At 68.5% G+C, this 100,824-nt stretch carries 102 protein-coding genes, 1 tRNA gene and 1 other RNA gene; 57 read left to right on the top strand and 47 right to left on the bottom strand.

Annotated elements, in window-relative coordinates; translation table 11 throughout:
- The coding region (locus tag FFS23_RS06535; protein WP_137897940.1) for a biotin/lipoyl-containing protein at positions 1-620 on the bottom strand (620 nt) is incomplete at its 3' end.
- A 111-nt stretch (positions 621-731) separates the two neighbouring features.
- Here FFS23_RS06535 and FFS23_RS06530 point away from each other — a divergent pair.
- On the top strand, positions 732-1,187 hold the full coding sequence (locus FFS23_RS06530; protein ID WP_038667032.1) for a universal stress protein: 456 nt from the start codon (positions 732-734) through the stop codon (positions 1,185-1,187).
- A 59-nt stretch (positions 1,188-1,246) separates the two neighbouring features.
- Positions 1,247-2,533 carry a M20/M25/M40 family metallo-hydrolase gene (locus FFS23_RS06525; RefSeq protein WP_137897939.1) on the top strand — a complete coding sequence of 429 codons (1,287 nt, stop codon included), beginning with the start codon at positions 1,247-1,249 and terminating at the stop codon, positions 2,531-2,533.
- A 284-nt stretch (positions 2,534-2,817) separates the two neighbouring features.
- Here FFS23_RS06525 and FFS23_RS06520 read toward each other — a convergent pair whose 3' ends face one another.
- From FFS23_RS06520 to FFS23_RS06505, 4 genes are all read right to left on the bottom strand, one after another.
- Positions 2,818-3,699: a D-alanyl-D-alanine carboxypeptidase family protein gene (locus FFS23_RS06520; RefSeq protein WP_137897938.1), complete on the bottom strand. Its 882-nt coding sequence runs from the start codon at positions 3,697-3,699 to the stop codon at positions 2,818-2,820.
- A gap of 10 nt (positions 3,700-3,709) precedes the next feature.
- Positions 3,710-4,069 (bottom strand): hypothetical protein, encoded by a 360-nt coding sequence (locus FFS23_RS06515; RefSeq protein WP_249340556.1) that lies wholly within the window; start codon positions 4,067-4,069, stop codon positions 3,710-3,712.
- Positions 4,070-4,080: 11 nt separating this feature from the next.
- The gene (locus FFS23_RS06510) at positions 4,081-5,547 is read right to left on the bottom strand and encodes a L,D-transpeptidase family protein (protein ID WP_249340555.1); all 1,467 of its coding nucleotides are present in this window, start codon (positions 5,545-5,547) and stop codon (positions 4,081-4,083) included.
- Positions 5,548-5,838: 291 nt separating this feature from the next.
- Complete coding sequence (locus FFS23_RS06505) at positions 5,839-7,332, bottom strand: replicative DNA helicase (RefSeq protein WP_052075808.1); 1,494 nt, start codon at positions 7,330-7,332, stop codon at positions 5,839-5,841.
- 80 nt (positions 7,333-7,412) lie between these two features.
- Between FFS23_RS06505 and FFS23_RS06500 the strand changes: the two genes are divergently transcribed.
- Genes FFS23_RS06500 through FFS23_RS06490 form a run of 3 tightly spaced genes read left to right on the top strand, consistent with a single transcriptional unit; the run spans position 7,413 to position 9,030 of the window.
- On the top strand, positions 7,413-7,895 hold the full coding sequence (locus FFS23_RS06500; protein ID WP_038662250.1) for a UPF0262 family protein: 483 nt from the start codon (positions 7,413-7,415) through the stop codon (positions 7,893-7,895).
- Positions 7,895-8,572: a GH25 family lysozyme gene (locus tag FFS23_RS06495; RefSeq protein WP_137897936.1), complete on the top strand. Its 678-nt coding sequence runs from the start codon at positions 7,895-7,897 to the stop codon at positions 8,570-8,572. Before FFS23_RS06500 ends, FFS23_RS06495 begins: the two co-directional genes overlap by 1 nt.
- Entirely contained in the window at positions 8,569-9,030 is a 462-nt protein-coding gene (locus tag FFS23_RS06490) for a cytidine deaminase (RefSeq protein WP_038662257.1), read from the top strand. Before FFS23_RS06495 ends, FFS23_RS06490 begins: the two co-directional genes overlap by 4 nt.
- A 278-nt stretch (positions 9,031-9,308) precedes the next feature.
- Here FFS23_RS06490 and FFS23_RS06485 read toward each other — a convergent pair whose 3' ends face one another.
- The 4 genes from FFS23_RS06485 to FFS23_RS06470 form a co-directional block, all read right to left on the bottom strand.
- Positions 9,309-10,394 carry an RcnB family protein gene (locus FFS23_RS06485; RefSeq protein WP_137897935.1) on the bottom strand — a complete coding sequence of 362 codons (1,086 nt, stop codon included), beginning with the start codon at positions 10,392-10,394 and terminating at the stop codon, positions 9,309-9,311.
- Positions 10,395-10,510: 116 nt separating this feature from the next.
- Positions 10,511-10,993, bottom strand: a complete 483-nt coding sequence (msrC, locus tag FFS23_RS06480; protein ID WP_137897934.1) for a free L-methionine (R)-S-oxide reductase MsrC — start codon at positions 10,991-10,993, stop codon at positions 10,511-10,513.
- A 279-nt stretch (positions 10,994-11,272) separates the two neighbouring features.
- Positions 11,273-11,698, bottom strand: coding sequence for an alternative ribosome rescue aminoacyl-tRNA hydrolase ArfB (gene arfB / locus FFS23_RS06475; protein WP_137897933.1), 426 nt, complete (start codon positions 11,696-11,698; stop codon positions 11,273-11,275).
- 10 nt (positions 11,699-11,708) lie between these two features.
- A complete protein-coding gene (locus tag FFS23_RS06470) occupies positions 11,709-12,377 on the bottom strand; it encodes an RluA family pseudouridine synthase (RefSeq protein WP_137897932.1) in 669 nt (222 codons plus the stop codon).
- Between the two features lie 46 nt (positions 12,378-12,423).
- Here FFS23_RS06470 and FFS23_RS06465 point away from each other — a divergent pair, with 46 nt between their 5' ends.
- From FFS23_RS06465 to FFS23_RS06455, 3 genes are all read left to right on the top strand, one after another.
- Complete coding sequence (locus FFS23_RS06465; protein ID WP_137897931.1) at positions 12,424-13,188, top strand: M15 family metallopeptidase; 765 nt, start codon at positions 12,424-12,426, stop codon at positions 13,186-13,188.
- A gap of 16 nt (positions 13,189-13,204) precedes the next feature.
- Positions 13,205-13,390, top strand: coding sequence for a hypothetical protein (locus tag FFS23_RS06460; RefSeq protein WP_137897930.1), 186 nt, complete (start codon positions 13,205-13,207; stop codon positions 13,388-13,390).
- 349 nt (positions 13,391-13,739) lie between these two features.
- On the top strand, positions 13,740-15,419 hold the full coding sequence (locus FFS23_RS06455) for a hypothetical protein (RefSeq protein ID WP_137897929.1): 1,680 nt from the start codon (positions 13,740-13,742) through the stop codon (positions 15,417-15,419).
- A 579-nt stretch (positions 15,420-15,998) separates the two neighbouring features.
- Here FFS23_RS06455 and FFS23_RS20390 read toward each other — a convergent pair.
- From FFS23_RS20390 to FFS23_RS06445, 3 genes are read right to left on the bottom strand one after another with little or no spacing between them, the layout of a single operon-like run.
- Positions 15,999-16,190, bottom strand: coding sequence for a hypothetical protein (locus tag FFS23_RS20390; protein ID WP_249340554.1), 192 nt, complete (start codon positions 16,188-16,190; stop codon positions 15,999-16,001).
- Complete coding sequence (locus FFS23_RS20385) at positions 16,178-16,411, bottom strand: hypothetical protein (protein WP_249340553.1); 234 nt, start codon at positions 16,409-16,411, stop codon at positions 16,178-16,180. Before FFS23_RS20385 ends, FFS23_RS20390 begins: the two co-directional genes overlap by 13 nt.
- Before the next feature lie 15 nt (positions 16,412-16,426).
- Positions 16,427-16,654: a hypothetical protein gene (locus tag FFS23_RS06445; protein ID WP_249340552.1), complete on the bottom strand. Its 228-nt coding sequence runs from the start codon at positions 16,652-16,654 to the stop codon at positions 16,427-16,429.
- 239 nt (positions 16,655-16,893) lie between these two features.
- On the opposite strand from FFS23_RS06445, the gene FFS23_RS06440 reads away from it, so the two are divergent.
- Positions 16,894-20,028, top strand: coding sequence for a TonB-dependent receptor domain-containing protein (locus tag FFS23_RS06440; RefSeq protein ID WP_137897949.1), 3,135 nt, complete (start codon positions 16,894-16,896; stop codon positions 20,026-20,028).
- A 1,015-nt stretch (positions 20,029-21,043) separates the two neighbouring features.
- Here the strand turns inward: FFS23_RS06440 and FFS23_RS06435 are convergent.
- Positions 21,044-21,220: a hypothetical protein gene (locus FFS23_RS06435; RefSeq protein WP_212742917.1), complete on the bottom strand. Its 177-nt coding sequence runs from the start codon at positions 21,218-21,220 to the stop codon at positions 21,044-21,046.
- An 84-nt stretch (positions 21,221-21,304) separates the two neighbouring features.
- Entirely contained in the window at positions 21,305-21,985 is a 681-nt protein-coding gene (gene trmB, locus FFS23_RS06430) for a tRNA (guanine(46)-N(7))-methyltransferase TrmB (protein ID WP_137897928.1), read from the bottom strand.
- Between the two features lie 96 nt (positions 21,986-22,081).
- On the opposite strand from trmB, the gene FFS23_RS06425 reads away from it, so the two are divergent.
- Genes FFS23_RS06425 through FFS23_RS06415 form a run of 3 tightly spaced genes read left to right on the top strand, consistent with a single transcriptional unit; the run spans position 22,082 to position 23,891 of the window.
- Entirely contained in the window at positions 22,082-22,891 is an 810-nt protein-coding gene (locus FFS23_RS06425; RefSeq protein ID WP_137897927.1) for a formate/nitrite transporter family protein, read from the top strand.
- Positions 22,888-23,487: a phosphatase PAP2 family protein gene (locus tag FFS23_RS06420; protein WP_137897926.1), complete on the top strand. Its 600-nt coding sequence runs from the start codon at positions 22,888-22,890 to the stop codon at positions 23,485-23,487. The genes FFS23_RS06425 and FFS23_RS06420 overlap by 4 nt, the downstream gene beginning before the upstream one ends.
- A gap of 59 nt (positions 23,488-23,546) precedes the next feature.
- Positions 23,547-23,891 (top strand): PilZ domain-containing protein, encoded by a 345-nt coding sequence (locus tag FFS23_RS06415; protein ID WP_137897925.1) that lies wholly within the window; start codon positions 23,547-23,549, stop codon positions 23,889-23,891.
- Between the two features lie 116 nt (positions 23,892-24,007).
- Here the strand turns inward: FFS23_RS06415 and metK are convergent, their stop codons facing one another.
- Positions 24,008-25,225 (bottom strand): methionine adenosyltransferase, encoded by a 1,218-nt coding sequence (metK, locus tag FFS23_RS06410; protein WP_038662288.1) that lies wholly within the window; start codon positions 25,223-25,225, stop codon positions 24,008-24,010.
- A 43-nt stretch (positions 25,226-25,268) separates the two neighbouring features.
- Positions 25,269-26,810: an apolipoprotein N-acyltransferase gene (lnt, locus tag FFS23_RS06405; RefSeq protein WP_137897924.1), complete on the bottom strand. Its 1,542-nt coding sequence runs from the start codon at positions 26,808-26,810 to the stop codon at positions 25,269-25,271.
- A gap of 296 nt (positions 26,811-27,106) precedes the next feature.
- On the opposite strand from lnt, the gene FFS23_RS06400 reads away from it, so the two are divergent.
- Positions 27,107-27,541: a VOC family protein gene (locus tag FFS23_RS06400; RefSeq protein ID WP_137897923.1), complete on the top strand. Its 435-nt coding sequence runs from the start codon at positions 27,107-27,109 to the stop codon at positions 27,539-27,541.
- Complete coding sequence (locus tag FFS23_RS06395) at positions 27,538-27,840, top strand: polyhydroxyalkanoic acid system family protein (RefSeq protein ID WP_038662297.1); 303 nt, start codon at positions 27,538-27,540, stop codon at positions 27,838-27,840. The genes FFS23_RS06400 and FFS23_RS06395 overlap by 4 nt, the downstream gene beginning before the upstream one ends.
- Positions 27,841-27,880: 40 nt before the next feature.
- Here the strand turns inward: FFS23_RS06395 and FFS23_RS06390 are convergent, their stop codons facing one another.
- From FFS23_RS06390 to wrbA, 3 genes are all read right to left on the bottom strand, one after another.
- Entirely contained in the window at positions 27,881-28,414 is a 534-nt protein-coding gene (locus tag FFS23_RS06390) for a response regulator transcription factor (RefSeq protein ID WP_137897922.1), read from the bottom strand.
- Positions 28,411-29,691: an ATP-binding protein gene (locus tag FFS23_RS06385; RefSeq protein ID WP_137897921.1), complete on the bottom strand. Its 1,281-nt coding sequence runs from the start codon at positions 29,689-29,691 to the stop codon at positions 28,411-28,413. Before FFS23_RS06385 ends, FFS23_RS06390 begins: the two co-directional genes overlap by 4 nt.
- Before the next feature lie 233 nt (positions 29,692-29,924).
- Entirely contained in the window at positions 29,925-30,524 is a 600-nt protein-coding gene (wrbA, locus tag FFS23_RS06380; RefSeq protein ID WP_137897920.1) for an NAD(P)H:quinone oxidoreductase, read from the bottom strand.
- Between the two features lie 120 nt (positions 30,525-30,644).
- Between wrbA and FFS23_RS06375 the strand changes: the two genes are divergently transcribed.
- Complete coding sequence (locus FFS23_RS06375) at positions 30,645-31,568, top strand: LysR family transcriptional regulator (protein WP_137897948.1); 924 nt, start codon at positions 30,645-30,647, stop codon at positions 31,566-31,568.
- Here the strand turns inward: FFS23_RS06375 and FFS23_RS06370 are convergent.
- On the bottom strand, positions 31,547-32,296 hold the full coding sequence (locus FFS23_RS06370; protein ID WP_137897919.1) for an SDR family NAD(P)-dependent oxidoreductase: 750 nt from the start codon (positions 32,294-32,296) through the stop codon (positions 31,547-31,549). The genes FFS23_RS06375 and FFS23_RS06370 overlap by 22 nt on opposite strands.
- 352 nt (positions 32,297-32,648) lie before the next feature.
- On the opposite strand from FFS23_RS06370, the gene FFS23_RS06365 reads away from it, so the two are divergent.
- Positions 32,649-33,614, top strand: a complete 966-nt coding sequence (locus FFS23_RS06365; protein ID WP_137897918.1) for a methyltransferase — start codon at positions 32,649-32,651, stop codon at positions 33,612-33,614.
- Here the strand turns inward: FFS23_RS06365 and FFS23_RS06360 are convergent.
- The 5 genes from FFS23_RS06360 to cobS all read right to left on the bottom strand — a co-directional run bounded on the left by FFS23_RS06360 (position 33,555) and on the right by cobS (position 38,395).
- Positions 33,555-34,793, bottom strand: a complete 1,239-nt coding sequence (locus FFS23_RS06360; RefSeq protein WP_137897917.1) for a dicarboxylate/amino acid:cation symporter — start codon at positions 34,791-34,793, stop codon at positions 33,555-33,557. The genes FFS23_RS06365 and FFS23_RS06360 overlap by 60 nt on opposite strands.
- Before the next feature lie 127 nt (positions 34,794-34,920).
- The gene (gene cobT, locus FFS23_RS06355; protein WP_137897916.1) at positions 34,921-36,747 is read right to left on the bottom strand and encodes a cobaltochelatase subunit CobT; all 1,827 of its coding nucleotides are present in this window, start codon (positions 36,745-36,747) and stop codon (positions 34,921-34,923) included.
- Complete coding sequence (locus tag FFS23_RS06350; RefSeq protein ID WP_137897915.1) at positions 36,747-37,088, bottom strand: HepT-like ribonuclease domain-containing protein; 342 nt, start codon at positions 37,086-37,088, stop codon at positions 36,747-36,749. Before FFS23_RS06350 ends, cobT begins: the two co-directional genes overlap by 1 nt.
- Positions 37,078-37,380, bottom strand: coding sequence for a nucleotidyltransferase family protein (locus FFS23_RS06345; RefSeq protein ID WP_137897914.1), 303 nt, complete (start codon positions 37,378-37,380; stop codon positions 37,078-37,080). The genes FFS23_RS06350 and FFS23_RS06345 overlap by 11 nt, the downstream gene beginning before the upstream one ends.
- Positions 37,381-37,390: 10 nt before the next feature.
- Positions 37,391-38,395, bottom strand: coding sequence for a cobaltochelatase subunit CobS (gene cobS / locus FFS23_RS06340; protein WP_038662320.1), 1,005 nt, complete (start codon positions 38,393-38,395; stop codon positions 37,391-37,393).
- 196 nt (positions 38,396-38,591) lie between these two features.
- Between cobS and FFS23_RS20710 the strand changes: the two genes are divergently transcribed.
- The 3 genes from FFS23_RS20710 to FFS23_RS06325 are packed head-to-tail and all read left to right on the top strand — an operon-like array spanning position 38,592 to position 40,565.
- Entirely contained in the window at positions 38,592-39,308 is a 717-nt protein-coding gene (locus FFS23_RS20710; protein ID WP_038662322.1) for a DUF1428 domain-containing protein, read from the top strand.
- Between the two features lie 13 nt (positions 39,309-39,321).
- Positions 39,322-40,110, top strand: a complete 789-nt coding sequence (locus tag FFS23_RS06330) for a VOC family protein (protein ID WP_137897913.1) — start codon at positions 39,322-39,324, stop codon at positions 40,108-40,110.
- Positions 40,107-40,565 (top strand): SRPBCC family protein, encoded by a 459-nt coding sequence (locus tag FFS23_RS06325; protein ID WP_137897912.1) that lies wholly within the window; start codon positions 40,107-40,109, stop codon positions 40,563-40,565. Before FFS23_RS06330 ends, FFS23_RS06325 begins: the two co-directional genes overlap by 4 nt.
- Before the next feature lie 13 nt (positions 40,566-40,578).
- Here the strand turns inward: FFS23_RS06325 and FFS23_RS06320 are convergent, their stop codons facing one another.
- Positions 40,579-41,133 (bottom strand): J domain-containing protein, encoded by a 555-nt coding sequence (locus FFS23_RS06320; RefSeq protein ID WP_171009392.1) that lies wholly within the window; start codon positions 41,131-41,133, stop codon positions 40,579-40,581.
- Between the two features lie 94 nt (positions 41,134-41,227).
- Between FFS23_RS06320 and FFS23_RS06315 the strand changes: the two genes are divergently transcribed.
- The 6 genes from FFS23_RS06315 to FFS23_RS06290 all read left to right on the top strand — a co-directional run bounded on the left by FFS23_RS06315 (position 41,228) and on the right by FFS23_RS06290 (position 45,501).
- Complete coding sequence (locus FFS23_RS06315) at positions 41,228-41,512, top strand: BolA family protein (protein WP_137897911.1); 285 nt, start codon at positions 41,228-41,230, stop codon at positions 41,510-41,512.
- A 4-nt stretch (positions 41,513-41,516) separates the two neighbouring features.
- A complete protein-coding gene (locus tag FFS23_RS06310) occupies positions 41,517-42,230 on the top strand; it encodes a glutathione S-transferase (protein ID WP_038662337.1) in 714 nt (237 codons plus the stop codon).
- A 185-nt stretch (positions 42,231-42,415) separates the two neighbouring features.
- Positions 42,416-42,865: an NUDIX hydrolase gene (locus FFS23_RS06305; RefSeq protein ID WP_137897910.1), complete on the top strand. Its 450-nt coding sequence runs from the start codon at positions 42,416-42,418 to the stop codon at positions 42,863-42,865.
- A complete protein-coding gene (locus FFS23_RS06300) occupies positions 42,855-43,754 on the top strand; it encodes a pirin family protein (RefSeq protein ID WP_137897909.1) in 900 nt (299 codons plus the stop codon). Before FFS23_RS06305 ends, FFS23_RS06300 begins: the two co-directional genes overlap by 11 nt.
- A 160-nt stretch (positions 43,755-43,914) precedes the next feature.
- Positions 43,915-44,796, top strand: a complete 882-nt coding sequence (locus FFS23_RS06295) for an alpha/beta fold hydrolase (RefSeq protein ID WP_137897908.1) — start codon at positions 43,915-43,917, stop codon at positions 44,794-44,796.
- A 222-nt stretch (positions 44,797-45,018) separates the two neighbouring features.
- Complete coding sequence (locus FFS23_RS06290) at positions 45,019-45,501, top strand: RcnB family protein (protein WP_137897907.1); 483 nt, start codon at positions 45,019-45,021, stop codon at positions 45,499-45,501.
- A gap of 180 nt (positions 45,502-45,681) precedes the next feature.
- On the opposite strand, the gene FFS23_RS06285 is transcribed toward FFS23_RS06290, so the two are convergent.
- Positions 45,682-46,776, bottom strand: coding sequence for a DUF2332 domain-containing protein (locus FFS23_RS06285; RefSeq protein WP_137897906.1), 1,095 nt, complete (start codon positions 46,774-46,776; stop codon positions 45,682-45,684).
- A 61-nt stretch (positions 46,777-46,837) separates the two neighbouring features.
- Here FFS23_RS06285 and hisG point away from each other — a divergent pair, with 61 nt between their 5' ends.
- The 7 genes from hisG to FFS23_RS06250 all read left to right on the top strand — a co-directional run bounded on the left by hisG (position 46,838) and on the right by FFS23_RS06250 (position 54,466).
- Entirely contained in the window at positions 46,838-47,503 is a 666-nt protein-coding gene (gene hisG / locus FFS23_RS06280; protein ID WP_249340549.1) for an ATP phosphoribosyltransferase, read from the top strand.
- Positions 47,500-48,795: a histidinol dehydrogenase gene (gene hisD / locus FFS23_RS06275; RefSeq protein WP_137897905.1), complete on the top strand. Its 1,296-nt coding sequence runs from the start codon at positions 47,500-47,502 to the stop codon at positions 48,793-48,795. The genes hisG and hisD overlap by 4 nt, the downstream gene beginning before the upstream one ends.
- A 76-nt stretch (positions 48,796-48,871) precedes the next feature.
- Positions 48,872-49,612, top strand: coding sequence for a sugar isomerase domain-containing protein (locus tag FFS23_RS06270; RefSeq protein WP_171009390.1), 741 nt, complete (start codon positions 48,872-48,874; stop codon positions 49,610-49,612).
- 294 nt (positions 49,613-49,906) lie between these two features.
- Positions 49,907-50,461 carry a fasciclin domain-containing protein gene (locus tag FFS23_RS06265; RefSeq protein WP_137897903.1) on the top strand — a complete coding sequence of 185 codons (555 nt, stop codon included), beginning with the start codon at positions 49,907-49,909 and terminating at the stop codon, positions 50,459-50,461.
- Between the two features lie 84 nt (positions 50,462-50,545).
- Entirely contained in the window at positions 50,546-51,004 is a 459-nt protein-coding gene (nusB, locus tag FFS23_RS06260; protein ID WP_038662363.1) for a transcription antitermination factor NusB, read from the top strand.
- Positions 51,005-51,282: 278 nt separating this feature from the next.
- Positions 51,283-52,182 carry a thiamine-phosphate kinase gene (gene thiL / locus FFS23_RS06255; RefSeq protein WP_137897902.1) on the top strand — a complete coding sequence of 300 codons (900 nt, stop codon included), beginning with the start codon at positions 51,283-51,285 and terminating at the stop codon, positions 52,180-52,182.
- 112 nt (positions 52,183-52,294) lie between these two features.
- The gene (locus tag FFS23_RS06250; protein WP_137897901.1) at positions 52,295-54,466 is read left to right on the top strand and encodes a sodium-translocating pyrophosphatase; all 2,172 of its coding nucleotides are present in this window, start codon (positions 52,295-52,297) and stop codon (positions 54,464-54,466) included.
- Positions 54,467-54,512: 46 nt separating this feature from the next.
- Here FFS23_RS06250 and FFS23_RS06245 read toward each other — a convergent pair whose 3' ends face one another.
- Positions 54,513-56,690, bottom strand: coding sequence for a TonB-dependent siderophore receptor (locus tag FFS23_RS06245; protein ID WP_137897900.1), 2,178 nt, complete (start codon positions 56,688-56,690; stop codon positions 54,513-54,515).
- A 215-nt stretch (positions 56,691-56,905) separates the two neighbouring features.
- Here FFS23_RS06245 and infA point away from each other — a divergent pair, with 215 nt between their 5' ends.
- The 5 genes from infA to FFS23_RS06220 all read left to right on the top strand — a co-directional run bounded on the left by infA (position 56,906) and on the right by FFS23_RS06220 (position 58,956).
- Positions 56,906-57,151, top strand: coding sequence for a translation initiation factor IF-1 (infA, locus tag FFS23_RS06240; protein WP_017977808.1), 246 nt, complete (start codon positions 56,906-56,908; stop codon positions 57,149-57,151).
- Between the two features lie 15 nt (positions 57,152-57,166).
- A complete protein-coding gene (locus FFS23_RS06235) occupies positions 57,167-57,736 on the top strand; it encodes a Maf family protein (RefSeq protein ID WP_137897899.1) in 570 nt (189 codons plus the stop codon).
- Positions 57,729-58,670 (top strand): ribonuclease, encoded by a 942-nt coding sequence (locus FFS23_RS06230; protein ID WP_137897898.1) that lies wholly within the window; start codon positions 57,729-57,731, stop codon positions 58,668-58,670. The genes FFS23_RS06235 and FFS23_RS06230 overlap by 8 nt, the downstream gene beginning before the upstream one ends.
- Positions 58,667-58,840: a DNA gyrase inhibitor YacG gene (locus tag FFS23_RS06225; protein WP_081974399.1), complete on the top strand. Its 174-nt coding sequence runs from the start codon at positions 58,667-58,669 to the stop codon at positions 58,838-58,840. The genes FFS23_RS06230 and FFS23_RS06225 overlap by 4 nt, the downstream gene beginning before the upstream one ends.
- Positions 58,841-58,880: 40 nt before the next feature.
- Positions 58,881-58,956: transfer RNA gene (locus tag FFS23_RS06220), tRNA-Phe, on the top strand.
- 18 nt (positions 58,957-58,974) lie between these two features.
- Here the strand turns inward: FFS23_RS06220 and FFS23_RS06215 are convergent.
- The 3 genes from FFS23_RS06215 to FFS23_RS06205 all read right to left on the bottom strand — a co-directional run bounded on the left by FFS23_RS06215 (position 58,975) and on the right by FFS23_RS06205 (position 61,974).
- The gene (locus FFS23_RS06215) at positions 58,975-59,331 is read right to left on the bottom strand and encodes a hypothetical protein (protein ID WP_137897897.1); all 357 of its coding nucleotides are present in this window, start codon (positions 59,329-59,331) and stop codon (positions 58,975-58,977) included.
- Positions 59,328-59,990, bottom strand: a complete 663-nt coding sequence (locus FFS23_RS06210) for a protein-S-isoprenylcysteine O-methyltransferase (RefSeq protein ID WP_212742916.1) — start codon at positions 59,988-59,990, stop codon at positions 59,328-59,330. The genes FFS23_RS06215 and FFS23_RS06210 overlap by 4 nt, the downstream gene beginning before the upstream one ends.
- 130 nt (positions 59,991-60,120) lie before the next feature.
- On the bottom strand, positions 60,121-61,974 hold the full coding sequence (locus tag FFS23_RS06205; protein ID WP_249340548.1) for a YhjD/YihY/BrkB family envelope integrity protein: 1,854 nt from the start codon (positions 61,972-61,974) through the stop codon (positions 60,121-60,123).
- A gap of 209 nt (positions 61,975-62,183) precedes the next feature.
- On the opposite strand from FFS23_RS06205, the gene FFS23_RS06200 reads away from it, so the two are divergent.
- Positions 62,184-63,515 carry a DUF418 domain-containing protein gene (locus tag FFS23_RS06200; protein ID WP_171009389.1) on the top strand — a complete coding sequence of 444 codons (1,332 nt, stop codon included), beginning with the start codon at positions 62,184-62,186 and terminating at the stop codon, positions 63,513-63,515.
- 58 nt (positions 63,516-63,573) lie between these two features.
- Here the strand turns inward: FFS23_RS06200 and ssrA are convergent.
- Positions 63,574-63,915: a transfer-messenger RNA gene (ssrA, locus tag FFS23_RS06195) on the bottom strand.
- 42 nt (positions 63,916-63,957) lie between these two features.
- Between ssrA and FFS23_RS06190 the strand changes: the two genes are divergently transcribed.
- The gene (locus FFS23_RS06190; RefSeq protein ID WP_038662387.1) at positions 63,958-64,389 is read left to right on the top strand and encodes an RrF2 family transcriptional regulator; all 432 of its coding nucleotides are present in this window, start codon (positions 63,958-63,960) and stop codon (positions 64,387-64,389) included.
- Positions 64,390-64,511: 122 nt separating this feature from the next.
- Here the strand turns inward: FFS23_RS06190 and mscL are convergent, their stop codons facing one another.
- Positions 64,512-64,952, bottom strand: a complete 441-nt coding sequence (mscL, locus tag FFS23_RS06185) for a large conductance mechanosensitive channel protein MscL (RefSeq protein ID WP_137897894.1) — start codon at positions 64,950-64,952, stop codon at positions 64,512-64,514.
- Between the two features lie 106 nt (positions 64,953-65,058).
- Here mscL and FFS23_RS06180 point away from each other — a divergent pair, with 106 nt between their 5' ends.
- From FFS23_RS06180 to FFS23_RS06165, 4 genes are read left to right on the top strand one after another with little or no spacing between them, the layout of a single operon-like run.
- Entirely contained in the window at positions 65,059-65,664 is a 606-nt protein-coding gene (locus FFS23_RS06180) for a LemA family protein (RefSeq protein WP_137897893.1), read from the top strand.
- Between the two features lie 11 nt (positions 65,665-65,675).
- Positions 65,676-66,566 carry a TPM domain-containing protein gene (locus FFS23_RS06175; protein WP_137897892.1) on the top strand — a complete coding sequence of 297 codons (891 nt, stop codon included), beginning with the start codon at positions 65,676-65,678 and terminating at the stop codon, positions 66,564-66,566.
- Position 66,567: 1 nt separating this feature from the next.
- Complete coding sequence (locus FFS23_RS06170) at positions 66,568-67,239, top strand: TPM domain-containing protein (RefSeq protein ID WP_137897891.1); 672 nt, start codon at positions 66,568-66,570, stop codon at positions 67,237-67,239.
- Entirely contained in the window at positions 67,236-67,763 is a 528-nt protein-coding gene (locus tag FFS23_RS06165; RefSeq protein WP_137897890.1) for an NUDIX hydrolase, read from the top strand. Before FFS23_RS06170 ends, FFS23_RS06165 begins: the two co-directional genes overlap by 4 nt.
- Before the next feature lie 190 nt (positions 67,764-67,953).
- Here the strand turns inward: FFS23_RS06165 and FFS23_RS06160 are convergent, their stop codons facing one another.
- Positions 67,954-68,235: an ETC complex I subunit gene (locus tag FFS23_RS06160; protein WP_038662402.1), complete on the bottom strand. Its 282-nt coding sequence runs from the start codon at positions 68,233-68,235 to the stop codon at positions 67,954-67,956.
- 9 nt (positions 68,236-68,244) lie between these two features.
- Positions 68,245-70,680, bottom strand: a complete 2,436-nt coding sequence (gene hrpB, locus FFS23_RS06155; protein ID WP_137897889.1) for an ATP-dependent helicase HrpB — start codon at positions 70,678-70,680, stop codon at positions 68,245-68,247.
- A gap of 87 nt (positions 70,681-70,767) precedes the next feature.
- Here hrpB and FFS23_RS06150 point away from each other — a divergent pair, with 87 nt between their 5' ends.
- The gene (locus FFS23_RS06150; protein ID WP_171009388.1) at positions 70,768-71,091 is read left to right on the top strand and encodes a hypothetical protein; all 324 of its coding nucleotides are present in this window, start codon (positions 70,768-70,770) and stop codon (positions 71,089-71,091) included.
- Between the two features lie 340 nt (positions 71,092-71,431).
- On the top strand, positions 71,432-72,379 hold the full coding sequence (locus FFS23_RS06145; protein WP_137897887.1) for a cation diffusion facilitator family transporter: 948 nt from the start codon (positions 71,432-71,434) through the stop codon (positions 72,377-72,379).
- Positions 72,380-72,396: 17 nt separating this feature from the next.
- On the opposite strand, the gene FFS23_RS06140 is transcribed toward FFS23_RS06145, so the two are convergent.
- Positions 72,397-73,407 (bottom strand): polyprenyl synthetase family protein, encoded by a 1,011-nt coding sequence (locus tag FFS23_RS06140; protein ID WP_038662412.1) that lies wholly within the window; start codon positions 73,405-73,407, stop codon positions 72,397-72,399.
- A gap of 101 nt (positions 73,408-73,508) precedes the next feature.
- Between FFS23_RS06140 and FFS23_RS06135 the strand changes: the two genes are divergently transcribed.
- From FFS23_RS06135 to tmk, 3 genes are read left to right on the top strand one after another with little or no spacing between them, the layout of a single operon-like run.
- Positions 73,509-73,787 (top strand): chorismate mutase, encoded by a 279-nt coding sequence (locus tag FFS23_RS06135; RefSeq protein ID WP_038662415.1) that lies wholly within the window; start codon positions 73,509-73,511, stop codon positions 73,785-73,787.
- Positions 73,788-73,810: 23 nt separating this feature from the next.
- Positions 73,811-74,194, top strand: a complete 384-nt coding sequence (locus FFS23_RS06130; RefSeq protein WP_052075603.1) for a DUF2147 domain-containing protein — start codon at positions 73,811-73,813, stop codon at positions 74,192-74,194.
- The gene (tmk, locus tag FFS23_RS06125) at positions 74,194-74,832 is read left to right on the top strand and encodes a dTMP kinase (protein WP_137897886.1); all 639 of its coding nucleotides are present in this window, start codon (positions 74,194-74,196) and stop codon (positions 74,830-74,832) included. Before FFS23_RS06130 ends, tmk begins: the two co-directional genes overlap by 1 nt.
- Positions 74,833-74,864: 32 nt before the next feature.
- On the opposite strand, the gene FFS23_RS06120 is transcribed toward tmk, so the two are convergent.
- From FFS23_RS06120 to FFS23_RS06100, 5 genes are all read right to left on the bottom strand, one after another.
- Positions 74,865-75,641, bottom strand: a complete 777-nt coding sequence (locus FFS23_RS06120) for an enoyl-CoA hydratase (RefSeq protein WP_137897885.1) — start codon at positions 75,639-75,641, stop codon at positions 74,865-74,867.
- Positions 75,642-75,652: 11 nt separating this feature from the next.
- A complete protein-coding gene (locus tag FFS23_RS06115) occupies positions 75,653-76,696 on the bottom strand; it encodes an enoyl-CoA hydratase/isomerase family protein (RefSeq protein WP_137897884.1) in 1,044 nt (347 codons plus the stop codon).
- 149 nt (positions 76,697-76,845) lie between these two features.
- Positions 76,846-78,342 carry an alginate export family protein gene (locus tag FFS23_RS06110; RefSeq protein ID WP_137897883.1) on the bottom strand — a complete coding sequence of 499 codons (1,497 nt, stop codon included), beginning with the start codon at positions 78,340-78,342 and terminating at the stop codon, positions 76,846-76,848.
- 116 nt (positions 78,343-78,458) lie between these two features.
- A complete protein-coding gene (locus FFS23_RS06105; RefSeq protein WP_137897882.1) occupies positions 78,459-79,808 on the bottom strand; it encodes a dicarboxylate/amino acid:cation symporter in 1,350 nt (449 codons plus the stop codon).
- Between the two features lie 211 nt (positions 79,809-80,019).
- Positions 80,020-80,514, bottom strand: coding sequence for a methylated-DNA--[protein]-cysteine S-methyltransferase (locus tag FFS23_RS06100; protein WP_137897881.1), 495 nt, complete (start codon positions 80,512-80,514; stop codon positions 80,020-80,022).
- 425 nt (positions 80,515-80,939) lie between these two features.
- Here FFS23_RS06100 and FFS23_RS06095 point away from each other — a divergent pair, with 425 nt between their 5' ends.
- Together FFS23_RS06095 and FFS23_RS06090 are read left to right on the top strand one after the other, a co-directional pair.
- Positions 80,940-82,583 carry a DUF5597 domain-containing protein gene (locus tag FFS23_RS06095; RefSeq protein ID WP_249340547.1) on the top strand — a complete coding sequence of 548 codons (1,644 nt, stop codon included), beginning with the start codon at positions 80,940-80,942 and terminating at the stop codon, positions 82,581-82,583.
- A 136-nt stretch (positions 82,584-82,719) separates the two neighbouring features.
- Positions 82,720-85,578, top strand: a complete 2,859-nt coding sequence (locus FFS23_RS06090; protein ID WP_137897880.1) for a TIM-barrel domain-containing protein — start codon at positions 82,720-82,722, stop codon at positions 85,576-85,578.
- 322 nt (positions 85,579-85,900) lie between these two features.
- On the opposite strand, the gene FFS23_RS06085 is transcribed toward FFS23_RS06090, so the two are convergent.
- Both FFS23_RS06085 and FFS23_RS06080 read right to left on the bottom strand, forming a co-directional pair.
- On the bottom strand, positions 85,901-86,872 hold the full coding sequence (locus tag FFS23_RS06085) for an alpha/beta hydrolase (protein WP_137897879.1): 972 nt from the start codon (positions 86,870-86,872) through the stop codon (positions 85,901-85,903).
- Positions 86,869-89,343, bottom strand: a complete 2,475-nt coding sequence (locus tag FFS23_RS06080) for a glycoside hydrolase family 3 protein (protein WP_171009386.1) — start codon at positions 89,341-89,343, stop codon at positions 86,869-86,871. Before FFS23_RS06080 ends, FFS23_RS06085 begins: the two co-directional genes overlap by 4 nt.
- Positions 89,344-89,450: 107 nt before the next feature.
- Here FFS23_RS06080 and FFS23_RS06075 point away from each other — a divergent pair, with 107 nt between their 5' ends.
- The 4 genes from FFS23_RS06075 (at position 89,451) to FFS23_RS06060 (ending at position 96,564) form a co-directional block, all read left to right on the top strand.
- Entirely contained in the window at positions 89,451-90,965 is a 1,515-nt protein-coding gene (locus FFS23_RS06075) for a tryptophan halogenase family protein (protein ID WP_137897944.1), read from the top strand.
- On the top strand, positions 90,962-92,407 hold the full coding sequence (locus FFS23_RS06070; protein WP_171009385.1) for a tryptophan 7-halogenase: 1,446 nt from the start codon (positions 90,962-90,964) through the stop codon (positions 92,405-92,407). The genes FFS23_RS06075 and FFS23_RS06070 overlap by 4 nt, the downstream gene beginning before the upstream one ends.
- Complete coding sequence (locus FFS23_RS06065; protein ID WP_137897877.1) at positions 92,404-93,876, top strand: tryptophan halogenase family protein; 1,473 nt, start codon at positions 92,404-92,406, stop codon at positions 93,874-93,876. The genes FFS23_RS06070 and FFS23_RS06065 overlap by 4 nt, the downstream gene beginning before the upstream one ends.
- 135 nt (positions 93,877-94,011) lie before the next feature.
- Positions 94,012-96,564, top strand: a complete 2,553-nt coding sequence (locus FFS23_RS06060) for a sensor domain-containing protein (RefSeq protein WP_171009384.1) — start codon at positions 94,012-94,014, stop codon at positions 96,562-96,564.
- A 39-nt stretch (positions 96,565-96,603) separates the two neighbouring features.
- Here FFS23_RS06060 and FFS23_RS06055 read toward each other — a convergent pair whose 3' ends face one another.
- Entirely contained in the window at positions 96,604-97,014 is a 411-nt protein-coding gene (locus FFS23_RS06055) for a DUF3597 family protein (RefSeq protein WP_137897875.1), read from the bottom strand.
- 121 nt (positions 97,015-97,135) lie between these two features.
- Between FFS23_RS06055 and FFS23_RS06050 the strand changes: the two genes are divergently transcribed.
- Positions 97,136-97,726, top strand: a complete 591-nt coding sequence (locus FFS23_RS06050; RefSeq protein ID WP_249340546.1) for a DUF4142 domain-containing protein — start codon at positions 97,136-97,138, stop codon at positions 97,724-97,726.
- A gap of 102 nt (positions 97,727-97,828) precedes the next feature.
- Here the strand turns inward: FFS23_RS06050 and FFS23_RS06045 are convergent, their stop codons facing one another.
- From FFS23_RS06045 to FFS23_RS06035, 3 genes are all read right to left on the bottom strand, one after another.
- Positions 97,829-98,122 carry a CsbD family protein gene (locus FFS23_RS06045; protein WP_038662454.1) on the bottom strand — a complete coding sequence of 98 codons (294 nt, stop codon included), beginning with the start codon at positions 98,120-98,122 and terminating at the stop codon, positions 97,829-97,831.
- An 80-nt stretch (positions 98,123-98,202) separates the two neighbouring features.
- Positions 98,203-98,583 (bottom strand): reverse transcriptase-like protein, encoded by a 381-nt coding sequence (locus tag FFS23_RS06040; protein ID WP_249340545.1) that lies wholly within the window; start codon positions 98,581-98,583, stop codon positions 98,203-98,205.
- A 38-nt stretch (positions 98,584-98,621) separates the two neighbouring features.
- Positions 98,622-99,218 carry a GDSL-type esterase/lipase family protein gene (locus FFS23_RS06035; RefSeq protein ID WP_137897874.1) on the bottom strand — a complete coding sequence of 199 codons (597 nt, stop codon included), beginning with the start codon at positions 99,216-99,218 and terminating at the stop codon, positions 98,622-98,624.
- Between the two features lie 102 nt (positions 99,219-99,320).
- Between FFS23_RS06035 and FFS23_RS06030 the strand changes: the two genes are divergently transcribed.
- Entirely contained in the window at positions 99,321-99,644 is a 324-nt protein-coding gene (locus FFS23_RS06030; protein ID WP_137897941.1) for a hypothetical protein, read from the top strand.
- A complete protein-coding gene (locus tag FFS23_RS06025) occupies positions 99,641-100,711 on the top strand; it encodes a spore photoproduct lyase family protein (RefSeq protein WP_137897873.1) in 1,071 nt (356 codons plus the stop codon). Before FFS23_RS06030 ends, FFS23_RS06025 begins: the two co-directional genes overlap by 4 nt.
- Positions 100,712-100,824: the final 113 nt, after the last annotated feature.

The raw sequence follows: 100,824 nt of genomic DNA, 5'->3' as shown, positions 1-100,824 counted from the left end.
GTCGAGAGCGCCAAGCCCGTCGCGGCGGCGGGCGCTGCCGCGCCGGGCTTGGCGCTCTCGACGTCGGCCTTGACGATGCGGCCGTTCGGCCCCGAGCCGGTCACGCCCGACAATTCGATGCCCTTCTCGGCGGCGATACGGCGTGCGAGCGGGCTCGCCTTGACGCGTCCGCCCGATGCGGGGGCAGCGGCCTTGGGCGCCTCGCCGGTATCGGCGGGCTTGCCGTGATCCTCGGCCTGCGTGATCGTGCGATCGGCGGGCTCGGCCTCGCTGCCGGTCTTGTTGGGGTCGGCCGGGTTCGGCGAGGCTTCCGATTCCTTCGCCGCGGGGGCGGGCGTGTCGCTCTTGGTCGGCGCAGACACCGATGCGGCGTCCTCGCCCTCTTCGGCGAGGATCGCGATCACCGCGCCGACCTTCACATTGTCCGTACCCTCGGCGATCAGGATCTTGGCGATCACGCCTTCGTCCACCGCCTCGAATTCCATCGTCGCCTTGTCGGTTTCGATTTCGGCCATGATGTCGCCGGACTTGACGCTATCGCCTTCCTTGACGAGCCACTTGGCGAGCGTGCCCTCTTCCATCGTCGGCGACAGCGCGGGCATCTTGATCTCGATCGACATGCAGGTCCTCTTGCCTGGGGAGCAGGTGGCTCCCTTCGCGCTCCTGACGCGGGGGGTCAAGTCTTGCGCGCCGCTCGCCCACGCGGCACGAAGCGGAAAAGGGGCGAAATGATGCGTATCTATCTCGTGGTGGTCGATGACAGCCCGGAAGCGGAGATCGCGCTGCGCTTCGCCGCGCGCCGCGCGGTGAAGACCGGTGGCGGGGTCGAGATCCTCACCCTGCTGCCGCCGCAGGAGTTCATCGCCTTCGGCGGCGTCCAGGCGACGATCGAGGAAGAGGCGATGCAGCACGCCGAAGGACTGGTCGCGGCCGCCGCGGGCACGTTGGTCGAGGAATCGGGGCTGCGCCCGGCGATCACCGTCCGCCAGGGCGACGGCCCGAAGATCATCCGCGAGATGATCGCCGCCAATCCCGACATCGCCGCGCTGGTGCTCGGTGCCGCGCCGGCGGGGGCGCCGGGCAAGCTGGTCAGCCATTTCGCCGGGTCCGATGCCGGCGCGCTGCCGGTGCCGGTGATGATCATCCCGGGCTCGCTCAGCCGCGAGGCGATCGACCGGCTGAGTTGATCGTCGTCGCAAGGGCTTGAGGGGGTTGAGCGCCACGTCGCGGCGCGTCACACTGCCTGATGATCATCGCCCCGCTCCTCGCCGCCGCCGCGGTCGCCGCCGCGCCTCTGCCCTCCCCCAGCCCCGCGCGGCTCAAGGCCAGCGTCAGCGCGCTCGTCGGCTTCGGCACCCGCCACACCTTGTCCACCACCACCGATCCCAAGCGCGGCATCGGCGCGGCGCGCAACTGGGCGGCGCAGCAGTTCGAAGCGATCGGCCGCGACTGCGGCGGCTGCATCAAGGTCGAGCGGATCAGCCGGCGCTTCACCGGCCCTCGCGCACCGGACGGCGTGATCGTCGAGGACGTGCTCGGCATCCAGCCGGGCCGCGATCCCAACCGGGTGGTCATCATCGGCGGCCATATCGACAGCCGCGTCACCGACGTGATGGACGCGACCAGCGATGCCCCCGGCGCCAACGACGACGCCTCGGGCGTCGCACTCGTGCTCGAGACCGCGCGGCTGCTGTCGAAGCGCAAATTCGACGCGACGATCGTCTACGTCGCCTTCTCCGCCGAGGAACAAGGATTGTGGGGCGCCGAACTGCTCGCCGACACCGCCGCGACGCGCGGCTGGCAGGTCAGCGCGATGCTCAACAACGATATCGTCGGCAACAGCATCGGCCAAAGCGGCGTCCGCGACGCGAACCGGGTGCGCGTCTTCTCGGAAGGCATCCGCGCGTCGGAGGACCTGCCGCAGCAGCAGCGCCGCCGCGGCGAAGGCGGCGAGGACGACGGCCCCAGCCGCGCGCTCGCCAAGACGATCGACGGCATCGCCGATGCGATCCCCGGCGGCTTCGACGTGGTGATCGATCGCCGCCCGGATCGCTTCGGCCGCGGCGGCGATCACGAGCCCTTCCTCAAGCGCGGCTATCCGGCGGTGCGCTTCTCCGTCGGCGCGGAGAATTGGGACGCGCAGCATCAGGACCTCCGTACGGAAAAGGGCATCGTCTACGGCGACACGATCGACCGGATGGACTTCGCTTATCTCGCCAAGGTCACCGCGATCAACGCCGCGACCGTCGCGCGCCTCGCCGCCGCCCCCGCCGCGCCCGCGAGCGTCGGGCTGGTCGGCGATCTCTCGCGCGATACGCAGGTGAGCTGGGCGCCGGTACCGGGGGCGGTCGGCTATCGCATCCGCTGGCGCGCGAACGACACCGCCGCCTGGGCGAAGTCGAAGGACGTAACCGGGACGAACGCGACGATGCCGCAACTGCCGGTGGACGACACGTTCTTCGCGGTATCGTCGCTCGGCGCGGACGGCAGCGAGAGCCTGCCGACCTTCGGCGGCCGCGCCCCGCGGCGGTAAGGCCCCTCTCTCGTCATCTCCGGCGAAAGCCGGGATGACGAGAGAGAGCTATAGCATCGAGCCGTTCACGCGGGCCTGCCGTCTTCCAAGACCACCTCGTCACCCCGGACTTGTTCCGGGGTCCACCCGGCGGCTAGGAGAAAGCTTGATTCGACACCATTCCCTCGCGGACCGGTGGACCCCGGAACAAGTCCGGGGTGACGGATTCCATGAGGAAGCCGATCGGCCATCATAATCGCAGCCATATGCGATCGTCGTGAGTGACGGAGGGGAGGATGCCGCCCCTACCGCCCCTTGCTCAGCCATTCCTCCAGCGTATCCGGCCGCTCGCCGCGCTCCGGCGCGCGCTCCGGTTCGGCGAACCCTTCGGTCAGCATCTGCGCAACGCGGCGGTCGCGCAGCGCCACCGAGCGCTCGCCGATCACCACCGCGATCAGCCGCCGGCCGCCGCGCTTGGCCGAGGCCGCCAGCGCGAATCCCGCTTCGGCGGTATAGCCGGTCTTGATCCCGTCGGCGCCGGGATAGGCGCCGAGCAGATGATTGTGGTTCTGCACCCGCCGCCCCGCCCAGCTGAACGATCGCGTGCCGAAGGCGGCATAGCGACCGGGATGGTCGCGCAGCAGCGCCATCGACAGCCGCGCGATGTCCTGCGCCGTCGTCAGATTGGCGCCGGGCAGTCCGGTCGCATTGGTGAACGACGTATCCTGCAACCCCAGCGCGCGCGCCTTTTGCGTCATCATGCGCGCGAACCGGTCCTCGGTGCCGCCGATCCGCTCGGCCAGCGCCACCGCGACATCGTTGGCGGAGATCACCGCGACCGCGCGGATCGCCTCCTCTACCGTCATCGACGCGCCCGGCCGCATGCCGACCTTCGACGGCTGCATCGCCGCAGCATAGCGCGAGAAGCGCACCGCATCGCCCGGCCGCAGCGTCCCCGCATCGAGCGCGTCGAAGGTCAGGAACAAGGTCATCATCTTGGTCAGCGACGCCGGCCGGCGGACGATGCCGGCATTCTCCGCGAACAGCACCGTCCCGTCGCGCGCATCGACGAGGATCGCCGACACCGGCCGCGTCACCGCCGCCGCCGGCACCGCCGCGGCGAGGCCACCCAATAAGACCAGGGCGCCGCACCAGCCATGGACCGTGCGGCGCGTCACCATCGTCATGCCGCGTCCCTTATTGCGGAGCCTGGTCGTTCGGGACTGCGGTCTCGTCGCGCGCCGGCACCTCGTCGCGCGTCACCCGCGCGGTCATGCCGGTCGCATCGGCGTCGTCGAGCACTTGCGCGTCGGGCTTGATCGGCGCCTCGGGCGGCGGCTCGATCGCCGCGGCGGCATTGGCGTCCGGCGTCGGCTCTGGGATCGCGCTGGGCGTCTCGACCGGCGCGATATCGTCGGTCGCATTGGTCATCGGCTGGTCGAGGCCGAGCGCATTGTCGTCCATCGGCCCCTCCGGCTCGGAGCGCGAGCAGGCGCTCACCGCCAGCAGCCCGGCGGCCAGCGCCGCCACCGTCATCGTCCTGGTGCGAAAGCTCATCGTTTCCCTCGTCATCGTGCCGCAAGTGCCTGACGCGCCGAGCGCGCCTCGATCTTCGCCGCCAGCGTCCCGTCCCAGCCATAGGGATCGTCGCGGAAGTTCATCTGGCCGCTGCCGCTGGCGAATGCGGTCCAGTAGAGCAGATAGACCGATACCGGCTTGGTCAGCCGCGCGCGGACCGTATCGCCCTTCGCCACCGCCGCGTCGATCGCCTCCGGCGTCCACGCCGGATCGCCCTTCAGCAGCAGTTGCGCGAGGTCGGCGGGCTTCTCCAGCCGCACGCAGCCGTGGCTGGCGAGCCGGCTGAAGCTGGCGAACTTGGCGCGCGACGGCGTGTCGTGGAGATAGACCGAAAAGGCGTTGTCGAAGTCGAACTTGAACCGCCCCAGCGCGCTCTGGTCACCGGCCACCTGTTGCAGGCGGGTGCCGTCGATCACGCGGAAGCCGTTGCGCTTGAAATACCCCGGATCGCGCTTCTGCTTGGGCCACAATTCCTTGGTGGCGATCGAGGTCGGCACGTTCCACGGCGGGTTGATGACGATGCTGTGGATCGTCGAGGACAGCATCGGCGTCTCGTCGCCCGGCCGGCCGGTGACCGCACGCATCGACATCACCGGCGCGTCGCCGTCGAACACGGTCAGCACCGCCGCGGCGATGTTCACCTGGATGCGATCCTTGGGCAAGTCCTGCGGCAGCCAGCGCCAGCGTTCCATATTGGCCATGATCTGCCGGACCCGCGCCGCGGTCGGCACGTTCAGCGCCGCCAGCGTCTGCGTCGAGACGGTGCCGGTCGGGTTGAGGCCGTAGCGGCGCTGCGCGCGGCGCACCGCCTCGACCAGTTCGGCGTCGAACGTCGATCCGCTGGTCGCGACGTCCTTGTCCTCGACCGCGAGTCGCTGGCGCAGCGCGACGACGCGCGCGCCGGTGGCGCCGAAGCCGAGATCGGGGCCGCCCGCCAGCGTCGGCCAGCCCCCCGCCGCGGCAATGCCGCGATAGCGGTCGAGCCCAAGCTTCAGCCCGTCATAGCCGGCGTAAGGCGGCGGCAGCGCCGCGAACCAGGCGGCGATCCGGTCGCGCTTCACCGCATCGGCGAAGCCGGGCAGCGGATCGAACACCGGCGGGCGCAGCCCCCAGTCGCGCTGGAAATCCGTTTCGGCGAGCCGCCCGGCATGGACCGCACGGGCATGATCCAGCGCCTCGCGGACCAGCGCATCGCGCGCCTCGGCGGTCGCCATCGGCGGCGGCACCAGCGCCAGCCCCTGCGCCATCGTATCCTTGCCGAGCAGCTTGGCGAGCTGCGTCGCCTGCGCCTCGGACAGTTGCGGCAGCGGCACCGTCGGCATCACCACCGGCGGCACGACCTGGACCGCCGGCACCGGCACGGGCACCACCGGCGCCGGTGGCGTCACCTGTGCGGAAACCGGCACCACCGGCAGGAGCATCGCGGCCATCATCACCGCCGCAGTCGTTCGTCTCATCATATTCCCCCGGGCAAACGCCCTCGTGGAGTCCGTGGCACCGTGCACCTCGCTCTAGGCTGAACGGGATGGCGCTGACTACGGCAACCGCCTGATTATTTACGATATGGTTGTCGGGATCGTAACCGTCCCGCATCGACGCGGAGCCGACAAACCCGTCACCCCGGACTTGTTCCGGGGTCCACCCGTCCGCCAGAGCAGCGTTCGAGCCTCAAGCCGTTCTCCTCGCCGCAGAGTGGACCCCGGAACAAGTCCGGGGTGACGGGGAGAATGGGGCCAGTATACGCCCGATCAATAGCCCGCGTAATCGCTGAACTTGGTGATCGTCGGGTCGAATTTCAGCACCACCTTGCCGGTCGAGCCGTGACGCTGCTTGGCGACGATCAACTCGGCGAGGCCATAGACGCGCTCCATGTCGCTCGCCCATTTGGCGTGATCCTCGAACACCTTGGCCTCGTCGCCCTCCATCGGCCGCTTCGGCTCGCGCTGCCCGGTGTAATAATCCTCGCGGAACACGAACCAGACCATGTCGGCGTCCTGCTCGATCGACCCCGATTCGCGAAGGTCGGAGAGCATCGGCCGCTTGTCCTCGCGGCTTTCAACCGCGCGGCTGAGCTGCGACAGCGCCAGCACCGGCACGTTCATGTCCTTGGCCAGCGTCTTCAACCCGCGCGAGATCTCGGAGATCTCCTGGACGCGATTCTCCTTGCCGCCCTTGCCGCCGCTGGTCAGCAGCTGGAGATAGTCGACCACGACGAGGCCGATCTCGTTGTTGTGGCGCCGCTGGAGACGCCGCACGCGGGTATGCAGCGCGCTGATGCTGAGGCCGCCGGTATCGTCGATGAACAGCGGCAGCGTCTCCAGCTCCGCCGCGGCGGCGGCGAGCTGGCCGAACTCGGCCTTGCTGATCTTGCCCATGCGCAGCGATTCGGAGCTGATCCCCGATTGCTCGGCGAGGATACGCGTCGCGAGCTGGTCGGCGCTCATTTCGAGGCTGAAGAAGACGACCTTGGCGCCGACCGATTCGCTTGGCGGGATGCCGTCGGCCATGTCGCGCATCCAGCGCCGCGCCGCGTTGAACGCGATATTGGTGGCGAGCGAGGTCTTGCCCATGCCCGGACGGCCGGCGAGGATCATCAAGTCGGAATGGTGCATGCCGCCGATCTTCGCGTTGACGCTGTCGAGCCCGGTGGTGACCCCCGACAGGTGACCGCCCGAATTGAGCGCGCGCTCGGCCATCTTGACCGCCATCGTCGTCGCCTGCGCGAAGGTCTTGGTGGCATTCTCCGCGCCGCCGTCGCCGGCGACCTTGTACAGCTCCTCTTCGGCCAATTCGATCTGCGCGCGCGGATTGACCTCTTCGGACGTATCCATCGCCCGCTCGACGAGCGTGCGGCCGACGCTGACCAAAGCGCGCAGCATGGCGAGATCGTAGATCTGCGTCGCGAACTGGCGCGCGCCGATCAGGCCGGCGCCCGAGCCGGTCAGGCTGGCGAGATAGGACGGCCCGCCCAGCTCGCGCATCCCCTCGTCCGCCTCGAACATCGGCCGCAGCGTCACCGGCGTCGCGAGCATGTCGTTGACGCGCAGCGTCTTGATCGCCGCGAAGATGCGGCCGTGGACGGGTTCGTAGAAATGCGCCGGTTCGAGCCGGTCGAGCAGGTCGTCGGCGAGCCGGTTGTCGATCATCATCGCGCCGAGCATCGCGGCTTCGGCTTCGACGTTGCGGGGCAGCTGGAGCGGTTCGGCGGGAGTCGCCGGAATCGGGAATGCGAGTGTGGCCATGACGCCGATCATACCCCCGCGCGGCCCCGACGGACAAACTCGTAATTGTCGTAATCGGCATCGCCCACTATCGGACGACGATGGCCGACCCGCGGATCATCGACGTGACGCTCGACGAGCACAGCATCGGCTGGCGCTCGGCCGACGTCGAGCAAGAGCGGCGGATCGCGATCTTCGACCTGCTGGAGGGCAATCATTTCGCGCCCCAGCGCGTCCATGCGGACGGCTATGCCGGCCCCTATCGCATCACGCTCGAATCGGCAGAGGGGCGGCTCGGCATCCACATCCACCGCGAGGATCGCAGCCATCTCGAGACGCTGGTGCTGGCGCTCGGCCGCTTCCGCCGGTCGATCAAGGACTATTTCGCGATTTGCGATAGCTATTACCAGGCGATACGGGCCTCCACCCCGCAACAGATCGAGACCGTCGATATGGCCCGCCGCGCCGTCCACAACGAAGCCGCCGAAACTTTGCGCGAGCGGCTCGCCGGCAAGATCGACGTCGATTTCGACACCGCCCGCCGCCTGTTCACGCTGATCTGCGTGCTGCACCTGCGCGGCTGATGGCATCCTTCCTTCTCAAGGCAGCCGGCGTCCTCGTCGCGGCCGGGGCGATCGGCATCGGCGGCTGGAGCTTCGCGACCGGCTGGCATCCGGCCGCCAGCCAATATCCGCTGCAGGGCCTCGACCTGTCCGAGAATCCCGGCGCGATCGAATGGGGCACGGTGCGCGCGCGCGGCGCCGACTTCGCCTATCTGGTCGCCACCTCCGGCAAGGACCGCCGCGATCCGGGGTTCGAGGCGAACTGGTCCGCGGTGCCCGAGGCGGGGCTGCGCCGCGGTGCGGTCCACCTCTATTCGCTGTGCCAGCCGGGCGCCGACCAGGCGAATGCGTTCAACGCCTTTGTGCCGCGCACCGCCGACGCCTTGCCCGCCGCGGTCGACGTCGACTATCGCGCCGATTGTACCGCCCGGCCCGAACGCGCCGACCTCGTCCGCGAGCTGCGCACCTTCATCACGATGGTCGAGACGCACACCCGCAAGCCGGTGCTGCTGCGCCTCAGCAAGCCCGTCGAGTCGGACTATACGATTTCGGCGGCGATCGAGCGCCCGGTCTGGGCGACCGCCAATCTCTTCCCCCCCGCTTATGCCGCGCGTGCGTGGCGGATGTGGCGCGCGAGCGACATCCGCCGCATCGACGGCATCGAAGGCCCCGTGAACTGGGACGTCGTCGCACCATGACCCAAGACCCCATCGAAACCCCTGCCCGCCTCATCGCCGCCGCGCGCGAGGCGGCGCGTCACGCCCACGCGCCATATTCGCGCTTCGCGGTCGGCGCGGCGCTCCTGATGACCGACGGCAGCCTGATTACCGGCGCCAATGTCGAGAATGCCAGCTACGGCCTGTCGCTCTGCGCCGAGACGGTGGCGATCGCCACCGCCAGCGCCGCCGGCCGGCTGCGCGAGGTCGTCGCGGTCGGGGTGATCGGCGGCGCGATGGATGCGGACGGCCGCGCCACCGGCACCGCCCCGGTTAGCCCGTGCGGGCGGTGCCGCCAGGTGCTCAACGAGGCGGCGCAACTCGGCGGCCGCGATCTCGCGGTCCATTGCGGCGGGGCCGAAGGCGACGCGATCGCCAGCTACCGATTGTCGGAGTTGCTCCCGCACGCCTTCGGCCCGGCGGATCTTGGGATCGGCTAAGGCTCGACGAAGGCTGGGTCTCGTTGGGTGGAGGTTACGTGACGACGTACAACCACCTTCCCGACACGACCCTGACTTCGTGCAACGTCCGCAAAAAGACTATTAGTGCTCCCGCGCAGGCGGGAGCCCAGGAGTCACGCGCAAACATTCGGTGTCTTGCCTGACCCTGGGTTCCCGCTTTCGCGGGAACACTGGAGGGGGGACGCCCTTCGCCGGGGTAAATCGGGAGGCTCACGAAGGCCCAAGTATCCCGTCCGGTCAGCCGGCAGCCCGCACCATCACCGGCAGTTGCATTTCGGCGCCGGCCGCCACACCCGCCGCGTCTTGGTCCGCACCGCCGGACGCCGCGTATAGGTCACCGCATCCTCATAGGTTTCGGTGGTCGTCGTCGTCACCACCGGTGCGCTCTGCACCACGACGGTGGTCGAGGATGCGCCCGGATAATAATAGCCGCCGCGATAATAGCCGCCGCTGCCGCTCGACGTCGTCACCGTCGTCGTACCATCCGCCGAACGCCAGGCCTCCCCGCCCGGCGCGTAGCCGACCGGCGGGGGCGGCGGCGCGCGATCCGGTGCGACCGGCACGTCATAGTCGCGGCGATAGGCCGGCGGCGGCGGCGGCTCGCGCCGATCCTCGGCACGATCGATCGCATAGCCCGCGGCGGCGCCGACGCCGGCACCGATCACCGTCCCGCCGAGGCGGTTGCCGCGGCCGGCGATCACATTGCCCGCGACCCCGCCAGCGGCCGCGCCGACCACGGCGCCACCCAGACCATCGTCGCGTCGCGCATAGCTGCGCGGCTCGTAGCTCCGGTCGTCATAGCCGCGATCGTCGTAGCCGCGATCGTCGTAGCCGCGATCGTCCGGCGCATAGCCGTCGCCGCCATAACCGTCCCAATCGATGCCATCACGCGTGTCGAACACCGATCCGCGCGCGTCGATCAGCACCGCATCGTCGTAATAGCGCACCCAATTGTACCCCGGCATCGGCCGGCTCAGGCCATAGCCCTGCCAGTCGGTGACGTAAAAGCGCGGGGCGACCCAATAGCGCGGCAAGGCATAGCCGCGGTACGGCCGGCGATAGGCGCTCCAGCCGCCGGGCGCGTTGGCGCCGCCCCACCAGCGACCACCGACCTTGCTGCCCCAGCGCGATTGACCCGCGGGGGCGGCGACCGGCCGACGGTAGCCGCCGCGCGGCGCCTGCCACGACTGGATGGTCTTCGGCGGTGCCACGCCGACGACCGGCGCGGGATAGCCGGCCCCCGCGCGCGGGCCATCGGGACCATGCGCGATCACCCGCTGCGCATCCGCACCGCCGGCGGCACCCAGCACCAGGCCGGCCGTCGCAATCCACCACGTCCGCATCGTCTTCTCCCTGCTGCCCGTACGCCGCCCCCGACGCCGACGGTTAACGTCACATTAGCAATCAGCCTATCATTTCACCCCCGGAGTCGCCAGACCGCCGGCAGTCCCGTTTCGGATCAAAGGGTTCGGCTCGCCAACAACGCCGCGAGCGCCTCGCAGCCGGCGGCATCCTCGGCATCGAAGCGCGCGGCTTCCGGACTGTCGAGATCGAGCACGCCGACCAGCATTCCGTCTCGGACGATCGGCACCACCAGCTCCGACCGGCTCGCCGCGTCGCAGGCGATGTGACCGGGAAAGGCATGGACGTCCTCGACCAATTGCGTCGTCCGCGTCGCCGCCGCGGTGCCGCACACGCCCTTGCCGAGCGCGATGCGGATGCACGCCGCCTTGCCCTGGAACGGCCCGAGCACGAGCTCGTCGCCGACCAGCCGATAGAAGCCCGCCCAGTTGAGGTCCGGCAGATATTGCCAGATCAGCGCCGAGGCATTGGCCATATTGGCGATGGCATCGGGCTCGTCCGCGGTCAGCGCATCGAGTGCGGACAGCAGATCGTGATACAGATCGGCCTTCGAGCCGGCGGAAATGTCGAACTGATACATGCCGCGCGATGTAGGGGCGATACGGTGCAACGCATATAGTGCAGACCCAATTCCTCCCCGGCCACTGGAAGCCCTTGCATACGGGCGGTTCTTCTCAAGCTTTCTCCTTCACCCCGGACTTGTTCCGGGGTCCACCGGGCGGCAGGGGAGCGGTCCCCCCTCAAGCCTTCTCCTCGCCGCAGAGTGGACCCCGGAACAAGTCCGGGGTGACGGAAGGATCAAAAAACCACATTGCATACCGTCCGCCCCCTCATCGCCGCAACGAAGAGGGCATCGCCCCTACTCCACCCGCACCCGCCCGCGCCCGGCCTTCACGGAGCTGCGCCCCTTCTTCTCGTCGACCCGCCGCGCCTTCGCCGATTTGCTCGGCTTGGTCGGCCGGCGCTTCTTCGGCACGATGGTCGCTTCCTGGATCAACGCGACCAGTCGCTCGCGCACCTCGCGCCGGTTCATTTCCTGCGAGCGGTTGCTCTCGCCGCGCAGCGTCAGCACGCCGTCCTTGCTCAGCCGCGATCCCGCCAGCACGCTCATCCGCGCCTTGACCAGATCGGGCAGATTGGGTGAGCCCCAGACATCGAAGCGCAGCAGCACCGCGCTGTCGGTGGTGTTGACGTGCTGCCCGCCCGGCCCCGACGAGCGCGTGAAGCTCTCCTCCACCTCCCGCTCGTCGATCGCGATCGATCGCGTCACCTGGATCAGCGGCACGGCGGGTCGCCTAGTCCGCCGGCGCCGCCGACACGATCCCCGGCCACACGCCGAACCGCTCGGGCAGCGGCGCCTCGGCGACGATCGGGTCCTTGTTGGCGCGTGGCACGGTCAGCGCCGCCGCATGCAGCATCATGCCGCCCGGCTCGCCGGCGCCATAGACGGGATCGCCGACCACCGGCAGGCTGAGCCCGCTCGCGGCGTGGACGCGGATCTGGTGCGTCCGCCCGGTCGTCGGCCGGAACTCGACCAGCGCGCGGCCGTCACGCGTGGCGAGCAGCCGCCAGGCGGTGCGCGATGCCTTGCCCTTGGGGTCCTCGACGATCCGCCAGCCCTCCTCGCGCGTGCTGACCTTGCCGAGCGGCATCTCGATCACGCCCTCGCTTGCCTCCGGCACGCCAGCGAGGATCGCGAGATAGCGTTTCTCCACCTCGCCGCGCTCGAACGCCTGCTGGAAGCGCGCCTGCGCCTTGGGATTGCGCGACAGCAGCAGGCAGCCGCTGGTGTCGCGGTCGAGCCGGTGCACCGCGGTGGGCCAGCGCTGGAAGCCGAACTTCAGCGAATCGAGGTGATTCTCCAGACTGAGGGAGCCGTCGCGCGGTTTGTCGACCGGCAAGCCCGCGGGCTTGTCGATGACCAGAGCCTCGCCGTCGATGAACAATACGCGGTCGCCATGCATGAGAAACGCCTTGCCACTCCCTGCCCGTCCGCGCCAGAGGCGCGCGATGCGTCGCGCCGCTCTTCTGCTCGCCACCATGGTTCTCGCCGCCCCCGCGACCGCGCAGGTCTGCGCCGGCGCTTCGGCGAGCATGGCGCGCGACGGCCGCGTCTACGGCCACCTTCCCTACGGCGACGCGCCGCCCGACGAACTGGTGGCCGCGCCGGCTGGCTTCGCGCTCAACGGCTGCATGGTCCGCCGCGACATGATCCCCGATCTCGAGCGGCTGCTCGCCGCGGCACAGGGCGATCCGGCGGTGATGGGCCAGCTTCGCGCGCTCTCCTGCCACCGTTCGATCATCCGTCAGGCGAGCGTCTTCTGCCGCGAACATCCCGATGCGGGCGGCGATCCCGACGCGACCCGCGCGATTTCCGTCGCGCCGCCCGGCCACAGCGAACATTCGACCGGCTATGCGCTCGATTTCGCGGTCCGCCCGGCGAACGGCTGCCCCGATGCCGAGGCGTGCATGGCGGCGACGCCGGCGGCGCGCTGGCTGGTCGCCAATGCGCCGCGCTTCGGCTTCGAAATGTCCTTCCCCGGCGGCAACAAGCAGAATGTGAAGTGGGAGCCGTGGCATTGGCGCTGGGTCGGCACCAGCGCGACCGCGCCGGGCGCCGCCCGCGCGCGCTTCATCTTCGCCAAGGCACGCGCGCAATTTCCCGCCAACCCCGCGGTCGATGGCGCACGGACCATCGCCAGGGTGCTGCCGATCGTGTATGTCGCGCTACCGGTCTGGCCCGCGCCCGAGCCGAAGAAGAAGCGTCGCCGCTGACGCACGAGGAGGGTCCATGTTCGTCGACTTCCACGACCAACCACCCCCACCCCGTTGGGAACCCAAGCCGCCGCCGCGCCGCCTGACCCCGCGGCAACGCAAGACGATGGAGGTCGTCGTCGGCGTCAACATCGTGCTGCTGCTGATCGCGCCGCTCGGCGGTGCCACCATCCTGCAAGCGATCGGCGCGCTGCTGCGCTGACCGCGCTATGGACCAGTGCCCGCCCCTTCCGAACGGGAGGGCTAGCGCATATGGCTGCGGTGATGAGGCTCGACCGGTGTCCTTATGGGATTCGTCACCCCGGACTCGTTCCGGGGTTCACCGGGCCGCGAGAGAACGGCGTCGAATCAAGCCTTTCTCCCCGCCGCGGGGTGGACCCCGGAACAAGTCTGGGGTGACGGAGTGGGCTTGGAAGTTGGCGCGCTTCATATGCGATAGCCCTGCTTCCGAGCGGGAGGGCAAGGCTTGATGCCCAGACGGCCATGCCGATCGCCGACACGTCCCCATCCCATATTGGCTCCATGACCGACCCCATCACCTACTCCTCCGGGTGGCCGATCACGCGACCTTAACCACGCCCGGAATACCCCGGATCGTCATGGGCCGGATAAGTCTCATTGCGGCAGACGCAGCTCCGGGCACGGCGGCAAAAGCATGGCGGCGGCCAGCGAACCCGGTGATCGCGGGGTTTGCAGGCGTCGTGCTGATGATGGTGGTCGGCTGGCTGTCGGGGCAGGACTATAATTGGGACCTGCTGAATTATCACTTCGCATCGCCGGCATTGCTGTTGAGTGGGCGCTACGACGTCAATGTCGCGCCGTCGGGGCTGCAATCATGGTTCAACCCGATCGGCTATGTTCCCGCCTTTCTGGCGATAACGTCCTTGCCCCCGTGGCTGGCGTCAGCCGCGCTGGCGGCGGCGAGCGGGCTGAACGCGCCGTTGATCTATCTCATTGCCGACGCCGTCGCTGGAGATCTGCCGCGCGAGGCTCGGGTGCGGTCGAGCTGTGCCTGCGTTGCGATCGGGATGAGCGGCGCGATCATGTTCGGCGAGGCGGGAACGACCTTCCTCGATTCGACGCTCAGCATCGCCGCTCTGGGCGCGATCTACGCGGTGATCGTCGCCATGCGGTCCCCCGATCTCGCGAAAGCCCAGCATAGCGTCGCCGTTGCCGGAATCTTGATGGGCGCGGCGTGTGGGTTGAAGCTGACGAACGTGCCGTTGGCGATCGGCCTCGCTGGGGCCGTGACAGCCTGCGTGCTCGTTCGCAGGCTGTCACCGGCGGCGGTCGTCGCTTTGACGATCGGGGGCGCAGCCGGATTTGCGCTGACCGGGGGATGGTGGGCGTGGCGGATGTGGACGATGTTCGGCAATCCGGTGTTCCCGATCTTCAATCAATTGTTCCGGTCCCCGTTCGCGCCTGCCTCGCCGGTGATCGATACGACCTTCCTGCCGCGGGACTGGTCCGGGATCGTCACCTATCCCTGGCATTGGCTGATCGGCGACAGGACGCCGGGGACCGAAGTGCCGCTGGTCGATCGACGTTACCCCATCGGCCTGTCCGCTGCCTTATTGGTGGCAATTGGCTGCATCGTGCGCCGCGATGATCGGGACGGGCGGTCCAGCGCAGCGCTGCTGGTCGCGACGTTTGCCTTGGCCACCTATCTCATGTGGCTATTCGCCTTCGCCATCCTGCGCTATCTCGTGACGATCGAGTTGCTGAGCGGCGTGCTGGTCCTTGCAGCGCTCCGAATATTGCCGCCGGTTCGTGATCGCTGGACGCCGCGCGTGATGATCGTTGCGGCGGTCCTGCTGTCGATGACGACGCATCACGCGGGATGGGGGCGGGCACCGTTCACCGCGGACTGGTTCGGCGCGCGGGGAATGACGGCGGTTCATCGTGCGGGAACGGTCTATGTTCTGCCGGGTGATACGCCGCTCGGGTTCCTGATCCATGCCCTTCCCGACGACGCGCGCTTCGTACGGGTGGGCGGGACGTTTCCGCTGACACGTGGCGATTTGCTGGGCGCGCGGGCGCTGAGCATGATCCGGGCAGCCCCTTTCGTGCGATCGCTGGCAGAAGCACCGACCGACGCAGCGGGGATCGCAACGCTCAGCAGGTTCGGGTTGGCGATCCGACCGGGCACATGCCGCCCCATCCAAACAAAGACGGGACGCGTGGAAAGTTGCGAGCTTGCGCTTTCTGGCCCGGCAGGACGGTTAAATTAAAAGCACGCCTCGGCTCAGAACTCGGCTGGCTCATGCTCCGTGTCCGGCCACACTATCTGCGTCGGACCGGGTAGCGGCCGCTATTGCAACGCCAGTGGCGGCAACGAGCGATATGGGGCCTGATCAAAGATAGAAGACGCCCCGCCGTCCGTAGTGACACAAGCTGGCGGGGCGCCGGGCCGAATTGCCTTGGCGATCGCAATACCGTTATATGGTTAAGACCCGCCTAACGCATGTTTGGCGCCCTGCACGGAGCCCGCGTGAGCAGGGAACCACGCTGGCAATCACTGCATCGGGAACAGCGGGAACAAGCCCCCTCTCCTACAGGCGTGAACGGCTCGCGAACTTCGCAGCCTATTGCCGGATATACCGGAAATACCACATTTTAGGTGCTCAGCCCCGCTAAAGTCACGGTTATCTGGGCGTTGCATCACCATTACGATCAGCCCAAAAGATGCCGAACAATCACCCGCTAAGCACGCAATGCAATTTCGATGCTACGCTGATCGTAAGTTGTGCCGACGGCTTTCAACGTCGCGCAGCCGAGCCGTCATGCGCAGATCACTGCTCATCTAGCAATCACCGACACTCCCCCATCCCATACTGCCGCCAGTACCAGTCCCACCGCACGGCAGCCCCGGCAGCCCCGGCAGCGATGACGGCGCACGACAGCGACCGGCCGTCCGGCAGCGTGCAGCGCGCGACGATGCGGCTGTAGCTCTTGCCCTGTGGCTGGCAGGTCAGGCGCTTGCCGAGCGTCAGCCGCGACACGATGCTCTGAGCGTGTGCCGCGGCGCGATCATCGCAGGTATAGGCGTTGCGGCGCGCATCAGGCGGCGACGGAGTCCGGCGCTTTCGAAGTCCGGCGCCTGAATACCGGCCACGCGCTCCTTTTCGCCCGATCGGCACCATAGGGGGCCGTCGCCGTCATGGACACGGATCACGTCGCAGGTGAATGCCGGCAGCTTGGCGGCCAACATCATGGCGATCATCGGTCAGGCCGCAATTCAATCGCTCTCCGCGTCATCCAGCGCGGCGAAGGCATCGCCATCAGGTTGCTGTTTGCAGAGGTGAGCCCGAACCGCCTCCGGGTTGCCCTCGCGCGGAAAAGTACGATCAGCGCTAGCGGCTTCGGCTATGCCGTCCACCCAGTCTCCGCGGTCACGTTGCGTCAGCAACCACCTGCCAAACGCAACCTGCTGCCGAGCATCTTCATTTTGCCCGATCATGCGCATGCCTCCACCATGCCCCCCCCCTGCCAACGATCATATGTTCGGGATATGTTCCCAAGAATGCATATTGGCATCGGCCGCTTTCACCAGCTCAACAGAGGCAGACCCAATAGGGCAGAATCCGTGACAAGCTGTGGCGTGCCTGCAACAAGATGGCACCAGATACTCGCGCTGTAGAAACAAATCTTTACATCCCGCATCTCGCCCGACACCTTCGTTTGCGTCGGGGCAGGCCTCGACGGATGTGTGCGCCGCCAGGGGGGTGGCCGCCACAGGGGGAAATACCAATAGTGATCATCGCTTCTCGTCTTGCGCGGAAGGCTGCGCTTCTCGCTGCTGCAACACCCTTCGTGATCGCGCTCTCGATTACGCCATCGACCGCTCAGGCCAGTCCGGGGTCCGCCGCCACCGATCAATCGAGTTCGGCTGAGCAGCCTCAGACGCCCGGCAAAGTAGAGATTGATCGGCAACAGGCCGCGCCGACCACGCCGGACGCACAATCAACGCAGCCGGACGGCGATATTGTCGTGACCGGCTCGCTCTTCCGTCGTGCCGACACGGAGACGCCATCGCCCGTCACCATCCTGACCGCCGACACCATCGCAAAGGCAGGCATCACTACGGCAACCGATGCGATCCGATCGATCTCCGCCGATGGCGCGGGTTCGATCGGTACCGGCTTTCAGTCGGGCTTCAGCGCCGGCGGCTCCGCCGTATCGCTCCGCGGTCTGGGCGTGTCATCCACGCTGGTGCTGGTCGATGGGCTGCGTTCGGCCAATTTCCCGATCAGCGACGACGGCCACAATTCCTACGTCGACCTTAACTCGATCCCGTTCAGCCTGATCGACCGGATCGAAGTGCTGAAGGACGGCGCGTCGTCAACCTACGGCGCGGACGCGATCGGCGGCGTGGTCAACCTGATCCTCAAGAAGCACGTCGTCGGCCTGACCGGCACGGTCGAGGCGGGTCTGGCGGAGAAGGGCGACGGCGCACGCCAGCGCGCGAACCTGACGCTCGGCTATGGCGACTATGAGGACAAGGGCTTCAACGTATACATCAACGGCGAATACCAGCGCGACGGCCGCATCTCGAACCACAGCCGCGGCTTCCCGTACAATACGCAGGATCTGACCAGCATCGGCGGCAACGACCTTAACACCGCCGACCAGAACCTAACCACCGCCACTCCCAGTGCGGTCGTGGTGCGCGTGCGCCAGACCGACCTGAACAACCCGCTGGCGGGTTCGACGGCGGCGCTGAGCACGCAGTTCCAGACGCTGAACCTCGGCACCTGCAGCAACGGCACTTATCGGCAAACCAGTGCGGCGGTGAACGGCGTCGGTTGCCGTTACGATCTCGTCGATCGCTACCGTCAGATCCAGCCGTTGCAGGAGCGCTATTCGGTCAACGGCCGGATCAGCGTCCGCCTGAGCGATTCGATCGAGGGTTATATCACCGGCAGCTACAGCCGCAGCGATGTGAGCATCAGGGGCACGCCGTCGGCGATCCGTGCGACGCAGCCGTTTGGCGGCGCACCGGCAGCCGCATCGAGCAACCCGGGTGTCGTCCTGCCGGTGTACATCTGCACGTCGGGCATCAACTGTTCGGTGCCGGGCACGGCAGGTCGCCAGCTCAACCCGAACAACCCCTATGCGGCCGCCTTCGCCAACGATCCGAACAACGGTGCGGCGCGGATTTATTACCTGTTCGGCGACATCCCGGTCGGCAGCGACCGAACCAACGAGGTGTATCGCGGCACCGCCGGTCTGGACGGCAGCTTCGGCGAAGGCTGGAACTGGCGCGTGCAGGGCGCCTATGCGCGCGACGAGCTGGAGATCACGCAGCACGGCCTGATCAATATCGCCGCCCTGCGCAGCGCGATCAACACCGGCAGCTACAATTTCGTCAATCCGAGTCTGAACAGCCAAGCGGTGCGCGATACGCTGTCGCCCGACAAGACGACGCCGTCACATTCGACGATGGCATCGCTCGATGCGTCGCTCAGCAAGGCGCTGTTCGAACTGCCGGGTGGCTCGTTGCAGGTCGCAGTCGGCGGGCAGGTGCGCCGCGAGACGCTGGAGAACAACAATCAGAACGTCGCGCTCGACACCTATGGTCTGACGACGTCGTCGTCGTTCGGCAAGCACACGGTTTCGGCGGGTTACTTCGAGATCGATGCACCGATCCTCACCATCCTGGATGTCAACGCCTCGGGCCGTTACGATCACTATTCGGAAGGGTTCGGCCGCTTCTCACCTAAGGTCGGCGTTAAGTTCTCGCCGTTCAAGCAGTTGGCGATCCGCGGCACCTATTCGCAGGGTTTCCGCGCACCGACCTTCGCCGAGAGTGGCGTGCGCAGCCAATATGCGGGCTTCGTCACTTATACCCCGCCTTGTAATTTCATTCTGGCGCATGGCGGCACCGGCACCACAACGACGTGTAGCAGCAACGGCAATCCTTACGGCCAGTCCTATTCGCTGGGCCGCGGCGTCGCCGGCAATCCGGACCTTAAGCCGGAAACCTCGCGCAGCTTCACCGCCGGCGTGATCGTGCAGCCGGTCAAGTGGTTCAGCTTCACCGCCGACTATTACAACGTCAAGAAGTCGGACCTGATCGTCGCCGGGCCGTTGATCGGTGCGGCACAGGCGGCTTACTACAGCGCGAGCAACGTTGCGGCGGCACAGGCTGCGGTCGCCAACGTCGGTCCGGGCTATTCGGTCAATCTGGTCGATGCGCCCGATCCCGCATTCCCGGGCGCCCTGCCCCGCGTGCTGATCATCAACGTGCCGTTCGTGAACGCCGATTACTCGATCACCTCGGGTATCGATCTGGCGGCGACCGCGAACGTTCCGCTGGGTGAGGGTTCGACCTTCACCAGCCGTGTCGAGGTCACCCACCTGTTCAAGTACGACCTGCACACCAGCGGTGGCGTGCAGAAATATGCGGGCACGATGGGTCCGTACGATCTGTCGTCGGGCAATGGCACGCCGTCGTGGCGCGGCAACTGGCAGAATACGCTTCAGGTAGGCGCATACTCTTTGACCGCGACGACGTATTTCGTTGACAAGATCAAGGCAGTTGCAACCGACCAAGGCAATCTGTCGACCGCATGCACGGCGGCGCTGTACAAGGCGACCACTGATACAACCGGCGGCGATCGCTTTTGCTACGTCAAGAAGTTCATCAATGTCGACTTGAACGGATCGGTGAAGGTCAACGACGACTTCACGTTCTTCGTCAACGTCGGCAACGTGTTCAACGCGCATGCACCGGTCGCTCCCGCGGCATATGCGAGCGCGCCGAACTTCCTGACCACATGGCATTATGCCGGTCTGGTCGGCCGCACCTTCCGCGCGGGTGCCAGCTTCGGCTTCTAAAACAAGTGCGTCTTTGAGGGAGGGGTTTCCCCCTCCCTCATTTTTTTGTGCTGAGACTCGCGCGCCGGGAACACCGGGCCCCGCACCGTCATCTAGGCCGTGTATTGCTGCTGTAGCGCCGCAACATTTGCGTCGGACGGCGTGGCGGTCGCTATTGCATCACCAGTGGTGACAACAAGCGATATGGAATCTAGCCAAGGTAGGGAGACGCCCCGCCATCCGTAGTGACACAAGCTGGCGGGGCGCCGGGCCGAATTGCCTTGGCGAACTAGATACCGATGTATGGTTGAGGCCTACCTAAAAACGTAGGCTTGGCGCCCTGCCCTTGGCCCGCGTGGGAAAAACAAGGCTCCCGTCCGTAGTGACCGCCCGCCAGACTGAGCATCTGGCCACCTTCTGACAAGGGCAAGAAGGCCTGACCTGTTTGGATGTGGGACGCGCAAGTTGCGGCGCTTACCGTGCCGACTGAAACTCTGCCCAAGAATCGCTCCCGCGCTGCGCTACCTGCCGCGCCACCACCGCACGAGCTACGTCGGTAAGCCGGGTCTGAGACTATGCGGCTAGTACCGATGTTGGCTGAACCGAGAGCACCCGGCCTTTCGCACCCCGTCGCGCTGCTTCCATAATGCTTCCTACGGCAGCCTTCCTGTCGTCTTCGTCCATAGACCGCCAAGCCACCGTGCGAACAAGCGTATCGAGCTGCGGATTCGCAACGCCACCAATGGCCTGCTGGAGCTGATCGTATTGATCCGGCGTCCACGCAATCGACTTGCCAGCCTGTTAGTATTTGCGTTGCGGTGGGGTGATCGACGCGCCACTATCGACCAGCGCGGTAATCGTCGGGCCCTTCCGATCCCTCCCCGTCATCAGCGGTGAGATGATGTCAGGCCCAACCGCGTCCTGTGCTAGGACCGGCTGAGCAACAAGCAACCCCAGCCGCTCGACCCCGGTGCAAGCTGTGGTCGGCGTCCATGGCGAGCCGTGCGCGCCGATCGTATAGCGCCGCGTCTTGGCCTCACGGCCGCCCATCCGGTACTGGAAGATGTTGGGATCGCCCGGCCGGCGTGATCTTCACGCCGAAGCCTTTCAATTCGTCATCCCACAAAAGGCCGACACCAGTGCCGGGCTTTAGCGCATCGACCGTCCGCTTATTGACCTTGCCCGACGTCATTAAGGCCTTGCTGGCAATCACCGTAGCGGGAAGCGCAAACAGCAACGGAACAGCGGGGACAAGCCCCCTGCCCTACAGGCGTGAACGGCTCGCGAACCCCGCAGCCTATTGCCGGATATACCGGAAATACCACACCTCATGGCCCTGCCGCCGCGCCTTGCGTTCGTAGCGTGTCTCGGGCCAGTCGTCGGGCCGGGTCAGGAAGTCCGCCGGCGTCCGTGCCGTCCACACGAAGTCGCGGCGCTGGTTCATGATCATCATCGCCCAGCGGCAATAGGTCGGATCGTCCGTCCCCAGCCGGAACTCGGCACCCGGCTTCAGCTTGGCGGCGATCGCGTCGAGCGGGCCGTGGTTGATCATCCGCCGCTTGGCGTGACGCGCCTTGGGCCAGGGGTCGGGGTGGAGCAGATAGACCCGGCTGAGGCTCGCATCGGGCAGCCGCTCGACCACCTCCAGCGCATCGCCCATATGCAGCCGCACATTGGCGAGGCCACCGTCGCGGATATGGCCGAGCGCGCCGACCACGCCGTTGAGGAACGGCTCGCAACCGATGAATCCGGTCTCGGGCCGCATCGTCGCCTGACCCGCGAGATGCTCGCCGGCACCGAAGCCGATCTCGAGCTCCAGCGGGCGGTCATCGCCGAACAGCACCCGCGCATCGAGCGCACCCGTCTCCGGCACGCTCAACGGTGCCAGTGTGTCCTCGACCAGTGCGGCCTGGCCGATGCGCAGCTTATGGCCCTGACGACGGCCGTAGAGGCGGCGGATGGTGGCGGGATCGTTCATGGTGGCGCGCCCTAGAACACAACGCGCCACAGGGAAACGCCGCATTCGCCTGCACCGCGCGGAGCAAAGCGGGGCGGCGGTCCGTTGCACCGTCACATGACCGACGACGCCACCGATGGCGACGGCCTCAAGGCCGCCGATGCCAAGACGCTCCACCGCACGGTGCGCGAATCGGGGGAGGACGAGTTGCGCCGTCCCGCGATGCAATTGTTCTGGTCGGCGCTCGCCGCCGGCATCGCGATCAGCGTCTCGCTGCTGACCGAGGCGGCGCTGCACGCGGCCCTGCCCGACGCGCCGTGGCGCGAGCTGGTCAGCGGCCTCGGCTATCCGGTCGGCTTCATGGCGGTGATCCTCGGCCGGATGCAATTGTTCACCGAGAGCACAATCACCGCGATGCTGCCGCTGGTGACGAGGCCGTCGCGCTGGGCGCTGGCCCGTACGCTGCGGCTGTGGAGCATCGTCCTCGTCGCCAATCTGCTCGGCACCGCGCTCGCCGGGCTGGCGATCGCCACCGGCGCGATGGGCAGCGACGCGATCCGTCACGCCGCGCTCGCCATCTCGGCGGGGATCACGGACTTGTCCGCCGGCCGCACCTTCGTCAACGCGATCCCCGCCGGCTTCATGATCGCGATCCTCGCCTGGGCGCTGCCCAATGCGCGCAGCCAGAGCGTGGCCGTGATCTTCATCTTCACCTACATCCTGACGATCGCCGGCTTCAGCCATTCGATCGTCGGTTCCAGCGAGGCCTTCCTGCTGCTGTTCGCCGGCCAGACCGGCGTCGTCCAGACGCTGGCGGGGCTGATCGCGCCGGCGGTGCTCGGCAATCTCGTCGGTGGCGCCGGCATTTTCGCGGTGCTCGCGCACGCACAGGTACGCGGCGAACCGCCGCAGGGAGAAGAGCAGTGAGCAAGGCGAAGACGGCCGCGAAGTCGGTCGAACGGGTGGATCGTCATCTGACCCGGGATGCGGCGGCGAAACGCGATACGCTGCCGGTGCGCTTCGCCAGCTTCCTTGGCGAGGTGGCCGACCAGCCGCAGCTCATCACCGCCTCGATCGCGACGATCGCGGCGGGACTGGTCGGGCGGCGGCCCGATATGATCCGCGGCGGCACGCGGATGCTCGCGGCGCATCTCGTCGCCACCGGTATGAAAAGCGCGATCAAACATTCGATCGACCGCACCCGCCCCGCCAAGGCGATCGACGAGGGCGATCACCGGTTCGAACCGGGCGATAGCGACGACCACGATCTCAATTCCTTTCCCTCGGGCCACACCGCCGGCGCGGTCGCGGTCGCACGGGCCGTGTCGCGCGAGATCGACGGCGCCGCCACCCCCGCCGCACTCGGCGTCGCCGCGGTCGCCGCGATCCAGCCGGTCGCCGGCAACCATTACCTTTCCGACGTGCTGGTCGGTGGCGCGATCGGCTGGGCGTCGGAAGCGCTGGTCGACGCCGTGTTCAACCATTTCGCGCCGCCGCCGGCCGAGAAAGTTCAACCAGTTTGAGCCAAGTTGTGCTGGGTTTGCCGTCCACCGCGTGCTAGGCCCACCGATACGGAAGCGTTATGAACATCCCTCCCGAACCCTCGCGCGAGAAGCGCAACAGCGTCATCGTCCGCGCCGCGGTCCGTCTGCCCGGTGGCGGCCAGAGTGAGCGGCGTGTGCGCAACCTGTCGCGCTCAGGGGCGTGCATCGATAATGACGGCGATCTCGCAGCGGGCATGATGCTCGATATCGAAATGGGCCATATCACGGAGCTGACCGGGGAGGTCATGTGGGTGAAGGACCGGCTCGCCGGCATTCGCTTCGCCGAGCCGATCGATCTCGACGAAGCCCGTAAGCCACGCGGCGTCACCGCGGCGCCCAAGGCCGGCTGGATGACCGATATCAACGACGCCTACCGCCGATAAGACGACGGTTCGCCCGCCGCGACCGCGCAACGCGCCTGCCTCACCGCCAAAAGAAAACACCCTCCCGCGTCCGGCGACGCGAGAGGGTGTCGTTCACACAACCCTGATCGAACCGATCAGGCGACCGCGGCCTTGAGCTGCTCGACCAGATCGGTCTTTTCCCAGGTGAACAGGTCGCCCTCGGGCTCGCGACCGAAATGGCCATAGGCCGCCGACTTGACGTAGATCGGCGCGTTCAGCTTGAGATGCTGGCGGATGCCCTTCGGCGTCAGGCGCACGAGCTGCGGCAGCACCTGTTCCAGCTTCGCTTCTTCGACCGTGCCGGTGCCGTGCGTGTCGACATAGACCGACAGCGGCTCGGCAATGCCGATCGCATAGCTGAGCTGGATCGTGCAGCGCTTGGCGAGGCCCGCGGCGACGACGTTCTTGGCAAGGTAGCGCGCGACATAGGCGGCCGAGCGATCGACCTTGGTCGGATCCTTGCCGCTGAATGCGCCGCCGCCGTGCGGCGCCGCACCGCCGTAGGTGTCGACGATGATCTTGCGGCCGGTGACGCCCGCGTCGCCGTCCGGCCCGCCGATCTCGAACGCGCCGGTCGGATTGATATAGACCTTGGTCTCGTCGGTGACGAAGCCCTCGGGCAACGTGCTCGTCAGCACGCCGGTGACGTAATCCTTGAGCACGTCATATTTGGCGGCGTCGGCATTGTCGCCCTGCAGGCAATAGCCCGCCTTGTGCTGCGTCGAGACGACGAGCGCCACCGCCCGCGTCGGCACGCCATTCTCATATTGCAGCGTCACCTGGCTCTTGGCGTCGGGCTCGAGGAACGGCGCCTTGCCCGAATGGCGGTCGGCCGCCATCGTCTCGAGGATCTTGTGGCTGTAATAGAGCGTCGCCGGCATCAGGCCCGGCGTCTCGTCGGTCGCGTAACCGAACATGATGCCCTGGTCGCCCGCGCCCTCGTCCTTGTTCGAACCCTCGTCGACGCCCATCGCGATTTCCGCCGACTGGCCGTGCAGGTTGTTCTCGAAGGTGAAGCTTTCCCAGTGGAAGCCCGACTGTTCGTAGCCGATGCGCCTGACGGTCGCACGGACGGCGGCCTCGATCTCGGCGAGCGCGCCGTCGGCCCAGGCACCATTCTCATAGACGCCCTTGCAGCGGATTTCGCCCGCCAGCACGACGAGGTTGGTGGTGGTCAGCGTCTCGCAGGCGATACGCGCCTCCGGGTCCTTGGACAGGAACAGATCGACGATCGTGTCGCTGATCTGGTCGGCGACCTTGTCGGGATGGCCTTCGGAAACGGACTCGGACGTGAAGATATAGCTGCTGCGCATCACTGCCTCATAACGATATAAAGATGCCTTTATATGTCCGCTCCTAACGCGCACGGCGGCGGATGGCAATCGCCGCCGCCGCGAAGCCGAGCGCGACGATCAGCGCCGCAAAATTCCCCAGCCGGCTGAACAAAGTGGGCGGCAGCGCCGGCGGCATCGGCAGCTCGATCGCCCCCGCCGTCTCGTGCGGAACGGTGGCGAGCAGCCGTCCGTCGGCGGCGATCACCGCCGAAATGCCGGTCGGAGTCGAGCGGACGATCGGCAGCCCTTCCTCGATCGCCCGCATTCGCGCCTGCGCGAGATGCTGCGGCGGCCCCCAGCGCCCGAACCAAGCATCGGTCGAGGGGTTGAAGAGGATCGCGGGGCGATGCGCCTCGTCAACCGTGCGGCCGGAGAAAATGATCTCGTAGCAGATCTGAAAGCCGATCGCGCCGAAGCCGGGGATCGTCAGCGTGCGCGGACCGGGGCCGTCGTCGAAGTCGAAATCGCCCGGCACCAGCCGCGCGAGGCCGAGCGGCCTGAGCAGCCACGGCACCGGCAGATATTCGCCGAACGGCACCAGATGCGCCTTGTCGTAGCGGCCGACGATACGCGCGCGGGCATCGAGCGCGAACACCGAATTGGACGCGCCCGCGACGTCGCCCTTGGCGTCGAAGCGCAGCGGCGTATGGCCGGTCATCAGCACGTCGCGCGGGCCGAGCAGCCGCGCCAGCCGCCAGCGGTTGAACAGCGGGCTCTGGCCGAAATAGATCCAGCGCGGATAGCCACTTTCGAGATAGTCGCGGATCACCCCCTCGGGCCACAGCACCAGCCGCGGCCGCGGTCCCGGCGTTCCCGACTGGCGGATCAGCGCGGCGAGCATCACCTCCTGATCGCCCTCGCCGCGTGCGTCCTGCCCGACATTGGGCTGCACGACGCGCAGCAGCGGCGCATCGGGCCGGGCGGCCGGCGCCTGCGTCCACAAAGCGGAGACCGCCGCGACGACCAACAGCGCCAAGAGCCCCGCCGGCAACCGCCACCGCCGCTGCGGCAGGAGCAGCAACGACACCGCGGCGAGCACCGTGACGCCCGACAGTGCATAGGTGCCGATCCACGCCGACAGCCGCGCGACGCCGATCACCGGCAACCAGATCACCCCGATCGGGTCCCAGGCATAGCCGCTGAACAGGACGCTGCGCAGATATTCGCTGGCGATCCACGCCGCCGCGAAGACGAGCGCATAACCGGCATCGGGCCGCGCGCCGCGGCCGAAGCGCCAGCCGATGCCCGCAGCGGCCATCGGGAAGATCGCCAGATACAGCGCCAGCCCGACCGCGGCGAAATAGCCGAGCACCGGCGGCATCTTGTCCTGAAAGTCGAAGGCGTGCTGGAACCAGTTGTTGTTGATCGTGAAATGCCCGGCACCCCAGCACCAGCCGAGCCACGCCGCCCGCCGGCCGGTATCGGCGCGCTGGACCAGCGCGGCAAGCCCGGCGAGCCCGACCAGCGTCAACGGCCAGAGCTGCAACGGCGCGAACCCGGTCGCGGCGATCGCCCCGAGGATCAGCGCGACGAGGGCGGGACGGCGGGAGAGCAAGGCGGGCATGCGGCGCGCTGTAGCGCGCGGCAAACGCGATGTCCTCCCTCCATGAGACGGGCATGCGCGCCGTCCGGCACAGCCGGTATGTCGCGCTACAAAGGGGATAGGCGGCACTCGGACCGTGCCGGAAGAACGACGCGCTCCTATCCGCCGTTCGCCCTGAGCCTGTCGACGGGCAGGTGAGTCTCAAGGTGCTTCGACAAGCTCAGCACCAACGGACGTGGACCGTGTCGCAGTCCGCGCATCGTCGCGGAGGGAATTGAGCGGTAGCGCCAGCCACCACCCTTCCCTACCTTCGCCACATGTCCCTACGCCCCTTCCATCTCGCCTTCCCGGTCCACGATCTCGCCGCGGCGCGCGCCTTCTACGGCGGCGTGCTCGGCTGCCCCGAGGGCCGTTCCAGCGACCAGTGGATCGACTTCGACCTGTTCGGCCATCAGATCGTCGCGCATCTCGACCCCGCCGCCCGCGCCGTGCAGGTCGCCAACGAAGTCGACGGCCACCACGTCCCCGTCCCCCATTTCGGCGTCGTCCTCACCATGGCCGACTGGCAGGCGCTCAGCGATCGCGTCGCCGCCGCGGGCGTACGCTTCGGGATCGAGCCGCACGTCCGCTTCCGCGGCGAGGCGGGCGAGCAGGCGACGATGTTCTTCTCCGACCCGTCGGGCAACGCGCTCGAGTTCAAGGCGTTCGGGGACGATGCGATGCTGTTCGCCACGACGAAGGACCAGATATGAGCGCCCCGATCGAACTCGACATTCCCCATCAGCTCGGCAAGACCGCGGTCCGCGAACGCCTCGACGGCGGCATCGGCAAGATCGGCCGGCTGATCCCCGGCGGCGCGCAGGTCGAGCATCGCTGGGAAGGCGATACGATGCATTTCACTGTCGGCGCGATGGGCCAGACGATCGGCTGCCGCGCGACGGTATCGGACAGCAACGTTCATGCGATCGTCGACCTGCCCGGCTTCCTCGGCCTGTTCGCCGGCAAGATCCGCGACGTGATCCAGCAGGAAGCACCGAAACTGCTGAAATAAATTCCTCAATTCCTCCCCCGCCAGGGGGAGGATTTTGGTTTCACCCCATGTGCCGCTTGTCGAGCTTCCGCGCCAACGTGCGCCGATGCATCCCCAGCCGCCGCGCCGCTTCGGAGATGTTGAAGTCGACGTCCGCCAGCGTCTGGTGGATATGCTCCCATTCCAGCGTCTTGATCGAGGTCGGCGGCGCCGCGGCGATCGTCGCGCCGGCATCGCCGTCTATCCGCGCGAAGGCCGCCTCGATATCGTCGGTATTGGCCGGCTTGGTCAGGTAGTTGGTCGCGCCGAGCTTGATTGCCTCGACCGCGGTCGCGATGCTGGCGAAGCCGGTCAGCACGACGATCTTGATGCCCGGATCGATTGCATGGATCGTCGCCACGCAGGCCAGCCCCGACGCGCCGCCCAACCGCAGGTCGACCACCGCATGATCGGGCCTGAAGTCGGCCACCGCCGCCTCCAGCCCGTCCGGCCCGGGCAGCATCGTCACCGCATAGCCGCGCCGCTCGAACGAGCGCCCCAGCGTCCGCGCGAAATTGGCATCGTCCTCGACGATCAGCAGCCGCCGCTCGCTCATGCCCCCTCCTCCAACGCCAGCGCCGCCACCGGCAGCCGCAGCACCATCTCCGCGCCGCCCGCGATATTGCGCGCCGCCAGCGTCCCGCCGAGCGTGCGCAGCACGTTGGTGGCGAGGAACAGCCCCAGCCCCGCGCCGCGCCGCTCCTTGCTGGTGTTATACGGTTTACCGATTCCGGCGAGCACCGCGGGCGGAAAGCCGCTGCCATCGTCGCGCACGGTCAGCACGATCACCGCCCCCTCCACCGCCGCGGTCAGCGTGATCGCCGAGGCCCCCGCCTCCGCGGCATTGTCGAGCAAATTGGTCAGCGCCTGCCCCAGCGCGCGGTCGGACACGATCGGCCGGTCGTCGCCGATCCGGTCCTCGAACGTCACCGTTCCGGGCCAGACCGCGACGATCCCCGACAGGAACCGGCGCAGTGTCGTGCGTTCGGGCGCCTCGCCGGTCACCTCGCCCGCGGCGAACAGGATGCCCGACACGATCGTCTTGCAGCGCATCACCTCCGCCTGCATCTCGTCGACCTCGGCGGCGAGGCGCGGTTCGGCGCGGATCGCCGCCTCGCTCTTCCAGTCGCCGAGCAGCACGAGGATCGACGATAGCGGCGTGCCGAGCTCGTGCGCCGCGCCGCTGGCGAGCAGGCCCATGCGGACGATATGGTCCTCCTCGGCGGCGCGCTGGCGCATCGCGGCGAGATGCGCATCGCGGCTGCGGAGGTTGGCGGCGATCCGCGTCACGAACAGCACGAGCAGCACCGCGGCGAGCACGAAATTGGCCCACAGCCCGATGACATAGACCGGCGACAGCCGCGTCGCGAACCACGGCGGCAGCGCCAGCGGCGGGCTGAGCAGCGCGACCAGCCCGAACGCCACCGTCGTCAGCGCGACCAGCGCCCAGCTCGACCAGGCGTGGAGCAGCACCGCGCCCATCACCACCTGCAACAGATAGAGCGAGACGAACGGATTGGACGCCCCGCCGCTGAGGTAGAGCTGCACCGAGAGCGCGACGACATCGCAGGCGAGCGAGCCGAACAACTGGAAATTGGTCACCGGCCAATGCGGATGGCCGAGCCACGTCATCGCATTGAGCATGACGAGCGCGGCGAGCACCACCCCCATCGCGACGACCGGCAGGTGGATGCCGAGCCCGTAATGGACGATCAGGATCGCCGCCGCCTGTCCGCCGACCGCCATCCAGCGCAGCAGCACGAGCAACCGCATGTTACGCGCCGCGGCATCCTCGGGTGCGGGCGGCGGCAGGCGGGGCGGCTGGGTCGGCATGATCGGGATGTAGGCGCGTTTACGGCGGAGCGCCACGCGCGCCAAATCGATACGGGCTCGTCACGTCGCCCGGAAAAACCCGTCACCCCGGACTCGTTCCGGGGTCCACTCTGCGGCGAGGAGATTGGCAGGAGGGGAGACCATGCCCCCGTGGCCCGGTGGACCCCGGAACCAGTCCGGGGTGACGGGGTGGATGTGAAGGCGGCCCGCTTACCCGCAGGCCGCCCCGCGCCTCACTTCAGCTTGGCGGCTGTCTCGGCGATCCGCTTGCCCTGATAGCGCGCACCCGCCAGTTCCTCCTCATGCGGCTGGCGCGAACCGTCGCCCGCCGAGATCGTCGTCGCGCCATAAGGCGAGCCGCCGCGAACCTCGTCGACGCCCATCTGGCCCTGGAAACCGTAGTCCAGACCGACGATCGTCATGCCATGATGCAGCAGGTTGGTGATGATCGAGAACAGCGTCGTCTCCTGCCCGCCATGCTGGCTGGCGGTCGAGGTGAACGCGCCGCCGACCTTGCCGACCAGCGCACCCTTCGCCCACAGGCCACCGGTGGTGTCCCAATAGGCCGCCATCTGCGCCGGCATCCGGCCATAGCGGGTCGGCGCGCCGACGATGATCGCATCATACTGGGCGAGCGCGTCCGGGCCTTCGATCTCGGGATGCGCCGTGTCGGTCTTGAAATGCGCGGCCTTGACCACCTCGGCCGGCGCCGTCTCGGCGACGCGGCGGATATCGACCTCGGCCCCGCCGGCGCGCGCGCCCTCGGCGACGGCGTCGGCCATCTGTTCGATATGGCCGTAGGACGAATAATAGAGCACCAGAACCTTGGTCATCCGAACGTCTCCAATGTGCGTGTCGCACCCTAAATGGTCCCGTCGGGACGGTGCGTAAACGGAAACGCTGGAAACCGACCGTTTCCACGCTAGGTTCCCCGGCCTGCCGAAGGGACCATGATGCGCCTACCCGATCTCGAAGCCTGGGCGATCTTCGCCGCCGTCGCCGAGCACAATTCGTTCAGCGCCGCCGCCGATGCGATCGGCCTCAGCAAGGCGACCGTGTCGAAGGCGATCACCCGGCTCGAAGAGCAGATCGGCCAGTCGCTGTTCCACCGTACCTCTCGCCGGCTCGCGCTGACCGAGGCGGGCAAGCCGCTCGCCGCGCACGCCGCGCGTATCCTCGCCGAGGCGCAGGCCGCGGAGGAAGCCGCGCGCGACGCACTGAGCGCACCGACCGGCCGCGTCCGCCTCGCCGCGCCGATGAGCTTCGGCGTGCGCAACGTCGCGCCGCTGCTCGCGGAGTTCCTCGCCGCCCATCCCGGCATCGAGATCGACCTGCATCTGTCCGACGCGCGCGTCGACATCGTCGCCGAAGGCTTCGACGTCGCGCTGCGCATTGGCGACCTGCCCGACAGCAGCCTGCGCGGTCGCCGGCTGTGCGACGTCAGGACGCATCTGGTCGCAGCCCCCGCCTATCTCGCCGCGCACGGCACGCCCGCGCATCCCTCAGAGCTCGCCCGCCATCGCGTGCTCGGCTATTCCAACGTGCTCGCACCGTGGCGCTTCCAGCACGTCGACGGCAGCGACGTCGCGATCCGTCCGCAGGGGCCGCTGATCGCCAACAGCGGCGAGGCCCTGCTGCCGACGCTGATCGCCGGGCTCGGCATCGCCCGCCTGCCCGGCTTCATCGTCGGCCCGCATATCAGCAGCGGTGCGGTGGTGCAGATCCTGCCCGACTGGTCCGCCGCCGCGATCGGTCTCCACCTGCTCACCCCGCCGAGCGCGCTGCGCCCGGCGCGGGTCGAGGCGCTGATCGCCTTCCTGTCGGGCCGGCTGCGCGACCCCTGCGCCGAGGCGGATCAGCCCGCGCGCGCGACCTGAAAGCCGGCGAACGACTGGCTGACCGGCATCAGCTCCAGCCGGTTGATGTTGAGATGCGGCGGCAGCGTCGCCACCCACAGCATCGTCGCGGCGATATCCTCCGCGGTCATCGGATCGGCGCCCTTGTAGAGCGCGTCCGACGCCGCCTGATCACCGCCGGTGCGCACCGTGGTGAATTCGGTCTCGACCATCCCCGGTTCGATAGAGGTGACGCGCACCCCCTTGCCGTGCAGGTCGGAGCGCAGGCCGAGCGAGAATTGCTCGACGAACGCCTTGGTGCCGCCATAGACGTTGCCGCCGCTATACGGATAGGTCGCCGCCACCGACGACAGATTGATGATCGCCCCGCGTCGCGCGATCAGTCCCGGTAGCAGCCGGTGGGTCAGCGACACCAGAGCGGTGACGTTGGTCGCGATCATCGTCCGCCAGTCGTCGAGGTTCGCCTCCTGCGCCGGCTTCGTACCGAGCGCCAGCCCGGCGTTGTTGATCAGCAGATCGACGTCGCGCCAGTCCTCGGGCAATCCGGCGATTGCCTTGCCCGCCGCCGCTTCGTCGGCGACGTCGAAGGCGAGCGTATGCACCGCCTCGCCGAGCCGCGCGCGCAACGCGTCGAGCCGCTCGGCCCGCCGCCCGGTGGCGATCACGCGCCACCCCGCATCCACGAACGCCGTCGCCGCCGCCGCGCCGATGCCGGCGGTCGCGCCGGTGATGAAAGCCGTCTTGGTCATATCGTCTCCGCTGATCCTGTCGCGATGCGTCAAAGCGCGACCGCCTTACAACGATCCCGCGCAGCGCCGCCAGCGATCGGGGTGGGGCGGTGCCCGCGGTCACACCCGACCCTGCTCGAAGCTATCCCAGTGCTCCTGCGAAAGCAGGAGCCCAGGAGTCCCAAGCGTCACGAGGCGTTAGCTCGCTCGACTCTGGGCTCCTGCTTTCGCAGGAGCACTATGCCGCTCCATGGGCGAGAGGGTTCGACCCGTTTCGACATAACGCGGAACCGGCCGAACGCCGCCCCCCCCCGGGCCCACAGGAACCCGCACCATCGCAAGACGTTACGCCACATCAACGATTCATGGAGAGATGCGGGTGTCGAAACCGGACCAGCCGGCGGTTCGATCGGCGGACGCCGAGCTGCGGCATCTCCTCGCCCTGTTGCGTGACCGCGACCATCGGTTCGTCACCCCGACCCCGGCGACCCACGCCCGCGTCCTCGCCCGCGCCGACCGGCAGGCGGCGCGCTGCGTCGAGGACATGCTCGGCTGGAGCCTGCCCTATCGCCCCGGCGACTGCGACGCGGCGATCGAAGCGCTGCTCGACAGCGCAGGCGTCACCGTACCAGCCGGAGATCGCCGCCGCGCGACGATCCGCGTCTCGCGGCTCCACGATCATCTCTTCGTCCATTCCGCTTATCCCACCGACGCCGCCGATGCGGTCTTCTTCGGCCCGGACAGCTATCGGTTCGCCGATCTGATCCGCGACGAACTGCGCGACTGCCCGGCGCGTGCCGGCGCACAGATGGTCGACATCGGTACCGGCTCGGGCGTCGGCGGCATCGTCGCCGCGACCGCTTGCCCGGGGCTGCGCATCCACATGACCGACGTCAATCCGGCGGCGCTCCGCTTCGCGCGCATCAACGCCGCCGCGGCCGGCATCGCCGCCGACTTCCACGAGAGCGACAGCCTCGTCACCATCCCGGGTCCCATCGACGTCGCCACCGCCAACCCGCCCTACGTCATCGACAGCGGCAAGCGGCTGTACCGTCACGGCGGCGCGATGCACGGCGGTCAGGTATCGCTCGACATGGCGGTGATGGCGATGGACCGGCTCGCCCCCGCCGGCCGGCTGATCCTCTACACCGGCAGTGCGATCGTCCGCGGCCACGACCAGCTCGCCGCCGCACTCGCCGAGGCGGCGGCCGCGCGCGGCTGTACGATGCGCTATCGCGAGATCGACCCCGACGTGTTCGGCGAGGAACTGGAGAATGCCCTATACCGCGACGTCGACCGCATCGCGCTGGTCGCCGCGGTGATCACCCGCGCCGGCTAGCCGCATCACCGCCATGTCGGCGGTGACGTTGCCGACCGTGCGGAACAGGTCGGGGATCGTCTCGACCGCGAGCAGCAGCGGCAACAGCTCGACGGGCACGCCGAGCGCGAGGCACACCGGCCCGATCGTCGCGAAGAACGACACCTGCGCCGGCAGCCCGACAGCGGCGAGGCTGACCGCCGCAGCGACGAGTGCGCCCGTCACCACCAAGCCGATCCCCGGCGACATGCCGTAGACCGCCGCCAGATACAGCGCGACCGCGATATTGGCGGCGGCGCTCGCGGCGCGGAAGATCGACACGGCGAGCGGCAGAACGATCCCCGCCGCATTGCGCGCGACGTCCAATGCGGGCGCCGCCTCGACCATCGCCGGCAGCGTCGCCAGCGAGGATTGCGTCGAGAGCGCGACGACCTGCGCCGGCAGCGCCGCCCTGGCGAAGCGCAGCGGCGACAGCCCACCGAAGACGAGCACGACGACATAGGCGAGCACGCCGATCAGCAGGCACGCGCAGGCGACGATCACGACATAGTGCGCGAGCACCGCCACCGCGCCGCTCCCCGCCCGCGCACCGAGCCCGAAGGCGAGCGCGAACACGCCGATCGGCGCGACCAGCAACACCCATTGCACGATCACCAGCATCGTCTCGGCAATCGCCCGGAACATCGTCTGCAACGCGCGCTGCAGCTCGGGCGCGACGCGCGTCGCGGCGAAGCCGAAGAACAAAGCGAAGACGACGAGCGGCACCATCGCCGTCTCCGCCGCCGCCTTGATCGGATTGGCCGGGATGATGTTGCCGAGCCAGTCCCCCGCCCCGCCGATCGCCGGCACCGCGCCCACCGGCCGCAACGCCGCCGCATCGCCGACCGGCCACAGGTGCAGCAACAACGTCGTGCTCGCCGCCGCCGCCAGACACCCGCCGCACAACAACGCCGCGAACCACAGCAAGGCGCGCAACGCCACCCGATCCTGCCGCGCGTCCTGTGCCGCACCGAGGATACCGGTGACGAGCAAAGAGAAGACGAGCGGCACCACCGTCATCGTCAACGCATCGAGCCACAACCGCCCGACCGGCCCGGTCACCGCGAGCAGCGGCGCAGCCACCGCCCGCCCGCTGACGATCGCCCCGCCGATCAACCCGAGCGCCAGCCCGGCAAGGATCCGAAGCGCGGACCGGTTCAACCCGCCAGCTCCCGGCCGTGCGGGCGCAAGGCCCGGTCCTGCGCAACGTCCACACCCATCCCCTCGCCCACCAGCGGCATACCGAAGCAGGTAGGGGAAACTTTTACCAGCTATTCCGTGCCTTACGTCACGGCGTGTCGAACAGGGCCGCCAATTGCTCGATGATCGTGCCGCCCAGTTGCTCGGCGTCCATGATCGTCACCGCGCGCGCGTAATAGCGCGTCACGTCGTGGCCGATGCCGATCGCGACCAGCTCGACCGGCGACTTGCCCTCGATCCAGCCGATCACCTGGCGCAGATGCCGCTCCAGATAGCTGCCCGAATTGACCGACAGCGTCGAATCGTCGACCGGCGCACCGTCGCTGATCACCATCAGGATGCGCCGTTCCTCGGGTCGCGCGAGCAGCCGGCTGTGCGCCCAGAGCAGCGCCTCGCCGTCGATATTCTCCTTGAGCAGCCCCTCGCGCATCATCAGGCCGAGGTTGGTGCGCGCGCGCCGCCAGGGCTCGTCCGCCTTCTTGTAGACGATGTGGCGGATGTCGTTGAGCCGCCCCGGCTGCGGCGGCCGCCCCGCGGCCAGCCACGTCTCGCGGGCCTGCCCGCCCTTCCACGCGCGGGTGGTGAAGCCGAGGATCTCGGTCTTGACGCCGCAGCGCTCCAGCGTGCGCGCGAGGATATCGGCGCTGATCGCGGCGATGCCGATCGGCCGGCCGCGCATCGACCCCGAATTGTCGATCAGCAGCGTTACCACCGTGTCGCGGAAATCGGTCTCGCGCTCGATCTTGTAGCTCAGCGACTGGCCCGGCGTGACGACGACGCGCGCCAGCCGCGCCGCATCGAGCATGCCCTCGTCCTGATCGAAATCCCACGACCGCGACTGCTGCGCCATCAGCCGCCGCTGCAACCGGTTGGCGAGCTTCGACACCGCCGATTGCAGATGCGCGAGCTGCTGGTCGAGATAGCCGCGCAGCCGTGCCAGTTCCTCGGCGTCGCACAAATCGGTGGCGGCGACGACCTCGTCGAACTGCGTCGTCCACGGCTTGTATTCGAACTGCGGCATGAAGTCGCTGTTCGGGCGATTGGGGCGCACCGGCTGCATCCCCTCGTCACCGTCGTCGCCGGGTTCGCCGTCGAGGTCGTCCATCGACTGGTCGCCGAATTCCTCGCCTTCGCCGTCGTCGCTGTCCGATTCCTGCGCCTCGCCGCGCGCGTCGACCTCGCCTTCGCCTTGGCCGCCCTCCTGCTCCTGATCCTCCTCGCCTTCGTCCTGCTGCTGCTCGTCGGTGCCTTCGTCCTCCGAGCCGCCCTCGTCGGCGTTTTCGGGCAAGACCTCGCCCTCGACCAGCTCGAGTTCCTCGAGCATCTTCATCGCGAGGCTCTGGAACGCGCGCTGGTCGTCGAGCGCGAGCGCGAGGCTCGACAGGTCGGTGCGCGCATCGATCCATTCGCGGACCAATGCGAGGCCGGGCGCCGCGGCGGCGGGCGCCTCCAGCCCGGTCAGTCGCTCGCGCACCAGCAGCGACAGGGCGCTGGCGAGCGGCACCTCCTCGCGCGTTCGCGCGCGCGTGATCGGATCGCTGCGCATCCGCACGTCGAGCGCATGCGCCAGATTGTCGGCGATGCCCGCATAACCGCGGCTGCCGAGCGCCTCGACCCGCGCGCTCTCGACCGCGTCGAACACCGATCGCGCCACCGCCTCGGCGGGCGCGTATCGCATATGGAGCGCATCGTCGTGATGGCGCAGCCGCAACGCGAAGCCATCGGAAAAGCCGCGCGCTTCCGCCACCTGTTCGGCGGGAAGCGTGCGGGCAGGCATCGGCACCTTGATATGCTTGCCAGACTGCGCCGGTGCGTCGGCGGTAAAGCCGAGTTCGACCTCCGGCTCCTCCGCGATCGCGCGCGCCGTTCCGGCGAGCACCGCCTTGAACCGGTCGAGAGGGGTATCGTTTGCCATCAGTTTTCCAGTGCGCGCTGCGCGGCGTCTCGCAGCAGAGGAACTTCCTCCCGCGCGATTCGGAAAATTAGCACAGGGTCGATATCGTCATAGGCGTGACGAAGCACGTTGCCGAAGCCGCGCAACCGTTCGACGGGCAGATCGGGCATCACCGCCGACATCTGTTCGGCGCCGATCTTGACCACCGCTTCGGAAATACGAGCGAGGCATCGTTCGACCGCGTCCCGTGTCTTGTCATCGCTCAAGAAAGCCGCCTCATCCACGCCGGCCACATAGCGCTCGATGCGGTTTGCATTGTCTATGATATCGAGCAAGCGTCCGCGCGGGTTTTTAGAAGACATGCACACGATCCCGATCGATCTCTTCCTGCAACCACGGCTTCTGCGCGGGCTCCGTCATGAAATCGACCTTCGCCCCAAGCATCTCCTCGATCTTCCCCTCAATGCCGAAATAGCCGAACGGCCCCAGCGCGCGGATCGCATCGTAATCGACGCTGGCGACCAGATCGACGTCGGAGTCGTCACGCGCCTCGTCGCGTGCGGTCGAGCCAAATATCGACAGCCGGACGATACCGAGCTGCCGCAACGCCCCTTCGTACGATCGCAGTCGCTCGAGCGCTTCGGCCCTCGTCATTTTGTCCTCCTTACGCTTTCCCCACCACGCTCTCCGGCAGGTCCTTGCCGAACACGCGCTGGAAATATTCCGCCACCAGCGGCCGCTCGTTCTCGTCGCACTTGTTGAGGAAGCTCAAGCGGAACGCGAAGCCGACGTCGCCGAAGATCAGCGTGTTCTGCGCCCAGGTGATCACCGTGCGCGGGCTCATCACCGTCGAGATGTCGCCGTTGACGAAGCCCTTGCGCGTCATGTCGGCGACGCGGACCATCTGTTCGACGGTCTTCTTGCCCTCGGGCTTGTCATATTCGCCCGACTTGGCGAGCACGATCTGCGATTCGACCGCCGCCGGCAGATAGTTGAGCGTGACGACGATGTTCCAGCGGTCCATCTGGCCCTGGTTGATCTGCTGCGTGCCATGATACAGCCCGCTGGTGTCGCCGAGGCCGACCGTATTGGCGGTCGCGAACAGCCGGAACCACGGGTTCGGGCGGATCACGCGATTCTGGTCGAGCAGCGTCAGTTTGCCCTCGGTCTCCAGCACGCGCTGGATCACGAACATCACGTCGGGCCGCCCCGCGTCATATTCGTCGAACACCAAGGCGGTCGGCGTCTGCAAAGCCCACGGCAACAGGCCTTCGCGGAATTCGGTCACCTGCTGGCCGTCGCGCAGCACGATCGCGTCGCGGCCGATCAGGTCGATACGGCTGATATGCGCGTCGAGGTTGATGCGGATGCACGGCCAGTTGAGCCGCGCCGCGACCTGCTCGATATGGCTCGACTTGCCGGTGCCGTGATAGCCCTGCACCATCACGCGCCGGTTGTGCGCGAAGCCCGCCAGCACCGCCAGCGTCGTGTCCGGATCGAAGACATAGGCGGGGTCGAGATCGGGGACGCGCTCGTCCGCCTCGCTGAACGCGGGCACCTGCATGTCGCTGTCGATGCCGAACAGCTCGCGGATGCCGACCATCTTGTCGGGGGCATCGAGGATCGTCGTCTCGCGGCTGTCGGGCTGGGTATTGGGGATATCGGTCATCGGGTCGGGGCACCGTTTCGAAGCTGGGCAAATCAGAGGCGGCCCTCCCCAACGCGCGAAGCGAGCGAATGGCGCATCGCCTATCCAGTGGAAACGGATTGCCCCGCCGTCAAGCCGCCGCGACCGCGATCGTACGCGGGGCTTGACGCAGGACCGGAAAAGGCAGGTAATCCCTTGAAAAAAGGAGAGCGAGCCGATGCGCTATATCGACGGCTTCGTCACCGCCGTGCCGAGTGCACGACGCGATGCCTATCGTCGCCATGCGGCACAAGGCTGGACGGTCTTGCAGGCGGCGGGTGCCGGGCGGCAGGGCGAAGCCTGGGGCGACGATGTCCCCCATGGCACGCACACCGATTTCCATCGCGCCGTGCAGGCGACGCCGGACGAGACGGTGGTGTTCAGCTGGATCGAATATGCCGACAAGGCGACGCGCGACGCCGCCGCTGCACAGGTGATGGCCGCTCCCGAGATGGCGGCGCTGATCGAGACGATGCCGTTCGACGGCGCACGGATGATCTATGGCGGCTTCGAGGTCGTCGTCGATCAGGGCGCGCCCTCGCCCGCCACCGGTTATGTCGACGGCTTCCTGCTCGCCGCGCGCGACCGCGACGCCTATGTCGCGCTTGCCACCCGATCGGCACCGATCTTCCTCGATCACGGCGCGACTCGCGTCGTCGAGGCATGGGGTGACGACGTCCCGCCCGGCACACGCACCAGCTTCCCGCTGGCGACGCAGCGCGAGGACGGCGAAAGCGTCGTCTTCTCATGGATCGAATGGCCGTCGAAGGCGGTCCGCGACGCCGGCATGGCCGCGGCGATGGCCGATCCCCGGATGGAGACCGCGCCCGAAGCGCTGCCCTTCGATGGCAAGCGCATGATCTACGGCGGCTTTACCTTGCTGTTCCAATCCTGACGGAGGCTTTGCGATGCCACTGACCGACGGCTTGCCGATCTGGTTCGAACTGACGGCGCCCGATCCGGCCCGCGCCGCGCGCTTCTACGACCGCGTCCTCGGCTGGACGACGCAGCCGTCGCCGACGCCCGAACATGGCGGCTATTTGCTCGCCGCAGCCCCAGACGGCGTCAGCGTCGCCGGGATGATGGCGCCCCCGCCGGGTGCGCCGCCGAACGGCGGGTGGGGCATCTATTTCGCGACGCGCGATATCGCGGCGACGCTCGCCCTCGCACAGCAGCGCGGCGCTACGATCCTGCTCGCGCCGATGGCCATCCCGCACGTCGGCACGATCGCGATCCTGCGCGATCCGCAGGGGGTCGACCTCCGGCTCATGCAGCCCGTCGCGCAGGATGAGGCCGCCCCCTTCTCGCAGGCCCCCGATGCCGTCGGCCACGCGGTCTGGATCGAGCTCGCGACGCCCGATCCCGACGAAGCGCTCGCCTTCTACGGGGCGCTGTTCGGCTGGACGGCGGCGGGCGCGATGCCGATGGGGCAGATGGGCGACTATACCTTCTTCGCCGCCGGCGACGCGCGACCCGGCGCCGTCATGTCGAGCGTCAGCACGCAGGCACCGGCACGCTGGAACAGCTATGTCCTCGTCGCCGAGATCGATACGGCGATCGCGGCGGCGCAGGCGGCGGGCGGCACGGTGATCCAGGGCCCGGACGAGATCCCCGGCGGCGACTATTCCGCCAATATCCTCGATCCCGACGGCAGCCAGATCGGCCTCGTCGGTCCGCGCCGGAGCGCCACCGCATGACGGCCGCGCACGAGCTGTCGATCACCCGCCTGATCGACGCGCCGGTCGCCGCCGTATGGCGGGCATGGACCGAGGATACCGGCGCGTGGTTCTGCCCCAGGCCGTGGACCGCCGAATTCGTAACGCAGGAGCTCGTCGCCGGCGGCCGTTCGCAGATCGTCATGCGCGGCCCCGGCGGCGAGGAAAACCGGCTCGAGGGCGTCTATCTCGAGGTGGTGCCGCAGGTGCGCATCGTCGCGACCGACGCCTTCACCGCCGGCTGGCACCCCGCCGGCCCGTTCATGGTGCGGATCGATTCGTTCGCCGAAGAGGCCGGCGGCACGCGCTACACGGCAATTGCGCGGCACTGGACGGCGGAGGCGAAGGCCAGCCACGCCGCAATGGGGTTCGAGGCGGGGTGGAACGCCGCCGCCGACCAGTTGGAGGCGATCGCACGGCGCCTGGCTAGCGAATAGACGCCGCCCCCGGTCAGACGAAGGCCGGCGCCTGGCGCAATTGCTGATACGCCGCGATCACCGATTGCAGCCGCGCCTCGTGGCTGCGGTCGCCGCCGTTGCGGTCGGGGTGATATTGCCGCACCAGCTCCGAATAGCGTTTGCGCAGCGCCTGCCGGTCGGCATCCGCCGCCAGCCCCAGCACCTTGAGGCTCGCGCGATCCTGCCCCGACAGCGGCTTGCCGTCGTTCCGCTCGGGCGCGACCTCGCGACGGAAGCGCGCGCCGATCGCATCGAGCGGATCGTTGAAATCCGCCCAGCGCGGCCCCTGGTCGCCATAGCCCGCCCGCGCGAAGGCGCGCGTCTCATTTTCCCAGCCCGCCATCGGCCGTTGCGCCTGATGGATCTCGTCGGCGGTCATGCCGTCGAAATAATTGTAGCGGCTGTTGAACGCGCGGACATGGTCGAGGCACATCCAGCGGAACGCGCCCGGCCCGTTGCCCGTCGCCGCGCCTTCCAACGGCGGCGCGCGGAACTCGCCCGGCTCCTCGCATCCCGGTTCGGCGCAGACGCGGCCCTGGGCTTCCATCCGACCGTGGAACCGCGTCTGCGGCCGGTCCTTCTTCTCACTCGCGCGCGTCACGAACGCTCCCTAATTGGCGCAATGCCGATATATAGGCGCGATGACCGACACCGCTACCGGCCCGCTCGCCGACATCATCGCCGCCCGTCTCACCGCCGCGCTCGCGCCGACGCATCTCGAAGTGACCAACGACAGCCACCTCCATGCCGGCCATATGGGCGACGACGGCACCGGCGAATCGCACTTCACCGTCCTCGTCGAAAGCCCCGCCTTCGCCGGCGCCAGCCGCGTCGCGCGCCAGCGTGCGGTGAACCATGCGCTCGCCGATCTGTTGTCGACGCGCATCCACGCGCTCGCCATCAAGGCGCGCGCCCCCGGGGAGTAAGCGCATGGTCTATCGCTTGTGGTATTGGCCGACGATCCAGGGCCGCGGCGAGTTCGTCCGCCTCGCGCTCGAAGCCGCCGGCATTCCTTACGAGGATTGCGCCCGCACCCAGGGCGCCGAGGCGATGATGCAGGATCTCGCGGCGCGGGCGAAGACCGGCCGCGGCCCCTATGCCCCGCCCTATCTGGCGCTCGACGGCCATGCGATCGCGCAGGTCGCCAACATCCTCCACTATCTCGGCCAGCAGCACGATCTCGCGCCGTCCGGCCTCGCCGACCGCTACTGGCTCGACCAGCTGCAACTGACGATCGCCGACATCGTCGCCGAGGTGCACAACGTCCATCACCCGGTCGCGATGATGGACTATTACGACGACCAGAAGCCCGAGGCCGCCCGCGCCGCCGCGCAGTTCCGCGACGAGCGCCTGCCCAAATATCTCGACCATTTCGAGGCCGCCGCCGCGCAAGGGGCCGGCGACTGGCTGTTCGCCGATCGTTGGACCTATGGCGACACCTCGCTGTTCCAGCTCGTCGAGGGACTGCGCTACATGTTCCCCCAGCGGATGAAGACGCTGGCGCCGCGCTACCCCGCCCTTCTGCGCCTGCACGCCGCGGTCGCCGACCTGCCCGGGATCCGCGCCTATCTGGCGAGCGAGCGCCGCCTGCCGTTCAACACCGACGGCATCTTCCGCCACTATCCCGAACTCGACGCGGCGTAGCGCCCAAGACGCCCGTCTCCGACCAACCGTTCGTGCTGAGCCTGTCGAAGCACAGGTGAGTCTCAACGCCCTTGGACAGGCTCAGGGCGAACGGGGGGGCCGGACAAGCCCTTGGCAAGCCCGGAACATCACCGTTTCACCATTGCCGCCTTCGCGCCGCCCCCGCGACCGGGTAAGGCCACGCAATGGCCCGCATCCCCCGCCCCGCCGCGCGCATCCTCCTCGTCGACGGCGAGGATCGCGTCCTGCTGATGCGCTTCACCCCCGACGATCGCCCGCCGCTCTGGTGCACCCCCGGCGGCGCAGTCGATCCCGGCGAAAGCTATGCGCAGGCCGCCCGCCGCGAATTGTGGGAAGAGGTCGGCCTCGACCTCGACTGCGGGCCGGAGGTGGCGCAGCGCACCTGCGAATTCCTCACTTTCGAGCGCGTCGAGGTGATCGCCGACGAACGCTATTTCCGCGTCGACATCGATCGGCACGAAGTCCGCGCCGGCGCGCTCACCGAATTGGAGCAACGCGTCCTCGCCGGCTCGCGCTGGTTTGCGCGGGCCGAACTGGCCGATTGGCCCGAAACCATCTATCCTGCTGATCTCGAACAGCTTCTCAGCGAAACGGAGCCTGCCCGTGCTCGATGACTTCGTGCTCCAGACGATCACCCCGGTCACCCACGACCTCGGCGGCTTCAAGGTCCACCGCACCCTCCCCAACAAGGAGCGGACGATGGTCGGCCCGTTCCTGTTCTTCGACCAGATGGGGCCCGCGCATCTCGAGATCGGCAACGGCATCGACGTGCGGCCGCACCCGCATATCAACCTCGCGACGGTGACCTATCTGTTCGACGGCGCGATCGACCATCGCGACTCGCTCGGCACGCGCCAGCGGATCGAACCCGGCGCGGTCAATCTGATGACCGCAGGTCATGGCATCGTCCATTCGGAACGCTCGCCCGGCGACGAGCGGAAGGCCGGCCCGGCGCTGTCCGGCATCCAGACCTGGCTCGCGCTGCCCGAGGCGCAGGAGGAGATGGCGCCCGGCTTCGAACACGTCGCCAAGGCGGAATTGCCGACGATCGCCGCGCACGGCGCCCGCGCGCGCATCATCATGGGCGATCTGTGGGGCCAGCGCGCGCCGACCACCACCTATGCCGGCACGATCTACGCCGATATCGTGCTCGACCCCGGCGCGAGCGTGCCGATCGACGCCGCCGCGGAGGAACGCGCGGTCTATCTCGCGATGGGCGAGGCGACGCTGGAGGGCGTGCCGCTCGAACCGATGAAGCTCTACGTGCTGCGTCCGGGCATCGCCGCGACGCTGCGCTCGGGCAGCGGCGGTCGCGCGATGCTGGCGGGCGGCGACGCCTTCCGCACCCCGCGCCACGTCTGGTGGAATTTCGTCTCGTCGAGCCGCGAGCGGATCAACGAGGCCAAACGCGCATGGAAGGCGGGCGAATTTCCCGTCGTCCCCGGCGACGACAAGGAATGGATCCCCATCCCCGAAGTCCCGAATACGGTGAGCTATCCCTGACCGAGCATTCCCCGTCATCCCCGCGAAGGCGGGGATCCATACACGCTGACGATGCGGCTCAAGCAGGAACCCGCGCGTCTGGATCCCCGCCTCCGCGGGGATGACGACCGTGGGAAATGGCAGGAGGGAAACAGGAGAGCCTCATGACCCCAGTGTTATCATGACCCCAGCGGTACAGCGCATCGCCCTTCCCACCGGCGTCGAACTCGACGTCGCCATCGCCGGCGCGCCCGACCGGCCACCGGTGATCCTGCTCCACGGCTTTCCCGAATCGCACCGGACGTGGCGCGGCATCCTGCCCGACCTCGCCCGCGATCATTATGTGATCGCCCCCGACCAGCGCGGCTTCGCCCGGTCCTCGAAGCCCGAAGGCGTCGAGGCCTATGCCGCCGACAGGATCCTCGCCGACCTGATCGCGCTCGCCGATCACCTGAACATCGACCAGTTCACGCTGGTCGGCCACGACTGGGGCGGCGCGATCGCGTGGATGGCGGCGCTCGCCCGGCCCGACCGCGTCGCGCGGCTGGTGATCGTCAACGCGCCGCACCCCTATCTCTTCCAGCGCGCGCTGTTCGACGAACCCGAGCAGCGCAAGGCGAGCCAATATATCACCCGCTTCCGCGACACGACGATCGACCGGGGCCTGACCGGCGCCGGCCTCGAGAAGTTCCTCGGCTCGACCTTCGCGCATCACGTCACCCACGCCATCGCCGGCGCCGACAAGGCCGCCTATCTCGACGAATGGTCGCAGCCGGGCGCGATGACCGCGATGCTCAACTGGTATCGCGCCTCCACCGTCATCGTCCCCGCGATGGACGAGGCGCCGCCCCGCCCCGCTTTCCTCGATCGTCCCTTCCCGCCGGTAACGCAGGACACTTTGGTGATCTGGGGGATGCGCGATTCGGCGCTGCTGCCGGTGCTGGTCGACGATCTCGGCCCCTATGTGCCGAAGCTGACGGTCGAGAAGATCGACGCCGGTCATTTCGTGCCATGGGAAAAGCCCGAAGCGGTCGTCGCCGCGATGCGGCGCTGGAATATCTGAGGGCGTCTCCACCCTCACCCCTCGGCGCTACGCGCCTTTCCCCTCTCCCGCCGGGAGAGGGGACGAGACGGCGCAGCCGGCGAGGGGTGAGGGCGAGCACGCGCACCCAGCTTTCGTTTTGCTGACCAAAACATTCCTCGTGCGTTCAGCCGCATAGGCGGAAAAGGCCGCCATGCTCTTCGCCGTCCCGACGGCCGAAGCGCGCCATAGAGGAGAGTTACGATGCGTAAGATCATCATCGCCGCCATCGCCGCCGCGACCGTCCTGCCCGCCGCCGCGGCGAGCGCGCAGAGTGCCCGCGAGGTCCGTCAGAGCGAACGCGAAGTCCGCCAGAGCCAGCGCGATCTCGCCCGCGCCCGCGCCTATGGCGACCGCGGCGATATCCGCGAGGCGCGCCGCGAGGTCCGCGAGGATCGCCGCGAGCTGCGCGAGGACTGGCGCGACTATCGCCGCACGCACGGCGACGTCTATCGCCGCGGCGTCTATGCCGGTCCGCGCGGCTATCGCTACCGTCCGGTGAACGTCGGCTATCGCTTCACGCCGGAATATTACGGCCAGCGTTACTGGATCAACGATTACGGCACCTATCGCCTGCCGCGTCCGGGCTACGGCTATCAGCGCTGGGTCCGCTACGGCAACGACGTCGTGCTGGTCGACACCCGCTCGGGCCGCGCGGTGCAGGTCTACAACCGCTTCTTCTATTGATGATCGGGGCGGGAAGGGTTCGCGCCCTTCCCGCCGACGATCGCTATCCCTTGTTCGTCATCCCGGCGAACGCCGGGACCCATGGTTTCGGTGTCGTCGGCGAGGCGCGATGCGGCAGCGATGCGCATCCATGGGTCCCGGCTTTCGCCGGGATGACGGAAACAGGGAATCTTATCCCTTTCAATCCGCCTCATACGCCCCGCGCCGCATCACATAGTCGCGCGTCTCATACGGCGGCGCCAGCCCCTCGACCCACGCGCCATGCGCGTGCGTCAGCGCCACCAGCTCCATCGGCGTCTCGCCGGGCCATCCGCGCACGCGCACCTCATGACGGTGGAGATCGCGGTTCGGCTCCATCATCACCCAGCCGAGCGGCCGGTCCACGCTCGCCCGCGCCGCCGCCATCGCCGCGACGATCCGCGCCCGCCCCTCGGCCGGAAGATACTGCCACACCACCGAATGCATCAGCACCCGCGTCACCCCCGCCGCCTGCGGCTCGGCGAGCCGCGCCTCGACCCAGTCGGCCGCATCGCCCTGCACCAGATCGACGCCGACGCGCTGCACCTCGCCGATCGCCGCGGCGAGCCGCGCGAGCCGCTCCTGCGCATCGACCCAGACATAGGCCTCGAGCCGCGCCGCCTGCGCCGGATCGCCGACATCGACCGGTGCGATGTCGACGCCGCGCGCGCCCACGACGTCGACCGTCGCCACGGGCGGCGCCACGCCACGCCATTCCGGCACGATCCGCACCGCCGCATCCTCCGGCCCGACCGTCACGCCCCCGAGATCGAAGCGATAGCGCCCGAGCATCAGGTTGAGCCCCGCGCTCGACCCGATCTCCAGCACCTCGACACGCGGCCCGAACCGCGTCGCGAGATGCAGCAGCCCGGTCATCAGCCCCGCCGACCGCGCCGCCTCGTTGGTCTGCGGCGGCCCGTCGAGCCACGGCAGCAGCGCCGCGTCACGGTCGCGGACCACCCGCCCGAGCGTTGCCGCAACCGCCGCCTCATCCGTCACCACACCGTCGAACACCTGCGACAGATCGGCATCCGCGCTCGCACGATGCAGCGCATGCAGCCCGCCGACCAGCCGCAGCACCACCGCATCCGCCACCGGCTCGCCTGGCCAGTCGAGCACCCGCCGCCCGGTCGCGCTGGTCCGATCGAGCGCCTGCCCCAGCGCCACGCAGACCCGCGCCGTCACCGGCGCCGCCATCGCCCCGCAATAGCCCGCCTGCACCGCGAATGCCGCCCGATTCTCCGCTTCGCCCGCCATCGACTCGCCTCCTCGTCGCGCTCTGTTGCGCCCACCCCTGCCCGCCAGTAAAGCCCGGGCCGTGTCGACACCCCCCTTAGTCATCGCCGTGCCGAAAGGCCGTATCCTCGCCGAGGCGCTGCCGCTGCTCGCGCGCGCCGGCATCCACCCCGAAGCCGCGTTCGGCGACGAGAGCAGCCGCGCGCTGCGCTTCGCCACCGACGTGCCGCATATCGAGCTGATCCGCGTCCGCGCCTTCGACGTCGCGACCTTCGTCGCGCACGGCGCCGCGCAGCTCGGCATCGTCGGGTCCGACGTGCTCGCCGAATTCGCCTATTCGGAACTCTATGCGCCGGTCGACCTCGGCATCGGCCATTGCCGCATCTCGGTCGCCGAGCCCGCCGCGATGGCCGCGACCGACGATCCGCGCGGCTGGAGCCACGTCCGCGTCGCCACCAAATATCCGCACACCACCGCGGCGCATTTCGCCGCGCGCGGCGTGCAGGCCGAATGCGTCAAGCTCAACGGCGCGATGGAGCTGGCGCCGACGCTCGGCCTCGCGCCGCGCATCGTCGACCTCGTCTCCTCGGGCAAGACGCTCAAGGAAAACGGGCTCGTCGAGGTCGAGGTGATCGCCGAGGTCACCAGCCGCCTGATCGTCAACCGCGCCGCGATGAAGACCCGGCCCGAGGTCGTGCCGCTGGTCGAGGCGTTCCGCCGCGCCGTCGCGCAGGAACAGGCGGCATGATCCGCCTCGACACCCGCGACGCCGGCTTCGCCGACGCCTTCACCGCCTTGGTCGAGGGCCGCCGCGAAGCCTCCGCCGACGTCACCCGCGACGTCGCCGCGATCATCCGCGCGGTCCGCGACGACGGCGAGGCCGCGGTCGAAGCCTTCACCCGCAAGCTCGACCGCCACGATCTCGCCGAAACCGGCTGGCGCATCGAACCCGCCACCTGCGCCGCCGCCTATGCTGCGCTCGACCCATCGTTGCGCGACGCGCTCGACCTCGCCGCCGCACGCATCCGCGCCTATCACGAACGCCAGAAGCCCACCGACAGCGATTATGTCGACGAGGCGGGCGTCCGCCTCGGCGCGCGCTGGCGCGGCGTCGACGCGGCGGGCCTCTACGTTCCCGGCGGCCGCGCCGCCTACCCGTCGTCGCTGCTGATGAACGCCATCCCCGCCAAGGTCGCGGGCGTCGGCCGGCTGGTGATGGTCACGCCGACGCCCGATGGCCAGATCAACGATCTCGTCCTCGCCGCCGCGCATCTCGCCGGGGTGGACGAGGTGTGGCGGATCGGCGGTGCGCAGGCGATCGCCGCGCTCGCTTATGGCGCCGGCCGCATCCTGCCGGTCGACGTCGTCACCGGCCCCGGCAATGCCTGGGTCGCCGAGGCCAAGCGTCAGGTCTATGGCGTCGTCGGCATCGACATGGTCGCCGGCCCCAGCGAGATCGTCGTCGTCGCCGATGCGCTGAACGACCCGCAATGGACCGCCGCCGACCTGCTCAGCCAGGCCGAGCACGACGTCACCACGCAATCGATCCTGTTCACCGACGACGCCGCTTATGCCGACCGCGTCGCAGCGGCGGTCGACGAGGAACTGGCGATCCTCCCCACCGCCGCGGTCGCCCGCGCCGCCTGGGACGCCAATGGCGCGATCATCGTCGTCGAGTCGCTCGAAGCCGCCTGCCCGCTGGTCGACCGCCTCGCGCCGGAGCATCTCCAGCTCGCCGTCGACGACCCGCAAGCCCTGTTCGACCGAGTCCGCCATGCCGGCAGCGTCTTCCTCGGCCGCCACACGCCCGAGGCGATCGGAGACTATGTCGCCGGCCCCAACCACGTCCTGCCAACGGGTCGCCGCGCCCGCTTCGCCAGCGGCCTGTCGGTGCTCGACTTCATGAAGCGCACCAGCTTCCTCGGGCTCGACGAAGCCGCGCTGGCCAAACTCGGCCCCGCCACCGTCGCCCTCGCCCACGCCGAAGGCCTGCCCGCGCATGCCCGCTCGGTCGCGCTGCGGTTGCGGCTGAACCGCTGAGGGAATGATGGCCGTCGTCCCTGATCTGCGATAAGCTGCCCCACGCGCATGGCAGCATGGTGCGGGGGCGGTGGATATGGGGCGGTTTACCCGGGACTATCGAGACGCGATCGTCCGGTCGCTCGATGAATTTGTCGCGTCACAGGACGATGCCTTCGACCGTGGCTGCGACGCGGTGGCATCGGCGCTTTCGGCGGACCGCATCATCTACGTGGCGGGCAGCGGCCATTCCCACCTGATCGCGGAGGAAGCCTTCTATCGCGCCGGCGGTGTCGCTGCGGTGCAAGCGATGCTCGACCCCGACCTGATGCTGCATGTCAGCGCGACGCGCTCGTCATCGCTGGAGCGCGAGCCGGGCCGTGCCGAGGCGCTGCTGGCCAACTATCCCGTGGCGGCCGGCGACGTCGTGGTCGTTGTGTCCAATTCCGGGCGCAACGCCTTCCCGATCGAGATGGCGCTTGCCTGCCGATCGCGCGGGGCGACCGTGATCGCGATCACCTCGCTGCGCCATTCGCGCAGCGTCGATTCCCTCCACCCATCGGGGCAGCGCCTGTTCGAGGTCTGCGACATCGTCCTCGACAACGGCGCGGTTCCCGGCGACGCCAGCGTCCCGGCCGGCCCGCATGGCCCGAGGATGGGCCCGACATCCACCATCCTCGGCGCATTCATCATCAACGCGCTACTGGCGGAAGCGACGGCGCGACTGGTCGAGCGTGGCATCACGATCGACGTCTATCAAAGCGCCAATACAACGAACGGCGACATCGCCGCCGCCGACATCGCCGCCCGCTGGAAGCCACGCCTGAAAGGCCTTTGACGCAAAGAAATCTGATCGCGCGGAGGCGGAGGCGCGGAGGTCTTGCGCTAGGATTGTGGCCAAGTTCCATCGTAACCCGCTTCGAGGTCAAGGGGGCCGCGATCGGAGGCTGCCGTTCCAACTACCCACATCATCTCTGCGCCTCTGCGCCTCTGCGCCTCTGCGCGAACAAAACCCTTCTTCGCCTTCGCGCCTTCGCGTGAATCAATTCAACGGCAAAGCATCCCCGACCACATCGCCGACGTACCTCTCATCAGCAACCCGCAAAGGGTGCGCCAAGAGAAGGATGCTCCCATGACCAAGACCCATTTCCGCGCCGGGCTCGCCGCCGTCGCACTGCTCGCCGCCGGCCCTGCCATGTCGGCCGCCAGGAACCCGATGGTCGGCGGCGCCGCGATGTACCCGACCAGGACGATCGTCGAGAATGCGGTCAATTCGAAGGATCACACCACGCTCGTCGCCGCGGTCAAGGCGGCGGGTCTCGTCGACACGCTCTCCGGCCCCGGCCCGTTCACCGTCTTCGCGCCGACCAACGCCGCCTTCGCCAAGCTCCCCGCCGGCACCGTCGATACATTGGTCAAGCCCGAGAACAAGGCGACGCTGACCAATATCCTGACCTATCACGTCGTCGCCGGCACGATGACGTCGAAGCAGATCGCCGCCGCGATCAAGGCCGGCGGCGGCAAGGCGACGCTGACCACGGTGCAGGGCGAGCCGCTCACCGCGTCGATGATGGGCAACACGCTGATGCTCACCGATGCCAAGGGCGGCACCAGCCACGTCACGATCAAGGACGTCATGCAGTCGAACGGCGTCATCCACGTCGTCGACACCGTGCTGATGCCCTGATCCCGCTTCGGGCCGCGGCGCGCACGGCGTCGCGGCCCGGCAGAGGGGTGACGGATCGCGTCAATCCGATTACAGGCCCGCCGGATGTCCCGAAGCTCCAACCGCACCCAGGCGCGCGCCGCCGCCCGCCTCGCCGCCGTCCAGGCGCTCTACCAGCACGAGATGGAAGGCACCGCGGTGCCGTCGCTGCTCCATGAATTCCACAATCACCGCCTCGGCGCGACGATCGAGGATGCGGAATATGCCGACGCCGACGTCGATTTCTTCGACGACCTCGTCAAGGGCACGACCGCGCGCGCCGGCGAGATCGACCTCGCGATCGAGAAGAAGCTCGCCAAGGGCTGGACGCTCGCCCGCCTCGACAAGCCGATGAAGGCGATCCTGCGCGCCGGCACCTACGAGCTGATGGCGCGTGCCGACGTGCCCGTCGGTGCGACGATCAGCGAATATGTCGACGTCGCCCACGCCTTCTACGAGCGCCGCGAGGCCGGCTTCGTCAACGGCCTGCTCGACGGCATCGCCAAGGACGTGCGCACGGCGTAGCTCCAATTCCTTCCCCGCCGGGGCAGGGCAATCGCATATGGGCACTCGTGCGAGCCTGTCGTCTTCCAAGCCCACCCGTCACCCCGGACTTGTTCCGGGGTCCACTCTGCGGCGAGGAGAAAGGCCTGATTCGACACCGTTCTCTCGCGGCCCGGTGGACCCCGGAACAAGTCCGGGGTGACGAATCTGATGAGGAAACCGATCGAGCCTCGTCACTGCAGCCATATGCGATAGCCCTGCCCGCCGGGGGGAGGGCTTGGAAGGACAGGCCGAGCATCATGACCGAAACCGACTTCCTCACCGCGTTGCGCGCCCTGCCGCTCCATCCGGCGGCGCGGGGGCTGCGCGACGACACCGCGCGGCTGCTCCACGTTCCCCTCGTCGTCACCACCGATACGCTGGTCGAGGGCGTCCACTTCCTCAGCGACGACACGCCGCAGGACGTCGCGTGGAAGCTCGTCGCCACCAACCTCTCGGACATCGCCGGCAAGGGCGCCAAGCCCGATGGCATCCTGCTCAACTACCCGCTCTCCGACGATGCCTGGGATCGCGCCTTCCTCGCCGGCCTTGCCGAGGTGCTCACCGCCTGCGGCACCAGCCTGCTCGGCGGCGACACGGTGACGCTCCCCAAGGGTGCGCCGCGCGTCCTCACCGTGACCGCCTTCGGCTGCGACACCCCCGCACCGCCGCGCGGCGGCGCCGGTGAGAATGACGCGCTCTGGGTCACCGGCACGATCGGCGACGCCGGCGCCGGCCTCGCCATCGCACAGGGCGCCGAGGGCCCGCCGGAACTCGCCGCGCGCTACCGCCGCCCGACCCCGCGCCTCGCCGAGGGCCGCGTGCTCAGCCGTATCGCGCATGCGATGATGGACGTCAGCGACGGCCTGCTGATCGACGCCGCACGTATGGGCGAAGCGAGCGGCCTCGCCGTCCATCTCGATCTCGCCGCGGTGCCGCTGTCCGCGCCCTATCGCGCCTTCGCCGGCGACGACCGCGCCGCGCGCGTCGCCGCCGCAACCGCGGGCGACGATTACGAACTGCTCTTCGCGATGCCCGCCAACGTCGTCCCGCCCGTCGTCGCCACCCGCCTCGGCCGCTTCGCCTGCGGCAACGGACTGCATCTGCACGACGCCGGCGACCCCTTGCCCCTACCCGCCCGCCTGGGCTTCGAACACTAGCCGTATCGCAACGGCGCGCTTGCGCTCCCCGCGCCCGCGCCATAGCCTCCATCCAAGCGCCACGAGACCGGGACACATCGGCCGTGCGTCAACAGGAGAAGGAGATGCGAGAATGACCACGGTCTTCATCGCCATCCTCTGCGGCGTCATCGCCGTGGTCTATGGCTTCGTCACCAGCCAGCAGGTGCTGCGCGCCTCGCCCGGCGATGCGAAAATGCAGGACATCGCCGCCGCCATCCAGGAAGGCGCCAAGGCCTATCTCGGCCGCCAATATACCACCATCGCGATCGTCGGCGTCATCGTCGCGGTCATCCTGTTTGCCGCACTGGGCGCGATCTCGACGATCGGCTTCGTCATCGGCGCCCTGCTGTCGGGCGTCGCCGGCTATGTCGGCATGAATATTTCGGTCCGCGCCAACGTCCGTACCGCCGAAGCCGCGCGCCATTCGTTGCAGGGCGGCCTCACCATGGCGTTCCGCTCGGGCGCGGTCACCGGCATGCTCGTCGCCGGGCTCGGCCTGCTCGCGATCAGCGGCTTCTTCTGGTATCTCACCGGCCCCGCCGGCCACGCCCCCAACGATCGGATCATCGTCGAGGCGCTGACCGCGCTCGCCTTCGGCGCATCGCTCATCTCGATCTTCGCGCGCCTCGGCGGCGGCATCTTCACCAAGGCGGCCGACGTCGGCGCCGACCTCGTCGGCAAGGTCGAGGCGGGCATTCCCGAGGACGATCCGCGCAACCCCGCGGTGATCGCCGACAATGTCGGCGACAATGTCGGCGATTGCGCGGGCATGGCCGCCGATCTGTTCGAGACTTATGTCGTCACCTTGGGCGTCACGATGATCTCGATCGCGCTCCTCATCCGCGCCGACGCCGCCGAGCTGATGCGGCTGATGAGCCTGCCGCTGCTCGTCGGCGGCGTGTGCATCGTCACCTCGATCATCGGCACCTATGCCGTCCGCCTCGGCAAGGGCAGCATCATGGGCGCGCTCTACAAGGGCTTCTGGACCTCGGCCTTGCTGTCGATCCCCGCCATCTATCTCGCCACGCACTATGTGCTCGGCGACCTCCATCGCACGATCGGCAGCGCCGGCTTCCTCGACGCGGTGTCGGACGACCTCACCACCGGCTTCGACCAGCCCGCCGCGGCGGCGGGGGCGATCGCCAGCTTCACCGGCATGGACCTGTTCTGGTGCATGGTGATCGGTCTTGCCGTCACCGGACTGATCGTCTGGATCACCGAATATTACACCGGCACCAATTATCGCCCGGTCAAGTCGATCGCCGCCGCCAGCCAGACCGGCCACGGCACCAACGTCATCCAGGGCCTCGCGATCAGCCTCGAATCGACCGCGCTCCCCACGTTGGTGATCGTCGTCGCCGTGATCGCCACCTATCAGCTCGCCGGGATCATCGGCATCGCCTTCGCCGCGACCGCGATGCTCGCGCTCGCCGGCATGGTGGTGGCGCTCGACGCCTACGGCCCGGTCACCGACAATGCCGGCGGCATCGCCGAGATGGCCGGCCTGCCCGACGACGTCCGTAGCCGCACCGACGCGCTCGACGCGGTCGGCAACACCACCAAGGCGGTGACCAAGGGCTATGCGATCGGCTCGGCGGGGCTCGCCGCGCTCGTGCTGTTCGGCGCCTATACGACGGACCTCCAGACCTATTTCCCCGACGTCACCGTCGATTTCAGCCTCTCGAATCCCTATGTCATCGTCGGGCTGCTGCTCGGCGCATTGCTCCCCTATCTCTTCGGCGCGTTCGGCATGACCGCGGTCGGCCGCGCGGCGGGCGCGGTGGTCGAGGAGGTGCGCGGCCAGTTCCGCGACAATCCGGGCATCATGCTCGGCACCAGCCGCCCGAATTACGGCCGCACCGTCGATCTCGTCACCCGCGCCGCGATCCGCGAGATGATCGTGCCCTCGCTGCTGCCGGTGGCGAGCCCGATCGCACTCTACTTCATCATCACCGCGGTGGCGGGCCAGGCGCAGGGTTTCGCCGCGCTCGGCGCGATGCTGCTCGGCGTGATCGTCTCCGGCCTGTTCGTCGCGATCTCGATGACCAGCGGCGGCGGCGCATGGGACAATGCCAAGAAATATATCGAGGACGGCAATTACGGCGGCAAGGGATCCGAGGCGCACAAGGCCGCGGTCACCGGCGACACCGTCGGCGATCCGTACAAGGACACCGCCGGCCCGGCGGTCAACCCGATGATCAAGATCACCAATATCGTGGCATTGCTGCTGCTGGCGGCGCTGGCGGCGGGCGGCGGCGGCTGACGATAGCCCCCCGTCCCCCCGCCGACTTTGGAGGTGCCCGCCGTCGTCAGAGTCGGCGGGCGAGCGTCAGGCGCCAGTTGCGTGGCTGGCCCGGCGTAATGCGATCGAGGCAACAGGAATCGGGGAAATAGCGTTCTCCTAGGATGTTGTTGACGCTGAGCAGCAGGCTCCATCGGCCGATCACGTAGGACAATCCTGTATCGACCAGCACATAGGAAGGCAGCCGATAGGTATAGGCCTCCGTCATCGAACCAGCCCGACTGCTGTTGTAGATGAGGCCGAGATTGCCGCCGACATTGGCCAACGCTCCATCCTGAATGACATAGCGGCCGTACAAGCTGACATTCTGTCGAGGGATGTTCTGCAGTTCCGAACCGGCGGGAAGGGTGTCGTCGTTCAGTACCGTGGCATGGATATAGGCGTAGGCGGCGTTCAATGATGCCCCCGGCGCCGGAGACCATTGGCCTTCCACCTCGACGCCGCGGCTCCGCTGCCTGCCGACGACACGCGAAAACTGCGGAAAGGCGAGGTCGGCAGTCAGCACGTTCTGCCGCTCCAGATCGAAGAGCGCGACCGTGGCGTTGACCGCATTGCCGCTCGGCGCGATCTTGAGTCCGGCTTCGATGTTGCGGCCATGTTCGGGCGGTGCTTGGCCGATGACGCTGGGATTGCCGTTGGCATCATAAGCGACGATGATCTGCGATCCGAATTGCGGGGTGAACGATCTCGCCCAGGCGGCATAGGCGACCATGCCCGGCACTAACGCATAGGTCGCACCGACCCTCGGGCTGAACGCGGTCTGTGTTTCGTCGTTCGAGGTCACGCGATCCCATCGCGCGCCGAGTGTCGCGGTCAGGCGTTCGGTGAGGCTCACGTGATCCTGCACGTAATAACCGATCTGCCGGTTCGCCCCCGCATTCGAGTAGGGAGAGGACTGCGGGCGCAGCGGCGTGTCATAGTCCGGTGTAACGACATCGAGAGGGAGATGCGTCGGATTGAAATCACCGTCGCCCTGCGATCGCACTCGTCCCTGCCGGTAGTCGATTCCGGCGAGCAAATTGTGGCGAATCGATCCGGTTGCGACTTTGGCGGTGGCGCGGTTGTCGATGGCGAAGTCGTTGTTGATGCCGTGGAACGGGCCGTAATAATAACGTCCCAGTCGGCGCCCGCGCTGGATGCCGTCGACGACCTCGTCATCCAGGAATCCCGCGACGAACAGCCACCGGTCAAAATCACTGGTGCGATGAGTGTAGCGCACCGTCTGGCTGACACCGATCGCGTCGTTGAACTGGTGCGACAGGATCGTGCTTATCGACGCGCGCTCCTGATTGTAGATCGGTCGCTGCCCGCCGCCGTTGTTGATGGAAAAGTCGATCGGGGTCGGACCATAGGCGCTTGGCAACACCGTACCCCAGGCGCTCAGTGGCGAGAATGGGTGGTCGCGATCGCGCTGGTAGACGCCGAGTACGGTCAGGCTGGTCGCCGGTCCGCTCCGCCATGTCAGCGCCGGTGCGACATAGACGCGGTTCTGACCGGAATTGCGCACGAAGCTGCCGACATCGCGATAGACGGCATTGAGCCGCGCCGACCAACTGCCGTCACGGGTCAGCGGCGCGTTGGCATCCACCGCGCCCTCAACCAATCCATAGGAGCCGGTGGACAGCGACAGATCGGCGAATGCCTCGCCCTGCGGCCGCTTGCTGACGAGATTGACGATGCCGCCGAGTGGCGCCGAACCGAACAGCGCGGATGCCGGACCTTTTACGACCTCCACCTGCTGCAGACCGGCCAGTTCGTTGTTGGTCCCTGTACCCGCCTCACTCAGCAGTCCGTCGAGATATACGCTGCCATAAGCGGCGTCATAGCCGCGGATCGTATAGGCGTCGAAGAAGCCGTAGGTGCTGCTGCGCGACACGCCCGCCACCGTACGCAGCGCATCGGCAAGCCGCGTCGTACCGCGGTCGCGCAGCATGTCCGCGCTCACCACTGATATCGCCTGCGGCGTCTCGATCAGCGGGACATCGGTCTTGCCGGCATCGACGGGGCGATGCGCCTCGGCGGTTACCACGATATCCTCCGCCTCCGCGTCGCGGGCTCCCATATCTTGCGCAAACGCAGCAGGTACGGCTGCAAGGCTGGCAAACGCCGTCCCCACAAGCAAAGTCAGTCGCATGATCGTTCCCCCAATATTTCCCACCCTCAGACTAATAGGAACGATTCGCATTATCAATATACAGCTTGCGAAGGATGCGCGGCCGGGCTGTGAGGATGGCCGCTGGGCTTGCCGATCCGATCCCCGCTCCCCACATCGTGATCGCTACCGAAAACGAGCTGCGCGAAGGCCGCGAAGGCCGCGCGTGCTCACCCGCCCCCATTGCTTCCCTTTTTCGGCAGCCTGCGCTAAGGGCGCGCCCGAAGCACGCGAATAGAGGTTGATTTTTGGCCAAGGAAGAATTGCTCGAGATGCGCGGCCGCGTGGTGGAACTGCTCCCCAACGCGATGTTCCGTGTCCAGCTCGAAAACGATCACGAAATTCTCGGACATACCGCCGGCAAGATGCGCAAGAACCGCATCCGCGTGCTGGTCGGCGACGAGGTGCTGGTCGAACTCACCCCTTATGACCTGACCAAGGGGCGGATCACCTACCGCTTCATGCCCGGTCGCGGCGGTCCCGGCCCGCAATAAGCGGCCGCGACTCCCGTGTCGCTCGTTCTTGCCTCCTCGTCCCCGCGCCGCCGCGAATTGCTCGGCCGCCTCGGCCTCGTCGCCGACCGGATCACCGCGCCCGATATCGACGAGGCGCCGCTGCCTGCCGAACGTCCGCGCGACTATGTGCTGCGCATCGCCTGCGCCAAGGCGCGCGCGGTCGACCGTGCACCGGACGATGTCATCCTCGCCGGCGACACCACGATCGCGGTCGGCCGCCGCATCCTCGGCAAGCCGGCGGACGAGGCCGACCTGCGCCGCATGCTGGCGCTGCTGTCCGGCCGCCGCCACCATTGCCTGTCCGCGGTCGCGGTGATCGACACCGCGGGGACGCTGCGCCATCGCCTGTCCGACACGGTCGTCGCCTTCCGCCCGCTCGATGCCGCCGAGATCGATGCCTATGTTGCCAGTGGCGAGGGCGAGGGCAAGGCCGGCGGCTATGCCATCCAGGGCCGCGCCGAGGCCTTCGTCCGCTTCCTCCACGGCAGCCATTCGGGCGTCGTCGGCCTGCCGCTGATGGAGACGCGCGCGCTGTTGCGCACCGCCGGCCTGCCGCTTGCCTGAATGGCTCTATGAGGCCGGCATCGGCGAGGCGCGCGCCGCGCTGGTCGAGGACGACCGCATCGTCGAGGCCGCGATCGAACGTCCCACCCCGCTTCGCCTCGGCACCGTTGCCCGCGCGCGCCTGGTCGAACTGACCGCCGGCGGCATGGGCCGCCTCGACATCGCCGGCCATGACGCGGTGATCGCGCGCATCCCCCCCGGCATCACCAAGGGCGCCGCTTTCACCAGTCAGATCGTGCGCGAGGCGATCCCCGAAGCCGGCCGCGCCAAGCCCGCCCGCGCGGTCGCCAGCGATGCGGCGATCGGCGAAGGCCCCGACCTGCTCGCCCGCCTCCACGCCACCGGCCTGCCGGTCCGCACGCTGCGGCCACACGAACCCGACGCGTTCGAAGCGGCCGGCTGGTCCGAACTGCTCGAAGAGGCGACCGGTGGCGAGATCGTCTTTCCCCTCGGCGGCCTGCGGATGTCGCCGACCCCGGCGATGACGCTGTTCGACGTCGACGGGCCGCCGCCGCTCGATCCGCTCGCCATCGCCGCCGCGCGCGCTGTCGCGCTGGCGATCCGGCGCCATGCGATCGGCGGCTCGATCGGCATCGACTTCCCGACGCTCGCCAACAAGGCGGCACGGCAGGCGGTCGCCGAGGCGATCGACGCGACGTTGCCGCCACCGTTCGAGCGCACCGCGGTCAACGGCTTCGGCTTCCTGCAAATCGTTCGCTCCCGCCCGCGCGCCTCGCTGCCCGAGCTGCTGCGTGCCGACCCGGTCGCTGCCGCCGCGCGCGCGGCGCTGCGCCGGCTCGAGCGCGAGCCGCCGGGCAGCCCGCTTCACCACCGCCTGCCGGCCGCGGTCCACGCCTGCCTGACCAGCCACCCCGACTGGCTGGCGGAGCTCGCCCGCCGCACCGGCGTCACCCACCGACTGGACTGCGCATGACCGACAAGACCTGCCCGATCTGCAGCAAACCGGCGACGCCGGAGCACACGCCCTTCTGCTCGCGCGGCTGCCGCGACCGCGATCTGTTGCAATGGCTTGGCGAGGGATATCGCCTGCCGGTGAAGGACGAAGAGAAAGACGGGGTAGACAGCATCGATTCCGCTGACTAAAGGCCGCGCTCCGATCGCGAGCATCCTCGCTTTCCACCCTGCCCGGGTAGCTCAGTTGGTAGAGCATGCGACTGAAAATCGCAGTGTCGGCGGTTCGAATCCGTCCCCGGGCACCACTTCCCCGCCGTCGCGGGTCAAGCCATCTCCATCATCACCACGGTCGAGGCGAGCGCCCCGGCGAAGATTGCGCGTGCCGTCGGATCACGTCGCGCCGTCATGCACGGCGCCAGCCGATGCAGACGCCCGGGATCGGCGATCAGCCGGCACAGCAAGGCCTCGTCGCCATCCGGCCCAAACGGACATCCGCGGCAGAGCGGCCGGCCGAGACACGCCTCCCCCAGGGTCATGACGCTGTCGATCACCGGCGCCAGCATGTCATAGCCGAGCGGCGCGAGCAGCGCGTGAAGCCGCTGCTGCACCGGCTCGCGCCGGTCGCGCGCCGCCCGCCAGCAGCGCGCGGCCCGGGCGATCACGGTCGAGGGCACGGTCATGACCGCACCCGCGGCCACAGCCGTCCCACCCGCGCGCAATAAGCGTCATACGCCTCGCCGAACCGCTCGCGCAGCATCGCTTCCTCCTGCGGCACGCGCAGCCACCACATCGCGGCGAAAGCAGGTATGGCGAGCATCCCGCCGACGCCATTGTGGATCAGCAAGGGCTGCACCAGCACGGCCAGCCAGATCGCCACATACATCGGGTGCCGCCACCGCGCGTAGACGCCGCCGGTGACGAGATCATGTCCGTCACGCACTTCCAGACCCGGGCTCCAGTTGCGACCGAGATCGGCGTGGCTGCGCCAGAAGAGCCAGAGCATCGGCAGCAGCGCGAGCGCGCCGACCGCCGTCGCCCAGTCGGGCAGGCGATAATCGGCGAAGGCGAACAGTCCGGTGGCGAGGTGCAGCAACGGCAGCAGCATCATCGTCGCGAACATGCCGGTCAGCAGCAGCACCTCGTCCCGCCCCTTGCGCACCGTGACGACGCGGTTGCTGCGGTTGCGGGTCGCGTGCGGCAGGCGGATCGCGGTCATCGCGACGACCATCGCCAGCCAGGCGACCGCCCCCCAGCCGTTCTCGCGCCATCGGAACAGGGCGGCGATGATGAGGAGCATGGCCGCCACCAGCATCAACTGGGTGCCCGCACCGCTCATCATCGGTCGGATATCGTCGTCAGACCGCCGTTGCGCTTCGATCCCACCGGTCACCATCTGCCATCTCCCTATCTGCTATTGCGAGTCTGTAGCAGATAGGGAGATGAGGTGCTACCGTTTGCAGACGGCGCGGTCAGCGGTTCAGTGGCGACGCCGCAAACCGTCGCAGCAAGGCGGCGACATCGTCGTAGCGTGCCACCGCGCCACGCAGCGCCGCCTCGTCGAAACCGCCAGAGCGGACCGCCACCGCGGCCACGCCGCAGCGTTGCGCCGCAGTGATGTCATAGGGCGTATCGCCGATCACGATCGCACGGCCCGGTGCGACGCCCGCCTTGGCCAGTGCCGCGGCGAAGATGTCGCCCGCCGGCTTGCTGGTGGCGACGTCGTCCTTCGACACCGTCGCATCCACCACGTCGGCGATGGCGAGGAGGCGCTGGTAATGCGCCAGATCCTCGCTGCTTGCCGACGAGGCGAGCACTACCCTGCGCCCGCTCGCCGCGACACGCCGGACGAGTTCGGCGGCACCCGGGAACGGACGGACGCGGTCGCGATAACTCGCCCTGAACAACTCGCCTTGTCGCGTCGCCAGCCGTTCACGATCCTTTGGCGCCAGCGCCGGCAGCAACGCGGGCACGAGCAGGTCGCCGCCCTTGCCGATCTGGCCGCGGATCGCGTCGCGATCGACCGCATGCCCGGCTTCGACGAAGGCGGCGTGCCACGCCTCGACGTGGAAATCGTTGCTGTCGACCAGCGTCCCGTCGAGATCGAACAGCACCGCCTGCACCTGCGCCCGCTCCCGCGTCAGCCACGCGGCCAGCGCGCTGGCGCCGAGTACGGCGACGCCGGTTCGCGCCTGCCCCCGCTTGCGCAACAGGCGCAGGCCGAGCGTCGCTGAGGCGCTGGTGATCAGCCCGGCCTTGCCGAGCCCCGCGACCTGCCCCGCCCGCGCCGCCGCGCGGCTTGCCGCAAAGTCGGCGGCGGCGTGGCCATCGCGATCGGCGGGCAACGCCGCCTCGCCGTCGTCGCGCACGCCGCGCGCCGCGCCGTCGCCGGCGACGTGATCCGCCACCCACGAGCCGCGACTGCCCAGCGGCCGGGCGGCGCCGGTGGTGGTATCGGCCGCGGTCTGATGTTCCAGCTCGGCGTTCAGTTCGGCACCGAAGACCAGGATATAGGCCGACAGGTAGAACCAGGTCAGCATCACTACCACCGCGCTCAACGAGCCATAGGTCGCGTTGTAATTACCGAAATTGGCGACGTAGAGGCCGAAGCCCAGGCTGAGCAGCAGCCACCCGCCCGCGGCGAACAGCGAGCCCGGCGTCAGCCAGGTCCAGCGCGCCCGTGCCCGCGACGGCCCGAAGCGGTAGAGCGCCGCCGCCGCGGCCGAGCCGGCGACGAGCAGCAGCATGTACGAGGCGAGCTTGCCGCCGACCACGACGACGCCCGGTGCCCCCGGCAGCAGCGCCTCGAGCTTGGCGAGTGCCGCGATCGCCAGCGCGGCGACCAGAGCGACGATCACCGCCGCCGCGGTGATGCCGAGCGCGAGCAAATTGACCCGGATGAAGCCGCGCTTCTCCTCTTCCTCATAGGCGATGTTGAGCGCGGTGATCACCGCGCCGGCGCCGTTGCGCGCACCGAACAGCGCCAGCGCCAGCGCGAGCAGCAGCCCGAAGCCCTTCTTGCCGTCCGACGATTTGACGACGTTCATCAATTGCTCGCCGACCAGCGTCGCGGCATCGGCGGGCATCACCGCCGCCAGCCGGTTGACGTCGGCGATCACGGTCTGCTGATCGGCGATCAGGCCGTAGCTCAGCACGGTGACGCCGAGCAGCGGCACCAGCGCCAGAAACCCGTAGAAGGCGACACCGGCAGCGATCAGGCCGACATTGTCGCGGCCGGTCTCCGCCCAGGTCCGTTTGAGGACGGCCTTCCAGCCGCCCGCCGGCAATGCCCAAGGGCTGTGCACCCCGTGTTCGCGATCGTCCATGCCCGTCACCCCCATCAACGCTGATCGTCGTGCAAGGGCGAACCGGCGTCGCGGCGCACGGTTCCGCGGCGATCGGTCTGCGTGGCGCATCCCGCTATGACACGACGTTAACCGCTTGTAACGGATGGTGTCCGGGACCGACTTGGCGCATTGGCGGGCGGGGTCCGGACATGCTCGCGTCCGTGCGACCCATGGCAGGTTATCCGAACATGAACGCGCCTTTCCAGCCGACCGCCCCGTATCGCACGACCGACAGTCAGCCGGCGCAGCGCATCCACACGCTGGACGTGCTGCGTGGCATCGCGATCTGCGGCATCCTGTTGATGAACATCCATGGCATGGGCGATGTCGCCGATTATCCGCTGACCCGCTTCCCGGCCGGCTGGACCGGCGAATGGATCGCCTGGGGGCTACAGACGCTGTTCGTACAGGGTGCGATGCGCGGTCTGTTCACGATGCTGTTCGGCGCGAGCATGGTGATCATGCTGCGGCGTGCCGAGGGGGCGGATCCGTCGCCGCAGCCGCTCGATGTCTGGGTGCGGCGATCGCTGGCGTTGATGGGCTTCGGCGTCGCGCAATGGCTGCTGTTCCTGTGGCCGGGCGAGATCCTGTGGAATTACGGGATCAGCGGCCTGTTCCTGCTCGCCTTCCGCGCCGTGCGTCCGCGCACGCTGCTGCTCGCCGCCGCGCTGCTCACCGCCGGCCTCGCGGCCAACGCCGCGGTGTGGACGCATCAGCAGGTCGCACAGCTCGAACAGGGACAGGCCGCCGGCCTGCGCCTCGCCCGCGGCCTGCCGGTGAGCAGCGACGATCGCCTCGCGATCCAGGCCGAGCGCGATCATCGCACCAGCATCCGCCCCACCGCCGAAGAACGCGCCGAGCGGATCGCCAAGCGGACGCACGCGCTCACGCTGCTCCACTGGAGCGGCGGCTATTGGATGCGCGAGAATCTGACGATCACCGGCTGGGTCGACATTGCCGAGAGCATCAGCTTCATGCTGATCGGCATGGCGCTGTTCCGGCTCGGCATCCTCACCGGCGCGGCGCCCGCGGCGACCTATTGGCGGATGGCGATCGGCGGCTATGCCGGCGGATTGCTGCTCCGCGGGCTGCACGTCGCGCTGTTGGCGAAGACCGGGCTCGACATGGGCTCGCCCGCGGCGCCGGGATGGGCCTGGGTGGTCATGGAGGCGGCGTTCGAGCCAGCCCGGCTCTTGGTGACGATCGGCCACGTCGGGCTGGCGGTGCTCGCCTTCCGCGGCGGATGGTTCGGCCAGGCGGTGACGCTGCGCGCGCTCGGGCGGATGACCTTGTCGGTCTATTGCCTGCAATCGATCCTCGGTGCGCTGATCTTCTATGCGGCGGGCTATGTCGGCGTCTTCACGCTGCCGCAGCTGTGGCTAATCGCCGCGGCGATCTGGTCGGTCTCGGCGATGCTGTGCCGCTGGTGGCTGGCCCATCACGAAATGGGTCCGGCGGAACGACTGTTGCGGCGCATATCCTACGGACAAGCCGACAAGGCGCGCGCGGCACCGCTCTGAGGCGCTCTACAATGATGTGAGGTGGGGAGCTTCTGTTGCCCGGTGCTCCCCGTACCGCTGGAATCCCTTCTGTTGCCCGGTGGGTCCAACCGCGTAATCTTGGAATAACCTCAGGCCGTTAGGCCCTCAGTTACGCCGCAATCGCGAGTGCTTCGTTATCGTTGGCACTTGTGTAATGGGCCGTTGCGGTGGTCCCATTCCGAGCGAAAGACAGCGCCCTTCAACACACGTCGATCCTAGTTCGGCCCCGTCATCGAAGCTGATCGCTCAGCTGCGGTGGTGGAGCCGCCGGGTACTGCCCCCGGGTCCGCTGCGTCTATTCAACGCCACCGTTTATCGCCATAGCCGGCTGGAAGCCGGCGAGTGTCATATAGGCGCAACGTGCAGCCGCTGCAATCCACGCCTTTCGTTCGACACATTATGGCGTCATAGGGCCGGCATCATGTTGACCCAGCGTTCCCGCTACGCGCTGCGCGCGATGCTGTTCCTCGCCCAGGCGCCCGTCGCCAGTCCACCGATCCCGATGGGCCGGATCGCGGTCGCGGCGAACGTGCCGCGCAAGTTCCTCGAGCTGATCCTCGCCGATCTGCGCGATGCCGGCCTGCTGACCAGCACGCGCGGCAAGATGGGCGGCTACGTTCTGTCGCGGCCGGCGCGGCTGATCTCGCTCGGCGAGGTCATCCGGGTGATCGAAGGGCCGCTGGCGCTGGTCCCCTGCGTCAGCCGCACCGCCTATCGCTCGTGCACCGACTGCTACAGCGAAACCGACTGCGCGATCCGCCATGCGATGATGCGCGTCCGCGACGAGACCGCACGGATCCTCGACGGCACCAGCCTCGCGGAGGCGACCGCCGAGCATCTCGTCGCGGCGTAACGCCCATTCGTCATCCCGACGAACGTCGGAACCCATGGATACGGCGCCGGCAGAGTCGGCCCGCATCATCGGCCCCACCGACACCATGGGTCCCGGCTTTCGCCGGGATGACGATGGTAAGCTCAAACCCGCGGCCGCGCCTTCAATTCGTCGCGGATCTCGCGCAGCAGCGTCACGTCCGCCGGTTCGACCGGTACCGCGACCTCGGCCTTCGGCTTGGGGATCAGCCGGTTCACCGCGCGAACGATCATGAAGATGATGAAGGCGACGATGACGAAATTCGCCGCCTGGGTGATGAACGCGCCATAGCCGAGCAGCGGCACGCCTGCCTTCTTGAGCGCGGCATAATCGCTCAGCGACCCCGCATAATTCGCCGGCACCGGCCCCATCCGCAGGAAATAGCCCGAGAAATCGAGCCCGCCGAAGATCTTGCCGATTACCGGCATGATCACGTCCTCGGTCAGCGAGGTGACGATCTTGCCGAAGGCGGCGCCGATGATCACCGCCACGGCGAGATCGAGCACGTTGCCCCGCGCGATGAACGTCTTGAATTCCTTGAACATGATCGCGCTTCCCTCGTTACCTGCCCGATGGCTGAGGTTAGGCGGCGATTACCCCTTCGCCAAGCCCGTCCACTGTCCTATATGCATAGGACAGATATTGCAGGAGATGTTCATGTCGTCGCTTCGACCCGTTGCCGCTTTTGCCCTGGTCGCCACCGCTTCGGTGTCGCTGGCCGGCTGCGGCATCAACTCCGTGCCGACCGCCGAGGAGAACGCCAAGGCGCGCTGGGCCGACGTCCAGAACCAATATCAGCGTCGCGCCGACCTGATCCCCAATCTCGTCGCGACGGTGAAGGCCGCGGGCGCGCAGGAGAAGGACGTTCTCGTTCAGGTGACGCAGGCGCGCGCCGGCGCCAACCAGATCAAGCTGTCGGGCGATCAGCTCACCGATCCCGCCAAGGTGCAGCAGTTCGAGCGCGCGCAGAATGCCGTGACGCTGTCGCTGCAACGTTTGCAGGAGGCCTATCCCGAGCTCAAGTCGCAGGGCAATTACACCACGCTGATGAGCCAGCTCGAAGGCACCGAGAACCGCATCACCATCGCGCGGACCGATTACAACAATGCGGTGCAGGCCTATAACACCCGCATCCGTACCTTCCCCGACGCGGTCGGCGCGAAGATCTTCTATGGCGCCAAGCCGCTGACGCCCTTCACCGCGACGGCGGCGAACGCGGAGAATGCGCCGACGGTCAACTTCGGGAATGCGAGCTGAGGGTGACCCCAATGCTCGCCCGGATGCTGGCCGCGTGGCGGGCGGCGCTGTTGCTGGTGCTGGCGTGGCTCATCGTCACGCCGGCGTCGGCGCAGAGCTTCCCCAAATTTACCGGTCTCGTCGTCGACGCCGCGAACGTGCTGCCGCCCGATCAGGAGGCGGCGCTGACCGCGAAGCTGACGGCGCTGCAGAAGGAGACGAAGCGCCAGCTCGTGGTCGCGACGATCCCCGACCTGCAAGGCTACCCGCTCGAGGAATACGGCTACAAGCTCGGCCGCGCGTGGGGCGTCGGTTTGCGCGACGTCAACAATGGCGCGGTCCTGTTCATCGCGCCGAACGAGCCCGCCGGTCGGCGGGGGGCACGTATCGAGGTCGGCCGTGGGCTGGAGCCGATCGTGACCGACGCCTTGTCCAGCGTCATCATCAATCAGGACATGATTCCGCGGCTCAAGGCGGGGGACATTCCCGGTGCGATGAATGCCGGCGTCGATGCTCTGTCGCAGCAATTGCGCGCCTCGCCCGAGGAGGCGCAATCGCGGCTCGATGCCGCCGCAAAGCAGTTCGATCAGGCCCATAAGCGATCCACCTCGCGGCAGGGCGGCGGCGTACCGTTCGGCCTCATCATCTGGGGCGTGATCCTGTTGTTCGTGCTCATCCCGCTGTTCCGTGGCCGCAAGCGCGCTGGCCCTTGGGGACGACGCTATGATGACGGCGGCGGCAGCGCGTTGCCGATCGTCTTATGGGGCATCGCCAATGAGATCGGCCGCTCGCAGGGCGGCGGCGGCGGTGGCGGTTGGGGCGGCGGTTCCGATGGCGGCAGCGACGGCAGCTGGGGCGGCGGCGGCTTCACCGGCGGTGGTGGCGGCGACTTCGGCGGCGGCGGCGCTTCGGGGAATTGGTGACATGCAACTGACCGATACCGATCGCGCCCGCGTCGCCGCGGCGGTGGCCGAGGCGGAACGGAGCACCGCCGGCGAGATCGTCACGATCGTCGCGCGGCGCTCGGACAAATATCACGACGTCGCGCTGCATTGGGCGGTGCTGGCGATGCTGTTCGTGCTCGCGCTGCTGGCGCTGTGGCCCGATACGGCGGTGCGCCTCCACGGACTGGTCGCCGATCCGTGGGACGGCGCACCGGCGCCGGGCGGGCTGTTCACCGTCGCGCTGGTGCTGCTCGTGGTGACCTTCCTCGTCGTGCGGTTGGCGCTCGCCTATATGCCGCTGCGGCTGGCGCTGACGCCGGGCAGCACCGCCGCGCGGCGCGTACATGCGCGCGCGCTGATGCTGTTCCGCACCGCAGCCGAGGCGCGGACGCTCGAGGCGACGGGGGTGCTCCTGTATCTGTCGCTCGACGAACATCGCGCCGAGATCATCGCGGACAGCTCGATCCACAATCGCGTCGATCCCAAGGTCTGGGGCGCGGCGATGGCGGCGCTGATCGCGGCGACGCGTGACGGCCGCCCGGGCGACGGCATGGCCGAGGCGGTGCGCCAGATCGGCCTCGTCCTCGCCGAACAATTCCCGCCGCGTGCGGACGACACCAACGAATTGCCGGACCGATTGATCGAACTATGACCACCGAAACCGTGTGGAAGGGTAAATACCTTTCCGTCCGCAAGAGCGGCACCTGGGAATATGCCGAGCGGATCGGCGCGATCGCCGCGGCGGTGATCGTCGCGATCGACGGCGACGGGCAGCTGTTGCTGGTCGAGCAGCATCGCGTGCCGTTGGGCCGCCCCTGTCTCGAACTGCCCGCCGGACTTGTCGGCGACGAGAGCGCCGGTGAGAGCGTCGCCGAGGCGGCTCGGCGCGAACTGGAGGAAGAGACCGGCTATCACGCCGCCTTCGTTGAGGAGCGCGGCGAATATTATTCGTCGCCGGGCATGACGTCGGAAAGCTTCACCTTGGTGCTCGCCACCGGGCTGACGCGGACGGGCGACGGCGGCGGCGATGCGCAGGAAAATATTACCGTCCACCGCGTCGCGCCGGAGGCAGTCGCGGGCTTCGTCGCCACCAAACGGCGCGAGGGGGTGGCGATCGACGCCAAGATGCTGCTGTTGCTGGGCAGCGGGTTGCTCAAGGAAGCAATGGGCCGGTAGCTGCGCGGCGCGTAGGTTCGCGACGCGCCCCCCCACGACCGTCACCCCGGACTCGTTCCGGGGCCCACGTCGCGGTTAAGAGAATGGCTGGAGGCTCAATCCGCGCGCTTGCGGCCCGGTGGACCCCGGAACAAGTCCGGGGTGACGGGGGAATTAGGCGGCAGTTACCTCAAGACGACAGCCACCAATCCTACCGGAAATTGTCGGCGTAGGCCTGCAGCTTCAGCTTGCGCTCGGGTGCCGGGATCAGCTCGTAATCGAAGCCCTGCGCCTCGCAATAGGCGATCGCCGCCTCCTGCGTCGGGAAGCTGAGCTTCACCTGCTCGCGCGTGTCGCCGCTGCCGGCCCAGCCGGTGAGCGGATCGGGCTGTTTCGGCTCGGCGGGCTCGAATTCGAGGCTCCACGTCTGGGTCCGGGCTTTGCCGGACTGCATCGCGTTCTTGGGGCGCTGGAAGATACGGGCGGTAGGCATGGCGGCTCCTTAGCGCGTCCCGGCGGCGCGCGCATCCGCCTTTTTGGTGCGCAGCGTCGCGGCCGCAGCGGCGGGATCGTCGGGCCAGGGATGTTTGGGATAGCGGCCGCGCATCTCCTTCGCCACCGCGCCCCAGCTCCCCGCCCAGAAGCCCGGCAGGTCGCGCGTCGTCTGGATCGGCCGGCCCGCGGGCGAGGTCAGGCTGAGCACCAGCGGCACCCGCTCCGATCCGATCCGCGGATGCTCGGCGAGCCCGAACAGCGCCTGCACGCGCAGCTCGACTTTGGGGCCGCCCTCCGCCGCATAATCGATGGCATGCGTGCTGCCGGCGGGGCTCGTGAAATCGGCGGGCGCGAGCCGGTCGACCTGCCGCATGCCGTCCCAGCCGATCAGGTTGCGGACCGCATCGGTCAGCGCACCGCCGGGGATCGCATCGAGCCGCCGCTTGCCCGCGAGCAGCGGCGGCAGCCATTCGTCGAGCCGCTCGACCAGCATCGCGTCGAGCCCGATCCCGGCATAGCGAGCGCGCGCTTTCAGCGCCTCGCCGCCCTCGCGCCACGGCAGCAGCGCAAGGCCATGCGTCCGCACACCTTCGAGCAGCGCCGCCGCCACCGCCACGGGATCGGCCTGCGAATCGGGTCCCGACGACAGCCGCAGCGCGCCGAGTCGCCGCTCGCGCAGCGTCGTCACGCCGCCGGTCGCCGGATCGAAATCCACCGTCCGGCGCGTCTCGATCCGGTCGGCGAACAACCGTTCGATCGTCGCCAGCGTAATCGGCGCGGCGGCGAGGATACGCGCGCCCGACGCCGCCCCCTGCGTCTCCGCTACCGCCAGCCATTCGCTGCGCGCCAATGCGGTCGCCGGATCAAGCCGGAAGCCGCGCCCGCCGACCGACGCCCAATATTCGCCGCTGGCGTCGCGCGCCCGCGCGATCCGGTCGGGGAAGGCAAGCGCGATGGCCACCTCGACGCCCTCGGCACTGCCGCCGTCGCCGACCAGTTTCGCCCAGCGTTCGGCGAGCTTGCGCGCCGCCACCGCCTTGGTGCCGCGCTCGCCGCGCCAGCGCCGCAACCGCGCGTCGAGATCGGGATCGGTGCCGCCGAGCCCGCGCTCGGACAGCAGCACCGCGACCTCGGCGGCGATCCGCCCCTGCCCCATCTCGCCGGCACGCAGCAGCATATGCGCGAGCCGCGGCGGCATCGGCATCGCCGCGATCCGCCGCCCGTGCGCGGTCGGCCGACCATCGCCGTCGATCGCCGCCAGCGCGGTCAGCCGTTCGCGTGCCTCCGCCACCGCCGCGGCGGGCGGCGGATCGAGAAAGGCGAGGTCGCGCGGATCGTGGACGCCCCATAGCGCCGCAGCGAGGACGAGGCCGGACAGATCGGCCTCGAGGATCTCCGGCGGATCGAACCGCGGCAGGCCCCCGGTCGCCGCCTCCTCCCACAGTCGATAGGCCACGCCCGGCCCGAGTCGCGCCGCACGGCCGGCGCGCTGGATCACCGCCGCCTGACTCGCCCGCTCGGTCACCAGCCGCGTCATCCCCGCGGCACGATCGTAGCGCGGCCGCCGCGCCAGTCCCGAATCGACGACGATGCGGATGCCGTCGAGCGTCAAACTGGTCTCGGCGATCGAGGTCGCGAGCACCAGCTTGCGCCGCCCGTCGGGTTCGGGCTTGATCGCGGCACGCTGCGCGGCGGGATCGAGGCTGCCGTGCAATTCGTGGATGACGATATCGTCGGGCAGGCCGGCGAGCCGTTCGGCGGTCCGCTCGATCTCGGCGACGCCGGGCAGGAAGGCGAGCACCCCGCCCTCCGCCTCACCGAGCGCGCGGCGGATCGCGCTCGCCATCGCATCCTCGATCCGGCCATCGCCCGCACGGCCCAAGTGGCGCAGCTCGAGCGGATAGCTGCGCCCCTCGCTCTCGATCACCGGTGCCTCGCCGAGCAGGCTGGCGAACCGTGCGCCGTCCAGCGTCGCCGACATCGCGACGATGCGCAGGTCGGGCCGCAGCGCCCCTTGCGAATCGAGCGCGAGCGCGAGGCCGAAATCGCCGTCGAGGCTGCGCTCGTGGACCTCGTCGAACAGCACCGCCGAGATGCCGGCAAGTTCGGGATCGCTCTGGATACGCGCGACGAAGATGCCTTCGGTCACCACCGTCACCCGCGTCTCCGCGGAGCGCCGGCTGTCCATCCGCGTCGCATAGCCGAAGGTGCCGCCGACCGCTTCGCCGGCGAGCGCCGCCATCCGCTCCGCCGCCGCCCGCGCCGCGAGCCGCCGCGGCGAGAGCAGCAGGACCTCGCCGGTGCACCAATCCTCGCGCAGCAGCGCGGGCGCGACCGCGGTGGTCTTGCCCGCCCCCGGCGGCGCGACGAGCACCGCATTGGGCCGCGCGCGCAAGGCGGCGAGCAGATCGGGCAGGACGGCGAGGATCGGCAGGTCGGTCACGGTCGCGGCGCCATGCCATGGATCGCCGCGCGACGCGATACGCCCGCGCTGCTATACCCCCGTCGTTCGTAACGAAGGAAACACATCATGGGTCTGTTGGACGGCATCCTCGGCCAGGTGGCCGGCAATCCCGCGATCACCAATCTCGCCGAACGCATCGGCCTGTCGCCCGAACAGGTGACCGTGGCGATCAGCGCACTCGGCGAGGCGCATACCCGGCCCGGCGACACCGTCGCGGGCGCCGCCGATTCGACCGGCCTCTCGCCCGACGTGCTCCAGCAGATCCTCGGCCATCTCGGCGGCGAAGGCGCGCTCGGCAATCTCGGCGCGCTGCTCGGCGGCGCGAACGGCGAACAGGGCGGCCTCGGCGGCCTGCTCGGCGGCCTTGGCGGGATGTTCGGCAAATCCTGACGCCGAACGACCGTCATCTCGGCCCTCATAAAACCTTTGCACAACCGACCCAGTGCTCCTGCGAAAGCAGGAGCCCAGGAGTTTCAAGCGCCATAAGACGTTGTTTTGCCTGACCCTGGGCTCCCGCCTGCGCGGGAGCACTGTGATGCACGGGAGCACTGTGATGCTTTACCGGCGATGCAGACGTTTGCAGAAGTCCCGGCTTGCACCGGGATGACGATCCGGGTCGGGGTCAATCCGCCCTCCCCGCCAGATGACGAAAAGGTCATCGCCCGCGTCCTAGTATCTCCCGCCCCGCGGATGATAGGCATGGCACCACGACGGCAGCCGGACGGGACCATTGGGCGGACATCATCACCACGGACACGATCACGGCGGCCACGACCACGGTCATAGCCATGGTCATAGCCACGGCCACGGCCATTCCCACGCCCCCGCGTCGTTCGACCGCGCCTTCGCGATCGGGATCGCGCTCAACATCGCCTATGTCCTCGCCGAAGGGGGTGCCGGGCTGTGGACCGGCTCGGTCGCGCTGCTCGCCGACGCCGGTCATAATCTGTCCGACGTGCTCGGCCTCGCCGTCGCCTGGGGCGGCGCGGCGCTGGCGCGGACCGCGCCGACCAAGCGCTTCACCTACGGGCTGAAGGGATCGACGATCCTCGCCGCGCTCGCCAACGCGCTGTTCCTGCTCGTCGCGCTCGGCGCGATCGTCACCGAGGCGGTGCAGCGGCTCGGCAACCCGCCCGTCGTCGCCGGCCTCACCGTCTCGATCGTCGCCGGCATCGGCATCGCGATCAACGCCTTCACCGCCTGGCTGTTCGCGCGCGGGCGCAAGGGCGACATCAATATCCGCGGCGCCTATCTCCACATGCTGAGCGATGCGATAGTGTCGGCGGGCGTGGTGCTGGCCGGCGTCGCGATCTGGGCGACCGGCCTGGGATGGATCGATCCGCTGGTCAGCCTCGTCATCGCCGCGCTGATCTTCTGGCAGACCTGGGGTTTGCTGCGCGAGACGGTCGAGATGAGCCTCGCCGCGGTGCCGCGGGCGATCGATTACGATGCGGTCACCGGCGCGCTCGAGGCGCTGCCCGGCGTGACCAAGGTCCACGACCTGCACATCTGGGCGATGTCGACCACCGAGCCGGTGCTGACTGCGCATCTGGTGATCCCAACCGGTCATCCCGGCGACGGCTTCCTCGTCGCGGCGCGCGGCATGTTGCACGAGCGCTTTGCGATTGGCCACGCGACCTTGCAGGTCGAAATGGGTGGGGAGTGCGTCGCGTGTTGAGGCGCGCGCCCTAGCCCTCAATAGGCCCGCGCGACCGCGAACTCGACCGCCTCGATCATCGCGTCCTTGGCCTTGCCGTTGGCGAAGCCGCCGATCGCGTCGATCGCGCGCTGGCCGTAGTGGCGGGCGCGGGCGAGCGTGTCGTCGACCGAACGCGTCTTGCGCACCAGATCGATGGCGTGGGCGAAATCCGCGTCGGACTGGCGCCGCCCCTCGATCGCGTCCTTCCAGAACTTGCGATCCTCCGCGTCGCCGCGGGCGTAGGCGAGGATCACGGGCAGCGTCATCTTGCCCTCGCGGAAATCGTCGCCGGCATCCTTGCCCATCGTCCCCGCGTCCGACACGTAATCGATCGCATCGTCGACGAGCTGGAAGGCGATGCCGAGGTTGCGGCCATAAGCGTCGAGCGCCAGTTCCTCGCCCTCGGGCCGTTCGGCGACCACCGCCGAAATGCGGCAGGCGGCGGCGAACAGCGCCGCGGTCTTGGCGTTGATGATGTCGAGATAGCGGTCCTCGCCTAAGTCGACGCGGCGCGCGGCGGTGAGCTGGTTGACCTCGCCCTCCGCGATCACCGCCGAGGCGTTCGACAGGATCTTCAGCACCTTGAGGCTGCCGTCCTCGACCATCAGCTCGAAGCTGCGGCTGAACAGGAAGTCGCCGACCAGCACGCTCGCCGGATTGCCCCAGATGATGTTGGCGGTGCGCTTGCCGCGGCGCAGGTCCGACCCGTCGACGACGTCGTCGTGGAGCAGCGTCGCGGTATGGATGAATTCGACCGAGGCGGCGAGGCGGTGGTGCCGCGTGCCGGTATAGCCGATCAGCCGCGCGCTGCTGAGCGTCAGCATCGGCCGCATCCGCTTGCCGCCGCCGGCGATGAGATGCCCGGCAAGTTCCGGGATCAGCGGGATTTGCGACTGCATACGGTCGAGGATCACCGTGTTGACGGCGTTCATGTCCCCCGCGACGAGCTGGAGCAGCGGCTCCAGCGACGGTTCGCGGTTGTCGAGGCGATGGATGGTTGCGGTCATCTCGCCCTGCGCTGTGGCCTCTCGCCTTCGCGAACGCAAGTCTTGCTCGCGGGTGCAACACACCCCATGGGAGGCGGACAGCGACCAAGGAAAGGCGAGGCATGAGCGACGACGTGCTGCAGGGATATCGCAAGAGCATCGACAACATCGATGCGGCGCTGGTCCATCTGCTCGCCGAACGGTTCAAGGTGACGCAGGCGGTCGGCCGTCACAAGGCGACCTCGGGCCTGCCCGCCGCCGATCCCGGCCGCGAGGAACGCCAGATCGCGCGGCTGCGCCGGCTCGCCGAGGAAGCGGAGCTCGATCCCGAATTCAGCGAGAAATTCCTGCGCTTCATCATCGACGAGGTGATCCGTCACCATCAGCAGTTGCGCGGCTGAGCGCGGCCGACCATCTCCCGTCCGTGATCCTGTCCCTGCTCCTCGCCGCCGCCGCGCCGGCGGTCCCGCCGTCGGCGGCGATCCTCGGCACCTGGCACAATCCCAAGAACAGCGTCGCGGTGCGAACCGGGCGCTGCGGCGACAAAGTGTGCGGCTGGGTGATCCGCGCCAGCGACAAGGCGAAGAGCGACGTCGCTGACAAGGGGTATCCGCCGCTGATCGGCACCGCCCTGCTGCGCGACTATAAGGCGGACGGCAAGCGGCGCTGGTCGGGGCAGATCTACGTCCCCGATATGGGCCGGGCGTTCGGATCGAGCGTGACGATGGTGGACGGCGACACGCTCAACGTGCGCGGCTGCCTGATCGGCGGGTTCATCTGCAAGTCGCAGATCTGGCGGCGCGACTGATGGCGGGGGCGTTCATAGCCGTCGAAGGCGTCGACGGCTCGGGCAAGAGCGGCGTCGTCCGCCGGCTCGTCGCCGGTCTCCAGGCACGCGGCCACGACGTGGTCGGCACGCGCGAGCCGGGCGGTACGCCGCAGGGCGAGGCGTTGCGCGGGCTGCTGCTGGCGGGCGAGGACGCCGCCTGGGAGCCGCGCGCGGAGCTGCTGCTGATGACCGCGGCACGGGTGCAGCATGTCGCGCGCGTCGTGTTGCCGGCGGTGGCGGCGGGGCGGGTCGTCGTGTCCGATCGCTACGCCGGGTCGACGCTCGCCTATCAGGGCGCCGGGCGCGGCATGTCGGAACCGCTGATCCGCGAATTGCACGCCGCGATGGTCGACGATCTGTGGCCGGACCTGACTTTGGTGCTCGACGTCGATCCGGCGGTGGGGCTGGCGCGCAGCCGCAAGCGACTGTCCGACGGTGCGATCGACGAAGGGCGGTTCGAAAGCCTCGACCTCGCCTTCCACCAGCGCATCCGCGAGGCATTCCTGACGCAGGCGGCGGCAGCGCCGGAGCGGCATGCGGTGATCGACGCAAGCGACGCACCGGGAGTGGTGCAGGCGCAGGCGCTTGCCGCGGTGGAACGGTTCCTGACGCGGTAAACCCCTCCCCTGAAGGGGAGGGGTTTATAGCCTTACCGCCCCGTCCACGCCCCCGGCCGCTTCTCGACGAACGCCGCCATGCCTTCCTTCTGGTCCGCGGTACCGAACAGCCCGTGGAACAGCCGCCGCTCGAACTGGACGCCCTGCGCCAGCGTCGTCTCGAACGCGGCGTTGACCATCTCCTTGTTCGCCAGCACCGCCAGCGGCGCCATACCGGCGATCGTCGCGGCGGTCTTCATCGCTTCCTCGACGAGCTCCGCGGCGGGGATAACGCGACTCACCAATCCGGCGCGCTCCGCCTCCGCTGCATCCATCATCCGGCCGGTGAGGCACATCTCCATCGCCTTGGCCTTGCCGACCGCGCGGGCAAGCCGTTGCGAGCCGCCCATACCGGGGCTGACCGCGAGCTTGACCTCGGGCTGGCCGAACTTGGCGGTGTCGGCGGCGAGGATGAAGTCGCACATCATCGCCAGCTCGCAACCGCCGCCGAGCGCATAGCCCGCCACCGCGGCGATGATCGGCTTGCGCGTCGCGGTCAGCGTCTCGTAGCCGGCGAAATGGTTGCGGCCGTACATCGCGGCGAAGTCCATCGCCTGCATTTCCTTGATGTCCGCCCCCGCCGCGAACGCCTTGGCGCTGCCGGTCAGCACCGCGCAGCCCTGATCGGGATCGGCATCGAACGCCGCCAGCGCGGCGAGCAGGTCGGCGAGCACCTGCGCGTTGAGCGCGTTGAGCGCCTCGGGCCGGTTGAGCGTGATGAGCGTGACGCGATCGCGCCGCTCGACGAGGATGGTCTGATAATCGGACACGGCGGCTCTCCTTATGCGGGCGTCCACGCCTCGCCCTCGGGCATCGGCGCGAAGATCTGGTCGATGACGTGGTCGGTGACGTCCTCGGCGGTCGCCGGCTGCCAGCGCGGCGCCTGGTCCTTGTCGACGATCACCGCGCGCACCCCTTCGAGGAAGTCGTGGCGCTGCACGACGCGGCAGGCGACGGCATATTCCTGCACCATCTCGTCGGCGAAGCTCTGCATCAGCCCGCCGTCGTAGAGCAGCCGCAGCGACACCTTCATCGCCTGCGGCGACTTGGTCCGCAGGATGGCGAGCTGTTCGGCGGCGAAGGCGCCGTCGTCGGCTTCGAGCGTCGCCAGCACGTCCTCCAGCGTATCGGAGGCGAACAGCCGGTCGATCTCGTCGCGGTGCGACAGCAGCTTGGCGGCCGGCGGCGTCACGGCGAGCCGATCGAGCGCGCCGTCGATATCACGCGGCTCGGCGACGATCGCCGCCTTGGCGGCTTCCACCGCGGCGGCAGGCAGATAATGCGTCGCGAGCCCCAGCGCATGCGCCTCGGCGCCGTCGAGCCGATGGCCGGTAAGCGCGAGGAACTGACCGATCCGCCCCGGCAGCCGCGCCAGGTACCAGCCGCCGCCGACATCGGGGAACAGGCCGATCCCCGTCTCCGGCATCGCGAAGCGCGTATTCTCGGTGGCGATGCGGTAGCGGCAGGGCAAGGCGATGCCGACACCGCCGCCCATCGTCACCCCATCCATCACCGACACCGTCGGCTTGGCATAGGTGAAGAGCCGGTGGTTGAGCCGGTATTCGCTGAGGAAGAAACCGCGCGCCGCCGCGCCGTCGGTCGCGCCGCTCTCGCTCAGCATGCGGATGTCGCCCCCGGCACAGAAGCCGCGCCCCTCGGCATGGTCGAGCAGCACCGCGGCGACGTCGGCGTCGCTCCGCCACGCCTCCAGCGCGGCGAGCATGCCGTCGCACATGGCGCGGTTGAGCGCATGCAGCGCCTTGGGACGGTTGAGGCGCAGCCGGCCGACGGCACCCTCTGTCTGGATCAGCAGGTCATCGCTCATCCCCCGCCTTTGACCCGCGCGGGTCGCGGCGTCCATACCGGATCGACGAAACCGCGTGCCTGTACGGCGTGGAATAGTCCGTCGCGGACGGGACGGCACAGCAATGGACCGCATCGGTCAACGAGCAGCGCGGAAGCTTCCGGGCCTCCTCAGAAGCGGAAGCTGAGCCAGCCGGCCATGAAGTCGGAACTCTTGAACCCCGCCTTGGACAGCGACGGGCCGGCGGCGAGATGCTCGTAGCGGCCGGTGAACGACAGGCGCGGGCTGATCGACCAGACCGCCTGCAGCCGCATCACGTCGCCGATCTTGGCATCGCCGACGCGCTGCGTGCCGGCGAATGGCTGGCCGTTGGCGCGATAGACCGCGTCGGTGACGCTGTCGCGCCACGCGAGCTGATATTCGGCGGTGACGCGCACCGTCTTCACTGGCGAGAAGGTGAAATTTGGGGCCACTGCGATCAGGTTCGACGGGGTCAGGAACAGGCCGTAGCTGTAGTAGATGTTGTTGCCGAACGGCGCATAGGCATCGCGCAGCTTGCCGTCGCCATACCCGCCGCCGCCGCTCGCATAGTCCATATGAATACCGACGCGCGGCGCGGTCTTGGATCTGCCGAGTCGGTAGGTCTGCGCAAAGAACAGCTGCCAGGCGTCGATGTCCTGGTTGATATAATGGCCGTATTGATGGTTGATCGTCCAGTCGACCGTCACCGGGCCGGCGTCGCCATAAATATGCGTGCCGACATAATAGCGCATCGCCGGGCCGATGCGGCCGCCCCAGGCGCCCACCGTATTGCGTCGCCGCCAGAAGAACGGATCGACGAAGATCTTCGAGCCGCCGAACCAGCCGTTCGGCACGGCATAGCCCAGCGTCACGCCTGAGAAACGCCGTGCCGGATCGCTGATGTCGTCGTCGGTGCCGAGATCGCCATATTGCGTCGGCTTGAAGTCGAAGAGATCGGCGCGCACCCGGCTGCCGCGTGCCCAGGCGCGGATGCCGTTGAGCGTGTAGCGGATGGTATTGTTGTCGCGCTGCGAGGTCAGCAGATTGGGACCGTCGGTGAATTCCTGCCGGCCGTAGCGCGCACCGATCGCGATGCCGTCGACTTCGGCATTGCCCTCGACGAACGCCTGTTGCAGCACGAGGTCGTTGCGCAGCGTCGCCGCCGGCGCGCCGAGTTCGACGCCGGAGATGCCGCCATGCGCGATCTCGGCGAAGGCGCGGAAATGCGGACCGACGTGCAGGTCGGCACCGCCGACGATGCGGTTGATGTCCTGCCGCTGCGCGCGCGAATCGCGCAGATTGGGGTTGGTGGTATGGTTGACGCGCAGCCGCACCTCCCCCGACAGCGTCAGATAGACGTCGCCATCGCCATCGAGCGGCAGGAACTTGAGCCGATCGAGGAAGTCGTCGCGCTTGGCGGGATCGCGATAGCTGCGCCAATCCTCCGCCCAGCGCGACAGGTTGAAGCCGTTGGTGGTCGCGCCGTCACCCGCGGCGGCGGCGGGATAGCTGGTCACCGTCGGCGTGGCGGGATCGCGGGTCTGGCCGGATTCGCTCGGCGCGACGCTGGTCTGCGCAGTGGCGGCGGTGGTGACGAGGGTGAGCAGAGCAGTGGCGCCGGCGAGGGCGCGAGCACGGAGCAACATGGGGATATCCTTATGGGCGATCGTCGCCCTCACCCGTCGCCGCCTTCCTCTCCGTCCCTCCCCGGTCGGGAGAAGGATGAGGGCGCGCGGCGACCGACGGGGAGGACGCGACGCGTTTATTCGGCGGGCACCGCCTCGGCGGGCAGCTGGTCGACGCGCAGGGCCTCGCCATGCAGCGCGGCGTGAAGCTGCGCGGTGTCGAGCCGTCCTTCCCAGCGCGATACGACCACGGTCGCCACCGCATTGCCGATGAAGTTGGTCAGGCTGCGGCATTCGCTCATGAAGCGGTCGACGCCGAGGATCAGCGCCATGCCGGCGACCGGCACGCTCGGTACGATCGACAGCGTCGCGGCGAGCGTGATGAAGCCCGCACCGGTGACCCCCGCCGCGCCCTTCGACGACAGCATCGCCACGCCGAGCAACAGCAATTGCTGGCCGAGCGTCAGGTCGACGTTGCACGCCTGCGCGATGAACAACGCCGCCAGCGTCATGTAGATGTTGGTGCCGTCGAGGTTGAACGAATAGCCGGTCGGCACGACGAGGCCGACGATCGACTTGGGGCAGCCGGCGCGCTCCATCTTCTCGATCAGCGCGGGCAGCGCGCTTTCCGACGACGAGGTGCCGAGCACCAGCAGCAGCTCCGCCTTGAGATAGGAGATCAGCCGCAGGATCGAGAACCCGCACAGCCAGCTCACCGTGCCGAGCACGACGAGGACGAACAGCAGCGAGGTGAAATAGAAGGTGCCGACCAGCATCGCGAGATTGGCGAGCGTACCGACGCCATATTTGCCGATGGTGAAGGCCATCGCGCCGAACGCGCCGATCGGCGCCGCCTTCATGACGATACTGACCACCTTGAAGAAGGCGAGCGAGACGTCCTCGAGCACGCTAAGCACCTTGGTGCCGCGATCGCCGATCAGCGCCAGCGCGATGCCGAACAGGATCGAGACGAACAGCACCTGCAGGATGTTGCCCTGCGTCAGCGACGACAGGAACGTGTCGGGGATGATGCCGGTCAGGAAGCCGGTGATCGTCGATTCATGTGCCTTCTCGGCGAATTCGGCGACCTTGCTGGTGTCGAGGCTGGCGGGATCGATGTTGAGCCCCGCGCCCGGCCGCACCACGTTGGCGACGATCAGGCCGACGATCAGCGCGAGCGTCGAGAAGAACAGGAAATAGACGAACGCCTTGCCGGCGACGCGGCCGACCGCACCGAGATCGCGCATACCCGCGATACCAGTGACGATGGTGAGGAAGATCACCGGCGCGATCACCATCTTGACCAATTTGATGAAGGCATCGCCGATCGGCTTCATCGCCTCGCCGGCCTGGGGTGCGAAATGGCCGAGCAGGACGCCGGCGACGATCGCGACGAGCACCTGCAAATACAGTTGCGCATACCAAGGCTTGGCGGCCGGGGGTAAGACGGATCCTCCGGACGGCGTCGCGGCGACGGTGATGCTCATGGGTGCCTCTCATCCTCTATGACGGCGCAGATCGGCTCTTCTGGCCGTGGTGCGTCGCCGGACAATGCCGCGATCCGCACCAGACAGGCAATGCCACCAACAGAAGTTAAGAATCGTTTGTTTTCAACGGCTTATCCACGAACCTTCTCGCCCGCTCACGCGGCGGGTCACGGCGGGAGCAGCGATGTGTGCAGAAAGTTGCACAGGCCGATCACAGCGGCAATTCGCCGGCGCGCCGCTCCAGCGCGAGCAACAGTGCCTTGGCCGGCAGGCCGCCGGCGAAGCCGGTAAGATGGCCGGCGCTGCCGACCACGCGATGGCAGGGCGCGACGATCGACAACGGGTTGCGGCCGTTCGCCGCGCCGACCGCACGCGACGCCGCCGGCCGCCCGATCGCCCGCGCCAAGGCACCATAACTGCGCGTCTCGCCATAAGGGATGGTCAGCAGCGCCGCCCATACCTGTTTCTGGAAAGCGGTGCCCCGCCAGTCCAGCGGCAGGTCGAAGGCCGTGCGCTCGCCAGCGAAATAGCCGCGCAGCTGGCGGGCGGTCTCGACGAGGATCGGGTGATCGCCGCCGGCGACGAGCGGACCGAGGCGAACGCGCGAGGGATCGTCGTCCGGCCACAACACCGCAACGAGACCGACGTCGCTCGCCACCAGCGTCAACGTACCGACCGGCGAATCACAGGGGATCGAGAAGAGCATAGCGGGCGTATAACAGCGCAAGAGCCGCCGGAGCAGCGGTGCGAGAGCCACCCAGTCGGCGAAGCCAAATCGCCGTGGCGCTACATACGTCCCGCCCACCCCGTCACCCCGGACTCGTTCCGGGGTCCACCCCGCGGCGAGGAGAGCGGTTTGAAATGAATCGCTCGCTTGCGGCCGGGTGGACCCCGGAACGAGTCCGGGGTGACGAATCTGATGAGGACACCGATCGAACCTCGCAGGCCAGCGTATGGGACGAACCAAGGCCCGCGCGGATAAACGTCCCTTATCAATCCCTTCCCCGCGCCCCGCCGCATCGCGCTAACCATCTATTATGTCTTACTTATCGACATTCGCCTCACCGCTTGGTAGCGCCACCATCAGCAAAGCGGCACCCGTGTGGGCCGATGTGATCTGGGAGGATGACGATGACGGGCAGGAACAGGCGGTGGTTCACCGCGCCTTTGGCAGCGGCCGCTTTGGGGTTCGGAACATTCGCGGCGCAGGCGCAGACCGCCGCTCCGCTGCCGAAAATGGTCGAACGCGACGGGCGTCATGCGCTGATGGTCGACGGCGCGCCGTTCCTGATGCTCGGCATCCAGGCGAACAACAGCAGCAATTACGCCGGCATGCTACCCAAGGTCTGGCCGATGGTGGAGCGTATCCACGCCAACACGCTCGAAATCCCGGTCGCCTGGGAACAGGTCGAGCCGGTCGAGGGGCAGTTCGACTTCAGCTATGTCGACGCCCTGCTCGCCGGCGCCCGGACGCATGACACGCGGCTGGTGCTATTGTGGTTCGGCACCTGGAAGAACACCGGCCCGAGCTACACGCCAGCCTGGGTGAAGAGCGATCCCAAGCGCTTCCCGCGGATGCGCAAGGCGGACGGCTCGACGCACCCCACCTTCACCCCGCACGCCCGCACCACGCTGGAGGCGGACAAGCGTGCCTTCGTCGCGCTGATGCAGCATCTCAAGGCGAACGATCCCGACCATCGCGTCATCATGGTGCAGGTCGAGAACGAGACCGGCGTCTACGGCCAGAACCGCGATCTCTCGCCCGCCGCGCAGGCGCTGTTCCGCCAGCCGGTCCCGGCGGCGCTCGCCAAGAAGACGGGCAAGCGCGGCGACTGGACGACCGTCTACGGCAAGGTCGCCGAGGCGGCGTTCAACGGCTGGTACGTCGCGCGCTACGTCGACGAGATCGCAGCGGCGGGCCGCGCGGTGCTCGACCTGCCGATGTACGCCAATGCCGCGGTCGGCAGCCCCTTCGCGACGCCGGGCGAGGACGGCGGCGCGAGCGGCGGCCCGAACTGGACGATCATCGACGTGTGGAAGGCCGCGGCGCCGCATCTCGATGTCGTCGCGCCCGATCTCTACAATGCCGACCCCAAGACCTATGCCGCCTTCCTCAAGCTCTACGGCCGGCCCGACAATGCGCTGATGATCCCGGAGACGGGCAATGCGATCGCCTATGCGCGCTATCTGTGGCCGGTGCTCGGCCATGGCGGCATCGGTTTCTCGCCGTTCGGCTTCGACGACACCGGCTACGTCAACTACCCGCTCGGCAGCAAGGTGATCGACGCCGAGACGATCGCGGCTTTTGGCGACAAATTCGCGCTGATGGCCCCCAACGCGCGCGGCTGGGCGAAGATCGCGCTGGAGCATCCGACCTGGGGCAGCGCCAAGCCCGCCGATGCCTCGGACGAGAGCGGCGTGCTGGGGCGGTGGAAGATCACCGCGCAATACGGCCAGTGGCAGTTCGGCGACCGCGACTCGCAATGGCTGAAGTCCGACCCCAACCCGACTCGCGACCAGCCGGTCGGCGGCGTCGCGGTGGCGCAGCTCGGGCCGGACCGCTTCCTGCTCGCCGGCTCCGATGTGCGGATCAAGATCGACCGCGCCACCGAGACGAAGGGCGAGAACACGCAATATCTCAGCGTCGAGGAAGGCAGTTTCGACGCCGCCGGCACCTGGACGACGCTGCGCGTCTGGAACGGCGACCAGACCGATTATGGCCTCAATCTCACCAAGCCCACGCTGCTCCGCGTGACGCTCGGCACCTATCGTTGACCTTATCCCCGTTCGTGCTGAGCCTGTCGAAGCACCGGCGTCCCACAAGCGGCGTCGTCGCATGTGGCACTGCCCTTCGACAGGCTCAGGGCGAACGGCTTTTCCCATTCAGCCCGATCAGATCAGGATCAGACCGATGACCTTCCGTTTCCTCGCCCGCGCCGTCGCGGGCCTCGCCGTCTCCGTCTCGGGCATGGCGCTCGCCTCTGAAGTGCAGAAGATCGACCAGGGCGTCGTCGTCACGCCCGACAGCGGCCCCGCCAAGCGCGTCCGTGTCGTCGCTTATGGCGACGACAGCTTCCGCGTCACCGCCGTGCCCGGCACCGACCTTACCCTGCCCGACAGCCTGATGGTGGTCGCCAAGCCGCACGGCGCGCCGACGATCAGCCAAGGCGCGGGCGTCGTCACGCTCAAGCTCGCCAAGGCGAGCGCCGAGATCCGCCTGTCCGACGGCCACCTCACCGTCCGCGACGCGGCGGGCAAGGTGCTGCTCGACGAGGCGGGCCGCGCCGCCTTCGCGCCGAGCGTCGAGGGCAAGGGCTATGTCGCCACGCAGCAGCAGTTCAATCGCGCGACCGACGAAGGCTTCTACGGCCTCGGCCAGCATCAGAACCGGCAGATGAATTACAATGGCGAGGACGTCGAACTCGCCCAGCACAATATGGACATCGCCATCCCGTTCGTCGTCTCGACGCGCAATTACGGGCTGTTGTGGGACAATAATTCGATCACCCGCTTCGGCAATCCCAAGCCCTATGCCTTGGTCGGCGACGATATGAAGGTGTCGAACGGCGGCAAGCCGGGCTGGACCGCGCAATATTACCTCGGCGACAAGCTGGCCGCGACGCGCCAGGAAGCGACGATCAACTATCAATATATCAAGGATCAGGCGCGCTGGCCGGCGCAAGCCAAGGCGCAGACCGTCGCCTCGGCGGACAGCGGCCAGAACACCGCCGGCAAGGTGGTCGGCAAGCAACGCGTGATCTGGACCGGCACCGTTGATCCCACCGTCACCGGCCTGCACAAGTTCCGCGTCTACGGGTCGAGCTATTTCAAGGTCTATGCCGACGGCAAATTGGTGCTCGATCGCTGGCGGCAGAACTGGAACCCCTGGTATCATAACGTCGAGCTGCCGATGACCGCCGGCAAGCCGGTCGCGATCCGTATCGAATGGGAGCCCAACGCCGGCTATATGGCGTTCTTCCACAACGATCCCCTGCCCCAGCCCGATCGCCATTCGCTGTGGCTGTCGTCGGAGGCGGGCAAGGCGGTCGATTATTATGTCGTCGCCGGCGCCGATATGGACGCGGTCGTCGCGGGCTATCGCGGGCTGACCGGCAAGGCGCCGATGATGCCGCAATGGGCCTATGGCTTCTGGCAGAGCCGCCAGCGCTACGAGACGCAGGAGCAATTGGTCGGCGTCGTGCGCGAATATCGCAAGCGCCAGATCCCGCTCGACAATATCGTCGAGGATTGGTTCTACTGGCCGCAGGATCAATGGGGCAGCCACCAGTTCGACAAGACGCGCTTCCCCGATCCGCAGGGGATGGTGGACGAGGTCCACAAGCTCAACGCGCAATTGATGATCTCGGTCTGGCCGAAATTCTATCCCAATACCGACAATGCCAAGGAGCTGGCCGCCAAGGGCTTCCTGTATCAGGGCAATCTCAAGCTGAAGAACAAGGACTGGGTCGGTCCGGGCTATCTCAACACCGATTACGATCCTTATTACCCCGAGGCGCGCAAGATCTATTACCGGCAGGTGCGCGACAATCTGGTCAAGCTCGGCATCGACGCCTGGTGGATGGACGCGACCGAGCCCGACATCCATTCCAACCTGTCGATCGAAGAGCGCAAATATGTGATGGGGCCGAACGCCTTCGGGCCGGGCGGCGCCTATTTCAACAGCTTCCCGCTGGTCCATGCGGCGGGCTTCGCCGAGGGGCTGCGCGAGACCAACACCGACAAGCGGCCGTTCATCCTGACGCGCTCGGGCTTCGCCGGCCTGCAACGCGCGAGCGCGGCCTTGTGGTCGGGCGACGTCGCCGCACGCTGGGACGATCTGCGCGACCAGATTTCGGCGGGCGTCAATCTGTCGATGTCGGGCGTGCCCAATTGGACGCACGATATCGGCGGATTCGCGGTCGAGGATCGCTATACCAATGCCGAGCCGGCGGCGCTGCCCGAATGGCGCGAGCTCAACCTGCGCTGGTTCCAGTTCGGGGCGCTCAGCCCGCTGTTCCGCAGCCATGGCGAGACGCCCAAGCGCGAGATCTATGAATTGAGTGCGAGCGATCCGGCGATGGCATCGTCGATGCTCTGGTACGACCAGCTCCGCTATCGCCTGATGCCGTATATCTACACGACCGCGGCCGACACCTATCACAAGGACGGCAGCATCATGCGCGGGCTGGTGATGGACTATGCCGCGGATCGCAAGACGTGGAACGTCGACGACGAATATCTGTTCGGCCGCGATCTGCTCGTCGCGCCGGTGACGGCGTTCAAGGCGCGCTCGCGCTCGGTGTATCTGCCGGCCGGGGCGGACTGGTACGATTTCGCCAGCGGCAAGCACTACACGGGTGGCCAGTCGATCACCGCCGCCGCGCCGTACGAGCGGATGCCGCTGTTCGTCCGTGCGGGTGCGATCCTGCCGACCGGACCGGCGGTACAATATGCACGCGAGCAGCCGGGCGGGGCGATCGTGCTGCACGTCTTCACCGGCAAGGACGGCGCCTTCTCGCTGTACGAGGATGACGGCGTGACGCCTGGCTATGAGTCGGGCAAGTTCGCGCGCGTACCGCTGACGTGGAACGAGCAGGCGAAGACGCTGACCATCGGCGCGCGCGAGGGCAGCTATCCGGGCATGGTCGCGACGCGCGCGGTGTCGGTGCGCTTCCATACGCCGGGCAAGGCCGAAGCGCTGGACTTCGCCGAAAATGGTGCGACGCGGGTGAGCTACACCGGCAAGGCGATGACGATCCGGATGAAGTGACCAAACGGCGACTGGTGGAACGAGCGCTCCGCCGGTCGCCGACCCGTTGGCTCAGGGGATGGCCTTGAGCCATCCGTCACCCCGGACTTGTTCCGGGGTCCACCCCGCGGCTGGGAGAGGGGCCTGAGGATCAGGCGGAGCCCGTGTGGCTCGGTGGACCCCGGAACAAGTCCGGGGTGACGGAGCGGATGAGCTGACGATCCGAACCTTTCTCACCGTTCGCCCTCAGCCTGTCGAAGGGCCTGAGTCTCACCTGCCCCCTTCGACGCCGCCCGTAGCAACGCTCAAAACTGGCTTCGACAGGTTCAGGGCGAACGGCGCCTCAGCCGGGAAACACACCCTTGCGCGCGGCATAGGTCGCGAACAGCGTCGGCCATGCCGCCGTCGGCACCGTCTTCGCCAGCCGCACGCCGAAGCCGTGCCCGCCTTCGTCGAACACATGCATCTCCGCCGCGCGCTTCGCTGCGAGCAGCGCCGCATACATGCTGAGGCTGTTGGCGATCGGCACCGCGCCATCGTCACCGGCGTGGACGAGGAAGACCGGCGGCGTCTCCGCCGTGACGCGCTTTTCGACCGACGCCGCCGCGACCTCTTCCGCCGAAGGCGTCGCCCCCAGCAGATTGTCGCGCGAGCCCTTGTGCGTGATCGCCGCGTCCATGCTGATCACCGGGTAGATCAGCCCGGCGAGATCCGGCCGCGCCGACAGCGTGTCGGCGGCATCGACCGGCGCATAGACGCGCTCGCCATGCCGCGTCGCCAGCGAACCGGCGAGATGCCCGCCCGCCGAGAAGCCGATCACCGCGATCCGCTTGGCATCGACGCCGAAGCTGTCCGCACGGCTGCGGATCACGCGCATCGCACGCTGCGCGTCCTGTAGCGGCACCAGCCGCCGCTCGCTCCAGCCTTCGCCCGGCAGGCGATAGAGCAGGATGAAGCAGGTGACGCCCAGCGCATTGAGCCAGCGCGCCTGTTCGATCCCCTCATTGTCATAGGCGAGGAAGCCATAGCCGCCGCCGGGCACCAGCAGCACCGCCGCACCGTTGGGACGCGCCGGCCGCTTGACGACCAGCGCGGGCACGTCGACGCCGGTCACCCAGCGGTCGGTGAAGCCCGCGGTCTTCGACCGCTCCTCGATCTTGCGCGGGATCGTCTTGCCCGGCGCGCCGGGGATGCGGCCCGGCCACAGCGGCACGACCTCCTCCCCGGCGACGGTCTGCGCCCCCGCCGCGCCGGCGAGCGTCAGCAGCGCCGCGCCGCCGATCAGGCCGCGGCGCGACAGATCACCCCCGCTCATTTGGCACCGCAGGCGATCGGCGTGGTGGCGCTGCCGATGCGGATGGTCGACACGTCGATGCCGAGCGCACCGCTGCTCGCCAGTTCGAACGGCTTGGTCACCTTGTTCATCACGACCCCCTGATTGGCGAAGCACCGCAGCGGCACCGCCACGGTCGCCCAATCGCCCACCGCGAGCTGGTTCGTCAATGCGACCGTTGCGGACTTACCCGTATCGGCGACGCCGACGGTGACCGCGCCGGTCGGCTTGGCGGTGACGCGATATTCGACGATCAGGCTGAGATCGCCGTTGGATTCGCGCGTCAGGTCGATCGGCATCGCCTGTTCGATCGCGACGCTGCCCGCGCCCTGGTAGGTCAGGCGCAGGCTGTCCTCCTGCCCGCGCCGGTCGGTGCGCGTCTGCACCGCAGCGCCGGTCGTGCCGATCCGCGCGCCACCGGCGACGCGGCCGCGCACAAACAACGCATTCTGGTCGCCCGCCGCGACCTTGGGCTTGGTCTCGTCGAGCCGGGCGAGCGTCGCCTTGTCGGCATAGGTCAGGCCGAAGCCGATCGGGAACAGCGGGTCGTAGCCCGGATCGGCGCGATTGAGCACATTCTGGTCGATCCGCTTCGGCCAGCTGAAGCTCAATTTGCCGTGGAAGTCGGCGACCGGACGCCCGCTTTTGCCGGCGACCAGCACGTCGGCGACGCCGCCGCCCTCGGTCCCCGGCAGGAAGGCGGCGACGAAGGCGTCGGCGGCGTTCATTTCCGGATTGACCCACATCGGCCGGCCCGAGAGGAAGACCGCGACGGTCGGCACGCCCGCCGCCTTCAGCTTCTTGAGCAACGCGAGGTCGCTCTTGTCGTCGGGGCTGTATTCGAGGCTCGGCCGGTCGCCGGTGAATTCGGCATAGGGCGTCTCGCCGAACACGACGATCGCGACGTCGGGCTTCGCGGTGAAGGCACCGTCGACCGCGAGCGTCGCCTTGCCGCCGGCGGCGCGCGCTGCCGCATCGATCCCCGACCAGATCGACTGGCCGTTGGGGAAATCCTTGTTGGCGACGTCGGTGCCCTGCCAGGTGATCGACCAGCCGCCGGCCTGCTGGCCGATATTGTCGGCACCGCGCCCGGCGACGAGGATGGTGGCACCCGGCTTCACCGGCAGCACGCCGCCGTTGTTCTTGAGCAGCACGAGCGATTCGCGCACCGCCTGCCGCGCGATCGCGCGATGTTCGGGCGCGCCGAGCAGCGCGAACTTGCCCGACATCGGCCGCGCCGACGGCCGGCCGTTGTCGAACGTGCCGGCGATCATCTTGACCCGCAGGATGCGGCGCACCGCATCGTCGAGCCGCGCGGCGGGGATCGTGCCGGCCTTCGCCTCGCGCAGCGTATTGGCGTAGAGCTCCTTCCACTTCGGACCGGAATACATGAACATGTCGAGCCCGGCGTTGATCGCGGGGGCGCAATCCTCGTTGGTGCAGCCCGTCACCTGGCCGTGCGCGTTCCAGTCGCCGATGGTGAAGCCCTGAAAGCCCCAGCGGTCCTTGAGCACGCCGGTGAGCAGGCTCGTGTTGCCGGTCATCTTCTCGCCGTTCCAGCTCGAGAAGCTCGGCATTACCGTCAGCGCGCCGGCGGGCAGCGCGGTCATATAGCCTGCGCCATGCACTTCGCGCAGCACCGTCTCCGACACGCGCGTGTCGCCCTGATCGTGGCCGCCGGTGCCGCCGTCGCCGAGGAAATGCTTGACCGAAGCGATGACGTGGCCGGGCTTCATGAAGTCCTGACCGATCGTTCCCTGAATGCCCTCGACCATCTGGCCGGCATAGGAAGCGACGATCGCCGGGTCTTCGGAATAGCTTTCGTAGGTGCGGCCCCAGCGATCGTCCTGCACCACCGCGACGGTCGGTGCGAAGCTCCAGTCGATGCCGGTCGCGGCGGTTTCGGCGGCGGTGACCGCGCCGATCTTCTTGATGAGGGCGGGGTCGCGCATCGCGCCGAGGCCGATGTTATGCGGGAACAGCGTCGCGCCGACGATATTGTTGGCGCCGTGGACCGCGTCGGTGCCCCAGATCACCGGCACCACCGGGCGGCCGTCAGAGCGCTTGACCGAGGCGTCGTAGAAGGCGTCGAACAGCTTGAGCCATTCCGGCGCGGGGGCGAATTCGTCGCCATTGGGCGCCGAATTGCCGCCGTTGAGGATCGAGCCGAGCTTGTACGTCTCGAGATCCTTGGGCGTGATGCTGGCGATGTCGACCTGGATGAGCTGGCCGACCTTGTCCTCGATGCTCATCTTGGCGAGGATCGCGGCGACGCGTGCCTCGACCTTGGCGTCGCGCTTCAACTGCATCGGCAGCAGCGGCCATTGCTCGGGATGCGCGGTGGCGGCGGCGGGAACGGCGGCGCTGGCCGCCTGCTGCTGCGCAATTGCGGGCGACGCACCCACCATCAGCGCGAGCGCTGCGCAAGCCGTACCGAACCTCAAAACCATCATCCTCTCCCCGGGAGCCATCTACATCGTGGTAGCGGCACCAAAGCCGTGCCACGAAGCCGCTGTCAACGATGGACATTCCCTGTAGAGGTCGTGGCTTGCGCGGGAATATGAGGGGAGAGCGGCCAGTGCGGGCGGAGCAGCGGATCAGGGTGGTGATCGTCGGGGGCGGCACCGCCGGCTGGATGACCGCCGCCGCGCTGGCGACGCTGGCCCCCGGCGCCGCGACGGTCCACCTGGTCGAATCGCAGGAGATCGGCATCGTCGGCGTCGGCGAGGCGACGCTGCCGCATCTGCGCGCCTTCGTCACCCGGCTCGGCATCGACGAGGCGGCGTTCATGGCCGCCACCCATGCGACCTTCAAGCTCGGCATCGAGTTCCGCGACTTCGGCGCGATCGGCGATTCCTACATCCATCCGTTCGGCAGCTACGGCCGGCCGCTCGACGGCGTCGGCTTCCACCATTATTGGCTGCGGCGCCATCACGCCGGCGCGACCGCGGCGATCGGCGACTATTCGACCGCGGTGGTCGCCGCCGCGGCGCAGCGCTTCACCCGCCCGGGCAGCGATCCGCACGATCTGGCGAGCGCCTTCGGCTATGCCTATCAATTCGACGCGACCCGCTTCGCGCCCTTCCTGCGCGCCCATGCCGAGGCGCGCGGCGCGGTGCGCACCGAGGGTCTGGTGACCGGCGTCGACCGCGATGCGGACAGCGGCGACGTCGTCGCGATCACCCTCGCCGATGGCCAGCGGATCGAGGGCGATCTGTTCATCGACTGCTCGGGGTTTCGCGCGCTGCTGATCGGCGGCGCGATGGACGAGGCGTGGGAGGATTGGTCGCACTGGCTGCCCTGCGATCGCGCCGTCGCCGCGCCCTGCGCCTCGCCCGACGGCGGCATCGAGCCGTACACCCGCGCCACCGCGATGGCCGCCGGCTGGCGCTGGCGCATCCCCCTCACCCACCGCATCGGCAACGGCTACGTCTATTCGAGCGCGCATCTGTCCGAAGGCGCCGCGACCGACGCGCTGGTCGACGCGCTGGAGAGTCCGCCGCTCGCCGAGCCGCGCCATCTGCGCTTCCGCGCCGGGCGGCGGCGGCGCAGCTGGGTCGGCAACGTGCTGTCGATCGGCCTCGCCTCGGGGTTCCTCGAACCGCTGGAATCGACCAGCATCTATCTGGTGCAGATGGCGATCACGCAATTGGTCGAGCATTTCCCCGCAGCCCGCGTCACCGATGCCGACCGCGACGGCTTCAACGCCTTGGTCGACGCCGAATACGACCGACTGCGCGACTTCCTGATCCTCCATTATCACGCGACGACGCGCGACGATTCGCCCTTCTGGGACCACGTCCGCACGATGACGATCCCCGACAGCCTCGCCGAGAAGATGGCGCTGTGGCGGCAGACCGCGCAGGTGTCGCGCTACAGCCACGGCCTGTTCCTCGAACCGAGCTGGGTCGCGGTCTATCTCGGCCAGAACGTCGTGCCCGACGGCTGGGATCCGCGCGCCGATCTGCCCGACGGCGCCGCGCTCGATCGCGCATTGGCCGCCCTGCGCAGCGGTATCGCCGCCGCGGTCGCGACGATGCCCGATCACGCGACCTATCTGCGGGCGGCGGCGTGAACCGGCGCGAAAGCCCGCAGAGCGTCGTCGTGGTCGGCGGCGGCCTCGTCGCCTTGACCGCGGCGCTCGGCTTCGCGCGCGCGCTGCCGCACGCGACAGTGACCCTCGTCGCCACCGCGCCCGACCCGGCGGCGCTCGCCGATCGCCTGCCCGCGGTGACGCCGCAGGTCGCCGAGGCGTTCGACGCGCTGGGCCTGGACGAGGCGGCGATGGTGGCAGCGGGGGCGGCGACGCACCGCATGGGCGAACGCTTCACTTGGGGCGATGCGTCCTTCACGATCGGCGAGGGCGAGGGCGTGCCGAACCTCGCCGGCGCGGCGGTGCACCAGATGTGGCTGGCGCACGGCGACGGCCCCTATGACGCGCTGGTTCCCGCCGCGACGCTGGCGGCGGCGGAGCGGTTCGCGCCACCGGCAAGCGATCCGCGATCCTTGCTGTCGCGCGTCAATTACACGTTGCGGCTCGACGCCGATGCGGCGACGCCCTTCTTCGCCGCGGCGCTGCGCGCGGCGCGGGTGCGCGTCGTCGCACCACAGCAGCTTCGCGTCGTCCGCGACGGCGAGACCGTGCGTGCGCTCGCCATGGACGACGGTAGCGCGCTGACCGGCGACCTGTTCGTCGACGCGACCGGACCCGCCGCCCTGCTCGCCGCCGCGGATACCGCGTGGCTCGACTGGGCCACCACCCTGCCCGTCGACCGGCTGCTGCTCGCCGCCGCGCCGCCGCGCCCGTCGCCGCTCGACCGGTACGACGCGACCACCGACGGCTGGACCGCGCGTTGGCCGCTCGCGGGTCGCACGCTCGCCGGCGTCGCTTATGCCAGCGCCACGACCAGCGACGCGCGCGCCGCCAAGCAGATGCCGGGCCGAAGCGAGCGCATCACGATCCGTCCGCGGCGGCAGGTCGTGCCCTTTGCCGGCAACGTACTGGCGCTCGGCGATGCGGCCGCGACGCTGGGGCCATTGGGCTGGCATGGCTATACGCTGGCGCTGGCGCAGCTCGAACTGGCGCTGGCATTGATGCCGGCACGGACGCCCGAGCCGCTGCTCGTCGCCGAATACAACCGCCGCGCGACGCTGCGCGCCGACCGGCTCCACGCCTATGCCGCGGCCTTCTATCTGGTCGGCCGGCGGCGCGGCGATTTCTGGCACGCGCGGCGCTCGCAGCAACCGCCTGCCGAACTGGCAACGGCGCTCGCCCAATTCGGTCAGCGCGGCACTTTGCCGCCGCTGGAAGAGGAGATGCTGCCACAGGCGGCGTGGCAGCAGGCGCTGATCGGGCTCGGCGTCCGGCCGGTACGCGCCGATCCGCTGGCGCTGTCGGTGCCGCGGGCGAGCGCGGTCGCCGCGCTGACGCAATTGCGCAACGCGGTCGCTGCGCTACCCGCCGGTCTGCCCGCCTATCCGGAGTACCTCATGGCGGCGCAGCGGGGCAGGCGATGAGCGGAACACCGATCGGCCGGGTGGTGATCGTCGGCGGTGGCACCGCCGGCTGGATGGCGGCGGCCGCCGCCTCGCGCTTCCTCAACGACGGGCAGCGGACGATCACCTTGGTCGAATCCGAGGCGATCGGCACCGTCGGCGTCGGCGAGGCGACGATCCCGCCGATCCGCGGCTTCAACGCCCGGCTGGGGATCGACGAGGCGGACTTCCTGCGCGCGACCGGCGGTACGCCCAAGCTCGGCATCGAATTCGTCGACTGGGGCGCGCGGGGCGAGCGCTACATGCACCCGTTCGGCACGCCCGGTCGCGACATCGAAGGGCTCAACTTCCACCAGCTCTGGCTCAAGTTGCGCGAGCGGCCGGGCATCGGCGACTTCGAAGGCTATGCGATGGCCGCCGTCGCCGCGCGCGCCGGCCGCTTCGCACCGCCCTCCCCCGACCCGCGCTCGCCGCTGTCGGGAGTCGATTATGCCTATCATTTCGACGCCGGCCTCTACGCCGCCTTTCTGCGCCGCCGCGCCGAGGAGCAGGGCACGGTGCGCGTCGAGGGGCGGATCACCGGCGTCGAGCAGGACGAACGCGGCCATGTGACGGCGGTGCGGCTGGAGGGGGATCGGCGGATCGCGGGCGACCTGTTCCTCGATTGCTCGGGCTTTCGCAGCCTGTTGCTCGGCGAGGCGATGGGCGTCGGCTTCGAGGATTGGTCGCACTGGCTGCCCTGCGATCGCGCGATCGCGGTGCCGACCGAACGGACGCAGCCGCTGCTGCCCTATACCCGCGCCACCGCGCATGACGCCGGCTGGCAATGGCGCATCCCGCTGCAACACCGCACCGGCAACGGCCACGTCTATGCCAGCGCCTTCACCGACGACGACTCCGCCGAGCGCATCCTGTTGGCCAATCTCGACGCCGCGCCGACCGCCACGCCGCGCCGCCTGTCGTTCACCGCCGGCCGGCGGCGGCAGAGCTGGGCGGGCAACGTCGTCGCGCTCGGCCTCGCCGGCGGCTTCCTCGAACCGCTCGAGTCGACCAGCATCCACCTCATCCAGGAAGGGATAGCGAAGCTGTTCGCGCTGTTCCCGGACGATCGCTTCAGCCCGGTCGTACGCGACGAATACAACCGGCTGATGGCCGATCACTACACCGCGATCCGCGATTTCATCATCCTCCATTACGCCGCGACGCGCCGCCGCGACACGCCGTTCTGGCGGCACGTGGGAACGATGGCGCTGCCCGAGACGCTGGCACGCAAGCTCGCGCTGTTCGCCGAGAAGGGGCGCATCTTCCGCTACGACGACGAGCTGTTCACCGTGCCGAGCTGGGTGGCGGTGCTGCTTGGCCAGGGGATCGTGCCGACCGGCTACGATCCGATCGTCGATGCGCTCGACGCGGATCGCGTCGCCGAAGCGCTGCGGCACATGCGCCGGCAGAACGCCACACTGGCGCAGCAACTGCCCCCCGCCGGCTGAGTGCGCCGGCGAACCAGTCAAAACGGTTCCGTTACCCTTCGTTAAGCGACCGCCACCCAAGCCGGACGGGCGACCGATCGCGCGAAGGATAGAAAAGTGGATCGTTGGGAGGAAAGCGGATTTGATCGCAAAGACTTGGTCGAAGTCGACTCGGCATGTCGCGCAGAACCGCCGATCGATCCGGCTGCCATCCGCGCCGCGGTCGCCCGCGCCGTCGCCGGGCTCGACACCGGACTGCCGCTCAGCACGGTCCTGAGCCGCGCGCGCATCGGCCTGCTGCACCGCGACCGCCGCCACCGCGTGCTCGCGGTCAACGACCGGTTCTGCGAACTCGTCGGGCGCCGCGCGGCCGAACTGACCGGCCTGTCGATCGAGGCGTTCCTCCACCCCGAGGATCTGCCTCGCGTCCTCGCCACCTACGACGACCATCGCGCGCGCTCGACGCCGTTCGAGGTCGAGGCCCGTTTCGTCCGGCCGGATGGCAGCGCCTTGTGGTGCGACATCAACGTTTCGTTCGTCTGCGACGCCGCCGGCACCGCGATGTCGACGATCACGATCGCGCAGGACATCTCCGCCCGCCGCGCCGCCGAGGAGCGGCTGCGCGAGAGCGAGGAACATTACCGCCACACCGTCGAACTCAACCCGCAGATCACCTGGACGGCCGGCCCCGACGGCCTCGTCGAGACGGTCAGCTCGCGCTGGAAGGCGGTGACCGGCGGCGCGGCGGGCGACGCGATGGGAACGCGCTGGCTGAGCGCGCTCCATCCCGAGGATCGCGCGCCGACGATGTCGGCATGGCGGGCCTCGGTGGCGACCGGAAAGGCGATCGACCTCGAATACCGGCTGCGGTCCCCCGACGGCGACTATCGCTGGTTCCGCTCGCGCGCGACCGCCCGGCGCGACGAATCCGGCGCGACGATCCGCTGGTACGGGACGCTGGAGGACATCCACGATCGCAAGCTGACCGAACGCGCGCTGCGCGACAGCGAGCGGCGCTTCCGCCTCGCCGCGCATGCCGCCGGACTCGGCATCTGGGACTATGATGCGACCTCGGGCCAGCGCCAATGGTCGGACGAGCTCAAGGCGATGCTCGGCCTGCCGCTCGACGCCGCCGCGTCGGTGCCGGTCGCGCTCGATCTGGTCGTTCCCGAGGATCGCCACCGCCTGCAGGCGCTGATCGCCGCGGTCGACGCCGGCGACGGCAGTCATCGCTTCGACACCATCCTGCGCATCCACCGCGCCGACACCGGCGAGGAACGCTGGATCAGGACCGGCGGCTGGCGGATCGAGGCGCCGTCGGGCAAGCTCAGTCGCGTCCTCGTCACCACCCGCGACGTCACCGAGGAGCGCACCGCCGAAGAGCGTATCCGCTTCGCCGCACACCACGACGCGCTCACCGGCCTGCCCAATCGCGCCAAATTCGGCGAGCGGCTCGAGGCGGCGATCGCACAGGCGCGCGCAGCGGGCGGCGAGGTCACGCTGGTGCTGCTCGACGTCGACGACCTCAAGGAGACCAACGACACGATCGGCCATGACGCCGGCGATGTCGTGCTGCGCACGCTCGGCGAACGGCTGCATCGCGCGCTCGGCGCGGGTTGCACGCTGGCACGGCTCGGTGGCGACGAATTCGCCGCGGTGATCGCGAGCCACGGCGACGCGCCGGCGGTGATCGACCGCGTCCGCACCGCGCTGCACGCCGTGCGCGAGCCGCTGTCGCACGAGGGCCGCATCCTCGATTGCCAGGCGACCGCCGGCGGCTCGCTGTTCCCTACGCATGGCGAGACCGCTGCCGAACTGCTCAAGGCGGCGGACATCGCGCTCTATGCCGCCAAGGCGCAATATCGCGGCGGGTTGCTGATGTTCGAACCGCCGATGCGCGCCGACCTGCAACGCCGCTCGTCGATGCTCAGCATCGCGCGCGACGTGATCCGCGACGACCGGATCCTGCCATATTACCAGCCCAAGGTGGCACTGGACACCGGGCGGGTGTGCGGGTTCGAGGCGCTGCTGCGCTGGCAGCATCCGACCTTCGGCCCGCAGGCGCCCGCGACGATCTGCGCGGCGTTCGAGGATTTCGAGCTGGCGCTGGGGCTAAGCGAGCGGATGCTCGGTGCGATCGTCGGCGACATGCGCCGCTGGCTCGATGCCGGGCTCGATTTCGGGCGGATCGCCTTCAACCTGTCGCCGGCGGAATTCCGCCGCGACGACCTCACCGACCGCATCCTCGGCCGCCTGGAGCGGGCCGGCGTGCCGTTCGACCGGCTCGAGCTGGAAGTGACCGAGACGGTGTTCGTCGGTCGCGGCGCCGAATGCGTCGCGACGATGCTGGAGACGTTCAGCCGTGCCGGCGTGCATATCGCCCTGGACGATTTCGGCACCGGCTATGCCTCGCTGACCCACCTCAAGGCGTTTCCGGTCCATACCATCAAGATCGACCGCAGCTTCATCAGCCATATCGACCGGGACGCGGGCGATGCGGCGATCGTCGATGCGGTGGTGGCGCTGGGCCATCGCCTCGGCATGATCGTGGTTGCCGAGGGGATCGAGACCGAGGATCAGGCGCGCTACCTGCTCGGTCAGGGCTGCGACGTCGGTCAGGGCTTCTGGTTCGGCCACAGCGTCCCGCGCGACGAGGTGGCGGCGATGCTGCACCGCCGCCACCCGATCCCGCGCGCGGCGCTGGCGTAAGCGAAAACGGGAGCGAATCGCCCGCTCCCGCCCGTCCGGTCAGCCGCGCAGGCTGTCGGGAACGATGCCGCCATTCTCGGCGAGCTTCGCCATCACCGCGCGATGCAGCGCGATGTTCTGCTCGGCGCTGCCGTCGTCACCCGCGTGCACGCCCAGCTCCTGTCCCAGTTCCTTGCGCGCGGCGAGGCTGGAATCGAGGTCGAGCAGCTTGAGCAGGTCGACGATCGACGACTGATAATTGCCGCCGCCGTTCTTCATCGTCGCCATTTCCGACAGCACCGCGCCGACGTCGACCGGCTGGGCGGGCGCTTCCGGTGCAGCGGCGGGCGCGGCGGTCGGTGCAGGCGTCGGCGTCGGTGCCGCCTGCGTGGTCTGCGGCGCGGCGGGGGCTGGCGCGGCATCCTGCTTGTGGTGGAAGATCTTGCCCATGATGTTGCCGAAAATGCTCAACGCGTGTCTCCTGTGGGTGGGGATGAGACATGCAACGTCGGGCCGCCCGGAACGCTCCCCGCGGAAAGCGGAACGCCTCGCAACACCCGGACGTTCAGGCCGCGCAACGAGGGAGATACAGATGCTCAGAAAAACCATGGTGATCCTGTCGGCATCGGCGCTGGCGCTCGCCGCCTGCGGCCAGAAGACCGACACGACCGCCGCGAACGACACCGCGCTCGCGACCAACGACACGACGGCGTTCGACGCGAACACCGCCGGCACCGCCAACGCCGTCGCCCCCGCGACCGGCGGCCAGGCCTTCGTCAACTCGGCGGCGGCGAGCGACGCGTTCGAGATCGCGACGTCGAAGCTTGCGCTCGACAACAGCAGCTCGGCGGCGGTGAAGAAATACGCCAATCAGATGATCACCGCGCACACCGCCTCGACCGACAAGCTCAAGGCGACCACCGCCGGCCTGACCCCGGCGCTGACCCCCGATCCGAAGCTCAGCGCCGAGCAGCAGACGATCGTCGATTCGCTGAAGACCAAGAAGGGCGCCGATTTCGACGCGGCCTACATCACCGCCCAACAGTCGGGCCATCAGCAGACGCTCGACCTGCTCCGCGGTTACGCCGCGACCGGCGACGTGCCGGCGCTCAAGACCTTCGCGACCGGCCTCGTCCCGACCGTGACCGCGCATCTTAACATGGCCAAGGGCCTCAAGTCCTGATGCGACGCGCGGCCGGGCGATCCGGCCGCGCTCCCGCACCGAACGAGAAGGGGCGCCGGCTGCTGCCGACGCCCCTTTTTCGTGCGCGATGCCGACCGGCGATTACGCCGAGGTCTTGCCGCGCAGCGTGTTCAGGATCGCGAGACCGACCACACCGGCAAGCGCAGCTGCCGCGAACGGACGCTCGTTGGCGAACTTGCGCGCCTTGTCGGCGAGCGGCGCGGCATTCTTGGCGACGGTTTCCTTCGTATCGCCGAAGGTCTTCTGCACCTTGCCGCTGATCTGATCGACCACGCCGGCGTTCTGCGTCTCGGTGTCGCCGGTCGCCTTGCCCAGGCCTTCCTTCAGCTTGCCGGTGAGATCGCCCGCGGTCCCTTCGATCTGATCCTGGTTCATGTGCTTCGCTCCTGTTGAATGATGACGCCGACCAACGCGCAGACACCCCAGTGTTTCCGCATGTGCGAAATGAACCTGGTTCAGCGCGGGTGCCGGCGGGCGAGCGCGATGCCGGCGAGGTTCTTCGATCGGCCGACATGGCGGACATGGACGCGCGCGAATCCCGCGGTCGCGATGCGGTAGGCGGCGAGATGCGGCTGTAATTGCGGGCTGCGGCAGCGCCAGCGGCCCAGCGCCTGTTCGACGATCGTGCGCGCATCGCCGACGAACACCGCATCCGCGGCCCCCGCCGCCACCGCGATCTCGACCGCATAGAGCAACGCCAGCCATTCCGCGGTGCAATTGTCGCCGGGACCGAGATCGTCACGGATATAGGTGCGCCCGCCGCTCACCACCGCAATCTCCATCCGGTCGGGATTGGGCCGCGATCCCCCATCGAAGTACAGCGTCATGCGGTCCATCGGCCTCTCCTCGCCCGACGCCTTTGCGAAGGCAAGCGTCAGGCCGCCGCCCGTGCCGCCGATCGCAGCGCCGCCGTGACCGCGGGCGCGACCGCGTCGACGACGAGATCGATCGCGCGGGCATTGGGGTGGATACGATCCGCCAGCGTCATCGCGGGATGGCCGAGCACCCCGGCGGGAAAGAAGGCGCAGGTCGCCGCACCATGCTGCCGCGCCGCCGCGGCATGGATGCCGGCATAGCCACGCGTCCGCTCGGCAAACAGCGCGGGCGGCTCGATCGTCGTCATCAACACGGCTATGCCGCAACGGGCGAACTCGATCAGCATCGCGTCGAGATTGGCGCGCAGCCGTGCAGGCGCGATGCCCCGCAGCACGTCGTTGGCGCCGATCTGCACCACGGCGAGATCGGGCCGGCGCGACAGGCCGGCGAGCGTTCGCGGCAATCGCGTGAGCGCATCCTGCGACGTGTCGCCCGACCGCCCCGCCGCGATGACCGCCGCATCGGGCCAGTCGCTGCGCAGCGTCCGTTCGAGCCGGGCGGGAAAGGCGTCGGCGGCGGCAAGGCCGTAACCGGCGATCAGGCTGTCGCCATAGGCCAGCAGCAGGGGATCGGCAGTGGCCGGCGAACGCGTCATCGATTGTCCTCGGAAGTCGTCGGCAATGTAGGGCGAGCCGACGATCTTTCCACCATGCACCAAGGACTTGCGACGCCCGGCGGGCTGGTGCGTTGGACCTCGATGCGCAATGCCGACCCTCCCACGACCCCCGATGGCCGCTATATCGTGGTGCGCGGACGCCTGTGGCGCCGCACCAACCCCGCGCTCGGCGAGGATCGTCGCGCGGCACTGGTCCACGACCTGATGCGGGCCCGCCGCGACGTCGGCACCGCGTTGCGCGCCGGGGATGCCGCCGGCGAGCGCGACGCCCGCAGCCGCGTCGACGCCGCCAAACAGGCGCTCGGCGAGCGCGGCCCGGTGTGGTGGGACGATGGCGCACCCGATCTCAACCGCCACATGGCGGCGAACACGCCCTATGCCGCCTGGTTCGAGGCCCTGCCGTGAGCGAGACCCGGCCGACGCGTCCGTGGCTGCCGCGGCGCGTCCTCATCACCAGCTCGGCGCTGGCATGGGAGCACGGCCAGGCCATCGCGGCGCGTGCGGAGGCGCTGGGTATTCCGGTCGAGCGGCTCGCCTCCGACCGGCTGGCGCTCGGCCTGCCCGCCGATGCCGCCGCCGCTTATGCCGCCGCCAAGAAGACGCTGGCGGTGGTCGTCGCGCCGCCGGGCAAGCTGCGTCTGCAACCGATCGCGCCCTCCGCCGACTGGCGCGTCGACCTCGCCGAGGGTTGCCCGGCGCATTGCAGCTATTGCTATCTCGCGGGTTCGCTGAAGGGGCCGCCGATCACCCGCGCCTATGCCAATCTGCCCGCGATCGTCGCCGCGCTGCCGCACTATCTCGGCGAGGGCACGGTCACCTCGCGCTCCGCAGCGCGCGCTGACGAAGGGACGACCTATGAAGCGAGCTGCTACACCGATCCGCTCGCGCTCGAACATCTCACCGGATCGCTGTCGGCGCTGATCGCCGCGTTCGGGGCGTGGCAGGCGCCGGTGCAATTGCGCTTCACCACCAAGTTCGACGCGGTCGAGCCATTGCTCGGCCTCGATCATCAGGGCCGGACGCGGATGCGCGCCTCGATAAACCCGGCGCGCTTCGCCCGTTTCGAGGGCGGAACCAGCCCGGTGGCGTCGCGGCTCGCCGCGCTCGCGCGGATGGGCCACGCGGGCTATCCGATCGGCCTGACGATCGCACCGATCATCGCCGCCGAGGGGTGGGAGGCGGCCTATGGCGAACTGATCGCCCAGGCCGGCGCCGCACTCGCCGACGTCACGACGGACTGCACGATCGAGCTGATCACGCATCGCTACACGCCGGGGTCGAAGGCGGTGCTCGACAGCTGGTATCCGTCCTCGAAGCTCGACATGGGCGCAGAGAACCGTGTTGAGAAACGGACGAAGTTCGGCTCGCTCAAATACGTCTACGACGCTGCGACGATGGGAACGCTGAAGCGCTTCTTCGCGGCGGAGGTAGCCCGGCACCTGCCGCAAGCTCGCATCCTCTACTGGACCTGACTCAATTCCTCCCCCGCCAGGGGGAGGTGGCGCGCCGAAGGCGTGACGGAGGGGGAGGACAGGCGGGAGGGTCGTTACAAAGCTCCCGCCTGTCCTCCCCCTCCGTCACGCCT

This window comes from Sphingomonas sp. 2SG (assembly GCF_005503285.1).
Classification (GTDB): Bacteria; Pseudomonadota; Alphaproteobacteria; order Sphingomonadales; family Sphingomonadaceae; genus Sphingomonas; species Sphingomonas taxi.
The sequence above is the reverse complement of the archived record's forward strand: the minus strand, read 5'-3'. Positions and strand labels throughout refer to the sequence as shown.

Excerpts from the sequence above, each read along its gene's own strand:
- FFS23_RS06530 (WP_038667032.1), top strand. The coding sequence starts at position 732 with ATGCGTATCTATCTCGTGGTGGTCGATGACAGCCCGGAAGCGGAGATC.
- FFS23_RS06525 (WP_137897939.1), top strand. The coding sequence starts at position 1,247 with ATGATCATCGCCCCGCTCCTCGCCGCCGCCGCGGTCGCCGCCGCGCCT.
- FFS23_RS06520 (WP_137897938.1), bottom strand. The coding sequence starts at position 3,699 with ATGACGATGGTGACGCGCCGCACGGTCCATGGCTGGTGCGGCGCCCTG.
- FFS23_RS06515 (WP_249340556.1), bottom strand. The coding sequence starts at position 4,069 with ATGAGCTTTCGCACCAGGACGATGACGGTGGCGGCGCTGGCCGCCGGG.
- FFS23_RS06510 (WP_249340555.1), bottom strand. The coding sequence starts at position 5,547 with ATGAGACGAACGACTGCGGCGGTGATGATGGCCGCGATGCTCCTGCCG.
- FFS23_RS06505 (WP_052075808.1), bottom strand. The coding sequence starts at position 7,332 with ATGGCCACACTCGCATTCCCGATTCCGGCGACTCCCGCCGAACCGCTC.
- FFS23_RS06500 (WP_038662250.1), top strand. The coding sequence starts at position 7,413 with ATGGCCGACCCGCGGATCATCGACGTGACGCTCGACGAGCACAGCATC.
- FFS23_RS06495 (WP_137897936.1), top strand. The coding sequence starts at position 7,895 with ATGGCATCCTTCCTTCTCAAGGCAGCCGGCGTCCTCGTCGCGGCCGGG.
- FFS23_RS06490 (WP_038662257.1), top strand. The coding sequence starts at position 8,569 with ATGACCCAAGACCCCATCGAAACCCCTGCCCGCCTCATCGCCGCCGCG.
- FFS23_RS06485 (WP_137897935.1), bottom strand. The coding sequence starts at position 10,394 with ATGCGGACGTGGTGGATTGCGACGGCCGGCCTGGTGCTGGGTGCCGCC.
- msrC (WP_137897934.1), bottom strand. The coding sequence starts at position 10,993 with ATGTATCAGTTCGACATTTCCGCCGGCTCGAAGGCCGATCTGTATCAC.
- FFS23_RS06470 (WP_137897932.1), bottom strand. The coding sequence starts at position 12,377 with ATGCATGGCGACCGCGTATTGTTCATCGACGGCGAGGCTCTGGTCATC.
- FFS23_RS06465 (WP_137897931.1), top strand. The coding sequence starts at position 12,424 with ATGCGTCGCGCCGCTCTTCTGCTCGCCACCATGGTTCTCGCCGCCCCC.
- FFS23_RS06460 (WP_137897930.1), top strand. The coding sequence starts at position 13,205 with ATGTTCGTCGACTTCCACGACCAACCACCCCCACCCCGTTGGGAACCC.
- FFS23_RS20385 (WP_249340553.1), bottom strand. The coding sequence starts at position 16,411 with ATGATCGCCATGATGTTGGCCGCCAAGCTGCCGGCATTCACCTGCGAC.
- FFS23_RS06445 (WP_249340552.1), bottom strand. The coding sequence starts at position 16,654 with ATGCGCATGATCGGGCAAAATGAAGATGCTCGGCAGCAGGTTGCGTTT.
- FFS23_RS06440 (WP_137897949.1), top strand. The coding sequence starts at position 16,894 with ATGTGTGCGCCGCCAGGGGGGTGGCCGCCACAGGGGGAAATACCAATA.
- trmB (WP_137897928.1), bottom strand. The coding sequence starts at position 21,985 with ATGAACGATCCCGCCACCATCCGCCGCCTCTACGGCCGTCGTCAGGGC.
- FFS23_RS06425 (WP_137897927.1), top strand. The coding sequence starts at position 22,082 with ATGACCGACGACGCCACCGATGGCGACGGCCTCAAGGCCGCCGATGCC.
- FFS23_RS06415 (WP_137897925.1), top strand. The coding sequence starts at position 23,547 with ATGAACATCCCTCCCGAACCCTCGCGCGAGAAGCGCAACAGCGTCATC.
- metK (WP_038662288.1), bottom strand. The coding sequence starts at position 25,225 with ATGCGCAGCAGCTATATCTTCACGTCCGAGTCCGTTTCCGAAGGCCAT.
- lnt (WP_137897924.1), bottom strand. The coding sequence starts at position 26,810 with ATGCCCGCCTTGCTCTCCCGCCGTCCCGCCCTCGTCGCGCTGATCCTC.
- FFS23_RS06400 (WP_137897923.1), top strand. The coding sequence starts at position 27,107 with ATGTCCCTACGCCCCTTCCATCTCGCCTTCCCGGTCCACGATCTCGCC.
- FFS23_RS06395 (WP_038662297.1), top strand. The coding sequence starts at position 27,538 with ATGAGCGCCCCGATCGAACTCGACATTCCCCATCAGCTCGGCAAGACC.
- FFS23_RS06390 (WP_137897922.1), bottom strand. The coding sequence starts at position 28,414 with ATGAGCGAGCGGCGGCTGCTGATCGTCGAGGACGATGCCAATTTCGCG.
- FFS23_RS06385 (WP_137897921.1), bottom strand. The coding sequence starts at position 29,691 with ATGCCGACCCAGCCGCCCCGCCTGCCGCCGCCCGCACCCGAGGATGCC.
- wrbA (WP_137897920.1), bottom strand. The coding sequence starts at position 30,524 with ATGACCAAGGTTCTGGTGCTCTATTATTCGTCCTACGGCCATATCGAA.
- FFS23_RS06375 (WP_137897948.1), top strand. The coding sequence starts at position 30,645 with ATGCGCCTACCCGATCTCGAAGCCTGGGCGATCTTCGCCGCCGTCGCC.
- FFS23_RS06370 (WP_137897919.1), bottom strand. The coding sequence starts at position 32,296 with ATGACCAAGACGGCTTTCATCACCGGCGCGACCGCCGGCATCGGCGCG.
- FFS23_RS06365 (WP_137897918.1), top strand. The coding sequence starts at position 32,649 with ATGCGGGTGTCGAAACCGGACCAGCCGGCGGTTCGATCGGCGGACGCC.
- cobT (WP_137897916.1), bottom strand. The coding sequence starts at position 36,747 with ATGGCAAACGATACCCCTCTCGACCGGTTCAAGGCGGTGCTCGCCGGA.
- FFS23_RS06350 (WP_137897915.1), bottom strand. The coding sequence starts at position 37,088 with ATGTCTTCTAAAAACCCGCGCGGACGCTTGCTCGATATCATAGACAAT.
- FFS23_RS06345 (WP_137897914.1), bottom strand. The coding sequence starts at position 37,380 with ATGACGAGGGCCGAAGCGCTCGAGCGACTGCGATCGTACGAAGGGGCG.
- cobS (WP_038662320.1), bottom strand. The coding sequence starts at position 38,395 with ATGACCGATATCCCCAATACCCAGCCCGACAGCCGCGAGACGACGATC.
- FFS23_RS20710 (WP_038662322.1), top strand. The coding sequence starts at position 38,592 with ATGCGCTATATCGACGGCTTCGTCACCGCCGTGCCGAGTGCACGACGC.
- FFS23_RS06330 (WP_137897913.1), top strand. The coding sequence starts at position 39,322 with ATGCCACTGACCGACGGCTTGCCGATCTGGTTCGAACTGACGGCGCCC.
- FFS23_RS06325 (WP_137897912.1), top strand. The coding sequence starts at position 40,107 with ATGACGGCCGCGCACGAGCTGTCGATCACCCGCCTGATCGACGCGCCG.
- FFS23_RS06320 (WP_171009392.1), bottom strand. The coding sequence starts at position 41,133 with ATGGAAGCCCAGGGCCGCGTCTGCGCCGAACCGGGATGCGAGGAGCCG.
- FFS23_RS06315 (WP_137897911.1), top strand. The coding sequence starts at position 41,228 with ATGACCGACACCGCTACCGGCCCGCTCGCCGACATCATCGCCGCCCGT.
- FFS23_RS06310 (WP_038662337.1), top strand. The coding sequence starts at position 41,517 with ATGGTCTATCGCTTGTGGTATTGGCCGACGATCCAGGGCCGCGGCGAG.
- FFS23_RS06305 (WP_137897910.1), top strand. The coding sequence starts at position 42,416 with ATGGCCCGCATCCCCCGCCCCGCCGCGCGCATCCTCCTCGTCGACGGC.
- FFS23_RS06295 (WP_137897908.1), top strand. The coding sequence starts at position 43,915 with ATGACCCCAGCGGTACAGCGCATCGCCCTTCCCACCGGCGTCGAACTC.
- FFS23_RS06290 (WP_137897907.1), top strand. The coding sequence starts at position 45,019 with ATGCGTAAGATCATCATCGCCGCCATCGCCGCCGCGACCGTCCTGCCC.
- FFS23_RS06285 (WP_137897906.1), bottom strand. The coding sequence starts at position 46,776 with ATGGCGGGCGAAGCGGAGAATCGGGCGGCATTCGCGGTGCAGGCGGGC.
- hisD (WP_137897905.1), top strand. The coding sequence starts at position 47,500 with ATGATCCGCCTCGACACCCGCGACGCCGGCTTCGCCGACGCCTTCACC.
- FFS23_RS06270 (WP_171009390.1), top strand. The coding sequence starts at position 48,872 with ATGGGGCGGTTTACCCGGGACTATCGAGACGCGATCGTCCGGTCGCTC.
- FFS23_RS06265 (WP_137897903.1), top strand. The coding sequence starts at position 49,907 with ATGACCAAGACCCATTTCCGCGCCGGGCTCGCCGCCGTCGCACTGCTC.
- nusB (WP_038662363.1), top strand. The coding sequence starts at position 50,546 with ATGTCCCGAAGCTCCAACCGCACCCAGGCGCGCGCCGCCGCCCGCCTC.
- thiL (WP_137897902.1), top strand. The coding sequence starts at position 51,283 with ATGACCGAAACCGACTTCCTCACCGCGTTGCGCGCCCTGCCGCTCCAT.
- FFS23_RS06250 (WP_137897901.1), top strand. The coding sequence starts at position 52,295 with ATGACCACGGTCTTCATCGCCATCCTCTGCGGCGTCATCGCCGTGGTC.
- FFS23_RS06245 (WP_137897900.1), bottom strand. The coding sequence starts at position 56,690 with ATGCGAATCGTTCCTATTAGTCTGAGGGTGGGAAATATTGGGGGAACG.
- FFS23_RS06225 (WP_081974399.1), top strand. The coding sequence starts at position 58,667 with ATGACCGACAAGACCTGCCCGATCTGCAGCAAACCGGCGACGCCGGAG.
- FFS23_RS06215 (WP_137897897.1), bottom strand. The coding sequence starts at position 59,331 with ATGACCGTGCCCTCGACCGTGATCGCCCGGGCCGCGCGCTGCTGGCGG.
- FFS23_RS06210 (WP_212742916.1), bottom strand. The coding sequence starts at position 59,990 with ATGATGAGCGGTGCGGGCACCCAGTTGATGCTGGTGGCGGCCATGCTC.
- FFS23_RS06205 (WP_249340548.1), bottom strand. The coding sequence starts at position 61,974 with ATGGACGATCGCGAACACGGGGTGCACAGCCCTTGGGCATTGCCGGCG.
- FFS23_RS06200 (WP_171009389.1), top strand. The coding sequence starts at position 62,184 with ATGAACGCGCCTTTCCAGCCGACCGCCCCGTATCGCACGACCGACAGT.
- FFS23_RS06190 (WP_038662387.1), top strand. The coding sequence starts at position 63,958 with ATGTTGACCCAGCGTTCCCGCTACGCGCTGCGCGCGATGCTGTTCCTC.
- mscL (WP_137897894.1), bottom strand. The coding sequence starts at position 64,952 with ATGTTCAAGGAATTCAAGACGTTCATCGCGCGGGGCAACGTGCTCGAT.
- FFS23_RS06180 (WP_137897893.1), top strand. The coding sequence starts at position 65,059 with ATGTTCATGTCGTCGCTTCGACCCGTTGCCGCTTTTGCCCTGGTCGCC.
- FFS23_RS06175 (WP_137897892.1), top strand. The coding sequence starts at position 65,676 with ATGCTCGCCCGGATGCTGGCCGCGTGGCGGGCGGCGCTGTTGCTGGTG.
- FFS23_RS06170 (WP_137897891.1), top strand. The coding sequence starts at position 66,568 with ATGCAACTGACCGATACCGATCGCGCCCGCGTCGCCGCGGCGGTGGCC.
- FFS23_RS06165 (WP_137897890.1), top strand. The coding sequence starts at position 67,236 with ATGACCACCGAAACCGTGTGGAAGGGTAAATACCTTTCCGTCCGCAAG.
- FFS23_RS06160 (WP_038662402.1), bottom strand. The coding sequence starts at position 68,235 with ATGCCTACCGCCCGTATCTTCCAGCGCCCCAAGAACGCGATGCAGTCC.
- FFS23_RS06150 (WP_171009388.1), top strand. The coding sequence starts at position 70,768 with ATGGGTCTGTTGGACGGCATCCTCGGCCAGGTGGCCGGCAATCCCGCG.
- FFS23_RS06140 (WP_038662412.1), bottom strand. The coding sequence starts at position 73,407 with ATGACCGCAACCATCCATCGCCTCGACAACCGCGAACCGTCGCTGGAG.
- FFS23_RS06135 (WP_038662415.1), top strand. The coding sequence starts at position 73,509 with ATGAGCGACGACGTGCTGCAGGGATATCGCAAGAGCATCGACAACATC.
- tmk (WP_137897886.1), top strand. The coding sequence starts at position 74,194 with ATGGCGGGGGCGTTCATAGCCGTCGAAGGCGTCGACGGCTCGGGCAAG.
- FFS23_RS06115 (WP_137897884.1), bottom strand. The coding sequence starts at position 76,696 with ATGAGCGATGACCTGCTGATCCAGACAGAGGGTGCCGTCGGCCGGCTG.
- FFS23_RS06110 (WP_137897883.1), bottom strand. The coding sequence starts at position 78,342 with ATGTTGCTCCGTGCTCGCGCCCTCGCCGGCGCCACTGCTCTGCTCACC.
- FFS23_RS06105 (WP_137897882.1), bottom strand. The coding sequence starts at position 79,808 with ATGAGCATCACCGTCGCCGCGACGCCGTCCGGAGGATCCGTCTTACCC.
- FFS23_RS06100 (WP_137897881.1), bottom strand. The coding sequence starts at position 80,514 with ATGCTCTTCTCGATCCCCTGTGATTCGCCGGTCGGTACGTTGACGCTG.
- FFS23_RS06095 (WP_249340547.1), top strand. The coding sequence starts at position 80,940 with ATGACGGGCAGGAACAGGCGGTGGTTCACCGCGCCTTTGGCAGCGGCC.
- FFS23_RS06090 (WP_137897880.1), top strand. The coding sequence starts at position 82,720 with ATGACCTTCCGTTTCCTCGCCCGCGCCGTCGCGGGCCTCGCCGTCTCC.
- FFS23_RS06085 (WP_137897879.1), bottom strand. The coding sequence starts at position 86,872 with ATGAGCGGGGGTGATCTGTCGCGCCGCGGCCTGATCGGCGGCGCGGCG.
- FFS23_RS06080 (WP_171009386.1), bottom strand. The coding sequence starts at position 89,343 with ATGATGGTTTTGAGGTTCGGTACGGCTTGCGCAGCGCTCGCGCTGATG.
- FFS23_RS06075 (WP_137897944.1), top strand. The coding sequence starts at position 89,451 with ATGAGGGGAGAGCGGCCAGTGCGGGCGGAGCAGCGGATCAGGGTGGTG.
- FFS23_RS06065 (WP_137897877.1), top strand. The coding sequence starts at position 92,404 with ATGAGCGGAACACCGATCGGCCGGGTGGTGATCGTCGGCGGTGGCACC.
- FFS23_RS06050 (WP_249340546.1), top strand. The coding sequence starts at position 97,136 with ATGCTCAGAAAAACCATGGTGATCCTGTCGGCATCGGCGCTGGCGCTC.
- FFS23_RS06045 (WP_038662454.1), bottom strand. The coding sequence starts at position 98,122 with ATGAACCAGGATCAGATCGAAGGGACCGCGGGCGATCTCACCGGCAAG.
- FFS23_RS06040 (WP_249340545.1), bottom strand. The coding sequence starts at position 98,583 with ATGGACCGCATGACGCTGTACTTCGATGGGGGATCGCGGCCCAATCCC.
- FFS23_RS06035 (WP_137897874.1), bottom strand. The coding sequence starts at position 99,218 with ATGACGCGTTCGCCGGCCACTGCCGATCCCCTGCTGCTGGCCTATGGC.
- FFS23_RS06030 (WP_137897941.1), top strand. The coding sequence starts at position 99,321 with ATGCGCAATGCCGACCCTCCCACGACCCCCGATGGCCGCTATATCGTG.